The following is a 111,700-nucleotide window of genomic DNA, read 5'->3' as shown; positions in this document are numbered from 1 at the left end:
CTGCAGCCGGTTCACCGGAAGGTAGGCGGCGGTATAGGTGAATCCGGCCGCCGCGTCCTCATCCAGCTCGACACCGAGGCCGGGCGCGTCCCCAGGATGCAGGAATCCCCGGTCGAAGGAGTACGACGTCTGGAACACCTCGAGGGTGGTGTCGTTGTGCGGCATGTACTCCTGGATGCCGAAGTTGTGGATCGCCAGATCCAGGTGCAGCGCCGCGGCCATTCCCACCGGCGAGATATCGGTGGGCCCGTGCATGCCCGACCTGATCCCGTAGATCCCGGCGAAGTCCAGCAGCTTCTTCATGGCCGTGACCCCGCCGGTGTGGGTGACCGCGGAACGCACGTAGTCGATGAGCCGCTCGGTGATCAGCGTCTGGTAGTCGTATACCGAGTTGAACACCTCGCCGATGGCCAGTGGTGTCGTCGAATGCCGGCGTACCAACCGCAACGCGTCCTGATCCTCGGCGGGGGTGCAATCCTCCAGCCAGAAAAGGTCATATGGCTCAACATCTTTGGCGAACCTGGCGGCCTCGATGGGGGTCATCCGGTGATGTCCGTCGTGCAGGATCCGCACCTGGCTGCCGAAATCTTCGCGGATCTTGGCGAACACACCCGGCATGTGGGTCAGATAGGCGCGGGTGTCCCAGGTTTCCTCGATCGGCGCGGTCGCCGCGCCCCCGCCGGGACCGCGGTGGGCCGGCTCGTAGTCGTAGCGGGTACCGGGTTTGTTGGTGGCCACGCCGTAGATCTGACCGAGGCCTGGAATACCGGTCTGCACCCGCACCGCGGTGTAGCCCGCCTCGACGTAACCGGTGATGGCATCTTTGAGGGCGGCGTAGTCGGGTCCGGACGCATGCCCGTACACCCGGATGCTGTCCCGGCTTGCGCCGCCGAGCAGTTGGTACAGCGGCACCCCGGCCTTCTTGGCCTTGATATCCCACAACGCCATGTCCACGGCGGCGATCGCGGCCATGGTGACCGGACCGCGGCGCCAGTACGCGCCGCGGTAGAGGTACTGCCAGGTGTCCTCGATGCGGTCCTCGTCGCGTCCGATGAGAGTGGAGGCCAGGTGCTCGGACAGGTAGGCCGCGACGGCCAGTTCACGTCCGTTGAGGGTCGCGTCACCCCATCCGATGACGCCGTCACTGGTGACGATCTTGAGGGTGACGAAGTTGCGGCCCGGACTGCAGACGTTGACGTCGATCTTCTCGATGCTCATTGTTTTCTTTCGTTGCGCTGGTCCATGTTCGGCTCGGTCACATCGCCGGGAGCGGATCGGTCAGGTCGCGTCCTGTCCAATCCTTGGCCCATATCGCCGCGATCAGCGCCGCCAGTGAATACAGGCCCAGCATCACCATGATCGGCACCGGGCTTCCGGTGACCGCGGCGACCCACGCCGCGACCACCACGGGACCGATGCCGGTGGCGATCACCGCGGCGATCTCACGGACGATCGCGGTCAGGGTGTAGCGATTGCGGGCGCCGAAGATCTCCGGGATGGAGACGTTCTCCAGCGATGCCGGGCTGAGCACCGCGACATTGTGCAAGACGACGTACCCGACGAACACCCAGACCAGATTCTTGGAATCGATGGCCAGCATGGCCGGGACGATCACCACCAGCGCCGCGGACATCACGATGATGTACATCCGGCGCCGGCCCACTCGGTCACCGAGCCAACCGACCAAAGGGATGGTGATGAAGCCGACGAGTGAGGACACGATGACGACGTTGGCGCTGAGACTCTTCTGCAAGGCCAGCGTCAACGTCATGAACGAGATCAGGTAGGTCTGGATCAAGCCGGAGTTGCCGGCCTGACCGAACCGCAGGAAGAACGACACCAGCAGCGCCTTGATGGGTTTACGCTGCATGGCCGCCAAGGTGCGGGTGTCGGCGTGCTGGGTGGCCTGCGCAAGGAGCTCCTCGCGGGACAGCGCCCGCCCGTCGACGACGTCCTCACGCTCCTCGAAGACCGGGCTCTCCTTGAGGTTCAACCGAATCCACACCGCGAACACCATCACCACGGCGCTGGTGATGAACGGAATGCGCCAGCCCCAGGCGATGACATCGCTTTCGACCAGCGTGCCGAGCAGGATGGCCCAGATCGCCGAGGCGAACAGGGTGCCGCAGTTGGTGCCCAATCCCACCAGGGAGGCGACGAATCCCCGTCGGTGCGGGGGCGCGTATTCGGCGAGCATGACTCCGGCGCCGCTGATTTCGGCGCCCGCGCCGAAGCCCTGCATCAAGCGCAGGACCACCAGCAGGATCGGTGCCAACATGCCCACCTGGTGATACGTGGGCAGCACGCCGATCAGTGTCGTCGCCGCGCCCATCAACGCGATGGTGTAGAACAACACCTTTCGCCGGCCGATCCGGTCACCGAGGCGGCCGAAGAACACCGCTCCCAGTGGCCGGGCGATGTAGCCGACGCCATAGGTTGCCATCGACAGCACCACCGCCATCCCCGCGCTTTCGCCGGAGAAGAACAACTGGCTGAACACCAGCGCGGCGGCCAGCGAATACAGCTGGAAGTCCATGAATTCCAGTGCGGTACCGAGCCATCCGGATACGGCGGCGCGTACCAGGTCGGCCAGGGAGCGCTCGGCGGCCGGGGGTCGAGCCGGGGCCTGCGGTTCGTGAGCAGTGGTCATTGTCATCCCTCGTGGTGAGTGTCGGGCCGGAGCGCCAATAGGACCTTGGCCGACGCGGAGGCGTCGCGTGCCAACGTGAAGGCATCCACGGCGCCGGCGGCCGGGATGACGTGCGAGATGACCGCGTCGAGGCGGTCGGAGTCGGCCAGCATGGCGATCGCGTCGTCGATCTCGCCGGCGAAGCGGAACGCGCCCAGCAGCCTCAGTTCCTTGCTCAGCATCGGTGCCAGGTTGACCGAGATCTCGGTGTTGGCAAGCGTTCCGACCTGAACAACCGTCCCGGCCCGGCGCGCCGCACGCACCGCCTGGGTCAGTGAGACGCCGACGCCGGAGCATTCGAAGATGACGTCGTAGGACTCGTCGGCGATCGGGTCCCGCCCGACCAGAACGGGTTCGGTGGCGCCGAGGGCGACGGCTCTGGCCAATGGCTCCGGGCGCAGATCGCTCACCCCGATCTCGGTCGCGCCGCGGTGCCCGGCGGCGGCCACCACCAGCAGACCGATCGGACCGGCCCCGATCACCAGGACGCGCTTGCCGGTGAGGTCACCGGCCAGTCCGACCGCGTGCAATGCCACCGCGAGTGGCTCGGCCAGCACCGCGCGGCGCAGCGGCAGCCCGGCGGGCAGCGCACGGACCATCTGACTTTCCACGATCAGCAGTTCGGCCGCACCACCTTGGCGGTGCGGAAAGGTGGCCGCACTGCCGAGGTAATCGCCACCGGGGCGAAGATGGGGGCGGTCGGCCAGACCCGGTACCGGTTGCCCGTACCGGGCGGGGTGCACCGTCACCGCGGTGCCGGCCGGATAGCGTCCGGACGGGTCGAGGTCGACTACGCCGGACAGTTCGTGGCCAGGGGTGAAAGGTTCGCGCACCACGTTCTCACCGTTGGCGCCGTGGAAGTAGTAGTGCAGGTCCGAACCGCAGATGCCGACGTAGCTGACCCGCAACCGGATCTCGCCGTCGGCCGGGACGGGGACACCGCGCTCCTCCCAGCGAATGTCCTCTTTGCCGTGGATCGCAAGCGCTTTCATGGCACCTTCCTCTCATCGACGGCGGCTTCGGTGGCCTCGCGGGTGGCCGCGCGCACCCCGGACCGGGTGATCGCCAGCACGAGATCGGCAACCCGGTCGGTGAAAGCGGTGTGCGCGGTGAGGGCATCGGGAAGGAAACCGTTGTGCAACACCGACATTGCGTGCTCGCGTGGATCTTTCGCGGCTCGGGTCACGTCGGTGAGCCGCTGTCGCGCGGGCTCACGGACCTCGGCCGCGTACGGTCCGGGATCGAAACCCGCAGGCGGCGCGACCGTGCAGATCCATCCGGCGACCGTCAGCGCCAGCACGTGCGGTACCCGCCCGGCGTGCAGCGCGATCAGGGCGGGCTCGGGAATGCGCTGCAGGAGCTTCACCGAACCGTCGGTGCCGACCTGGGAGGTGCGGTGGCCGAGATCGGCATTGGCCCACCGGTGCGCCAGCGAGGAGAGGTAGGTGTCGGGGTCGAATCCCCGCGGCAGGGCGATGGTGGGCAGGTAGTCCGCGGCGATACCGGCCCGCACCGCGTCCTGGATGAAATCCTGCGCCCAGGCATCCGCGATGCCCGCGCGGCCGTCCAGGATGCCCAGATACGCGATCAGCGAATGTGACCCGTTGAGCAGCCGCAGCTTGACCAGCTCGTAGGCGTGCACCTCATCGCTCATGACCGCACCGGCCCGATCCCAGGCCGGCCGGCCGGCGGCGAAATTGTCCTCCAGTACCCACATGCTGAAGTCCTCGGCGGGCACCGGACACCGGTCGTCCAGACCGATCAGTTCGGCGACCTCGGCACTGGTCTTGCCGGTGGTCGCCGGCACGATGCGGTCCACCATCGAATTCGGGAAGCTGACCTGGTGGGCGACGAAGTCCAGGACGTCCTCGGATGCCCCGCTGGCGTGCAGGAACTCGGTGAGTACGGCCTGGGTGGCCTGCCCGTTGGACTGCAGGTTGTCGCAGGACAGCACCGTCATCGGAGCGCCACCGACGGCGCGGACGGCAAGGCCGCGAGCGATCAGCCCGATGGTGCTGCGGGGGTGAGCGGGGGCGGCGATGTCCGCACGGACGTCATCGAGGTCCAGATCGAGGTTTCCGGTACGCGGCGAGCGGCAGTAGCCGACCTCGCTGATGGTCATCGTGAGGATGCGGTGGGCGGGATCGGCCAGTGCCGCCACGAAGGCCTCGCGTTGATCGGCGACCACGCCCAGGCCGCGGTGGACATCGACGATGCCGACGCGGCGCCCGCGGTCGGAGTATTCCAGGATGGCGTACCGCCCGTCCTGGGCGCGCATTGCCGAGACGACGTCGGCCGAACGGTTGGCGAATCCGTGGATTCCCCAGTCGCCGGGCTGCTCGGCGAGTGCGTTCGCGGTGTAGACCGCGGCGTGGGCACGGTGAAAGTTGCCCAGCCCCAGATGCACGATGCCCGACGAATCGCCCGCCGCGGCACCGATCAGGGTGCCGGCCGGAGTGGTGTCGCGAGACAGCCGTCGCATCGTTGCGCTCCCAAGTGGGTCGTATTCCGTATACGTTCCGTATTATGAACCGTACGTATCGTAATGTGAACTACCTTGGCAGCCGGGTGGTGTTGTGTCAAGGCTCACCACGGTAGGTATGCCAAGCTCTCGGATAACGCGGCGGCGAGGGAGGCGGTGATCATGGACGACAGGGCTGCATCCCCGGTGGGCAGCGTCGACAAGGCCCTCGCGCTCATCGAATTACTTGCCGAGGCCGGTCCGGACGGCATGGCGCTGCGCGACGTGGTGGAGGCGAGCGGACTCAACAAGGCGTCCGCGCATCGCACCCTGCAGGCGCTGCAGCACAGGGGATTCGCCGAGCAGGACGCCAATCAGCGGTACCGGCTGGGATCCCGCCCCGCCCTGTTGGTCGAACAGTTCCTGCGCGAGGAGAACCTGCCGACGCTGTTCCGCCCCGCGCTGCTCGCCATCTGCCGAGAGGCCCAGGAACTGGTGCACCTGGGCATCCTGGATGGCCACAACGTGCTCTATCTGGACAAGGTCGAACCCGACCGCACCATCCGGGTGTGGTCGCGGGTGGGGCGCCAGGTCAGTGTCCTCACCACAGCGCTCGGGCGGGCGATGATCGCCGCCGAAGGCGCGGGCGACACCCTGTTGTCGGCGTACACCGCCAACGCCGACCCCGTGGTGGCCGACCGGTTCACCCAAGCCGTCACGCAGGCCCGGGCGCACGGCTTCGCCACCGAGCGCGAAGAGAACGAAGCGGGAATCTGCTGTGTGGGTGTGGCATTGAGACGACCCACCGGCCTGCCTGTCGCCGTCAGTCTCACCGGCCCCAGCAGCCGGATGGGTGCGGACCGGCTCGACAAACTCGGTAACCGGTTACGCGAGATGTTGAGTGTCTCGGCGCCACCGGGATTCACGCTGGCCACCACCGGCCCGGCCGAGCCGTGACCGCCGCGGCTCCACCCTCAAGGATGTAGATTCCACTGGCCGCAATCCTGGGCCAGCACATCGCTGACGTCGACCTCCAGGCCGCCGACCACCGGGCCGGGATTCGACGCCGTGCTCACCACGCGCTGATAGAGAACCGCGGCGGGATAGATCTGGCCGCGCGACCAGGACCGGGTCTGCCACGCCCAGACGTGGCCGGGGGAGCCCGACCTCCCGATCACACCGTCGGCGGCGGCCCACTGGCAAGGATTGATACCCGCGTAGATTCCGGTGCGCTGCACGCCGATCACCGAGTTGATGCCACGGAACCACTGCAGCGCGACGGAGTTCCAGGCGTTGCGGTCGATATCGTCGTCGACGCTGAAGAAGATCGGTGCGCTGCGGCCGCCGCCCGCGGCGGTGTGCAATTGCCAGGCGGTGCGCGCGTCGGCGACCCCGCCGGCGAATCCGCGGGTGAAGTCCGACGGTGCGGTCCCGCCCGGTTTGCCGTATTGGTAGTTGCTGACGATCACCAGTCCGGCGGACGTCAGCGACTGCGCGTAGGGCAGGGTGATCGGCTTGGCGCCGAAGGATGAGCCGGGCCGTGATGTCGAGACGTAGTTGATCACCCCGGAGTGGCCCGCGGCCCGGATGTCCCGGGCCGGGATCTGACGCATGGCGAAATCGATCAACGTGGGGGCGGCGGCCGACGCCGCCGGCGCGCCGGCCACACCCAGGCCGGCCAATGCCGACACCGCGGCACCGTAGCGGAGTGCGTCACGCCGGGAAACCTGCACCGCGCGACGTTAACGGTCCGGCGGTGGTCGACGGTGTAGCCGCGGGGTCGTGTCTCGTTCAGATGCCGAATCGTTATCCCGCGGGCGTCACTTCGGCACCGGAACCCTTGACCGAAGCCTTCGCCCGCTTCTCGGCACGCACCGACCGCTTACCGCGCACGAAGCCCGTCGCCGAGATCGTCGCCGATACCAGGGCGGCCTCGCCGCCCACGAACGGGTGGAAACCGACGCCTGCGCCGCCGCGGCCCTTCACCGGGATATCGGCGACTTCGGTCACCTTCCAGCCCTTTTCGGATACCGACAGGATGGCTTCGCCGTTCGCGCAGGACACCGGCAGCGCGGCGACGACGGCATCGTCTTCGGCGGCCAGCTTCACCCCCGCCACACCGTTACCCGCGGCGCCCTGCGGATTCACCGCTGCCGGGTCGATCCGCAAGACCTTCCCGCGTCGGGTCACCAGCGCCAGGTGGTAGCCGTCGGCCAGCACACCGGATGCCAGCAGCCCGGTGATATCCGGCGCCACCGGGATGTCGCGGATCTTATAGGGCAGACCGTTGCCGTTGGTGAACTTGATCCGGCCGTCGGTCCACACCGCCCAGCCCAACCCCGAGGTGAGCAGCTCGCCGTGGCTGTCGGAGAAGACACCGCGGTCATCGAGACGCCAGGCCGCGTTGACCTTCCGTTCGCGTGGCCCGTCGTCGTCGGTGCCGGCGGTGACGGGTGCGGCCTCGAAGTCCAGGGCGGTGCGCCGGTCGAACTCGGGGCCTTTGAACAGCTTTGCGGTCTCCACCAGCTCTTTGTCGATCACCTTCCGGCGCGCATCGGGATTGGTCACCAGCTCGGTGAGCTCGAGGAACTCGGCGTCCAGTTTGTCGGCCTCGGCCTGCAGCTCGATGACATCGAGCTTTGTCAGCCGCCGAAGTTGCAGTGCCAGAACATAATTGGCCTGCTCTTCGTCGATCTGGAAGCGTTCCTGCAGACCCTGGCGGGCATCGTCGACGGTGTCGGAGTTGCGGATCACCGCGACGGCGGCATCGATGTCCAGATGGATCTGCATCAGGCCCGACACCAGGTGACGCCGGGCGGTGACCTTCTCCAGCCGGTACTCGCTGCGCCGCAACACCACCGAGTCACGAAGGTGCAGGAAAGCGCCGATCAGTTCCCGCACCGTCCACCAGCGCGGCACCCGGTCCTCATCGAGGGCCACCAGGCTGGCGGCGAATGTCGACTCCAGCGGGGTCAAGGCGAGCAGCTGGTCGCGGATGGTCTCCGCGCTGTGTCCGCGTTTGGCGGTGACCACGATGCGCAGCCCGTTGCGGCGGTCGGTCAGATCGGACATGTCGGCGACACCGGACATCTCGCCGGATTCGACCAGGGCCCGGATCCTGTCCTGCACGGTATTGCTCGCGACGCCCGGCGGCAGTTCGGTGACGATGACGTTCTTGCCGTCCACGGACACCGTGCCGCGCACCGTGAGCTGGCCGCGCCCGGTGGTGATGTATTCCCGCAGCCCGGCCGTGCCGACCACGGTGGCCCCGCATCCCCAGTCCGGACCTGGGATGAGCTTCATCAACGTGTCGTCGGTGGTGTTCGGCCTGGCCAGCAACGCCCGGCAGGCGGCCATGATCTCGCGCGGGTTGTGCGCGGGCACCTTGGTGGCCCACCCTTCGGCGATGCCGACGGCGCCGTTGCACAGCAGTACCGGCCACTGGGCCGGCAACATGGTCGGTTCGGTCCATTCACCGTCGAAGGTCGAGACCATCGGCACGGCGTGATCGTCGAGTTCTGCCGTCAGGGCGGCGCCGGGCGCCGACAACCGCATCTCGGTGTAGCGGTCGGCAGCCGGAATGTCACCCTGGATGCGCGGGAAGGCGCCTTGCCCGTCAATGACTTTCACGCGCTGGAACTCGGCGGCCATCAGCGCCGCGGCCCCGTACATGGACGCCCCGCCGTGCGGGTGCAGGTTGCCGGTGACGGCCGAACACACCTTCGAGGATTTCTGCGGCTTGTTGCCGGGCAGCAGCTTCGAATCGTGCATCTGGTACAGCAGGCGTCGCTGGCCGGGTTTGAGCCCGTCGAACGCCGAAGGGATGGCCCGATCGCTGACGCTGTAGAGCGCGAACGTCAGTTGGTAGCGGTTCCAGTAGTCATCTGCGCTCTGGTCGAGGACCAGGTCGGGGTTCTGCTCGGGGACATCCAGGGTGGCGGTCACGGTGTTTACCTATGTTCCTAATCGAGATCGAGCGAAGCGGTGTCGACACGGGCGGCGATGTCGGCCATCCACGTGCGCCGGCCCTCCGGTGGCCCACCGAACAAGGTGTGGTGCAGTTTGGCTTCGCTGTCATCGGGGTGTACCCGAATCACGGTGCGCCGCTGGGGATCCAGCACCGTGTTCCAGAAGTCGTCGGCGTCCATCTCGCCGAGGCCCTTGTTCCGTTGCACCTCGACCCTACGTTTGGAGGTGGCTTTCATCTGGGCCACCGCGGCATCACGCTCGGACTCGTCCTGGCAGTAGATGCGCTGCGTGCCGTCCTTGACCACGAACAGCGGTGGCAGCGTCACGTACACCATCCCGGCGTCCACCAGCGGCCGGTAGAAGTCCAGGAACATCGAGATGAGGCTGGAGTTGATGTTGCCGCCGTCGGGGTCGGCGTCGGAGGCGAACAGGATGCGGTCATAGCGGCACTGTTCGGGGTCACAGTGCTCACGCACGCCGCAGCCGAGGATGCGTTCGATCGAGTCGAACTCGTCCTTGACCCTGGCCTTGCTGAGCGTGAACCCATAGACGTTGGGCGGCTTGCCTTTCAGGGGAAAGGCGGCCTGGAACGTGGCATCGCGGGCGGCCTTGATGGTGCCCAGCGCCGAGTCGCCCTCACACAGGAACAGTTCGGCTCCGGACCCGCGGCCGGTCTCCCGGCTGGGCAGCAGTTTCGGTGGCAGCGACAGGTTCGTGCCCAGCCCCTTGGCCTTCGACGCCGCCCGGGACCGGGCCTTGGCGCCCTCGGCGCTGCGCCGCGCCCGGGCCGATTCCAGGGCCAGCTTCGTCCACAGCGACACGGCGTCGCTGTTGGCCGGATTGGCCGCCCAGATGGTCACGCTGCGCGCCACGTCGGGGGCCATCGCCACGTTCAGCGAGCGCGACGACACCGCGGTCTTGGCCTGGGAGTCCCATGCCACATCGGGGGCGCGGGTGTCGACGGCCAGTGCGGTCACCGCGACGAAATCCTGCGGCTCCGGGCCGTCCTCGCCCTTGGCCAGGCCCAGGTCGCGGATCCGGGACGCGCGGTCGGCCAGCGCTTCGGACAGACCCTTCATCGCGGCGGTCAGATGGGACCCGCCGCCCGGGGTGCGCACGGTGTTGCAGAACGCCGCGATGGTGGCCGGCTCGGCCGGCCCGGCCGTCAACGACCAGCGGAACGGGGTGGGGCCGCGGCCGGTGGTGTACTCGCCGCGGCCTTCCACGACGGCGCGGACACCGGGCAGGGGTGTACCCGCGGCGTGGCACATCAGGTCCAACAGGGTGTCGCTGCCCCATGGGCCGCTGAACGGTTCGAGCAACGCCGGCGGCACCTCCTCGCCGGGCCAGCCTTCGTCGACCACCGACAGGTGCACCCCGGGAGACATCCGCGCCGCGGCATGCGCGCGCAGCAGCACCTCGCCGATGTCCACGGTGGAATCCGGCACCACGACCGGATCGAAAAGGATGCGCACCGTGGTGCCGTGCATGTCGGGCTTGCGGTTGCCGGTGCCGCGCAGTTTCTGGGTGTCCGCGCGGGTGAACGGCGCGTGCGGGTCGAAATCCTTGCCTTCGAACGATCCGGGGTAGCCGGCGCCGAAGCTCTGCAGATAGGTCTTGCCGGCCCGGTGCACGGTCACATCGGTGCGTGCCGAGATGAACACCGCCGCCGCGGCGCCGATTCCGTTCAGGCCGGCGCCGGTGCTGGTGGCATCGGAGTGCGCGGAGAACTTTCCGCCGGCCCGGGCGGTGCCGAGGGTCTTGACGATTCCGTTCTTGCCGGTGGTGGGGTCGGAATCGACGGGCAGGCCGCGCCCGTCGTCGGCGACACTGACCGATCCGTCGGCGTGCAGCGTGATGGTGACGCTCGAACCGCCGTGGCTGGGATCGGCGACCTCTTCGATCGCATTGTCGACCAACTCGCGCAGGGCGGTGTTGAGCACGTCCAGGCCCAGGTTCACCGCCGGCCGCAGGCGCGTGTGCTGGACATCGTCGAGCTCGGTGATGTCTGCGGCGTTGTAACTCACTGCTGGTCCTTTCCACCACGGCCGATGCGGCGCACACACACCGTGCCAGCCACCTCTGACATGCGGGTGGCGTACGCATTCTGCCTCGCAGGAGGGGTCGCGTTCCAACCGCCGCGGCCGAAACGGCGCATGAATTGCGCCACCCCACGGTGGAGGTGGGCCTGGTACGACACGGAGAAAACCGTTGCCGTCCGCGGCGGCGGGTACTCGTGGAGGAAAAAGTTTGCGCTATACCTGCTTCAGCAAACTGGACGGGGACGGCTGCGGGTGTGCGTGTATCTAGGCCGGCGAGGTCGGCTCGCGTCGACAGCTAATGAATTCATGACGGCGCGCCCGGGTGGGTGAGCCACGCAATCGGGTCGAAGACGTGATGATGGATCGGCTTCGTTGGAAGAGCGGATCGCAAAAATGCGTCTTTAACTGGTGATATTGCCGATGAGGCGATGTCGACGGTCGGCGCCGGACACCCGTCGGCGTCCGCCGACGCAGACTCCCGGGCAAATTTATCTCTGTCAACAGGTTTTGGCGTTCCGAGGGCTGGTTACTCCAGTTGTGGCTCGAACCACAGTCTGGAGCGAGCGTAGATCGTGAAACTGACATTTGCTGGAGGGAGTTCGAAATGAAGCGCATGGTGCGGACGATCGCGGTGACGGGCACGGCTGCGGCTCTTGCGATCGGCGGCGGGGTGGCCGGCGCGGGCACCGCCCTGGCCGATTCACAGCAGAACGTCGTCACGAGCACGGGAAACTCCGCCACACCGGATCAGACGATCGGCCAGTTCGGCACCAACTTGTCGCAGAATCTGGGAAAGGTCGGCACCAACCTGCTGGTGAACGCGGGAACCGCCGGTTCGAACGCGCAGCAGAACCTCGGGCAGACCGGCACCGATCTGATGCAGAACGGCGGCGAGTTCACCGGCAACCTGACCAGTAACGCCGGCAAGACCGGCGGCAACTTGACCAAGAACGTCGGCAAATTTGGCGGCAACCTGGTGAAGAACATCGGCCGTGCACTCAGCGGTAACGGCTGATCATCGGTGGTCGACGGTGGGCGGTGCCGGGTGGCTGGGGCGGTGTCAACCGCCGTGGTGCCCGGCCTTCCAGCTGCGGTAGGCCTGCGGCAGGCAGACCGCGCAGGGCCGGTACCCGGCCGCGACGGCGGTCCGCTCATCGGCGAAGAAGGCCCGGTGCGCGCGGTAACCGCCCGCGGCCAGGGCCCGCAGTGCCGACGGACAATCGAGGCGTCCGTACAACTTTGCGCGCCGGTGCCCACCGAAGACGCCCGCGACGGGTCCGGTATAGGGCCGCCCGTCGGCGCCGATGAGGGTGTAGCCGGTCATGCCGCATCGTGGAAGACCAGGCCGAGGCTGATCCGGGTCCCGGTCCGAATGGTCGACACACCATGACGAATCGGCGCCGCCGACCACCCACGCTGTGACGGCACCGGACGCTCACGGGTGGTGAACACCAGTCCATGCCCATGTGGGATGAGGATCGCGGTACCCCGCGATTGTGCGCGGGCCCGCTGCTCGTAGAGCAGGAACTCGCCACCGGTGTGATCGATACCGGGTTCGCTCAGGTTGATCACGACCTGCAGCGGAAAGATCAGCTCCCCGTAAAGATCTCGGTGCAGCGCATTCCAGTCGCCGGGCCCGTATTTGAGCAGGATCGCCGTCGACTTCTGTTGTCCCGCAGCGTGACACATGTCCAACCACTCGTCCAGCGTGTCCGGCCAGGGCGCGTCACGGCCGAGTTTGGCCCACCAGTCCCGGGCCAGCGGCAACAACTCGGGGTACAACGCCTGCTTCAGTCCGGCGATGATCGCCGGGTACGGCGCGGAGAAATACCGGTACTGGCCCTGGCCGAACCGATAGCGTCCCATGTCGATGGTGGCGCGGAACCGCTCGGCGTCGTCGAAGAGTGCGGCGACGCCGGCGGCTTCGCCGGCCGACAGTAGCGGGCCCGTCAGAGCGGCACCGACGGTGTTCAGATCGTCGGCGACACCGTCCCAATCGGTGGCGGCCACCCGATCGGCTGCGGTGATCATGCGGCTTCGAGATCGAGCAGAAGCCGTTTGGCGTCGACACCGCCGAGGTATCCGCCCATGGCGCCGTCGCTGCGGACCACGCGATGGCACGGCACGACGACCGGTAGCGGATTGGTCGCGCACGCGGTGCCGACGGCACGAACGGCTTTGGGGTTCCCCGCGAGTACCGCCACGGCGGCGTAACTGGCGGTGTGCCCGTACCCGATCTCGGGCAGGTGCCGCAACACGGTGTTGCGGAATCCGGCGGACAGTCGCCAGTCCAGCGGCAGGTCGAATGCGCGCCGGGTACCGGCGAAGTACTCGTCGAGTTCGCGGGCGGTGCGGTCGAGGCGGCCGCCGGCCTGCAGGATCCGCGGGCTGACCTTGTCGGCCAGGGCCTGCAGCACGCTGTCGTGGCCTTCGCTGGCGTACGCGACCCGGATCAGTCCCAGATCGGTGGCCGCGATCAACAGCGGCCCGACGGGGCTGTCGATGACGCGGTAGGCGATGTCGAGGACGCCGTCGCGGTCGGCATCGGCGGCCAGGCGCGCCTGCAGCGCCGTCAGCCGGTCGGTGGTGGGTCCGGTCAGATCCTGGACGAAAGCGTGGTCGGTGATCACCAGTGGTGTCCTTTCGGGGCGGCGGGCGTGCTGGTCAAGACGCGGCGCAGCACGGCGATACCGTCTGCGGCCGCGCGGCGGGCCGCGTCGGTGCTGCTGCCGATGATGTCGGCCACTTCGGCATAGGGCAGACCGGCCAGGTAGTGGTACGCGATGGCCTGCTTCTGCTTGGGCGACAGGCGGTTCACTGCATCGACCAGGTCGTCGTGACCGCCGTCCGGCGACGGGCTGGACCGCTCCGGTAGGTCGTCGGTGGGCACGGCCCGGCGCGTTCGGCCGCGAACGATGTCGATCGCCTTGCGGTGTGCAATAGTCACCAGCCACGCCTCGACGTTGGCGTCGGCCGGCAGTCCGGGGTAAGCCTTCAGCGCCGACAGGAACGTTTCTGACCAGGCGTCGTCGGCATCGACGGGCCCGACGACCACCCGGCAGACCCGCAACACCGTGGCGCCGTGGTCGGCGACCACTGCCTGGAAGGGCTGTTTGACTTTCACATTGAGTAGACGCTCCGGCCACACAGTTTGTGAGGAGCGATCTTAAGTCACCGGCCAGGCCGCCCCGGGTTACAGCCGGCTCGCCGCATATGCGGCCGCCTGGTCGACCATCCCGTCGGCGATGTAGGTGTTGTGCGCTCCGGTCGGGGGCCCCGGCGGTGCGCCGTTGCAGATCGTGTCACCGGGTGCACACAGATCAAGCGTCTTCGGCACATACAGCGGACCGATGGTGATCGTCGGAGCGCCGGCGTCGCTGAGAAATTGGTTGGACGGTCTGCCGAACAGGATGACGGCGGCGACGTGGTTCGCGATCTCCGGTGGCATCGGAGGCGGTACGAAAGCCGCGGGGACACCGTCGGGAATGTCGGCCGCGGTGCTGAATGCGGCCACCGCCGCACCCTGGGAGAACCCACCGAGCACGATCTTGGTGGCCGGACAACTTCCTGCCACCGCCTGAATGTGGTTGGTGGCGTCCCGGATCCCGTCGATCACCGTCAGCGCGAACTGGAAGCCGTCATTGAAGTCGGCGCTGGCCTGGTAGTTCACCGGGTAGGCGGCCACCGATTTGGTACCGGCCTTGGCCCGCAGCGTGTCGACGAACGCCTGGCCGATACCGCCCGCGCCGGGCGGTTCGCCGGTGCCGCGGGCGAACACCACCTCGGCGTCGGGGCACGGGTCGGCCGATGCCGGTGGCGGCGGGGACGCCACCGCCAGCACACCGAGGAACGCGGCGAGGACTCCGGCGAGCCGGAGTCGCGGTGTCACGGCGGCCACGCGCTAGCCGCCGGTGCCCACGCAGACCGGTCCGGCGCATGCACCCGCGCCACCGGGACCTGCGCTGGCACCTGCGCCGGGCACTCCCGCGGTGGCACCGCCGGGGCCTGCGCCCGCGCCGGCGCCGGGCGCGCCCGCCGACGCACCGCCGGGACCCGCGCCCGCGCCTGCGCCGGGAACACCGGCCGTCGCTCCACCCGGGCCTGCCCCGGCGCCGGGAGCACCGGTGTCGGTCGCCGGCGGTGCGGTCTCCATGGTCGTGGTGACGGTGGTGGTGGGCGCCGTGGTCGACTCCGTGGTCGTCGTCGACGTGGTGGAGGAATCGCCGCTACCGCTGTCCGAGCCGCACGCAGCGGTCAGCCCGCCGACCAGTACGGCACCTGCGACTGCTGCGGCAATGGGAAATCCACGAACGATCCGAACGACGGGCATGTGAGGCTCGATTCTCTCAAGGACGGCTGTGCACAGCGAAAACGCTGTACCCGCTGAAACGACGAGAACCTATTACCCCGTTTTGAAGCGCCTTAAGCACAAATGTCGTCGACATCCCGGGTGTCGGCACCACGATATCCACCACGAACGCGACATCCGCCGTCAGGAACGGCATACCCTGGCCCGGAAGATCGATGGCACCGACTTCCGGCAGCGCGAAAACCGCCATGGCGCAGAGTGTTCCGGCCACCGACCCCAGCCGGCCTGCCGTCGAGGTCATCCGCCACGTTCGAGTAACGGGCGCGAGGTGTGGCTGGAGCAAGCAAAAACTAACAGAAAACACCGGCACATTGCGATAGTTTCCGTGAGAATATGTTCGATATTGTTTGATCGCCCGACCCGAACCAGTGAGGAGACCCGGTCGCATGCTTGCCGCCGAACGTCACCGCGCGATCCTGGCCAGCCTGGAATCCGGCGGCGCCGTGCGCGTCTGCGACCTGGCTGCCGAACTGTCGGTCTCGGAGATGACGGTGCGTCGTGACCTCGACGTGCTGCACGCGCAGGACCTGCTGCGCAAGGTGCACGGCGGCGCGGTGACCCGTCGTCACCGCGGTGAGGAACCCAGATCGTCGGAGAAGGCACGGCATCGCCGGGTGGAGAAGATGTCGATCGGGGCGGCGGCCGCGGCCCTGGTCTCCGATGGCATGACGATCGCCATCGGCGCCGGGACCACCACCACCGAACTGGCCCGGGCGTTGCGGGGCCGGCGCTCGATCACCGTGATCACGAACTCGATGGCGGTCTTCGACGTGCTGACCGACGACGACTCCGACGGAGCACCGACCACCTACCTGTCCGGGGGCGTGCGGACGCCGTCGGACGCACTGGTCGGACCCATCGCCGACACCGCGCTGGCGGCATTCCGTGTCGACGCCACCTTCCTCGGCGTGCACGGATTCGACATCCACGGCGGCCTGACATCGCCCAATGTTGCTGAGGCACAGACGAACCGCACCCTCATCCAGATCGCGGCCCGGCTGGTGGTGCTGGCCGATCACACCAAGTACAGCGAGGTCGGCACGAACGTCTTCGCGCAGCTGGACCAGGTGCACACCCTGGTGGTCGACGACGGACTGGACGCCGAGGCGCGGCGCACCCTCGAGGGGCGGGTCGGTGAGCTGATGGTGGCCGGGGGCCTCACGTGACCGAACCGACCAGCTGGGTGCTGGCCGACGGGCGCGACGAACTGTTCTTCGCGTTGCCGGGTCACCATCCCGCACCGGTGCCCGACCGGCGTCCGCTGCCGGCCCGCCCGGACCAGCAGTCCCAGTTGAGATTCGACGCCCAGACGGGCCAATGGGTGGTCATCGCCGCCCTGCGGCAGGACCGCACCTACAAGCCGCCTGCCGACCAGTGTCCGCTGTGTCCGGACCCGACGGGTGAACGCAGCGAGATACCCGCAGCCGATTACGACGTGGTGGTCTTCGAGAACCGATTCCCCAGCCTGTCGGGTGCCACGCCGGGCTCCGGATACACCCTGCCCGACACCGGTGCCGACGCGTTCATCGACGCTCCCGGCCATGGTCGGTGCGAGGTGATCTGCTTCTCCAGTGACCACGCGGCCTCTTTCCGTCAGCTGTCGGCCGCGCAGGCACGGTTGGTGGTGCAGGCGTGGCGTCACCGCACCGCTGATCTGATGAACCGGCCCGGGATCGAGCAGGTCTTCTGCTTCGAGAACCGCGGAGAGGAGATCGGCGTCACGCTCACCCACCCACACGGCCAGATCTACGGGTATCCCTACCTGACACCGCGCACGGCGAACATGCTGCGTGAAGCCCGCGCCCATCGAGAGCGGCACGGCAGCAACCTGTTCGGATCCATCCTGGCCCGGGAGATCGCCGACGGCGCCCGCGTCATCGCGCACACCGACATGTTCACCGCATTCGTGCCGTTCGCCGCGCGGTGGCCGGTGGAGGTGCACATCTACCCGAATCGCTTCGTGCGCAATCTGCTCGACCTGCAGCCGGCCGAGATCGATGCGTTCGCCGAGCTCTATCTCGACGTGCTCGGCCGTTTCGATCGGCTGTATTCCACTGAGTTGCCCTATATTTCGGCGCTGCACCAGTATCGCGACGACGACCGCCAACGCGAGGGATACTTCCACGTCGAGTTGATGTCGATCCGGCGCGCCGCAACCAAGCTGAAATTCCTGGCCGGATCCGAGTCGGCGATGGACGCCTACATCGGAGATGTCGCGCCCGAAAGTGTCGCCGCGCGGCTGCGCGAGGTGGCGATATGACCCGCCGGCCCATCCGCTACAGCGCACCGGGGCGGATCAACCTGATCGGCGAGCACACCGACTACAACCTCGGTTTCGCGCTGCCCATCGCGCTGCCGGAACGGACGGTGGTGACATTTCACCCCGACGACTCAGATGTGTTGCGGGTCAGCAGCACCGAGGAACCGGGTGAACTGGTCATCCCGCTGGACACCGCGCCGGGCGGCGTGACCGACTGGGGCGGTTACGTCGCCGGGGTGATCTGGGCGTTGCGACGGGCGGGACATCCCGTCGTCGGCGGTCGTATGCGCATCGCCAGCGACGTGCCGATGGGTTCGGGCCTGTCTTCGTCGGCGGCGCTGGAGTGTGCGGTGCTCGGCGCGCTGACCTCGGCTACCGGCACGGAGCTGGACCGCGTCACCGGGGCCCGGATCGCGCAGCAGGCCGAGAACGAATATGCCGGAGCCCCCACAGGATTGATGGACCAACTTGCCTCATTGTGCGGTGCGCGGCGGCGCGCCCTATTGATCGATTTCCAGAGTATGGAGGTGACGGAGGTGCCGTTCGATCCCGACGGGGCGGGGGTTGCACTGCTGGTCATCGACTCGCGCGCCCGGCACCGCCACGCCGGCGGCGAATATGCGGCCCGCCGGAAGTCATGTGAACGTGCCGCAGCCGCACTCGGTGCCCCGACGCTGCGCGATGCACAGGTTTGGGGTCTGGACGCGCTGGATCGCGTCACCGATGCGGTCGACGCGCGGCGGGCGCGCCATGTGCTCACCGAGAACGCGCGGGTGCTCCAGGTGGTGGCCGCGCTCGAGGCGGGCGACCTGGTCCGGATGGGCGAGATCCTGACCGCCTCGCACGCTTCGATGCGCGTCGACTTCGAGATCACCACGCCGCAACTGGATCTGATCGCCGACACCGCCGTCGCCGCAGGGGCGTTGGGGGCACGGATGACCGGCGGTGGATTCGGCGGCAGCGTCATCGCGCTGGTACCGGATTCCGCGGTGGAACGCGTGCGCGCCCGCCTGCCCGCGGCCGTGCGGCAGGCCGGTTTCGTCGAGCCGACCATCGTGCGCGCGACGGCCGCCGGCGGGGCGGCCATCGATCGCGGAACCGGAGCGGGCTGAGCGCAGCGCCGGCGGCGGTGATCCGTCGGTGCCGCGATATACGGTGGTGGCTGTGTTGACCACGGTGGCGATTCGAGGCTATCGCTCGCTGCGTGACGTGGTGCTTCCGCTGTCCGGTCTGACGGTCGTCACCGGCGCCAACGGAAGCGGCAAATCTTCGCTGTACCGGGCCCTGCGGCTGCTGGCCGACTGTGGCCGTGGCGAGGTCGTCGGCGCACTGGCGCGGCAAGGTGGATTGCAGTCGGCGATGTGGGCGGGTCCTGAGCAGCTGACCGGTTCCCGCCGCACCGGGACCGTGCAGGGCACCGTGCGCACCAAACCGGTGTCCATCGGACTCGGCTACGCCTCAGACGATTTCGGATACCTGGTCGATCTGGGCCTACCTGTGCGCTCCAGTTCTGCCTTCGCCGGTGACCCGGAGATCAAGGGCGAATGGATTTTCGCCGGACCGGTGTTGCGTCCCGGTTCGACGCTGGTGCAGCGCATCCGGCCGGTGGTGGAGATCCGTGCGGAGTCCGGGCGCGGCTTCGAGGGCATCAGCCGGTCGCTACCGGCATATCGCAGTGTGCTCGCCGAGTTCGCCGGGCGGGTACCCGAATTGAGCGCGGTGCGCGACACCCTTCGGGGCTGGCGCTTCTACGACGGCTTCCGGGTGGATGCCGGGGCGCCCGCACGCCGGCCGCAGATCGGCACCCGCACACCGGTACTCGCCGACGATGGCAGCGACCTGGCGGCCGCGGTGCAGACCATCATCGAGATCGGTGACGAGACGTTCCACCGCATCGTCGCCGACGCCTTCGACGGGGCCGGCGTCAGCGTCGCCGTACAGGACGGCCAGTTCGACGTCCAGGTGCGTCAGCCGGGGATGCTGCGACCATTGCGGACCGCCGAATTGTCAGACGGCACATTGCGATTCATCCTGTGGGCGACGGCGTTGCTCAGCCCGCAACCACCGGGCCTGATGGTGCTCAACGAGCCCGAGACATCGCTGCACCCCGACCTGCTCGCGCCGATGGCCGCGTTGATCCACGAGGCGGCCGCTCACGCCCAGGTGGTGGTGATCACGCATTCCGACGCGCTGCTCCGTCACCTCGCACCCGTTCCGTTCCACCAGATCGCACCGGCATCGCCGGAGGACGGCGCACCATCGCATATCGAGCTGGTCAAAGACCTGGGCGAGACACAGATAGTCGGCATGGGAATGCTCACCACACCGGCGTGGCACTGGGGTTCCCGATAGGAAGCCGGGTTTACGGAGCGACCATCCGGCTGGCCGACCAGGTGATCATCGCGAAACTCGCCGAACTCGCCATCCGCTGCGCGTCCAGATCGGTGCCGCCGAGCTCGTGGACGCGATCGGCGATGGCTGACCGGATGACCTCGGTGTAGTCGTGCACCAGATTGTCCTCGGACTCGTGCCGCGCCTCCGCTCGGGCGTAGTCCAGGGTGTCCGCGCGCCGCAGCGACATGGTTCCGAACGTTCCCATCATTGCCCCCATCCGGTTCATCGACGTGCGCTCTATATAGCCAGGCTCAGCAATCGCCAAACCTCACCCGACTTTCTCCTCGGTGTCCTTTTTGGGCACCGGAAGCATGTTGGGATGGAAGAACTTCAGCCAGGTGTAGGGATGCTCGGGTGAGGTGGTGCCGCCCAGGATGAATGTCCGGTCGGTGCGGCGGGCCCGGGCGATGGTGGCCAGCCAGGTGGCCACGGTGCTGATCCGGTTCTCGACGCCGGTGAGGAACGCGATGTGGATGAAGCCCCACCCGAGCCAGCCGAGGCGGCCGGCCAGCCGCACCGGACCCGCCTGTAACAAGGCGTGGCCGCGGCTGATGTAGGCGGCCGAGCCGAGGTCGCGGTAGCGGTACGCGCGGCGCGGTTTGCCCGCGAGTTCGCGGCGGATCGAGGCCGCCGCGTGCAGGCCGCCCTGCATGGCGTTCTCGGCGACGCCGGGCAGCTGATCGCGTCCGACCAGATCACCGATGACGAAGATCTCGGGATGGCCCGGCACCGACAGATCGGGGTCCACCGCGATGCGGCCTGCTCGGTCCGCCTTGGCGCCGGTGACCTCGGCGACCCGGCGGGCGAACGGCACCGCCTCCACACCCGCGGTCCACAGCACGGTGCGCGCGGCATAGTCCTGCGCCGGGCCGCCGTCTTTGGGCGTCACCGTCACGCCATCCGGTCGCACGTCGGTGACGTGCACACCCATGTGCAGTTCGACGCCCAGCTGCTGTAACGCCTGGGTCGCCTTGCTGGTGAGCTCCGGGGCGAAACTGCTCAGCACGCAGGTCCCGCCGTCGAACAGCAGCACGCGGGCGTCTTCGGGATTGATGCTGTGGAATTCGTGCGCCAGCGCGCGGGTGGCCATCTCCCGGATCTGGCCGGCCAGTTCGACCCCGGTCGGTCCGCCGCCGGCGACGGCGAAGGTCAGCCAACTTTCCCGTTCGGGGCCCGGTGGCAGCGTCTCGGCGATCTCGAAGGCGCCGAACAGCCGCCGCCGGATGCCCAGGGCGTCGTCGAGCGTTTTCATGCCGGGCGCCCACTGCGCGAATTCGTTGTTGCCGAAATAGGCCTGACGCATTCCCACCGCCACCACCAGCACGTCGTAATCGAGGGTGAAGGTGGACTCGTCGGGCCTGCGCGCGGTGACCCGGCGGGCATCGGCGTCCAGGCCGACCGCTTCGCCGAGCAGCGTCGTGACGTTGTGGTGGCGGGCCAGTTCCTCGCGCAGCGACCGGCTGATCTGTCCGATGCTCAGCGTCCCGGTGGCGCACTGGTACAGCAGCGGCTGGAAGACGTGGCAGGCCGCGCGGTCCAGGAGGGTGACGTCGACGTCGACCTTCCCCAGCCGGCGCGCACAGAACAGTCCGCCGAAGCCGCCGCCGATGATCAGGACCTTGGTTCGGGAAGACGTCATGTATCCCGGTGTACCCGCTTCGGCGCCCGTGGGGTACTCGAACCGGTATCGAGTCAGCCGCTGTCCAGCCTGGGATAGAGCATTTCCTGGACCAGAAGCTGGATCGCCGCCGCAACGGGAATGGCCACCAGCGCCCCGACGATGCCCAGTACCGCGCCCCCGATGAGTACCGCGACCACGGTCACCAATGCAGGCACGTTGACCGCCCGCCCGATGATCCGCGGTATCAGCAGGTAGTCCTCGGCGAGCCGGAACACCACGAAGAACACCACGGTGGCCAGTCCGATGGGCAGCGACACGGTGCTGGCCACCGCGGCGACGACGATGCCGGCGATCGTCGAGCCGACCACCGGCACGAGGTCCAGCAGCGCGACCATGATGCCGAGCAGCAGTGAGTAGGGAACGTTGAAGGCCGACAGCCAGATCAGGGTGGCCGCACCGGCGATGAGCGAGATGACCAGATTCCCCAGCAGATAGGCGCCGACTTTGGCGAACACTTCGTCGCCGATGAGGATGGCCCGCGGGCGACGTGAATGGGGAACCAAGCGGTACAGGAACGTCCGGATCCGCGGCAGATCGATCAGGAAGTACACGGTCAGCACCACCACGATGACGGTGTCGATGACGGCTTCGAAAACCGCCGACCCGGCGCTGATGACCTGGTTCAGCGCGGAGCCGCCGGAGTTGTCGAGAATATCGGTGAGCCGCTGCTGCAGGTGGAAGCGTTCATTGAGCCGCCCGATGGTCGACGAATGATCCTGGGCCTGCTGCAGGTAGTGCGGCGCCTGGGCGATGAGCTGGCTGGCCTGCTGGGACAGCGGCGGAATGGCCGCGGCGACGAACCCCCCGACCAACGCCAGCACCGCGACGAACACGATGGTCGTCGCCGCCCAACGCGGAAGCCGGTGTGCGACCAGCCACGACACGGCGGGCTCCAGTCCGAGCGCGAGGAAGAACGCCACACCGATCAACAGCAGCATCGAGGACGTCACCGACAGCAGTTGCACCGCCGCGTAGGTCACCGCCACCCCGGCGGCGGCCGCCATCCCGATGAAGAACGGGGATCGGCGGTCGAAACGGCGGCCGGGCTCGCCGAGCGGGCGCTCGCCGGAGCTCAGATCGGCGGCGATCTGCTCGGCCTCGGCGACCGGGCCTTCGTCGTCGGCGGTGTGCGGTTGCGCGACGCGGTCGTGGTGACCCTCGTCGGCCGGCCGGTCGGCCGGGTCATCCGGTGGCATGGCCGTAACGGATCGGTGACGAGGTTCGGCGAAGGTACGGACGCATCGGTCGACCTCCTTCACGGTGTCCGCGGAGTACCCGCGCCGGCGGATGACCAATCCGATCGCGGTGGTACGGAAATCGCTGCGGGAAAGGCTTTTCGGCGATTCGCTGGGCTCAGACGCCGGCGGTCGGGGTCCGGGTGACCAGGTCGGCGATCGGGCTCTCGTCGAGGTGCTCGAGAAGGTCCCTGGGGTCGTCGTAGATCACTGAAGCGCCGGCGCAGTCCAGTTCGCAGGTGCCCACACCGCCGCTGCGCAGTCCGATGGTGACCACACCGGCCCGCCGGGCGGCCAGGGCATCCCAGGTGGCATCGCCGACGAACACCGCGCACGAGGCGTCGACGCCGGCCCGTTCCAGCGCCACATGCACGATTCCCGGATCGGGTTTGGCCATCTCGACATCACGGGACGAGGTCACCATGGAGATCACGTCATCGCAGTCGAGCACCCGCCGCAGCACCATCAGTTCGTCCTCCGGTGCCGAGGTCGCCAGCACGACCTGCATGCCCAGATCCGACACCCGGTGCAGGAGATCGCGTGCCCCCGGCAGCACTGTCAGCAGCGAGGCCATTTCACGGTAGAACTGGCTGTGATGGTCTTTGAGGCGTTCCTGCATGGCCTCGTCCGCACCGCGCGCGAGGGTGCGGATCAATGTGTCGCCGTCCATTCCGATGCTGCGGTGCACTCGCCACGCCGAGACCGGCTGGTCCTCGACCTCGAAGGCGCGTACCCAGGCATGCACGTGAACGTAATTCGAATCCACCAGGGTTCCGTCCACGTCGAAGAGGACCGCGGGTACATCCGAGGAAGCCGGCCGCATCTGTAACTCCTCATCTGACGTTGAGTCTGGGAAATACCCGGTGCCCGCGGAGAACAAACCGGGTTCGGTCAGTGCGCGGCCGGCCGCAAGGGAGCGAAGGCGAACGCGGCGAGTCCGTCGGACGGCGCCACCGCGGCCCGGAAACCCAATCCGGTTGCGGCCCGCCCGGGATCGGCCACGATGTGACGGACATCGCCACTGCGGTAGCGGCCGGTGATCTGCGGGGCGCCGCCGCCGCGTGCGGTGCACAACCACGTCGCGACATCCAGAATGGACACCGGCCTGCCCGAGCACACGTTGAACGCGTGGAAACCGCCGAGATCCGACGTCACCGCCGCAACGTTCGAGGCGGCGACGTCGTCCACATGGACGAAATCGCGCATCTGGTGGCCGTCTTCGTAGACCGCCGGGACCCCGCCGGACTCAAGGGCCGACCGGAAGATGGCCGCGACACCCGAGTACGGCGTGTCCCGTGGCATACCCGGGCCATAGACATTGTGATACCGCAGGGCCACCACCGCCGACCCGGTCGCCTCGGCCCATGCGAGCGCGTAATGCTCCTGAGCGGCTTTGCTTGCGGCGTAAAGACTTCGCGGCCGCAACGGCTGATCCTCGTCCACCGTTCGCCACTGCAGCGGCTCGCCGCCCAGCGGGCAGCGATGGTCGAACACGCCGCTGTCGAGATCGGCCACCGACCGTGGCATCGGTTGGATCGGGCCGTGCACCGGACAGTCGTACCGGCCCTGTCCGTACACCACCATCGACGACGCGAGTACCAGTTTGGTGCACCCGGCGGCGAACATCTCGGCCAGCAAAACGGTGGTGGCGTAGTCGTTGTGCGTGCCGTACGCAGGAGCATCGGCGGCGTCCACACCGGCGCCGACGACCGCCGCCTGATGGCACACCACATCGACACCGCGCAGCAGGCGGGCCAGGGCGTCACGGTCGCGCACATCCACCGGCTCGCAGTTCGGTGGCGGGATGGCAGCCGGCCCGTGCGCGGCGGACAGCATCGCGTCCACGCCGACCACCTCATGGCCCGCAGCGGTGAGGGCGGCGGCCACCCGGCTGCCGATGAAGCCCGCGGCGCCGGTCAACAGCACTCTCACCGATTCACCGCTCCTCGGCGAGCGGCAGGCGCACCTCGAACCGTGCACCGGTGCCCAAGTTGTGTGCCGACAGGGTTCCCCGGTGCGCCTGGACCAGGCCCGCGGCGATCGCAAGGCCGAGACCGGACCCGCTCGGAAGCGACGAATCCGCGCGTGGCACACGATCGTTGGATCCCCGGTAGGCGACATCGAACACCCGGGGCAGGTCGTTCTCGTCGATGCCGACGCCGGTGTCATCCACCCGTGCCCATGCGCCGTGATCGTCGCGACCCAGCGTCAGGTCCACCCGGCCACCTTCGGGGGTGTGCGCAATCGCGTTGGCCACCAGGTTCGACAACACCCGCACCAGCGCGCGGTCACTACCCACGACGCGCACCGGTTCTGCCGGCAGTGTGGCGCGCAGCAGCACCCCGGCGCGTTCGGCGGCTATCCGGTGGGAGGCCACGACGTCGTCCACCACCTCGTCCAGGGCGACGGTGTCCCGGGCCGGTTGGACGGCACCGGCGTTGATCTTGGACATCTCGAAGAGGTCGTCGACCATCTCAGAGAGCCGGATTGTTTCCTGCTCAATGTGTTTCGCGTGCTGCCTGGTCTCATCTCCGCTGACCACGCCGTCGGACAGGGCTTCGGCCACCGCCCGGATGCCCGCCAGCGGTGTGCGCAGATCATGACTGACGAAGGCCACCAGCCGCCGTCTCGACTGCTCTGCCGCCCGCTCGGAATCACGAATCTCCTGCTCCCACACCGTGCGCCGGGCTTGGTAGCGAGCCAGCATGACCGCTGCCGGGATGGTCACCACCGAGACGATCACCAACACCACGGCCGTGCGTTCGAAGGTCTCGGTGATCATGAACCCGCTGGCTCCCAGCACGCCGGTGAAGGTGGCCAGGGTGGGTATCAGCACCAGGGCGACCATATTGACCGCCAGCGACCAGGACCGGGCGAGCCGGATCACCAGGGCGCCGGCCATCACGACCGGCACCGAGCAGGCCAGCGCCCACCCGGCGATCTCCCACAGATCCTCGGCAGGCACCGGATCAACACTTTCGGTGGTGTCGGTGGGGCATCGGCACAGTCGTCACCCGACCGACCTTAGCCCGCGACGAGTGCCACCTGCACCGATGTCACAGTCTCGTCATCATTGACCACTTCCGCACGGTGCCCGCCCGGGATTACGTTCGCGTCATGCCGGATTCGACGGTCACCGTGGTGCTGCCGTGCCTCAACGAGGCAGACGCGCTGCCCGGTGTGCTGGCCGCCCTACCGGACGGTTACCGGGCGTTGGTCGTGGACAACAACAGCACCGATGGTTCCGCGGCGGTAGCGCGGGCGCACGGCGCCGAGGTGGTGTATGAGGGCCGCCCGGGTTACGGCGCCGCTGTGCACGCCGGCGTGGCTGCGGCGCGCAGTGCCATCGTGGCGGTCCTGGATGCGGATGGGTCGCTGGATCCCGGTGCGCTACCCGCCCTGGTGGCCGACCTGGACCGCGGCGCCGACCTGGTCGTCGGCCGGCGACGTGGTGTGCCCGGGGTCCGTTGGCCGTGGCACGCCCGGCTGGGCACCGCGGCCGTCTGCTGGCGGCTGCGCACCCGGTACGGGCTGCCCGTGCACGACATCGCGCCGGTGCGGGTCGCGCGCCGGGACGCGCTGCTGGCGCTTGGTGTCGCCGACCGGCGCTCCGGGTACCCGCTGGAATTGTTGGTGCGGGCGGCCCGATCGGGCTGGCGGGTGGTGGAACGCGATGTCAGCTACCGGACCCGGACCGGTGGGGTGTCCAAGGTGAGTGGATCGTTGCGCGGCAGCATCATTGCCGCTGTCGACTTCTGGCGGGTGATGTCGTGACCGAAGTGCTGCCCGTCAACGTGGTGGTGGTGGCCAAGGCGCCGGTACCCGGTCAGGCCAAGACGCGGCTGGCGGCCGCCGTGGGGGATGACTGCGCCGCCGCGGTTGCCGCGGCCGCCCTGCGGGACACCCTGGATGCCGTTGCCGCGGCACCGGTGGCGTCCCGCACCGTCGCGCTCACCGGCGACCTGGGCCAGGCCACCGACGGCGCAGCCATCCGGCAACAGTTGGCGACGTTCACGGTGATCGAGCAGCGTGGCCATGATTTCGCGGATCGACTGGCCAACGCCCATCTGGATGCGGGCAGCCGCGGCTATCCGGTGTTGCAGATCGGCATGGACACCCCCCAGGTCAGCCCGGCCCTGCTCGCCGAGTGCGCGAAGTCGTTACTGGGAGCGGGGGCGGTGCTCGGGCCCGCGCACGATGGCGGCTGGTGGTTGCTGGGACTGCACGACCCGGCAGCGGCGGTGTGTCTGCGCAGCGTGGCGATGTCGCGTCCGGACACCGGCGCATGCACATTGCGCGCGCTCCGCGCCGCCGGACTGGAGGTGGCGTTGCTGAGCACCCTCGCCGATGTCGACACCATCGGCGATATCGCCGAAGTGCGTCGTAGGTGCCTGTCCGGCAGCCGATTTCACCGTGCGACGAATCGGCTGGGGGTGTGATGTTCGGGCATCTGTACGAACGCGCACTGACCGGCGAACGGTGCTGGGTCCGGTACACCGACGGCAGCGTCTACAAGTTGCCCGTGCACAACTGGTTGGGCGGGCGCCGCACCGATCGGCGGTTCGACCGGGCAGTGCTGGATCGTTGTGACGGACCCACCATCGACTTGGGTTGCGGCCCGGGACGGTTCGTCGCCGATCTGATGCGCCGCGGTGTGCCGGCCCTCGGTGTGGATCTGTCCGCCACGGCGGTGCAACTCGCCCGGCGCAGCGGTGCCCCGGCATTGCGCCGCGATGTATTCGGGCCGCTGCCGGGGGCTGGGCGATGGCAGACCGTACTGCTGGCCGACGGCAATATCGGACTGGGCGGCGATCCTTTGCGGATCCTGTCCAGGGCGCGTGACCTGATGCGGCGCGACGGTGTGTGCCTTGCCGAATTCGACTCTGCACCAGGCGGTGTACGCCGACGATGGGTGCGGCTGGAAACGGCGAACACCATCGGGCCGTGGTTCCGATGGGCGACGGTGGGCATCGACAACGCGGTGCCGGTGGCCGCTGCCGCCGGACTGGCGGTGATCGGCATTCATCCCATCGGGGATCGGGTGTTGGCCAGTCTGGCGCTGCCGTGAGCACCCTGCGCGGCACGGCGGTCACCGCGCGGGTGGGCGTCGCATTGGGCATCGCGATCGTCGTCTGTTTCTGCACCGGGCTGCTCAGCCATCTCATCCAGCATCCACCACCGTGGTTCGGCTGGCCGGCCCGGCCGGTGTGGCTGTACCGGCTGACCCAGGGGGCGCATGTCATCAGCGGCATCGCCGCGATCCCGCTGATCATCGTCAAACTGTGGTCGGTGTGGCCCAAACTCTTCGAACGGCCCGTCATCGGCGGGCTCACTCGTGCGTTGGAGCGGCTGTCGATCCTGCTGCTGGTCGGTGCGATGCTGTTCGAACTGTCCACCGGTCTGCTCAATGTCGCGCAGTGGTATGCCTTCGAGTTCTTCTTCACCACAGCACATTACGCGGTCGCCTACTTGGCCATCGGCGCCGTGCTGGTGCACCTGGCAGTCAAACTGCCGGTGATCCGGCGCGCGCTGGGCGAGCCACTGGATGACCCGCGGGCCGCCGGTACGAACGGTCCGACCCGCCGCACCGTGCTGTGGGGCACTGGCCTGGCGGTCGGGATGGCCACGGTTCTGACCGCCGGCCAGGCGGTACCGCTGCTGCGGCGGGTGTCCTTGCTGGCTCCGCGGTCCGGTAATGGGCCGCAGGGAATTCCGGTCAACCGGAGCGCCATCGCCGCAGGGGTGCTGCGCAAGGCGTCGGCACCCGACTTCAGGCTGACCGTGGTGAACGGTTCAGCGACCCGGGCGTTCACCCTGGCCGAGCTGAATGCACTGCCGCAGGCCACCCACCGGCTGCCGATCGCCTGTGTCGAGGGCTGGAGCGCCGACGCCGAGTGGACCGGCGTCGTGCTGGCCGACCTCATCGCGTTCGTCGGCGGTGCGCCCGACCGCGATGTCCGAATGATCTCCCTCGAACCGCCGGGCCCGTACTCGCGGACCCAGCTGCCGGCCCTGCATGTGCGGGACCGCATGACGCTGATCGCGCTGCGGCTCAACGGCGAGACGCTGCACCCGGACCACGGCTACCCGTGCCGGCTGATCGCCGCATCCAGACCCGGTGTGCTGCAGACCAAATGGCTGACCCGAATCGAAGTGGTGTCGTGATGGCGATGCGCGCCGTGCTGCTGACCGCCGGGCTGGTGGCGGTGGGGTACGGCGCCGTCCTGCTCTCGGACGACCCACCGGTGATCATTGCGCGGATCGCGATCTGGGGACTGGTGGCGGTTCTCGCCCATGACCTCGTGATCGCTCCGCTCTGTGTGGCACTGGGTTTCGTCGGTAGGTGGATCCTCCCGCGCGCCTGGTGGTCTCCGGTCGCGGTGGCCGGACTGTGCAGCGTCGTGCTGGTGGCATTGGCTGTCCCGGTATACGGAAAACCGGGGATGCGCCCCGACAACGCCACCGTGTTGGACAGGAACTACCATGCCGGACTGTGGATTTCGCTGGCTGTCGTGTGGGGCACCGTCATCGTGTACCTTGCTGCGGCCCGCTTCCTACCAGTTCGTCAGGATCAGCGAATTGAGCGCCAGTGCGCCGGCGACGTTGACGGCGAGCCACCACCTGCGTGACGGTGGCGGCAGCAGCGCACCGGCAGCGGTGAGCCATACGGTGAACGGCAGCCAGATCCGCTCCGTCTCGGCCTTGCTCAGCATGCTCAGATCGGCGCACAGAATTGCCAGCAACGCCGCGACCACCACCACCTGCACACCGGATCGGCTGCGCAGCGCCGCCACATCGACGGCGCGGCGGATACCGGCGACCGTGCCCAGCCCGACGGCGCACACCACCGACGCCAAGTTGGCCCACGACCAGTACTGGAACGGCCGATTCGAGGCGATACCCTGCCAATACCGTTGCTGGACCAAGGTGTAACCGTCGAACCACCAGAATCCGGTCAGCGCGAAGGCGCCCACCACCGCCAGGGCGGCGACCACCGCCGCCGACAGGACACGCACCGCGGTTCGACGGTCGGCGGTGAGCACAACGGCGATGGCCGGAATCGCCATCAGCGCCAGCCCGTAGTTGAGAAAAATCCCCCAGCCGAGCAGCAGGCCGGCGCCCGCACCGGTCAGTGCGGGGCTCCGGTTGCGGGTCGCGAGCGCGAGCACCGCAATGCCCCAAGCCGCCACGCCGGCGTAGTAACCGTCGGCAGACACCGCGATCCAGATCGCGGTGGGAGCCACCGCGACGAAAGGTGCGCAGGCGCGGGCGAGGTCCTCGCCGGCCATGGCCCGCACCGCGATCACGATCGCGGCGGCGGCGCTCGAGCCGACCAGCAGGCACCACAGCCCGGCCCACGCACCCCCGCCCAGGCCGATACGGTCGAGCCAGACGAAGGTCAACAGTGCGCCCGGCGGATGACCCGACACGTGCGTGACCCAGGAGTTCGGCTGGAAATCCAAAATGCGCGAGGAGAAGGTGCGCAGCGCTTCGGGGATGTCGGTGATGGTGGGCACCTGGCGGAGGTACTCGTGGCGGGCGGTGAGCCGGCCCGCGAAACCTCGTTGCCAGCCATCGATCATCGCCAACGAGAACGCCCAGGCGCAGGACGTCGCCCACACCGCCCACGGCAACACACGCCAGGGCAGCCGGGCCGCCAGCGACGGTCCCCAGAGCACGGCGGCCGCCCCGATTGCCGCGGCCGGTACTGTGCCCGCACCCACGTGTGCGTCCCACCAACCGAATATCGGCGCGGTCTGCGCGAAATCGCGGATTTGCGCCGCGGAGCTGTTGACGAGTGGCGTGACCACGTCCAGATGCAGGTGCGGAACGACGAACGCGACGGCCACCAGGACCGCTGCGGCCCCGGCGGCGAGGACATCTGCGCTGCGCGGCTTCACACCGCCAGGTTAGGTGAGCGCGGGCGCGGATCTTCTGACAATTCGATGACGACCCGATCCGGCCCCGTTCGTGCCGATCAGGAACAGCCGAAGCACACCTGGGCGTCCTCGTCGGCCATGTTGTGCCGGTGATGGACCAGAGCGCAACGGGTGCATACGAATTCGTCGGCCTGCTGAGGTAGCTCCTGCACCGCCAGCGGGGTGTCGTGATGAACGGGCACGGGCGGCGTCCCTTCCGGTGCAGAGTCGACTGGGCTCGATGCGGTGATAGTGCCCCGCAGGCTCGCCCGGTAAACCCGCTATCGGCGCTGCAACTCGATCACCGGGATCACCCGATCGGTCTTGTCCTGGTATTCACCGAATCCCGGAGCCTGCGCCACGATGCGGGCGTATGCGGCATCGCGTTCGGCGCGCGGCAATTCACAGGCCTGCACGTCGTATTCATCGGTGCCGATCTCGATGTGGGCCTGCGGGTTGGCGCGCAGATTGTGCAACCAGGCCGGATCGTGGTCCGCCCCGGCGTAGGAACCGACGATCAGCAGCTTGCCATCCAGGTCGAACGACATCACCGGGGTGATCCGGGTCTGTCCGGATTTGGCGCCGGTGCTGTGCAACAGCAGCAGGGTGGCGCCTTCGAAGGGGCCGCCGACCTTGCCGCCGTTGGCCCGGAACTCGGCGATGATCGAGTCGTTCCAATTGTCGGCCATGAGAATTCACTCCTGCGCAGGTCCGGTCAGCTGCCGGGCCACTCGCCGGTCGCCTTCTGGAAGACGGGCGCACCCTGACGATCGATGACGGTCTTCACCACCGAGAAGATTACCCCTTGCAGGGCTGCGGCCAGGAGTATCTGGCCGAACGGATACCCGGTTTCCAGGGCGCCGGGTGGATCGGAATGGTGTCCCGGCGCGGCACGTTTCCAGACCTGCTTGAAGATCGCGCCGGCGATCACGCCGCCGGCCACCGAACTGGCCAAGCCGACGGGCCGGTACAGCACGCGTGCGGCCACGCTGGGCTTGTTGGTCGACACGGTCATCGGCCTGCCCTCCTGCGCCGCCAGACCAGCACGCCGGCGACCACCGCCAGCGCGGCGATCGCGGGGACGACCGACCTGACACCGTGTCGTTCATCGGTGACGGCGTGCACGGCGTGGGAGGCGCGCTCGACGACGTGGTCTTTGGCGTCGACGGCTTTGTTCTGGACGCGGCCCTTGACGTCGAGTTTGTGCGATAGCGCGTGCACGGTGTCACCGAGCTCCTGGCGGGTGTGCTCGATATCCTGCTGGATCTCGTCAATACCGGCCTCGGCGTCCAACTCTGGCCGGGCGTGCTCAGGTCCGGTCATGGCGCGCCCCCTTCACGTGCTCGATATCGGTTTTCACGCTGGTGACGACCTCCTGTGCGGCCGGAGGCACCTGCGTGACCTCCTTCTTTCCGACCATGCCGGTGATCCCGGCCGCCACGAACAGCACCGCCGCGGTGATCAGGCCGGCGGCCCACGCCGGCACGCTTGGCGGAGGCTTGGAACTCTTTCTGCGCCAACAGAATCTCGTCGCGTACCAGACGTGACGTCTGGGTGGAAAGCTGTGTCAGCAGTTGCGTGACCGACGGTTCGTCGGCCGGTTTTTGTGCGACGCTCACCTCGACCATTTGTGACCGCTCCCTTCGATGTCGCCTCTCCAGGGCAGTGCCCGGCCTCCGAAGCGGTCAAACATCGGTCACATCCTGGTGAATTGCGACCGCGCCGCCCGGACTGGGTATTGTCGGATCTGTCACTGAAGCAGAGGGTCCTGCGCGACCAGGGTGACCTTCATACGTGCTTAGTGAAGGACGTGATCACCCATGCGCGCCCCATTGAACCCGCGGCTCGCCCCGGCGGCGGTGCCCGGTGCCGGCAGCTTGACGGTCGCGCACCGGCTGTCGCTGCTGCTGGTGGAGGACGACAAGGCCGACGCACTGCTGGTCGAAGAATTGATCGCCGACACCGCCGCCGATATCGACTTCACCTGGTCGCAGTCCATCTCGGACGCCGAGAGCAAACTGACCAGCATTCGGCCGCATTGCGTCCTGCTCGACCTGAACCTGCCCGATGCCGACGGAATCGATGCGCTGCATCGTCTCGGCAATCTGGATCCGACGATCCCGATCATCGTGCTCACTGGGCTGAACGACGAGCATTTCGGCGTCTCCGCGGTCGCCTCCGGTGCACAGGACTACCTGGTCAAAGGGCGCGTCGACCCGGAGATGCTGCGTCGGGCGGTGCTCTACGCCATCGAACGCAAGCGGGCCGAACTCACCGCGGTCGACCTGCATGCCAGCCGGCTGCGTGCCCAGGAGAACGCCCGGCTGGAACGCGGCCTGCTGCCGTCCCCCTTGCTGCTCGACGACCCGGGGGTCGACATCTTCACCCAATCCCTCCCGAGCCGGCGCGAGGCCCTGCTCGGCGGCGATTTCTTCGATGTCGTGCAGACCCCCGACCGGACCGTGCACGTGATGATCGGTGATGTCGCCGGGCACGGGCCCGACGAGGCCGCCCTGGGTGTCGCGTTGCGTATCGGCTGGCGGGCGCTGACCTTCGCCGGCTTGCGGGGTAACGACCGCATGCGTCAGCTGGACCGGATCCTCACCACCGAGCGCCCCGGCCGGGGCACGTTCGCCACCCTGCTCAGCGTGGCCCTGGAGCCCGACAGCGGAGTTTTCAGCGCGGTGCGGGCCGGGCATCCCGGCATGCTGGTGCACGGCGGCGGCACCGCGGAATGGCTGGAGCCGCCCGCCGGCCCCGCCCTCGGTCTGGGCGCCCGCGAGTGGCCGGTCAACCGGCTGCAGTTGGACGAGGGACACGGCCTGCTGTTGCTCACCGATGGTCTGTTCGAGGGCCACGCCGGGCGGGGAGAGGAGCGGCTCGGCGAAGCAGGGCTGCTGGCGCTGGCCCGCTCCGTCGCCGCGCTGCCCGGCCCGCAGTTCGTCGATGCGCTCATCCGTCAGGCCGACGCCAGGGCGCAGCCACACGGCGGCCTCACCGACGATATCGCCGTGATCCGGGTGGAGCGATCCGCCCGATGAGACTCACAGTGCAGGGCTGGCAGAATCTGGTGCTGTCGGTGATGGGCGTGGTGGTGCTGTCCGGCGCGGTGGGCGGGGCGCTGCTGATGAGCAGAACCGATCGGGTCGCCGGTGAGCTGATCAACAGCACCCAGCCGGCCCGGGTGGCCGCCTACGAACTGCAGGCGGCGGTGCGTGACCAGGAAACGGCCGTTCGCGGATACGCGATCGCCGCCGACCGCCAGTTCCTCACCCCGTACGCCGATGGCCAACGTGCCGAAGCGCAGGCGGCGCAGAACATTCGCGACTACCTCACCGGCCGTGACGATCTGATCGACGACCTCGATGCCATCGAGGCGGCCGCGGCGGCGTGGCGGTCCGGCTACGCGGAGCCACTCGTCGCGAGTGTCACCCCGGGCCGACCCACGGTTGTCGACAGCGGCTCGGCCGAACGCGGCAAGGTCGCATTCGATGGACTGCGCACGCTTTTCGACGTACAGAATGCCCACCTCGCCCAGGCGCGCACCGCCGGCATCGACGAATTGGAGCGGATACGCAACTGGCGTGACGGCGTCCTGGTCGCGATGGTGCTGGCATTCCTGGTGATGGGTGGCCTGCTGGCGATCGTGGTGCGCAACGCCGTCACCCGGCCGTTGGACACCCTGGCGGCGGCGTGCCGACGGATCACCGACGGCAATTTCGGGGAACGGATCGTCCCGCAGGGGCCCCGCGACATCAAAGCCATCGCGTCCGACGTGGAGAACATGCGGCAGCGGATCGTGGACGAGTTGGCGTCCGCGCAAGCGGCCAGGGAATCGCTCGACGAACAGGCCGAAGAACTACGCCGATCCAACGCCGAACTCGAGCAGTTCGCCTACGTGGCCTCGCATGACCTGCAGGAGCCGCTGCGCAAGGTCGCATCGTTTTGTCAGCTTCTGGAGAAGCGCTACGGCGACAAACTCGACGAGCGGGGCACCGAGTACATCGGGTATGCCGTGGACGGGGCGAAACGGATGCAGGTGCTGATCAACGACCTGCTGACGTTTTCCCGGGTGGGGCGGCTCAACGCCACCCACACCGAGGTGGACCTCAACACCACGCTGGAATCCGCGCTGAAGAACCTGACCGTGGCCCTCGACGAATCCAGGGCGCAGGTCATCCGCCCGCAGTCCCGGCTGCCGCTGGTGGACGGCGACCCGACACTGCTGGCCATGCTCTGGCAGAACCTGATCGGTAACGCCGTCAAGTTCCGTAAGGAAGGCGTCGCCCCGCGGATCGTCATCGAGTGCCGCGAAGGTGACGGCGACAACTCAGAGGATTGGGTATTCACCGTGTCGGACAACGGCATCGGCATCCCCGAGGAATTCGCGGACAAGGTCTTCGTCATCTTTCAGCGACTGCACGGCCGGGATACCTACGGCGGGACCGGAATCGGACTCGCCCTGTGCAAGAAGATCGTCGAGCACCACGGCGGCGCCATCTGGATCGACACTACCTACACGGCCGGAACCCGCTTCATCTTCACCATTCCGGCCACTCCGCCCACCGAACCCAATCGCATTGAAGACTTCGTGCTGGAAGGAAATCGATGATGACAGAGCCCGCAGAGACCAGAGCGATCGACATTCTTCTGGTGGAAGACGATCCCGGGGACGAGTTGATCACCCGGGAAGCCTTCGAGCACAACAAGATCAAGAACAATCTGCACGTCGCGCACGACGGCGAGGAGGGCCTGGACTTCCTGTACCGCCGGGCCGGCTACGAGGACGCCCCGCGTCCGGACCTGATCCTGCTCGACCTCAACCTGCCGAAGTACGACGGGCGGCAACTGCTGGAGAAGGTCAAGTCAGACGCCGACCTGTGCCACATTCCCGTCGTCGTACTCACCACCTCGTCGGCGGAAGAGGATATTCTGCGCAGCTACAAGCTGCACGCCAATGCCTACGTGACCAAACCCGTGGACCTCGACCAGTTCATGAATGCGGTTCGCCAGATCGACGAGTTCTTCGTTCAGGTGGTCAAGCTCCCGCAGTTCTGATCTCGGCGCTGGCATCGGGCACCGCGCCGATGTGGTCCCACTGCAGGCGAACCTGCGTGCCCGTCGCGGTCGAATCGATGACGGCGCGGTCGGAAAGCGCATGCATCAACGGGATGCCGCGCCCGCGAGCGGGATTGCTGATCGCGGGATCTTTTGCCCGCCAAGCGCCTTCGTCGATCACCAGAACGGTGAGGCTTTCGCGCTGCCGGTCGTAGTCGGCCCGGACATGCATCATCCCGGGCTCTTGAGCCTTGAAATAAGCGAACTCCGCCGCGTTGGCCAGGGCTTCGTAGAGGGCAAGCAGGATATCGCTGCCCTTCACTTTGTCGAGGGTGAAGTGGGCGTGCAGCCAATCGGCGAATTCACGGCGGATCATGGCGGCACAATCGGGTGTCGCTTCCACGTCGTTGCGCGTGAAGCGTGCACCGGACTGCGCTTGGCCTGTCATCTCGACCTGTGAATTACCCGAATCGTGTTGAAGTTACGTCGCCACCGCGCTGAGTGCCTCGTCAAGGGTGGCGAACACGTCGACGACGTCGGCGATGCCCACCAATTTGAGTGGCCTGCTGGTGGCGGGGCCGTCGGCGACCACGGCGAAACCGACGGCCGGTGTGAGGTCGCCATGGGCGGCGACCAGCAGCCCCATCCCGGCGGACGCCAGGAAATCCACCGCCGCGAGGTCCACCACCACGGCTTGGGGTGACGTGGCCGCGGCCGAGGCGATCGCCGCTTCCAGTTGCGGGGCGGTCAGCATGTCCAGGGTCCCGGTCACCGAGACCACACTGACCTCACCGATCCGCTTCTCCTCGACCTCACAGCCGGGCGCCGAGGCAGCGCCGGTGGACGGGTCTGGCTGGCTGGTCATCGCCACCTCCGAAAGGTTCGTGCGTTACTCCGGTAGTCGACAAAGTCTATCGACGGGCCACGCGGAGGTAGCTGAACCCTCGCACGACGGTCGGTCACGGCTTGACCGCAGCGATGACGGCCAGCGTCTCGACCCGCTGACCGACCGGCAACAGGCCCGTCTGCTCCAACCAGGCGGCCCGGCTGTGCAGCACCGGCCCGAACGGGACGCGCTTCTGGGCCACCACCGAGCTGCGCAGCCCGTTGGCCGTCAGGGTGTTGACGGTGCGGGAGATGTCGGCGAATTCCGACTGCACCACGAGCAGCGTGCCGTGGCGCCGCAGCAGTGCCGGAGCCGCCGCGCACAGCGGATCGAGCACCCGCCGCCCGTCGCGTCCGCCGTTGACGGCCAGTGCGGGACCGGGCGCCGCGGGATGCGGGTCCGACGGCTCGGGCACATAGGGCGGGTTACACAGCACCAGGTCGTACGGCCCGGTCGAGATGGCTCGGGTCCAGGCCCCTTCCAGAATCTGGACATCCGCACCGGCTTGCATTGCATTGAGTCGCGCACATTCGATCGCCGCGGGCGAGCGGTCGAAAGCGCTGACCGAATAGGCCCCGGCGGCCGCGGCGGCCAGAGCGGCCACGCCGGAACCGGTGCAGAGGTCGGCCACCGACAAGCCCTCCGGTGGTGCGACCGCCATCATGGCCTCGATCAGCAGATACGAATCGTGCTGCGGCTGGTAGACCTCGGGATCGGCGTCGACAGGCCGGCCTGCAGAGACAGGTTCGGCGAGGCCATCGGCAGTGACGGTCATGGCGTCCTTTCTGGGCGGCGGGCATCAAGTCCGCCACGAGCGGACGGGTCATATTTCCCGATAATCGACGGGGCTAAACCGATCTGTCCCCGAGCGGCGGTGACCGTGTGGCGGTCAGGCCGCCGGCTGCGCGCAGGACAGGCAGTCGGGGGTATCGATGTCGATGCGACCACAGTCGGGGCAGATGAACGGGATCATGAAGGTCACCTCACGCTGGCGGTAGGGAACGGGACGCGGAGCGAAGCAGCCCTCGCCCGGCGCGTACATGCCCCTGCTGGCGCTTCAACCGGGCAGGTCGAAACTGCCGGGCGGCAGCGCCGGCTGAGCGGGCGATGGTCGCCTTCGGTAGTGTTCAGCCGTTGTCGGTGACCAGCCGCGGGAAGCCCGAGGGGCCGTGCCGTACCGAACTCAGTGCGGCCGTCAGGTTGGCCCGGGCGGGCAGGGCGGAATCCGGGTCGCAGATGCCGAGCAACCGGGTGGCGTCCCGGCTCGGCACCATAGCCCAGTTCACGCCGTGACCGGCTGCCCGCACGCTGACGGTGTGGACGGCGGAGAACGCGGCGGTGCCGAAGAACCCGACTGACCCGAAATCCACGATCAGCCGTTCGGTGAACGGCAGCAGCGACGACACGTAGGCGATGAACTCGGTGCTGTTGGCCGCGTCGAGTTCGCCGTGCACGCAGACGACGGCGGTCGCGGCCTCCAGCCAACTGGTGGAGTAGGTGGCCAGCGCTTTTTCTGGGGGAGGGAGCGGTCGAGCGGTGGAGACGGATCCCATGGTGACTCCATACAGTCGAGATGACATGTATTCGACATGCGGTCGCGTACCGAAGACCCCGGCCGTGGCGATCCCATTGTTCAGGTGCGCAAGTGAGTCGGGCCGCCTCCGCACCGTCATCTCTGACGTACCGCAGCTGGCTGTGGCCTCAACCTGCACCGACCCTACGTCAGGTCCCCGGCCTGCACAATCGTTGCCAAGAGATTCTCATGAATCGAGCGCCGGGCGGTTTCCCGGCCTGGAATCGAGGGTAAAGACATTGGAGCGCAGCTATTTTGGCCCGCTGGATCAGTGAGAGCCCGGTGACTCGGGTTCGGTCGTGTCGGCTGCGTTACATCTGGCCGGGACGCGTTTCCTGGTTGGCGGCCCAGGGTATGAACGGGTGATGTCGCAATCCGATGCTGTAGAAATCTGGCCGGGCAAAGCGTATCCACTGGGCGCCACCTACCACGGTTACGGCACCAACTTCTCGATTTTCTCGGAGGTGGCCGAGCGGGTGGAGTTGTGTCTGTTCGACGCCGACGGCACCGAGACGCGGGTCACCCTGCCCGAGGTCGACGCGTATGTCTGGCACGGGATGATCCCCAATGTCGAACCCGGCCAGCGTTATGGCTACCGGATCCACGGCCCGTACGATCCCGCCAACGGTCACCGGTGCAATCCCAACAAGTTGCTTCTCGACCCGTACACCAAGGCGATCGATGGTCAATTCCAGTGGGATCAGACCTTGTTCGGCTACGACTTCGGCGACCCGGACAGCCGCAACGATGACGACTCGGCCGCCAGTATGCCCAAGTCCGTGGTGATCAGCCCGTTCTTCGACTGGGGTTCTGACCGGTCGCCGCAGCACGGATACGCCGACACCGTCATCTACGAAGCGCACGTGAAGGGCTTGACGCAAACCCATCCCGACGTTCCCGAGCAGATGCGGGGCACCTATGCCGGCGTGGCGCATCCGGTCATCATCGAGCACCTGAAGTCCATCGGGGTGACGGCCATCGAATTGATGCCGGTGCACCATTTCGCCAATGACTCCACCTTGATCGACAAGGGTCTGTCGAATTACTGGGGATACAACACCATCGGATTCTTCGCCCCGGATTCCAAATACAGCTCGAACCCCAATCCGGGGGGTCAGGTGCAGGAATTCAAGGCGATGGTCCGCGCCCTGCACGAGGCCGATATAGAGGTCATCCTGGATGTGGTCTACAACCACACCGCCGAGGGCAACCATCTGGGACCCACCCTCAGCTTTCGGGGTATCGACAACGCCGCCTACTACCAAATCGTCGACGACGACAAGCAGTACTACATGGACTACACCGGCACCGGCAACAGTTTCAACGTCCGGCATCCGCATTCGCTGCAATTGATCATGGACTCGCTGCGCTACTGGGTCACCGAGATGCATGTCGACGGCTTCCGCTTCGACCTGGCGTCCACCCTGGCCAGGGAGTTCTACGACGTCGACCGCCTCGCCACGTTTTTCGAACTGGTGCAACAGGATCCGACGGTCAGTCAGGTCAAACTGATCGCCGAGCCATGGGACGTCGGTCCGGGCGGTTATCAGGTGGGCAACTTCCCGCCGCAGTGGACCGAATGGAACGGCAAGTACCGCGACACCGTCCGCGACTTCTGGCGAGGCGAGCCGGCCACCCTCGACGAGTTCGCGTCGCGGTTGACCGGATCGGCGGATCTGTATGAGCACACCGGGCGGCGCCCGGTCGCCTCCATCAACTTCGTCATCGCTCACGACGGCTTCACACTCCGAGACCTGGTGTCCTACAACGAGAAACACAACGATGCCAACGGCGAGGACAACAACGACGGCGAAAGTCACAACCGGTCCTGGAACTGCGGGGTGGAGGGTCCGACCGGCGACGAGACGGTGAATGCGTTGCGTAGCCGCCAGCAGCGAAACCTGTTGGCAACGCTGCTGTTGTCCCAGGGCGTGCCGATGATCTGTCACGGCGACGAACTCGGGCGCACCCAGCAGGGCAACAACAATGTCTACTGTCAGGACAACGAACTCTCCTGGATCGACTGGGAGTCCGCCGATGCCGAGCTCATCGAGTTCACCAGGAAAGTGGCCGCGCTGCGCACCGAACACCCCATCTTCCGCCGGCGCAGATTCTTCAACGGTCGTCCGGTGCGCCGCTCGGCGGAAGGCCTGCCCGACATCTCCTGGTTTCAGCCGGATGGGACCGAGATGGGGGAGGGCGACTGGGAAAGCGGCTTCGGCAAGTCGATCGGGGTGTTCATCAACGGTCAGGGCATCCCGGACCGGGACGCGCGCGGCCAGCGCATCACCGACGACTCATTCCTGCTGTGTTTCAACGCCCACCACGAGCCGATCCTGTACACCCTGCCGCCCGCGGAATTCAGCGCGCGCTGGCAACCGGTGCTCTACACCGCGGACTCCGCACACCTCGAGGACGCCAAACCGCTGGACGCCGGCCAGACCGTGACGGTCGACGCGCGTTCGACGTTTGTGCTCCGCGGCGTGGCGGCCGCGCAGGAGTGAGGGTGCGCACCGCGGTTAGCCTGGCCTGTTCCGGTCACAGCGGGTTTGACCAAGATCAATTTCGGGGTACTCCACGATCACGAGTTTCCAACCGAAAGGAACAACCATGGGCGACAGTGGACCCGAAGAAGCCGTGAAGGGCATCGTCGAGGACGTCAAGGGCAAGGCCAAGGAGGTCATCGGTATCGTTGCCGATCGCGACGATCTCCGGGAGGAGGGCAAAGCCCAACAGGACAAGGCCGATGCCGCGCGTGACGTCGCCAAGAAGGAAGCCGAAGCAGATGCCGCCCGAGCCGCCGAAAGCGCCGCCGAGGCGCGTCAGCAAGCGGCCGAGTAACCACAAGTCAGTCCGAGCGGCAGGAGCCAATGCGCTCCTGCCGCTCGTCTGCTGTGCCGAGACAAAGGAACACCGATGAGGGATTTCACCTGTCCGAACTGCGGACAGCGGCTGGCGTTCGAGAACTCGGTGTGCCTGAGCTGCAAGAGCAAGATCGGCTTCGCCCTGGAGCAGATGGCGTTCCTGGTGATCGCAAATGAGGAGCAGGCCGACCAGTCCGGCGCCGTCGCCGACACCGAGTATCAGCTGTGCGCCAATCTTCATCTGGCCGAATGTAATTGGTTGGTACCGCGGGAGCCGGTGCGCAAGCTCTGCCCGTCGTGCGTGTTGACGCGCACCCGCCCCAATGATGCGGACACCAAGGGGCTGGCCGCGTTCGCGCTGGCCGAGAAGGCCAAGCGCCGATTGGTCACCGAACTGCACGAACTGGGCCTGCCCATTGTCGACCGCGACACCGATCCGCAATTCGGGCTGGCCTTCGACCTGCTCTCCAGCGAGCAGGAGAAGGTCTTCACCGGGCATCAGAACGGGGTCATCACCCTGGACCTGGCCGAGGGTGATGACGTGCACCGCGAGCAGTTGCGGATCGCCATGGAAGAGCCCTACCGAACACTGCTCGGCCACTTCCGCCACGAGATCGGGCACTATTATTTCTACCGGCTCATCGCGCCGGTGCCGGATTATGCCGAACGGTTCCGCGAACTCTTCGGCGACCCGGACGAGGATTATCAGGCGGCGCTGGACCGGCACTACGAAAACGGGCCGCCGGCAGATTGGCAGCGGAACTTCGTATCGTCATATGCCACCATGCATCCGGCCGAGGACTGGGCCGAGACATTCGCGCACTATCTGCACATCCGGGACACCCTGGACACCGCCGCCGCCTTCGGCTTCGCTCCGGCCGGCGCGACCTATGAGCGGCGGGTGCTGGGCCCCAGCGGGTTCGGCACCATCACCGATATGTGGCTCCCGCTGTCGTGGGGGCTGAACATGGTGAACCGCTCGATGGGCAAGGACGACTTGTACCCGTTCGTCCTGACCGCCTCCGTGCTGGCCAAGATGCAGTTCCTGCACACGATCATCGACGAGACGACTTCCTGACTGGTTTAGGACCTCTACGTGCGGGTACACAGGTTCGTGCCGTCGACCGCCACCAGCCTTCAACCCGCACTGCCGTCAGCCGCCGGACCGGTTTCCGAAGCGCTACTGGACCATCTCGCCTGCCGTGCACCCCGCCGCCATTACGTCCCCGTCGAGGCCCCCGTGGGGGACACCGAGCCGTTCGGGCTGGATCTGCAGCTGTCGCTCTATGTCAGCTACGAATTGCATCACCGCGGGTTCGCCGGCGTCGACCCGAGGTGGGAGTGGGATCCCGGCGTCCTGCAGCTGCGGGCACGCCTGGAGGAGTCCTTCGGCACCGCGCTGCGCGACGGTGTCGGCGACGTTTCGGAACACAAGGTCGTCGACGAGATCCGGCGGCTGTGCAAGCAGCGCCCGGTGCTGGCCGACCACCTGCGCGAACAGGGGACATGGCCGCAGATGCGCGAGTACTTCGCGCAACGCTCGGTGCATCGCCTCAAGACCGATGATTCCCGTGCCTGGGCGACGCACGCGATGACCCCGGCCGAATCCTCTTCTGCGACAGCGGATGGCTTCGCACCGCACTCCTTCGCCGAGGTCCTGAAGGCCGCCGGGCTCGACACCGAATACCTGCGATACCTGAACGACGTCAGCGCCGAGGCGTTGGCTCTGGTCAACATGATGTCGATGTTCGGCCTGCACCGTAATCTGCGGGGCGCGGCGGCCGGTCAGATGCTGGCCACCAAGATCGCCGTGCGGCGCGCCTCGGGCGCGCTGGTGGATGCGTTGGTGCGGGTCGCGGCGCCAGCGCCCTGTGTGCAGTTCTATCGGGCCCACACCGGGCCCGGCGCCAAGGTGCGCTGTGACACGGTGGGCGCGCTGCTCGAGCGTGAGCCCGAGCTGGAATCCGATGTGGTGCTCGGCATCCGGGCATTCGAACTGATCGAGGATCGCTTTGCCGCCCGGTTGGTGACCTGCTGGACGGAAGGTCGCACGTCGCTTCGGCACGCATCGTGGTGAGCCCCGGCGGCGCACCTGAGTTCGACCGGGAACTCCTGCAGGAGTTGCTTTTCGCCTATGGACCGTGCGGCCAGGAAGAGGCCGTGCGCGAGGTGTGTCACCGGGTGCTGGCACCGCTGGTCGATGAGACGTGGGTGGACCGCGCCGGCAACTTGGTCGGGCTGCTGCGGGGCCGCGACGCCACCGCGTCACCGGTGCGGGTGATGGCACATCTGGATGAGTTGTCGATGTTGGTGAAGCGGGTCGAACCGGATGGGTCGCTGCACGTGACGCAGCTGGGCACGATGTATCCGGGCAATTTCGGGCTGGGGCCGGTGGCCGTGCTCGGCGACCGGGACGTGCTGACCGCGGTGCTGACGCTGGGTTCCGAGCACACCACCAAGGAGAGCCGGCGGATCTGGGAGACCAAGCCGGATCAAGGTGACAAGGCGATGGACTGGACGCACGTCTACGTGTTCACCGGCCGGACGCCGGAACAGTTGGTACAGGCCGGGGTGCGGCCGGGGACCCGGTTGTGCATCGACCGCAGCAAGCGCACCCTCGTCGAATTCGGCGACCATCTGGGCTGCTATTTCATGGACGATCGCGCCGCCATCCTGGCCGTGCTGGAGGCGGCTCGGGCGCTGGCTCCCGACGATGCCAGACCGCTCGCCGACGTGTACGTGGTGTTCACCACCGGCGAGGAGATCGGCGGCGTCGGCGGTGCGTACGCCAGCCGCACGCTGCCCGGTGATGTCACCCTGGCGGTGGAGGTGGGGCCCACCGAAGCCGAATACGGGACGACGTGCGCCGGGGGGCCGATCATCGGTTACAGCGACGCCCTCTGCGTCTACGACAAGGCGATCGCGGATCGGTTGATGGACATCGCCTCCGCGCTGGACCTCGACCCCCAAGCGGCGGTGCTGGGCGCGTTCGAATCCGACGCCTCGCATGCCAAGGCCGGCGGCCTGGCGGCCCGTGCCGGACTGCTGTGCCTGCCGACGCTCAGCACGCATGGGTACGAAGTCATCTCCCGCGCCGCCGTACCGTCGGTCGCGCGGGTGCTGGCGGACTTCCTGCGGGAGCCGCTGCCGACTGAACCTCCCGATTCGAGGAGAATCGCGGCGAACTAGGCCGACCGGTCGACCAGGTAGTCGCTGCCGCCGACGTAGACGATCCCGGGGTGATACGGCGAGCGTGCGGCACCGGCGATCGCCGAGGCGAACTCTTCGACCGTCGGCAGCGGGGCGTAGGCGCGGCGGGCGTCGACAGCGCCCGGGTCCCGGCGCTGCAGCAGCCGGATGATGATGGTGCCGTCGATCATGTCGCCGGAGACAACGGTGAAATGGATTCCGCGCTGGTCGAATTCGTGCTTCATGCCATGCAGCGCCGTCTCGCCGGCGCGCTTGCTCATCGCGATGGGTGCGTATCCCTTGGGGACGGCCTTGTGGGGGTAGAAGTGCGCCTGATGGCTGGTGACGAACACGATGCGGGCACCGACGGGCATGAGGGGGAGGGCGAGTTCGACCAACCGCCGCTGGGCATCGCGGTTCAGCCGCATGGCGTAGCCGGAATCCGCGTTCTGCTCAAGGCCGCCCGAGGCGTTGAGCACCAGCATGTCGAGGCGGCCGAAACGCTGCCCGATCTCGGTGATCATCGCGGCGGCCGCCGCCTCGTCGGAAATATCGGCGCCGGCGGTGGACGCCTGCCCGCCGAGGTCGCGGATGGCCTCGGCAACGGTCTGGGCCCGTTTGGACTTCTCGCGGTAGTTCACGATGACGTGGGTGTCGGGCCCGGCGAGTTGGCGGGCGACCTCGGCGCCGATGCCGCGGGACGCTCCGGTGACCAAGACGATCTGACTGGTGATCCGGGTGTCGTGCATATCGGTTCCTTCCGCCGGCCAGGGGAGGCGGCTGCGCCCGTACTGGCACCTACGAAGAATCACCGTACACCGAAAATAAGGAAAATAAGAGATACCTAAGGTAACGGTAAGGTGGAGTGTCGGCCGAGGGCCGGTCACCGGCCGTTGCTGTACACCCGCGTCGGATCGATGAGCACCGCCGTGCGGCCCTGCTCACGCATCACCCGGTCGTAGGTGTCCCAGTCGTCATGCGTGCCGCCGGCCGCGGTGAAGACGTCCCGCAGCAAGAGGCGCAACACGTCGGGTTCGGTCAGCCAGGGTTGCCGATCGTGCGGGCCGGCCAGCTCGGCGCGACCCTCGACGGTGGCCCACTGCCAGCCGGATCGAAAGGTGACCGCGATCTGTGGGCGTGCGCGCAGATTGGCCAGTTTCACCGGGCCGTAGGTGACGAACCCCAGCACCGGCGCCGAAGTCACGGGATGCGCGAGCACACCGGCATTGATCAACGAAGACTGGATCGTGGCGTCGGCGCGCAGTGTGGAGACCACCGCCAGGCCTTGATCCGGTGCAGCCAACGCGGCCGCTTCCGTCAGCGTGGGCATGGCGCCCTCCTTTGCGTGGTGGGTGACCGGTTCTCGTTCACGATGACGGGACGCCGGGCCCGGCGACCGCATTGGCCAGGGTGCCACTTTCGGCATAGCTGTCGAGCTGGGTGCGGGCGACGGCCCAGGCCCGTTCCCATGCGCCCTCGGTGCTGCCCGCCACGTGCGGAGTCAGTAGCAGGCCCGGCGCCGCCCACAGCGGGTGCCCGGGCGGGAGCGGCTCGGGGTCGGTGACGTCCAGCGCGGCGCGCAACCGCCCGGACGTCAGCTCGGCCAGCAGGGCCTCGGTGTGCACGGCGGCGCCGCGGCCGGCGTTCACCACCACCGCGCCGTCGCGAAGCTTGCCCAGGAAGTCCGCATCGATCAGCCGGTGGGTGGATCGGTCGGCAGGCAACATGGCCACCACCACGTCGGCGGCGGGCAGCAGATCGTCGATCTCGTCGATACCGTGGACCCCGGGGCGGGCCCGCCGCCCGACCAGCGTCACCGCCGTCTCGAACGGTGCCAACCGGGACGCGAGATTCACCGCCAGATCCCCGGCACCCAGGATGAGGACCCGCTTGCCGATCAGGGTCTCGGTGGCCCGGGCGCGCCAGATCCCGGCGGCCTGCTGGTCGCCGAACTCCCGCAACTCACGGAACATGCTCAGCAGCGCGGCCACCACCCATTCGGCGGACGAACCGCCGTGCGCCCCGCGCCCGTTGGACAACGTCACGCCTTCGGGCAACAGCGGCAGCCACTGCTCGTAGCCGGCGTTGAGCGTCTGCACCAGGCGTAGTCCGGGAAGTTCGGCGAATCGGGCACCGACGGCCGGCGCGTTCTCGTACCCCACCACGACCACGGTGGCAGCGCGTCCCTCACGCGGCCACGGCGCGCCGGGTTCGTACCTGATCGGCTGCAAGCGGGGCGATTCGCCCAGCACCTTGACGCCGGTTTCATCGGGAACGAGGACCTGCACCGGGTCGCTCACGAGTGCCCCCGGTGGACGACCTCGTCGAACAGCCGGCGATCCGGTTGCACGATGGGCCGCAATGGCCGGTCGGCCGGGTACCCGATGCCGAGCAGGTAGGTCACATTTCGGCGCGGGCGACTAGCGTCCCAGGTTTCCAATTCGATCTCCGTTCCTCGACTGCCCGGTGAAACCACGCTGCGGCGCCTGGTATTTCGCACTGGCGTGCCTATGATTTCGCTGTGGCCATTCCCGAGGTCCTGCAGACCCAGCCGCTGGCCGAGGAGATCCTCGAGTCGCACCGGTACCGCGCCCGCGGCGACGACGAAGGTTTCGACGCGTACAAGGCCCACGTGTATCGGGTGCTCAACTTCGCCCGCGCGTTGACGCCCGACGTTCCCGGGCGCGACGACAAGCTGGCGATCGCCGCGGCGTTCCACGACTTGGCCGCCTTCGACACCCTCGATTACCTGGTGCCCTCGATCGTCGCGCAGGATGCCTGGCTGCAACGCACCGGGCGCGAACAGTGGTCGGACGAACTGGCCGTCGTCGTCGCCGAACATCATCGCTTCTCCCGGTACCGGGCCCCGCGCCCGCACGCGGCGTTGGTCGAGGCGGTGCGCCGTGCCGATCTGATCGACGTCAGCCAGGGCCTGATCCGGTTCGGTCTGCCCGCCGCGTTCGTCAGGGAGGTCCGCGGCACCTTCGACGCCGACGTCTTCTTCAGGCGGGTGATCCCGGCCGGCGCGGTGCGTGCCGTGCGCAAGCTGCAGCCGCTCGGGTTCCTCCGGCCCGCTGATGCGCTGCGGCGTTCGGGTCACACAGGTGCCGATCGCTGATCATGCCGCACGCTGTTCCAGGCGCCGGACCCGCGGGATGACGTGCTCGGCGAACCGGCGCATCTCGGGTTCGAACGGCTGGAACTGCAGCATGAACAGCTCGATACCGAGGTGGCCGAACCGGACGATGCGTTCGGCGACGGTGTCGTAGCTGCCCACCAATCCGGCGGCGGTCCCGCCGTTGGTGCCCACATGCGGGTGCTCGGCGAAGGTCTTGAACATCTGCGCCTTCGGGTCGGCGTTGGACAGCACCGAGTGCGTCTCGGCGGTATCGCGGCCGGCCAGTTCGAACGCGTATGCCAGCTCGTCGGCGGCCGTGCGGTCGGAGTCTCTGGCGATCACGAAAGCGGCCAGGCCGAACCGTGCCGGTGCGCCCGGACGCGGGCGGCGCGCGACATCGGCGATCAACCGTCGCACGTTGTCCTGCGGCTGGCCGTTGATGAACCAGATATCGGCGTAGTCGGCGGCCAGCGCCCGGGCCGGTTCGGATTCGCCGCCGACGTAGATCGACGGCCGGGCGCGGTACCGGCCGGCCGGCTTGAGCTTATAGTCGTCGACGTGGAAGTACTTGCCGTGGAACGTGGTTCGCTGCCCACGGAGCAATGAGTCGACGACGGTCAGCCATTCCCGGCCGTAGGCGTACCGTTCGTCGTGCTCGAGGAAGGGCAGCCCGGCCCGGGCGATCTCCGGCGCGAACCAGGCGTTGACCACGTTGATGCCGAATCGGCCGGCGCTGATCTCCTCGATCTGCAGGGCTTGTTTGGCCAGCACCACCGGATGGTAGAGCGCGGGTTTGATGGCGGTGATGATCTCGATGTTGTCGGTCACCGCCGCCAAAGCCGCACTGGCCGTCCACGCTTCGAGCTGATCGTAATGATCGCCGGACGGATTGACCTCGTGCTGGGCCACCAGGGTGGCGTCGAACCCGAGCTTGTCGGCCTCGACGATCTGGTCCCGGTTGCGTGCCCAGGACGCGTCGACCGGCTCCAGGGGATGCTGTTTGGCGCCCCAGGTGCCGTACACCAGTGCCCAGACACCGAACCGCACCGCAGATGTACCCACCGGGCCAGGCTAGAAATCGCGGGGTGTGGTGAAAACGGTTGCGGTCAGGCTGATTTTCTCTGCGCGGATTCAGTTCACCGGGATTCGTCGGGAACTAAGCCGTAGCTGCGGCGGTGCGCGGCTGATCCTGCCGGAGAATGGCGGCGTCCACCAGGCTGCGGATGATCTCGTCGGTGCTGAAGTCGCTGAGCCACAGGTTCGGTGAGTCGGTGCGGTGCAACATCGCCACGCCGTGCAGGGCCACCGATAGTGAGGCCGCAATCCGATGGGCGGTCTTGCTCGGCGGGGACTGCGGCGCCCGGCTGCGGCAGGCGAGCAATCCGCGGGTCACGGTCTCCAGTGCCTGGTGTGCCGCAGGCGGGACGTCGGCGGACTGTGTCATCAGGGCGTAGCGCAGCGGAAAGCGCTGCGCGAACGACACATACGTCTGGCAGCCGAGTATCAGTTTGTCTCGTGCCGTCGCGCCCGGCTTGCTTTGCTCGGCGATCTCCGCGCCGACCTGCTTCCAACCGGCTTCGGCCACTGCCATCAGCACCTCATCGCGGTCGGCGAAGTGGGCGTACACGGACGGCGCCGCGATGCCGGCTGCACGGGCGATCCCGCGAAGGGAGACCTCGGCTTCGGTCTGGGCGGCATCGATCAGGCGGATGGCCGCGGCGAGAATCTCGTCGCGCAGTAAGGCGCCGTGGCCACGCTGATTGCGGCGGCGGGCGGGCTGGGGCACGACCCCAAGCCTAACACCCATAAGTTTACGGGCGTTAGCACGCTCGGCGCTGCGAGTTCCGGATCAGGTCCTGCTCGACGGTCGGGCATGAGCTGGCTCACGCTAACTTTACGGTTGTTTCCTTACCTGCGTAAGGTTAGCCGCCGAGGCAACGGAACCCGTGTGTGCTTGCCGTCGTGGAAGGGGTCCGATGATGAGCGCCGCGGAAGGACAATCATGACCGACAGTGCACCCTTCACCCGGCTGACCGCGCTGGACGAACTCGGCGACGGCGCGTTCACCGCGATCGTCGACCCGATCTGGACCATCGGTCCCAAAGTGCACGGCGGCTGCATGATGGCAATATGCGCTGCCGCGGCCCAGCGGATGGTCGGCCAGACCCCGATAGCGGTGAGCGCCAACTATCTGCACGCCCCGGATCCGGGACCGGTCCGGCTCGCCACCACCGTACGCAAGCGGGGACGACAGGTCAGCGTGGTGGATGTGGAACTGACCCAGGGTGATCGCACGGCGGTGTCGTCCACCGTGACGCTGGGCCCCCTGGACGTCGACGAGCCGCGTCACCAGGAGCCGCTCGCGCTGCTTGACATGGCGATCGCACCGCCGCCCGACGCCGTCCATGTCACCCCCGACCACCCGATGGGGCAGATCGTGCACGTCGCCCAGGGATGCGATCTCCGTGTCGACCCGTCAGCGGCGCACTACCTGTTCGGCCAACAGGGCGATCCGATCAACCGGATGTGGTTGCGGCCCTTGGCCGACGACGAGGCCGATCCTGACACCGCGCTGCTCTTCGCGTTGATGGCCGGCGATATCAGCGCGCCGGTCACGATGAACCGCGGCATGTTCGGCTGGGCCCCGACGGTGCAGCTGACCACGTACCTGCGGCGCCGGCCCGCCCCCGGCTGGCTGCGGGTGATGGCCAGCGCCACCGTGCTCGGCGACACCTGGTTCGAGGAGGACCACCTGATCGTCGACGAGGCCGGCCAGGTGGTGGTACAGAGCCGGCAGCTCGCGATGATCCCCAAAGGGAGCTGACGCGGGTCTCAGCTCTGATGGGCCATCGCGTCGATGGTGGGCCGCAGCTCCGCGTCACCGGCGATTCCCGCGCGGCGCAGCTTCGCGACGATCAGTCCGCGCAACCGCCGTCCGACCTCGAACTGCTTGCCGGGCAACGTTCGTGCGACCATCCGCACATGGACATTGTCCACCTCGATGCTCTCCACGCCCATCAAGGACGGTTCGTCGAGCAGCAGGTCGCGCAGGCGCTCGTCGGCGGTGGCTTCGCCCGCGACAGCCTGCAGCAACTGGTTGACCTCGTTGAGATCCTCTTCCACCGGGACCGGAATGTCGATCACGGCGCGCGCCCAATCTTTGGACAGGTTGTTGGACCGCACGATCTGACCGTTCGGGATGGTGTACACCTCGCCGTCACTGTTGCGCAGTTTGGTCACCCGTAGGGTGACGTCCTCAACCGTTCCGACCGAGTCCTGCGCCGCGCCGGTCACCGTCAGGCGGACCAGATCGCCGAATCCGTACTGCTTTTCCACGATGATGAAGAAGCCGGCAAGCAGGTCCTGGACCACTCGTTGCGCGCCGAACCCGAGCGCGGCGCCGAGCACGGCGGCCGGGGCCACCAGAGAGCCGATCGGCAGGCCGAGCAGCCCGATGATGTCCAGTCCGACGATGATGTAAAGCACGGCGATCGCCACCCAGGAGATCACCGATGCGACGGCCTGGCGGTGTTTTGTCGCTTCCGAGCGCACCAGCGAGTCACCTTCAGAGACCCCGATGCGGCTGGTGATGCGTTGCGCGACATAACGAATGAATCTCGCCGCCACGATCGAGAACAGCACGAGCAGTACGATCCGCAGCCCCTTGTGGTGGATCCACGTGCCGATTTCACTGTGCCAGAACAAATTCCATTGTTGAGAAGCCGAAGCGGTCAGCTGTGTCCGGTGCACGCCGCCTCAGCTCAGCGCAAATGTGTCGACGGTGGCGGTGCGGTGTCCCGGTGGGTCGAACAGGTCTTGGTTCATGATGTCCTTCGGTCGGTGTGAGCCCTATGCGTCGTGCCCGGGCAGAAGGTCGCGAACGTCGGCAGGGGTGACCAGTGCACCCGGTCCGGGCCGTGAATCCCCGGCGATGGGCCAGGGCAGATGCCCGACGCACCACGCCGCCGCGGCGTCCGGGATCGGTACCCCGGCCGGGCCGGCGCGCAGGCGCAGCGGGCGAACTTGTCCGTCACATCGCCACTCGTGCCACCCACCGGACAACCCGACGGGCGATCGAAGCCACCCGTGGTGACGACGTACACGGGGTAATCGAGCAGGTCAACCATCTGGGCGAGCCGTCGACTGTGGTCATGCCTGCGTTCGCGACGTGGCACTGATCGAGTGCTTCGGTCATCCGTTCGTGTTGCCGGGCCGGGCCGAAGCCAAACCTGTGTACAGGTTTGCGCTGGCACGGCCGCGGGAATCAACACACGGCACACGATTTGCCAAGGGGGTAGTCACGGTGCCCAACGCATCGATCAAGAACGAGGAGTTGTACCGGAAGCTCCGCCACGAAGGCGACTCCGAGGAGAAGGCGGCCCGGATCTCCAACGCAGCGGCCCAGCGCGGCACTTCTGCGGTGGGGCGCAAGGGCGGGCGGTCGGGCAGTTATGACGCCTGGACCGTCTCGGAACTGCGCAAGCGCGCCAAGGAGCTCGGCTTGTCCGGCTATTCGAATCTGTCCAAGGACAAGCTGATCTCGAAATTGCGGGACTATTAGGCCTTTCGACTCGTTCGCCCGGTATTCAAGGCGTCGGGACGACTCCGCGCGGCAGGACCAGCGGCAGATCGTTGTACGTGACGATGCCCGGCGCCGCCGCGACGACCGCGGGAATCGCGTTCAATGCGGGTGTGGCCGTCATGATGTGTCCCAGCACCATGAACTCTTCCAGAGTGGTGGCCTCGAAGTAGGGCGGCGGTAGGAAGCCGACTTTCATGGTGACCGTCGGGCGCCCCGCGACCTCGATGACCCAGCCGTCCTGGTCGATCTGCCAATCCGGTTCCAGGGTCTGGCCCTTGCGCCAGCGCAGGGTGAGTTCGACCCTGGTGACTCCGGCCACCAGACCTTTCCAGCTGACGAACACCCCGGCCACGCCGCCGGCCGGGATGGTCCACGAGCCCAGGTCCAGGTCCTCGGTGGTCTGGGCGTACTCGGCGTCGCAGCGGACCTCGTCGAATTCGATGCCGAGCGCGTCGCCGATCAGCCGGACGGCTTCACCGAACACCCCGGTGCCCTGGGCGGTCATCGTCTGCAGGTTCGGGTCGTCGATCGGCCTGCCGAAGCCGACCGGTTTCTCGGTTTCGGGGGAATCGTAGAAGGTGGTGTCGGCGGCCTCGTTGACGGTGACCTTGTCGACCCGGTCGCAGATGCCGGCCGCGACGATGGCCAGCTGATTGACATAGCCGGGACTGATGCCCGACCCGAACATCGTGGACCCGCCGCGCAGGCAGGCGTCGGCGATCCGGTCGCGGCCCGCGCCCTGGTTGTGCCCGGTGATGAACGACGCCGTCGCGACGACGTTGACCCCGGCCTCCAGGATGCGCACCAGCTCGTCCACGTCGATCCACATCGGGTTGTAGACGACCACGTCGGGTTTGAGTGCCAGCAGTTCGTCGACGTCGTTGGTGGCGCTCACGCCGAGGGGTTCGATACCGGCCAGATCGCCGACGTCCTTGCCGGCTTTGTCGGCCGACCACGCGTAACAGCCCACCAGTTCCAGGGTGGGGTTCTTCGCGATCGCGGCCACCGAGCTCTTGCCCACATTGCCTGTCGTCCATTGCACAACTCGGTACGGCTCCGTCATGCGGGAGAGTTTTTCACGTGCGTGAGAAAAAGAAAAGGGGTGACCGCGTACCCTCTGCGGAATGACGGCCGGACAGCACAGCGACGAGGCGGCGCCTGCGCGGCGCCGGGGTCGCCCGCGCCGCATCAGTCACGAACAGATCGTCGCGGCGGCGCGTGATATCGCGCCGGCGCAGTTGACCATGCAGGCGGTCGCCGATGCCCTGGGCGTGGACCGCACCGCGCTGCACTACTACGTGGGTGACCGCGACGGCCTGCTGGAACTGGTGGTGGCCGACCTCTTCGAAGCCGAACTGCGAGCCGTCGAGCTACCCGAGCACGCCGACTGGCGGGAGGTGCTGCGCGCCTACGCCGCCGCCATCCGCCACGGTGTGTTGCGCTGCGGGGTGACCACGACGAACTTCCGGATCCGGGGAGTCGGCGGCGCCGCCGGGCTGGCGCTGGCCGAACGGGTGCTCAGCGCGTTGACCGCGGGCGGTTTCGAGGTGGGCCAGGCGGGGCGCATCCTGACCTTCGTCGCCGGCATCGCGATGTCGGCGGCCCACGACGTGCTGGGCAGCGCCGAATCGCGGCTGCACCACCAGACACCCGAGGTGAAGCGTGCGCTGGAAGCGCTTCCCGCCCAGGATTTCCCGCTTCTGTCCGCCGTCGTCGCGGACCGGCCGGGAACCGACGATTTCGATTTCAACCTCGCCGTCGTGATCGCCGGCCTGGAACGCTATCTGAAGGTGTAACCGCCGTCCGGTGCGCGCCGGCCGTCGGTCACCGGGCGGCGGCCCGGCCACGACTTTGGGTTGGCCCATGTCGAGGCAAATGCAGCAGGATGGCCGTATGGGCCTGATCCCGATACCTAAAGCCGACCTGTCCGACGACGATGTGACGGCCGCGCTCGGGCGTGCGGTGAGCCTGATCGACCTGATCCTGGAGGTGCTGGCCGAAGCCGATCCGCTGGGCTTGCGGCGGCGACTGGACTGCGCGGACATCCCCGGCACCAAGGCCTGGGACGGCAAGGACCGGGTCGCCCGCATCCGCTGGTGGGTCCGGCGGGTCGGCGCGCTGGACACGGTGCTGGTCGCGTTCCCCGGCGTGCTGGGGGTGGTCGCCGACCGGCTGCCGATCCAGGATCTACTGGGGTTCGCCAATCAGGCCATCGTGCTGTGCGCGGTAGCGCGCGAATACGGCGTCACCGACACCCCGACTCGGGTGCGGATGCTGGCGTCGGTGCTGTGCGCACGCGAAGTCGTCGGCGGATCGGCCCCCCCGCCGTCCCCGGAGCCCGGCTGGTCCCAGATGTCGCTGGCCAGGAAGGTCTGGCACCTGGCGGGCATCCTGAATGCCGTCGGCGCCGAACTCGGTAAGCGTCCGCATCCTCGAGGCGTGTTCCGTTACCTGGGCATGCTGCCCTGGCTGGGGGCGATCGCCGACTACCTGGGCGAGTACGGAGCCCTGGTGCGCGCCGCGGCGGCGGGTGAAGCGTGGATCACCTTGCACGCCAACAAGGTCGGTTCAACTTCCGGTGAGTGACGGCTGCGCGGTGGTGTGCGGACGCGGCGCCACGCTGCGGCAGGCGGCGATGGCGCACGCGGCGATGGCGAAGCACAGCACGGCGTACCAGAGGCTGCCCACCGGATCGCCGTCGGCGGTCATCCCGCCGGTCGCGCCGAAGTAGGCGGGCAGGGCGCTCACCCACAGCGCCGCCATGACCGCCAGGTACACCGCGGCGTAGCCGAGGATGAGCGGGTTGGTGTGGTTCGCGCCGGTCTGGCGCAGAGTGCGCCACTGATCGACGAGCACCGGTATGGCGACGGCGCTGAGGGCGGCCAGTTCGAGCGCGTAGACCACGCCGCCGACGGTGGTGCTGTCGGTGAGCTTGCCCAGCACCGTCGCGGGCATCGGCAGCACCGCGGTGCCGATCGAGGCCAGCACGCCGACGACGATGGTGCGCCAGAGCACCTGCGGGCCGGTGAACGTCGTGCCGTCGTCGACGTGACGACCGACGAATAGTTGAACGCAGAACGCCAGCGACATCGGCCACAGTGCGGCAAACGCCACGACGCTGGGCAGCGGCACCGAATCGAAGAACGGCTGATTCATCGGATGGTCCAGAGTCCATTCCCACCAACGCAATTGCGGACCGATGTGATCGAAGATCTCGTAGAAGGCATGGTGGACGAAGCCCACGCAGATCGCGCCGACCAGTACGCCGCGCCGCGCGAACACCCCGAGGATGCGCACGATCTCGAACGCCACGGTGGCCATCATCGGATAGATCGCGACGATGTAGAGCGGTAGCCGCCCCCACAGGAAATCGACCGTGAAGACGTTGTGCGCAAACATCGTGTCCACGTAGTCGCCGATGCCGAACTGGGCCGGGAAATACAGCGGCGGCTCGATGATGAGCAGGTAGGCGATGGCGCCGAACCACAACACCACGTTGGTCGGGTCGTTGTGGCGGCGCCACCGGTTGATGGCGTACACCAGCGAAAGGACCGCGCCGGCGATCACGATGACCTCGAGCACCGGCAACGTCGCGTTCTCCAGGTTCAGCGGATTGCGGAACTCGACGAGGCCGCCCATCTCGTCGCAGGAAAAACCAAGCCGGGTAGCCAAACCGGCGAAGGTCGCCGCGCACAGATCAGACATCGGCGGGCGCCTTCTGCGGGCCGGCGGCGACCGTGCTCGCCGTGTACCACTTCGTCACGTCATATCCCTCGTCGTAGCGCTTGAACCATTCACCGGCCAGTGCGGGCAGCTTCTCGTGTGCCGGGTCGTGGCCTGGAATCTGGCTGCGCACGATACCCACCAGCGCGGCGAGTGTTTCGCGCTTCCCCAGATTCGGGAACGGGCTCTGGAACGGGCCGTAGTTGGGACGCCGGCCGATCCGTTGCAGCAGGCCGTTCTTGGCGCGCTCCAGGGCGAACGTGGACACCGCGTCGACCTTCCGCACCTCGAGCGGGATGTGCTTGTTGAAACCGTCGCACGCCATCCGCACCACGTCCATGACGTGCTTGAAGATCGACGGCGCCACCCGCATGCGGTACCACGGATCGTCGACCAGGCCGTTGTAGATGATCAGTGCCGAACTGCGGTGCTCGACCTCTTCGACGAAGTGCCACAGGAACAGCGAGGCCACCCGGTCGTCGCCCGGTGCGAACAGCGTCGCGTCGTTGTCCAGCATCAGCTTGAACACCGGGGTGAAGGTGGCCTCCAGGTCGGCGGTGTACGCCAGCCGGTATTTCAGCGGCTTGTTGTCGACCAGATCGTCGAAGGCGGCGATCACCTCGTCGAGGGTTTCCTTGAGCGCGGGATAGGCCTTGATCAAACCGCGGGCGTGCTGCCGGTGCGCCATCGAATGCTGGCCCTCCTGGCGGACGAACGCGTCGGCCTCCTCGGCGATCGCCGGATCGGTGAGCAGCGGCTTGGCCTCGGCCATGGTGCTGACGATCATCTTCTCGAACGCGATGGCCAGGAAGGACACCGCGTTGGCCATGGCCGAGAACGCCGGATTGGTCTCATTCCACAGGAAGGGCACGTCGTAGTCGGCGAACGCGAACCGCATCTTGCGTACCTGTAGATCCGTCATGGCAGCACCTCGCTGTAATCATACAAATTGGTCGTCGTGTGTATGTTGGCATCGAGTGGTGTGCCGCGTCAACGGGCGCTGGCGATATCCTGCGGCCATGCCGGTGCAGAGAACCGACCGTGGCGCGTAGACGCGGCTGGGGTGGCGAGCCGCCGCGCAGCGACGAGGAGGCCGCCGCGCGCATCATCGGCGCGACGGTGGAACTCATCGCGCAGACGGGCAAGGGCATCAGCATCGCCGACGTGGCGGCGTCCCTCGGAGTGATCCGGCAAACCGTGTACCGGTACTTTCCGACGGCCGAGTCACTGATGCACGCCGCGGCGATGGCCTCGGTGGACGGCTTCCTGGACCGGCTGGCCGGCGCGGTCGGCGGGATCACCGATCCGGCCGAGGCGATGACCGAGGGAGTGATGTTCACCTTGGAGGAGGTCGCCCGCATCCCGCATCTGGCGATCCTGTTGTCCGAATCGTATGAGACCGCCCGGCCGGGCAGCATGGCCTCCGACGAGGCGCAGGACTTCGGTATGCGGATGATCAACCGGTTCGACGTGGACTGGACGCGTCACGGGTATGACGAGGCGGCCCTGCAGGAGCTGGTCGAATTCACGCTGCGGACCATGCTGTCGTTCTTCGTCGCCCCCAACCCGCCGGGGCGGTCACGAGAAGACTTGCGCCGCTTCATCAAACGCTGGCTCGGCGGCGCCATCTCGGCGCAGCGCTGATCAGCGCGGGCGGGCCCTGGCCGCCGCGGCGAGCACGGTGTCGGCCAGTCGCGCGGTTGCCGGCGTCATCTGATCGACAGGTGGGGAGGCCAGGTACACCTGCCAGAGCACCGGATTCACCAATTCGACGGCCCGCAGGGCGGGAAAGCGCCGCGCCTCCGAACGCGGCATGAAGGTGGTGCCCAGGCCGTTGCTCACCAGTTCGGCGATGGCGGCGAAACCGGCGGGTACCTCGTACTGGGTCTGCGCGTGTACCCCGGCGGCGTGAAAGGCGTTGTCCACCAGCCGGCGCAGGCCGAAGTCGGGTGGAAAGCCGACCAGTTCCTCGGCGGCGGTGTCGGCGATGTCCAGTCGCGGCGCCGCGGCCAGTGGGTGGTCCGGCGGGCACACGAAGCACATCGGCTCTTCGAAGAGCAGGCGCAGGTCCAGTTGCGCGGGAAAGCGATTGGGCATGGACACCAGGGCCAGATCCAGTGAGCCCTCGGCCACCGCGGCCAGGTAGGCCGACGCGCCACTCTGGCTCAGTCGCAGTCGGAGCCGCACGTGGGGGTGCGCCCGGTGGAATTCGCCGAGTGCTCCCGCGATATCCAGCGGGCCGAACGAGATCAACGAGCCGAACTGCACGGTGCCGGAGAGGGCGCCGCGAAATTCACCGACGGACTCGGTCGCCGATTTGGCGGCCCGCAGCACGTCGAACGCATGGGCCCGGAAGCGCTCGCCGGCAGCGGTGAGGGTGATCTGCTGGCGGGTGCGGTCGAACAATTGGACGCCCAGTTCCCGCTCGAGTTTGGCAACCGATGTCGACAAGGCCGACTGCACCACGTGCGCGCGCTCGGCGGCCCGGGTGAAGCTCAGTTCGCCGGCCACCGCGACGAAATGTTCGATCTGGCGCAGTTCCATATCTGCACTGTAGATGACTTTAATGAATAAGAATCGTTGGACTTGATGACATAAAGGGGCTCAGATGGAAACATGCCCGTTGTCGCCGCGCTCGGCGAAGTCATACCGGGCAACCTCGCCGGCGCGGACCTGGAACACTTCGATCGTGACGCGGCGTCGAGCTACTGGCATCAGAACGGAGCACACACTGTGAACGGGATCAGCCGCCGGAACTTCGCCCGGCTCACCACGGTTGCCGCCGGAGCACTGACCGTGGCGGCTTGCAGCCCCACTCCGCAGGGGCCGGCAGGCGCGACGACGACCGCCGGACCGCCGGCCGCGCCGAAACACCCGCTGGGTCCGGCCAAGCAGATCGACGCAGGATCGCTGTCGGTCGGTTATGTCGAGGCCGGGCCCGCGGACGGGCAGCCCGTCCTCCTGTTGCACGGCTGGCCCTATGACATCCACAGCTATGCAGATGTCACCGATAGCCTTGCCGGACAGGGCTTTCGGGTGATCGTACCGTTCGCCCGCGGTTTCGGATCGACCCGGTTCCGCTCGGCGGACATCGTCCGCAACGGGCAGCAAGCGGCCCTGGCCCACGACGTGATCGACCTGATGGATGCCCTGCACATCCCCGACGCCATCCTCGGTGGATACGACTGGGGCGGCCGCACCGCCAATGTGGTGGCCGCCCTGTGGCCGCAGCGGGTCACCGGATTGGTCGCGGTCAGCGGTTACATCGTGGTCAATCTGGCGGCCAATCTGCAACCGCTGCCGCCCAAGGCCGAATACGGCTGGTGGTACCAGTACTACTTCGCCACCCCGCGCGGTGAGCTGGGCTACCGGCAGAACACCAAGGACTTCAACCGGCTCATCTGGCAGAACGCCTCGCCGCTATGGCATTTCGACGACAGCACCTACGAACTGTCCGCTGCGGCCTTCGAGAACCCCGACCACGTCGCCATCGTGATCCACAACTACCGGTGGCGCCAGAGCCTCGCGCCCGGCGAACCCCGCTACGACGACGATGAACGGCGGCTGGCCGGCAAGCCGCCGATCACCGTCCCGACCATCACCATCAGCAGCGACTTCGACGGCCCCGCCAAGGACGGCAGCGGCTACCGGGCGCTGTACACCGGCCGCTACGAACACCGGGTGCTCGACGGTATCGGGCACAACGTCCCTCAGGAGGCTCCCGAGCAGTTCGCGGCGGCCGTCACCGATGTACACCGGATGAGCTGAGCCAGACCGCGATGTTGCGCACGTAGTCCTTGAAGATCTCCAGAGATGACGGATCGTCCTTGATCTGACAGCCGGCCGGTTCCGTGACGAAGGTCGGTGCACCCCGGCCGACATCCCAGTTGTAGTCGGCGAAATGGTGAAAGGTGGATTCGGCCACGGCGCGGCCCATCCCCGGTTCCCCGTCGAGCGCCACCGCGAGATTGAAACGGCGTCCCGTCGAGGTGCTCCGGCCCTGTGCGATCACCTCGGCATGCGGAACGTCGGCCGACACCAGGCCCTCGTGCGGATGTGCCGGAAACCACTCGATGCGCCCACTGGCGGTCCGATCGGTGCGCAGCAACTCGTGCACGGCGCCGTCGACCAACACCGGCTGGTAGTCGCCGTTGGCGCCGGAATGGTAGTTCGGCCAGGAAATCTCGGGATTGTCCTGGTCGTCGCACATCGGGCCGGGGTCGACGGACGCATCGTGGAACCGATTGACCACCCCCAGCGAGCCCAGCCGCAGCAGGCAGCTGCCGAGTTCCTGGTGATCGCGTGCGGTGAACACCCCACCACCACCGCGGCGGAACCGGACGATGGCCTCGCATTCCGCACCCGTGAGCCCGTCCCCGGTGTCCACCGCCATCAACCACAGCTGGTCATACCCGAGCTCGGGCAGATGCGCGAGCACCGGGTCGTCGTGACCACCGGACCGGTTGCGGGCAATCACCTGGTGACCGGCCTCCCGCAGGACATCGGCCAGCAGCGCGAAACGGCCGATGTCCCAGTCGTCGTCGTTGGACGCAATGGTCGTCTGCAGAAGAATCCTGGACATCTCTGGTCACTGGCCTTCCGGCGAAGCGGGCACCCGCAGATGTGCCCGGGCGGCCAGTTCGTCGTCGTCGACCAGCGTCAGCATGGGTTGGCCGGGCACACACAGCATCGTGACCAGGAAGCGGCTCGAGACATCGGTGCGGTTGTTGGCATCGGAGTAGTGGATGACATCACCGCCGGGTTCCCAGAACGCCTCGCCGGCCCGGATCACCCGCGGCGGTTCACCTTCGAGCTCGAAGAGCATCTCGCCTTCGAGCATGTATCCGAATGCCGGTCCGCTCGGGTGCTTGTGCGGCGGGGCGCCCGCGCTGCCGGCCGGGTACTCGATGATCACCGTCATCGCATGCGCACCTTCCGGGATGAACGGCGGCGTCACTTCCTGCACCACGGTCAGGGCGTCTTCCCAGCGCGGGTCGTAGGTCTTGGTCATGATGTGCTCCTCATGGTGGTCGGGTCAGATGGCGCTGCCGCCGCCGTCGGCGTGCAGGGTGGAGCCGGTGATGAAACTGGATTTCGGCGAGGCGAGGAAGAACACGGCCGCCGCGATCTCCTCCGGCGCGGCGGTGCGTCCCAGTGGCAGCGAACGGCCGAGCTCCTCGTTGGTGTCGCCCCATTCGGCCTGCACGCCTTCGGTTCTGGTCGGACCGGGCGCGACACTGTTCACCCGCACCCCGCGGGCCCCGAACTCGGTAGCCCAGGTGCGGGTGAGGGATTCCACCGCCGCCTTGGAGGCGCTGTAGGCCGAAGCGCCCGGCACCCCCTTGGTGGCAACCATGGTGGTGATGTTCACGATGCTGCCGCGCCCGCGGGCGAGCATTCCCGGAACCAGCCCCGCGGTGAGGAAATAGAGTCCGCGGACGTTGGTGTCGAAGGTGCGCTCAAACGATGCGACCTCTTGGTCGACGGTCAGGGCGGCCGGAAATCCGGCGGCGTTGTTCACCAGGATGTCCACGTCGCCGGCCTGTCGCACAAGCGCTTTCACCGACTCGATGTCGGACAGGTCGGTCCGGATGAACCGGGCGCCCAGATCGGCTGCGGCCGATTCGCCGCGTCCGGGGTCGCGGCCGGTGATGATCACGGTGGCCCCGCCGGCGGCCAGCAACCGGGCCGACGCCAACCCGATCCCCGCGGTGCCTCCGGTGATCAGAGCGGTCTGTTGCGCGAGTTCCATGAATTCCTACGCGATTCGACGCTCGAGCGGCGCCAGTGAGATGCGCAGCCGCTGACGGCCACGCGATACCCGCGACATCACGGTGCCCATCGGAATATCCATGATGGCGGCGGTTTCGGCGTAGGTGTAGCCCTTCACGTACGCATAGAACATCGCCGCGGTGAAACCGTCGGGCAGTTCGGCCAGCGCCTCGGTGAGTTCGGGATCCGGCAGGGCGGCCAGCACCACTGCCTCCGCGGAGCGCAGGCCGCCGGACTGATGACCGGCGGCGCGGGCCAGATCGCGGTCGGTGATCTGCTCCACCGCGACCTCGGCGGGCCGCCGCTGCTTGCCGCGGTGATTGCTGACCCACCGGTTGTACATGATCCGGAACAGCCATGCCTTGAGGTTGGTGCCGGTGCGGAATTTGCGGAAGCCGGTGTAGGCGTGCAACAGGGTGTCCTGCAGAAGGTCTTCGGCGTCGGCCTCGGTGCGGGCCAGTCGGCGGGCGCCGCGATGCAGCACCTCGAACAGGGGCTGGGTTTCGCGGGCGAACCGCGCCGCGAGTTCGATGTCGGTTTCGGTATTTTCCGGCTCGTCGGAAACACAGGTGAGTGTCATGAGCGCAGTCCTCGGGTATCGGTGGGATCAGCGGGGAAGCACGGTGACGCCCATGACGGGGATCTTCTTCGGATCCGTCACGTCGCTTCGCCTCCAGTGGGTTGGTTTCTCGTTCGAGAACCAGCCTCATCTGCGGGAGCCCGGAGCGGACCCTTGAAAGTCCGTAGTCCGTAGTTCGTGGCCCGGGGGTCAGCCGGCCCAGGACAGCGTGCGCAACTGCTTGCGTGACGTGATGCCGAGCTTGACGAATACCTTGCGCAGGTGCCATTCCACGGTGTGCGTGCTGATGAACAGCTGCGCACCGATCTCCTGGTTGGTCAGGCCGTCGCGCGCCAGCCGGGCGATCTGCGCCTCCTGCGCGGTCAGCTCATCCCCGGACCCGACCGGCTGCTTGCGCACCTTCTCCCCGGTGACGGCCAGCTCGCGGCGGGCCCTCTCGGCGAAGCCGTGGGCGCCCATCTCGGTGAACAGCCGGTGGGCGGCACCGAGTTGCTTGCGAGCGTCGGCGCGGCGGTTCGCCCGGCGCAACCATTCGCCGTAGGACAGCCGCGCGCGGGACAGATGCAGCGCGATATCGGCGCGCTCCAGCCGTTCGATGGCCTCGACGAAGGCGCTCTCGGCATCGTCGTTGTCGGCGAGCAGGGCCTGCGCGGCCGCCACCACGCCCAAGCCCCAGTCGGTGCCGCTGGCGCCCGCGCGTTCCTCGAATCGCGTCCACGCCGCGGTGGCGGACTCCCGGTCGCCGGTGTGCACGGCGGCCTCGATGAGTTCGTACAGACACCAGCCGTGGAATCCGAGGTCCTCGTATTCGCAGCACCGGCGGGCCTGCGCCAACGCCTCCTGGTACCGGCCGAGCCCGTTGTACAGGACGGCCGTGCTGAATGCGGACAAGCCCACGAGCCGGCCCTCGCCGCGGGCAGCACCGTCGGAGGCGGCCGCCTCGATGATCTCTTCGGCTTCGGTGAGCGCGCCTCGCCACGCCGCCAGCATCAGGCTGTGATACCGAACCGGCGCGTAACCCATCGACGCCGTGATGGCCTTGGACTCCTCGATGAGCCTTGTGGCCGAATCGAATTCGCCTCGATAGAAGTGGACGCCGGCGCGGTAACCGAGCGCGGGCGGTAGGGCGGCCAGCGCCCCGGCCTCCCTGGCGCGCCGCACCGTGTCGGAGGCGATGCGTTCGAGCACCTCGTCATCCCACAACTCGTGCGCGGCGGATTCCTGGGCGATCGGGAACGGCCAGTACAGCCACTGACCGGTGTGCAGCTGCGCGTGCGTGTTCCAGAGTTCCAGGGCGGTACGCAGGTCCTCGGAGCCGGCGCCGGGCCCGTCGACGATTCGGGTGGCCATGCCGCGCAACAGGTAGTCGATCGGGCGCTGAAGTCGCCGTAGCCCGCTGGCCACCGTCAGCCCGGCGGCGGCCACCTCGGTGAGCAGCGCCGGATCGGCCAGCCGGCCCGCGTACATGGCCGCGGTCAGCGCCTCCAGGAAGGTCTCGCGGGCCAGGTCGTCGTCCAGACCCAGCAACCCGCGAGCCGCGGCGAGCAGTTGCGCGGCGGCCGTGCCGACCAGCGGGGCCCCCGTCGATTTGGCCCGGCTGCGGACGAAATCCATCTGGGCCCGCATCCGGGCCACCTGGGCCAGTTGCAACGCGGACAGCGGACCGGCCTCGGCCAAGGACAGCAACTCGTAGGCGGCCTCCGGGGCGGCCGCTTCGCGTTTGGCTTCGGCGGCTGCAATCGCCCTCGATGCGCGCAGCGCGGGAGCCAGGGTGAGCACCGCGGCGCGCTCCAAAAATGCTGCCGCCGCGGCAATTCCGCCCCGGCTCTGGGCGCGGTCGGCCGAGGCTTCCAGCTGCGCGGCCACCGCGTCGTCGGGTCCGGCCGCCGCACTGGCGGCATGCCAGGCCCGGCGGTCGGGATCGACCTGCGGGTCCGTCGCCTGTGCCAGCGCACGGTGCACGGTCCTGCGGTCGCCCAGCGCGGCGGCCCGGTACGCGGCCGAGCGCATCAGTGGATGATGGAACCGCATCCGGTGCCCGAACTCGATGATGCCCGCGGCCTCGGCCGGTGCCAGTGCGTCGACCGGGATGCCCAATTGTGCTGCGGCACGCAGGAACAGCGCCGCATCGCCGACCGGTTCGGAGGCGGCGACCAGCAGCAACCGCTGAGTGTCGGCGGGCAGGCCGGTGATCCGCTGGACGAACCCGGCCTCGATCGCCGCGGTCGAGGACCGTTTGCCCGCGATCCAGAAACCACCGGCCAGTTCGGTGGCGGTCGCGGTGCGCGGCACGTCGACCAGCGCCAGCGGAATCCCGCGCGTCTCCGCCACGATGCGGTCCCGGACCCGCGGATCGATGCCACCGATCATCACCGATTCCAGCAGTTGCCTGGCGTCGGTGTCGGACAGTCCGGTGACCACCAACTCCGGCAGACCGGGCAGGATCTCGCGATAACCGTCGCGGATGGCGAACACTATGGCGACGGGCTCGGCCAGCAGTCGCCGGGCGACGAACGCCAGGGTCTGCACCGACACCTGGTCCAGCCACTGGGCATCGTCGATCACGCAGAGCAGCGGCCGGTCGTCGGCGGCGGCGGCGAGCAGGCTGAGTACGGCCAGCCCGACCAGGAACCGGTCCGGGGTCGGTCCGGTGCCGTACCCGAATGCCACCGATAGTGCTGCGCGCTGCGGTTCGGCCAGGGTGTCCAGATGGCCCATCAGCGGTGCGCACATCTGTTGCAGACCGGCGTACGCGAGTTCCATGTCCGACTGCACACCGGCGACCTGCACGGTGCGGAACGTGGTGGCGGCCCCGGTCACGTAGTCCAGCAGTGCCGTCTTGCCGACACCGGCCTCGCCGCGCAGCACCAGTGCCTGGCCGGTGCCGGCCTGGACCGCCGCGATCAGCTCCGCCAGTGCCGTGCACTCGCGGCTGCGCCCATGCAGGACCGGCCCCGGCCCCGCAGCCTGGCTCGACATAGCTACCACCGTGTCCCTTGTTTCGATCTCGATGCTAGCCAGCGTGTCAGTCGTCGATGAAGGTGACCGTCTCGGTCAGCGGTGCGCGGCCGGTCCGTGGCATCGGCGTGGCGGTGTCCTCGTACCCGATCGACATACCGCAGAACAGGATGAGGTCGTCCGGGGGCGACACCACGTCGGCCACCGTGTTCCGTACCTGCGACCAGGCCATCTGGGGGCAGCTGTGCAATCCTTCGGCCCGCAGCAGCAGCATCACCGTCTGTAGGTACATGCCGGCATCGGCCCATTGCGCGGGACCGAGCTCGCGGTGCAGATAACAGAACAGCGCAGCCGGCGCCCCGAAGCAGTTCCAGTTCTCGATGGCCGCGCGCTGGCGGGCCTCCCAGTCCGCACCTTCGATGCCCAGTGCGCGGTAGCGTTCCCTTCCGAATGCGGCGCGCCGCTTGCGGTAGACCGAAGGCATTGCCGGCGGATACATTTCGTATTGTCGCGCATCCCACGCGACGCCGGTGGCCACCCGTTCGACGGCGCGTTTCTTCAGTTCGGCAAGGGGTGCGCCGGTGATCAGATAGATGGTCCACGGCTGGATGTTCGATCCCGACGGTGCCGCGGCCGCGGCGGCCAGCACGCGCCGCAACGTCTCGGCCGGCACCGGCTCGGCGGTGAAGGCCCGCACCGCCCGCCGAGTGGCGACCGCTTCGTACACGTCCATGCCCGGCGCCGACTCAGTGCGTGGCGGCTTGTTCGAGAATCCAGTCCGCGAACCGGGTTTCGAAGAACGTTGCACCCGCGGACGGCACCAGGGTGTCCGGCTCGATATCGATACCCCAGTACTTCGCGGCGGGATCGGTGACGACACGACGCTGGTCGCCGCGCGCGGTGAGCGCCGTCTGGATCAGGTCGGGCAACTCGAACCGTTCGGGCCCGCCGATCTCGGCGAATCCGTTGACCGGGTCGCCGAGCGCGGCGATGGCGACACCCTCGGCGACGTCGACGGCGGCCATCGGCTGAATTCCCTTCGCGGGCAACCGCACGGTGCCCTCGATCGTCGCGGAGTCGGCGATGGTGTTCAGGAACTCGAAGAACTGCGTCGCGCGCACGATGGTGTAGGGCACCGGCCCGTCGGCGATCAATTTCTCCTGGGTCAGCTTCGCGTCGAAGTAGCCGCTTTGGCGGGCCAGCGTCGGTGTGCCCACCACCGACAGCGCGACGTGGTGGCCGACGCCGGCCGCGGCCTCGGCGGCCAGCAGATTGGTGGCGGATGTGGTGAAGAATTCCAGGGCCGGACCATCTTCGAAGCTGGGTGAATTCGACACGTCGACGACCACGGCGGCGCCGTGTAGCGCGTCGGCCAGTCCTTCGCCGGTGACGGCGTTGACCCCAGTTCTCGGCGCGGCCGCGACGGCGTCGTGTCCGTGTTCGGCCAGGGAGTGCACCAACTTCGATCCGATCAGACCGGTCCCGCCGATGACGACAATGCGCATGATGTCCCTTTCCGGCCGCATCCCACGGCGGCCCTCCGCGCACCAGAACGGCCGCGACGGCGGGGATTCATCCAGATCAGAACACCCGGACCTGTCCTTCGAGGGCGGGCACGGTGTCGGGGAGTTTGTAGGTGTTGATGCCGTTGCGGAACATGATGTTCTCGCGGGCGTGTTCGGGTAGGTGTTTGACCAGCCAGCGGGGGTCGTCGAAGGTCCAGTGTGGGTAGTCGCTGGAGTAGAGCAGGATCTTGTCGCATTCCATCCACTCCAGGGCCCGGGTGAGTTCGGTTTTGTCTTCGGGGTAGTCCAGGGGTTGGGTGGTGAATTTGATGTGTTCTTTGACGTATTCGCTGGGTTTGCGTTTGATGTCGAGCCAGCCTTTGCGGGCTTGGTAGATGGCGTCCATCCGCCACATCAGGGGCAGGATCCAGCTGAAGGCGTGTTCGACGAACACGATGCGCAGGGTGGGGAAGCGGTCGAAGACGCCGTCGAAGATGAGGCTCATGACCTGGTTGGCGGCCAGTAGTGAGTAGGTGACCATGAAGTCGTGGTTGTAGCTGGGGAAGCCGACCGGCGGGATCGGCAGTTCCTCGTTGTGGCTGCGGGACAGGTGGCAGGAGACCGTGATGTCCTCCTGGGTGGCCGCCGCCCAGATCGGGTCATACATCGGGTCGCCCCAGGACGGGCGGCGTTCGGCCTTGATCAGCACCTGCGCCATGAAGGGGTGTTGGGCCCATTTGTGGATCTCGGCGGCCGCCAGGTCGGGCGCTTCGACCGCGACACAGATGGACCCGCGCCAGCGTTCGTGCCAATTGTTCTTCGAATCCAGCCAGTGATTGGCCTGCCAGGTGTTCAGGGCGGCGCTCATGGCCTGCTCGGCCTCGGGGAGCCGGGCCGGGTAGGCGCCGGGTTCCAGGATGGCGATATCCGCACCGGCTTCCATGATCAGCTGCTTGAACGCGAAATCCGGGTCGCTGCAGGCGAACTCGCCGTCGGGCGGGAACGCGTCGAGCCGCATGGCGTAGGCGTGGGCGTAGTCGGGCGCGTCGTAATAGATCTGATCGCCCACCGTGCGGCTTCCGAAATACTTCGAGCGCCACGGCTCGGGGATGTATGGGCCGAGCTCGCCCTGACGGGGGACCGGGTGCACATCGGAATCGACGCACCGTACGGCGATGCGTCCGGGGGCGAGCGAAGCGACGGGGTCACCGGCCGCGGCCGGCACTCTGGGACTGGCTGTGGTTGTCACTGACATCCTCCTGGTTCCCTCCACTGTGCGGCCGTTACAGAGTGGATGTCCAGTGCAACGTGTCAGGGATTCGCGGTGGTGCCCCGGACCAGCAGCGTCGGCGGCACCACGACATCGATCGGCTGGTCGTCCGTTGCGTCGCCGTCCAGCCGGCTCACCAGGCGCGATACCGCAGCGTGCGCCAGTTCCGGGATCTCCTGGCGGATGGTGCTCAGGTCGATGTGGGCCAGCCCGGCCAGTGGGCTGTCGTCGAAGCCCATTACCGATATCTGCCCGGGCACCGCGACCTGCGCCCGCAGCAGCACGTCGAGCACTCCGAGGGCGCACCGGTCGTTGAAGGCGAAGATTGCCGACGGGAGGTCATCGCCGGACGCCAGCAGAGCGGTGGCCGCGGCCGCGCCCTCGCGTTCGGTGCGACCGCCGGGATGCGTGGTGGCCGTCAGTCCGGCGGCCCGCATGGCCTGGAGGTAACCCCGGCGCCGTTCGGCCGCGCCGGGTGCGCGTCCACCGTCGAGGTAGCAGATGTTCCGGTGACCCAGACCGCGCAGGTGGGCGACGGCCATGGCGGCGCCCGCGGTGTCGTCGCTGCGCACGGCATCCACCCCGCGCACCTTGCGCGCCACCACGACCACCGGCGTTCTGGCCGCGAGCGTGGCGAGTTCGCCCGAGGGAAGTTCGGGCCCGAGCAGCACCACGGCTTCGCACCGGTCGTCGACGAGGGTGCGTACCGCGCGGTGTTCGTCGTGGTGCGGGGTGACGGCGCTGAGCACCACCTCGTAGCCGAATTCGTCGGCCGCCGCGTACACGCCGTCGACCAGTTCGGCGTGGAACTCCTGGCCCGCGGCGAATGTCACGCCGAGCAGTTTGGTGCGCAGCTGACGCAGCCGCCGGGCCCGCGGGTCGGGGCGGTAGCCGATCTCGTCGGCGGCCCGGCGCACCCGGGTCCGGGTGGAGTCGCTGGCACCGGGAGCGTCACGCATGACGATGGAGACCAGGGCGCGGGAAACTCCCGCGTGCCGGGCGACATCCTCCAGCGTCGGTCGGTGCTGCATGCACAGAGACTAGAAGGTTCTAGTGGGGCGTGCTTTACTAGTCTCTACTAGAACGTTCTAGTCGATCGGAGAAGGAACATGACGGAGTCCCTGTCCTGCGGTCTCATCGGCGCCGGCTGGATCGGCTCATATCACGGCGAGACGCTGGCGCGCCGACTGGCCGGGGTGCGGCTGCAGGCGGTCGCCGACCTCGATGAGACCGCAGCCCAACGACTTTCGGCGCCGAAGTATTGCCGCGACCCGCTGGAGTTGATCGCCGACCCGCAGATCGACGCCGTTGCCATCTGCTCACCGGCCGCTACCCACGCCGATCTGGTGGTCGCCGCGGCCCGGGCCGGCAAGCACATCTTCTGCGAGAAACCGATGGCACTCACGCTGTCCGACGCGGACCGAGCCATCGATGCGGCCCGCGGTGCCGGTGTGGTGCTGCAGGTCGGGTTCAACCGCAGGTTCGCCGATGACTTCGCGGCAATGCGCAACAGCATCGAGGGCGGAGCCATCGGCACGCCGCAGCTGTTACGGTCCCTGACCCGCGATCCCGGCATCTCCGCGGAGACTGCCGCGCGCGTCAAGCCGTGGACCATCTTCAACGAGACGCTGATCCATGACTTCGACACCCTGTGCTGGCTGAACCCGGGAGCGCGGGTGGTCAGCGTCTACGCTCAGGCCGCCGCGCTGATCCACCCGCAATTCGCCCAGGACGGATACCTGGATACCTCGGTGGTGCACCTGACCTTCGACAACGGCGCCTACGGTGTGGCCGAGGCCAGCTTCCAGGCGGTTTACGGCTATGACGTCCGCGGTGAGGTGTTCGGGTCCGGCGGCGTGCTGCTGGCCGGGCGCGCACCCGAGGACGCAGGTACCCAGAACACGACGCTGTTCGCCGACGCCTATATCGCCCAGTTCGCGGAGTTCGCCGAGGCCATCCGCGCCGGGCGGCCCGCCTCGGTCACCGGTGACGATGCCCGCGTTGCCCTCGAAATCGCGTTGGCTGCACGAGAATCTGTCGAGACGGGCGTGCCGGTCGCCCTCGGTGTGGGGGCGCTCCGATGAGTTTCGAATTGGCCGTCTGCTCGGAGATGGTGTTCGTCGACCTGCCGATCGTGGACCGCGTCAAGCGGATTCACGAGCTCGGATTCGCGGCGGAGATCTGGAGCTGGCACGACAAGGACCTCGACGCGCTGGCTGCCACCGGCGCCACGTTCACCTCAATGACCGGCTACCTGCACGGCGACCTGATCGATCCGGCCACCGCCGACGAGGTGCTGCGCACCGCCGAACTGAGCATCAAGGCGGCCGAGACGCTCGGGGTGACCCGGCTGAACCTGCACACCGCGGAACTGGTGGACGGGCAGGCGGCCCGGCCACGGCAGCGGGCCACCGGGCAGATGTGGCTGACCGCGCTGCGCACGCTGGAGCGCATCGGCGAACTCGGCGCGCAGGCCGGGGTCACCTTCTGCGTGGAGAACCTCAACACCATCGTCGACCACCCCGGCGTGCCACTGGCCCGGGCCAAGGACACCCTGGCGCTGGTGGAGGGCGTCGGACATCCCAACGTCAAGATGATGCTCGATCTGTACCACGCCCAGATCGGCGAGGGAAATCTCATCGAACTGGTCCGCCGGTGCGGAGATGCCATCGGTGAGATCCAGGTGGCCGACGTGCCCGGCCGGTGCGAACCGGGCACCGGGGAGATCAACTACCCGGCGATCGCGCGGGCGCTGCGCGATATCGGCTTCGCCGGCACCATCGGCATGGAGGCATGGAATGCCGCGGACAGCGAGACCGCGCTGGCGGCGTTCCGGGCCGCGTTCACCGTATAGCCGGTATCGACATTGCCTTGGTGGCGTTGGCTTCTCGCACTTTCGCGCCGCCGCGGCGAAGTCAGCCCGATGGGCCGTCTCCACGGCTTCGCCACTTCCGGTAGCCGCGGTGGGCGCCGTAGGCGCCGATGACGGCGGTGATGCACCACACAACGCCCGCGGCGAACGCCAGGCCGGCGGACTTGCTGCCCAGGGACGCACCGAGTGAGGTGTAGACGAACGCCCGCGGCGCCGAACCGATGAAGGCGCCGAGAGCCATCTGCCACAACGGAATTCCGAACGCACCGAACGCATACGCGGCCACCGCGTCCGGCATGCCGGGGATGAACCGTTGTCCGACCACGGCCCACAGCCCGCGACGTTCGATCTGATCGTCGAGCCACTCGGCGCGCTCGGTGCCGAGCAGCGCGCGGGCGCTGTCGCGTCCGGCCCGCCGTCCGACCAGCCCGGCGATCGATGCCGTACCGACGGTCGCGCCGAGTGTCACGCCGAGACCCACGATGGGGCCGAACAGCAGCCCACTGCCCGCGGCCAGGATCGGGCCGGGCACGAGGATGGCACCCAGAACCGCCGAGAGCGCGATATAGGTCAGCGGCGCCGCCGGACCGGTCGCGGTGACGGCGGCCCGGATCTCACCGGCATCGATCACCCGGCCGAACGCCATGACGCAGAACAGGGCGGTCAGCAGCACCGCAAACAGCGCCAGTCGCAGGATGTGGCGCCGTCTGTGCGTGGTGGCGGGGCGGCCGGCGTTCTCGGTGTCGGTCATCTCGCCCGCGATTCTCCCGGACACCGCGCTGGTGCGCTCACGAGCCACGTCGGCGGGTAGTTTCGGTGCCGTGGGCACCCGCTGGCAGGACACCGACGCGCCGCGCGGCGACGACTATGACGCCCGGTGGCGCTCACTGGCCGCCGGCGGGCAAGACGTGCACGGCGAAGCGGATCTGGTCGAGGCCCTGCTCCGCGAGCACGGCGGCACCCGGGTGTTGGATGCCGGGTGCGGCACCGGCCGGGTGGCCATCGAGTTGGCGGCCCGAGGATTCTCGGTGCTCGGAGTCGACGCCGACGCCGAGATGCTCGCCGCGGCTCGCGCCAAGGCACCCGAGCTGAGCTGGGTCCAAGCCGATCTGTCGGCTCCGGGGGCGGCGTTGACCGGGCAGTTCGACCTGATCGTGCTGGCCGGCAACGTGATGATCTTCCTGGCCCCGGGAACCGAGGGCCAGGTGGTGTCCGGACTGACCAGACATCTGGCCCCGGCCGGCTTGCTGGTGGCCGGGTTCTCGCTGCGGCCCGATCGGTTGTCGCTGGCCGACTACGACAGCGTCGCCGCGGCGGCGGGCCTGCAACTGGTGGCGCGCTGGGCCACCTGGGACCGCGCGGAGTTCACCGGCGGGGATTACGCGGTGTCGGTGCACCGCCGGTAACCCACGCGACGTGCGCACGTCTTGCCGCGATCGACGCGACAAAACGTGCCCACGGGGCAGTTGTCCGACGACTATTCGACGACGAAGACCGGGATCTGGCGCGTGGTCTTGGTCTGGTACTCGGCATAGGGCGGGTAGGCCGCCACTGCCAGTTCCCACCAGTGCGCGCGCTCGTCGCCCTCGATCTCGCGGGCCGTCAGCTCGACCACCTTATCGCCGTCCTGCACCGTGACCTGCGGGTGCGTCTTGACGTTGTGATACCAGGACGGGTGGTTCGGGTCGCCTCCCTTGGAGGCCACCATGGCGTACTTGCCGTTCTCCTCGACCCGCATCAGCGGTACGTAGCGCTTCTTGCCCGACTTCGCGCCGGTCGTGGTGAACAGGACGATCGGGCGGTCCAGGATCTGGACACCGTCGGTGGTGCCGGTCTCCAGAATCTTCTCGGTTTGGGTACGGACCCAGTCGGTGGGGCTCAGTTCAGGATGCTCAGTCACCCGGTGAAGAACACCGACGGAGGCGCAGATATTCCCGCAGAACGCATCCGGTTCCCACACTGTGACGCCACGTTACGGAAGAGAATCGTGCCGATTTGATGGCTATCGCCCGGATTTGCGTTCCGCCATCGTGTCGGCAGTGACCCGCCAGATCGTTCTCAACGCGTTCGACATGAATTGCGTGACGCACATCGTCGCCGGCACGTGGCGGCACCCGGAGGCGCAGAACGCCCGATACAAGGATCTGGACTACTGGACCGATCTGGCCCAGCTGCTGGAGCGTGGCCTGTTCGACGGCTTGTTCATCGCCGATGTGCTCGGAATCTACGACGTATACGGCGGCGGCCCGGAGGCCGCGCTGCGTTCGGGTACCCAGGTCCCGGTCAACGACCCACTTCTGGTGGTGCCCGCCATGGCCGCCGTCACGAAGCATCTCGGGTTCGGTGTCACCGCCACCACATCCTTCGAGCACCCGTACTCGTTCGCCCGGCGGATGTCGACGCTGGACCATCTGACCAAGGGGCGCGTCGGCTGGAACATCGTCACCGGCTACCTGGAGAGTGCGGCCCGCAATCACGGCCTGGACACCATCACCCCGCACGCCGACCGGTACGACATCGCCGACGAGTACACCGAGGTGCTGTACAAGCTGTGGGAGGGTTCCTGGGAGGACGACGCCGTCGGCACCGAAGCCGGCCGTCAACACTATGCGGATCCGGCCAAGGTTCATCCGATCGAGCACCACGGCAAGCACTTCCGGGTGCCCGGCATCCATCTCTGCGAGCCGTCCGTGCAGCGCACCCCGGTGCTGTACCAGGCCGGCGCATCCCAGCGCGGTAGGCAGTTCGGCGCGGAGAACGCCGAGGTGATCTTCATCGGCGCACCCACCAAGGAGGTGTTGCGCGACGCGGTCGCCGATATCCGCACCCGGGCCTCCGATGCCGGGCGCGACCCCTACGACGTGTTGATCGTCAACGGTCACGTCGCGGTCACCGGTGCGACCCAGCAGGCCGCGCGGGATCGCTACGCGGACTTCCGGCGCTACACCGATCCCGAAGGCGCACTGGCCTTATGGTCGGGCTGGCTGGGTAGCGACCTGTCCCGGTTCGATCTGGACGACCCGGTGGCCGTCACCGACAACGAATACCTGAAGTCCTCGGTGCAGATGTTCGGGCAGGGTCAGTGGACGCTGCGCGATTTCATCGACGCACACGCCATCGACGCCGAGGGCGGATTCACGGTCGGTTCACCCACCGAGGTGGCCGACGATCTGCAGTCCTGGGTCGAGGACACCGACGTCGACGGGTTCAACCTCACCAACGTCATCACCCCGGGCTCCTTCGTCGATTTCATCGACCACGTCATTCCGGAGCTGCAACGGCGCGGCGTCTACAGGACTGAATACGAGCCGGGCTCGTTGCGGCACAAACTGTTCGGCAGGGGAGCGCGCCTGCCCGAAACGCACCGGGCGGCCCGCTACCGCCGCGTCACAGAGGAGATTGCACGATGACCACCGTTTCCAGCGAGCCATTGACCTACGGATCCGAGCGGCTGGACCAGCTGATTGCCGCGGTCGGCGCGGACGCGCTCGAACGTGAGCGCCACAACGAACGACCTTTCGCTGTCATCGATCTCATCAAGGCGGCCCGGCTCGGGGCGCTGCGGATCCCGCGCGAAGACGGGGGCGGCGGAGCGAGCCTGCGCGAATTGTTCGCCACGGTGATCGCGCTGGCGACCGCCGACCCGAACGTCGCCCATATCCTGCGGGGGCACTTCGCCCACGTGGAGGAGCGACTGCGACTCTCCGGCGATGCGCGACAGCGAGCGATCGACCTGGCGTTGTCGGGCGCCATCGTGGGCAACGCGTCGACCGAGCTCGGCTCCGAGCCGGCCGGCGGATTCGTCTGGCAGACCAGGCTCACCCCCGACGGCGATGGGTACCGGCTCAACGGCAAGAAGTTCTTCACCACCGGCACGCTGTACGCCGACTACGCCGAAGTCCTTGCCAGCGACCCAGACGACGCCTCGGTGATCGCCTTGGTGCCCACCGATCGGGCCGGAGTGACGGTGCTCGACGACTGGGACGGTTTCGGTCAGCGCGCCACCGGCACCGGCACCGCGATCTTCACCGACGTCGCGGTCTCCGCCGACGAGCTGCTGCAGTTCTCCCCGCCGGAAAGCGATGCGGAGCGCCCGCCCCTGTACCACTCCGGCGCATTCTTCCAGCTGTACGTCACAGCTCTGGAAGTCGGTGTGCTGCATGCGCTTCGCGACGATGCGGTGGCACACGTGCATCAGCGTTCGCGCAGCTTCACCTGGGCGCCGAACCCGTCGGCCCCCGATGATCCCCTGCTGCAGCGTGAGATCGGTGAGATCGCCGCTGCGGCCTACGTCGGTGAGGCCACGGTGTTGGCCGCCGCCGACGCACTGGCCGTTGCCTACGACGCCGACGTCACCAAGACCGATCCGAATCTGGAACTCGCGCATGAGGCTTCGCTGCAAGCCGCCGCGGCCAAGGTCGTCATCGACGCCCTCGCGCAGAAGGCCGCCTCGCAGATCTTCGATGTCGGCGGTGCGTCGGTGGTGCGCCAGGCGCACCTGCTGGACCGGCATTGGCGCAACATCCGCACGCTGGCCTCGCACAACCCGGCGTCGTACAAGGCGCAGGCGATCGGCGCCCACTACACCCGCGGCGCCAAACTGCCCGGCAGCGGCTACTTCTGACGAGAGATTTGTGCACGTTTTCCGGCCCACACCGCCGACGTGCACAAATCACAACGGTTACATTCACCATGCATTGCAATCGCGGTAATTCTTATCCAGATCGAGATGCTGGGGTACGACGGGGCTGACCAGTACCGTCTGCGCGATGACTCCCGATGAACGCCGTGCGATCGATCCGATCCTGGAGCGCCTGGACACGTACGGATTGGGTCGGCGGCAGTTCGTGAAACTGTTGGCCGGTAGTGCGGCCGCGCTGACCGCCGCAGGAGCGTTGACGGCGGTGGGTCGCCGCGACGAGGCGCGTGGGGACGCGGTTGCCTATACCGACGGCCAGTTCGCCTTGCTGAACTGGTCGGCCACCGGTGACTACCAGGTGCAGTGGGCCAAGGCCTACCAACAGGCCGCCGCCCAATTGGGTTACAAGAGCGTGGTTCTGGATGGCAAGAGTGACGCCGCGGTCCAGTCCAACCAGTTCAACCAGCTGCTCACCCAGAAGACGACGGCCATCTTCGTCGGACTGAACGACGCGGGAGCCCTGCCCACCCTGGCCCATGACGCCAACGACCGTGGGGTGTTGTTCCAGGCGGCGTGGAACTCACCGGCCTGGTACACGCCGTGGCACAGCGATGCCGACGGCAACAAGTACAACAGCTTCCTGATGCCCGACGAGTACGTCGCCGTCGGCAAGGCGGTGGACGTGCTGGCCAAGAAGGTCGGTGAGGAAGGCACCATCGTCCGGGTCGGGGGCTACTACCCGTCGATCGACGGCTGCGAGGTACAACGCCGGCTCGCCGTGCACGACACCTTGAAGAAGTACCCGAAGATCAAGTTCGCCGGCGAGTTACACGCCAAGTACGACGCCGATCTGTCCCAACGGGCCGCGGCATCGCTGCTGGCCCGTTACCCGGACACCGTCGGCATCGTCGCGGTCAACGACGACGCCGCCACCGGCGTGGTGGCCGGCATCGAGGCCGCCGGAAAGGTGCCTGGCAAGGACGTCTTCGTGGTCGGCGCCAACGGCTCCACGGCGGGTATCGACCGGATCGTCAAGGGCACCCAACTGGTGACCACCGGAAACGTGCCGGCCTACCCGTCCTTCGTGACCATCGCGCAGTTCCACGACCGGCTGAACGGCTGGAAACCCGAAGCCGCCGAACGGTTCTACAGCTGGCACGCCGAGATCATCACGGCCGACAACGTGCAGGCCTTCAAATCCCGTTACGTCGACGGGCCGATCGCCGAATCGTTCGATGTGAAGCGACTGTCCCGGGTCGAGCATCCCGACGATTTCGATCTGCAGTTCGACGGGTTCCCGGTCGAGGACCTGGACACCATCTGGCCGGGCGTGCCCAAACCGAAGGATTTCCAGCTACCGGAGGCGTATCTGCGGGCGCAACGCAACGGCGACTTCGACCGCATCCGGGCCCTGTACAAGGACCACTACCGCACCCCGGTGCTCGGGCCGTCCCCCTACCAGAAGGTGTGACATGACCGCACATCCAGAGCCCCGGCTGCGGGCCACCGGCATCGTCAAATCATTCGGCGCCAACCGGGCACTCAACGGCGTCGACCTGACCGTCGGGGACGGCGAGGTCGTCGGCTTGATCGGCGAGAACGGCGCGGGCAAGAGCACGATCTTGAACATCATCTCCGGAGTGCTGCCGTACGACTCCGGATCCCTGATCCTCGACGGTCGCGAGATCGCGCCCAAGACGTATCAGGAAGCCAACCGGCTGGGTATCTTCCGGGTGTTCCAGGAGGCCAATCTGGTCGATTCGCTGGCGGTGTACGAGAACGTGTTCTTCGGCTGGGAACACCTGTTCCGTTCCCGCACGGGCGGATTGGACCGGCGCACCTTGCGCCGGGTGGCGACCGAGGCGCTCGACAAGGCCGGTGTGGGCGGCGTCGACGTCTCCGCCCAGACCGGCAAGCTGACCCCCGGGCAGAAGCAGAATCTGGATATCGCCAGGGTGACCGCCCTTGCGGAGTTGCTCGAGGTGGCGCGCCCGGTCGTGTTGTTCGACGAGCCGACGACCGCGCTGGACTCCGAGCACGAGGACAACTTCCTGCATCTGTTGGAGCGCCTACGCGGGGTGGCCGCCGTGGTGTTCGTGTCCCACCGGCTACCCGAGATCATCGAATCCACCGACCGCATCACGGTGTTCAAGGACGGCGAATCGGTGGCCCACCGGCCCACCGAAGGCATCGACGAGAACGAGTTGCACCGCCTCATGGTGGGCCGGGTCCGCACCGAGAACTACTACCGGGAACACACCCAGCGGGCGATCGCAGCCGATGCGCCACCCCGGCTGGTGGTCGAAGGCGTCGCCGGCGCCGGGGTGTTGCGTGACGCCTCGCTGGAGGTGGCAGCCGGCGAGATCATCGGTCTGGCCGGCACCGAGGGCTCCGGGAAGCGGGTGCTCGGCGAGATCATCGCCGGTGCGGTACGGCCGTCCCGGGGCCGGATCCTGGTCAACGGCGAGCCGGTCAGCGGCACCATCGGCGATCATGTGCGTGCCGGGATCGCCTACGTGCCACCGGATCGTGCCGACAAGGGCCTGATCGTCACACAGTCCATCGCCGACAACATCGCACTGGCCTCCCTGCACGACAGGTTCGCCACGCCGCGGGTGGGACTGTGGGCGGTCGGGCGGGCCCGAAAAGTGGCCCAGCAGTATGTCGAGGAGCTCGGCATCGTCACAGAGAGCATCGACGCGCCGGTCTCCTCGCTCTCCGGTGGCAACGCGCAGAAGGTGCTCATCGCCAAATGGCTGCTGCGGCAACCAGATATTCTCGTCCTGGACGAACCCACCCAGGGCGTGGACACCGGCGCCCGCGAAGGTATCTACGACCTGCTGCGCACGGTCGCGGCGGCGGGTACCACGATCATCCTGGTCAGTGACGACCTGCCCGAATTGATCGGCTTGTCCAACCGGGTCGCGGTGATCACCGAGGGCCGGTTGGTGGCGACCGTGGATGCACCGCCGGGTGCCAAACCCGACGAACACGATCTCGTAGCCCTGATGATCCCCGGCGCGACCGCCGTCCCTACCACCATCGGATGAGAAATGACCACTGAACTGACCCCGACACTGACCGTTCCCGTCCCTGAAACCGATTCTCCTGCAACCGGCGTGGCGCAAGGAAGCGCACCGGTCGGATTGTTCACCCGGCTCAACCTGGTCCGCGACGTGCTGCCGTTGGCGGCGTTGCTGGCGCTGGTGGTGTTCTTCTCGGTGCGCGCCGAGGCGTTCCTGACCGCGGCCAACCTCACCCTGATCAGCGGGCAGGCGGGCATTCTGCTGCTCGCTTCGCTGGGGGCCACGCTGGTGATCGTGGCCGGCAGCGTGGACCTCTCGGTCGGTTCCATCGCCCTGCTGACCGGCGCGGTGGTGGCATCCCTGATCAACGACGGGTTCGACAACCCGTTGCTGGTGCTGCTCATCGCGATCGCGGTGGGCGCGGCGATCGGGTTGATCAACGGGGTGGTGTTCGCCTACGGGCGGGTGCCCTCGTTCATCGCCACGCTGGGCACGCTGTCGTTGTTCGCCGGAATAGGTTTGACCATCCTGCAGGGCAGCACCATCAACTTCACCAACCAGGGCATCCGGGACCTGGCGATCGGGCAGTTCATCCCCAACATCCAGAACGCCGCCCTGATCGCCCTGCTGGCGCTGGCCGTGGTCTGGTTCTTCGCCCGGCGCACCCGGTTCGGGCTGTATGTGTACGCCATCGGCGGCAACGAGAAGGTGGTCGAACTGGCCGGTGTGAAGACGCGCCGGGTGAAGGTGCTGATCCTGGTGGTCTCCGGAATCACTGCGGGGGTGGCGGGGCTGCTTCTGACGGCCCAATTGGGCGCGGCGGGACCCACATTGGGGTCGCAGATCCTGCTCGACTCGGTGGCCGCGATCGTCATCGGCGGCACCGCACTGTCGGGTGGCATCGGCGGGGTGGGCCGCACTGTGCTCGGGGTGCTGATCCTGACAGTGTTGTCCAACGGCCTGAACCAGATCGGTGCCGCCGACTACACCCAGACCATCATCAAAGGTCTGGTGATCATCGTGGCCGCCGTGTTCACCATGGCGTCGCAGCGCAAGCTCATCGTCAAATAGCATGGCAGCGCCGCGATTCGGGGTCACCGCACCATCCCGAAGGTCCGCACGATGCACGCTGGGAACGAGTCCGGGACAGGTGTCGCTCGCCGCAGTTGTTCATCAGCCCCGACGGTGAGGAGAACGACCAGGGTGAAGCGTGGTGGCTGGCGGCGCCCACTTGTAGACTCGGGAGATGCCGCGCACCTACGCCACCGCAGACGATGTCAGCCTCGACGAACTGCTGGAGTTCGTGCGGCCGAGGCACCGCATGGTGCTGACCACCTTCCGGGCGGACGGCTCGCTGCAGAGCTCGCCGGTCACCGGCGGCGTGGACGAGCAGGGACGCATCGTGATCGCGAGTTACCCGCAGCGTGCCAAGTCGGTGAACATCGGCCGGACGCCGCGCGCCAGCGTCACGGTGTTGTCCGATGAATTCCACGGCCCGTACGTACAGGTCGACGGTGACGCCGAACGTATCGACCTGCCCGAGGCGGTGGAGGCGCTGGTCGACTACTTCCGCGCGGTCGCCGGTGAACACCCGGATTGGGACGAGTACCGGAAGGCGATGGTCGATCAGCGAAAGTGCCTGCTGCGCATCACTCCTACGCGCTGGGGTCCGGTGGCCACCGGCGGGTTCCCACCGCCTCTGGGCTAAGCGGTGAACGCCGCCTCGAAGAAACCCAGCTCCAGCTGCATAGCCCGCCGGTAGGTGGCGTGCACGGCGGGAGTGTCGCTGTTCTGCGCGTCGAGCAGCCCTTCGAGTTGGGCCGCCAGGGCTTCGAAACCGGGATCGGCGTAGGTCGCCACCCACTGGGCGTAAGCGCCGGCGCTGCCGGCCGTCAACGACCGTCCCAGCCAGGCGTACAGCCGCATGCACGGCGTCATCGCCGCATACACCGCGGCGGCATCCTGGGTGGCGGCGGTGGCCAGCAGGAAATCGGTGTAGGCCAGGGTGGCCGGCCATGGAGTCACACCGGCCATGTCGATACCCCAGGATTCCGCGTAGGACGCGTGCAGACCGAGTTCTTCACGGACACCGGTCAGCAGGTCGGCCAAGGTGAGCAGGGTGGCGGTATCGGCACTGCGGGCCAGCGCCAAAGCGTAGGCACGGGCGAACGATTCGAGGAAGAACGCGTCCTGCGCGACGTAGCCGGCGAACAATTGCTTCGGCAGCGAGCCGTCGCCGATACCACCCACGAACGGGTGCGCCAGTATCTGCGCCGTCACGTCGGCATTCTGCGACCACAGCCGGGCAGACAAGCTCACCGGCCGGCCATTTCCCAGAAGTCGACCTCGTGCGACAGCACCTCGTCGATCAGGGCCTGCTTACCGTCGGGGGTGGCCAGTGCGCCGAGTTCCTGGACGTACGATGCGAATTCTGCGGTGCTCCAGTGTTCGACGAACTCACGGAACCGCGACGTATCCGACCGGGCGTGCGTCCAGGCGAGCAGATACACCCGCTCCAGCACCCACAGTGCGGTGACCGCGGCGTCGAACGGCTCGCCATCGAGGACCCGCAGAAGTTCCCGATAGGCCAGCGTGGCAGGCAACGGACGCTGGTCCAGATCGAGACCGCGCCGCCGCGCCTGCACCTCGAACCAGCTCAACTCGTCCACCAGGGCGACGCAGCCGGCGGCGAGCGTCGACTGCGCGGGCCGTGGGGCCCGCGCGAGCAGGCGGCCCTGGAACGACAACAGGTCGGCGACGAAAATGGCGTCCTGGACCAGCCAGCGGTCGAAGGCATCATCGGTGATGGTGCCGTCGCGTACCGCATCGAGGAACGGGTGCCGGGTTGCAGGAACCCAGAGCTCATCTGACACGCCCCGAAGGATAGCGGTGTGCGCTCAGCGTTTGTACTTCCCGTTCGGATCGAAGCCGAAATTTGCGATGGCGGTGGATGATCCGGTGCCGATCGGTCCGAGGTGGTCGAACAGCCCGGTGGACCCGGCGGCGACGCCGTCCGCACTGCAGTGGGTCAGTGCCGCGAGCCCGATGAACGGTCCCTCGGGCAGCCGGCCGAGCGCCAGGGTGTAGTCGGCGTTGATGAACGCCAGACCGTCGGTGCTGAAGTTGGTCATCGAGGCGGTGACGTCGACGGCCATGGCCGCCCGGATGAACGGTGTCATCGCCTCGCCGTCCACCAGGTCGCGGATCTCGCGTACCCAGGCGTACCGGGGACCGGCCTGTTGCCAAGGGAATTCGCGCCGGTTCGCTTCGGCCGTGGGCCCGTACGCACGGATGAACATCGGCACCGTGTCGTCGAAGTGCTCGGGGTTCTCCGGGATCGGCGGCATGCTCACCGCCGTGTTGAAGAATGCGCCGGCGGGCTGGGCGCCGCGGCGAAGGTACAGCGCCGACGCACGGGCAACCAGCTCGCCGCCTTGGGTCATCGCGGCGTCGATGGATCGCATCCGGGTGCCCGCGCGAACCACTGACGCGCTCACCCGTACCGGTTCGGAGGCCACCCTGCGCAGGATCTCGACCGTCAGCCGGGCGGGGTGCAGGTCGGTGTCGGCAACCTGGCCTTCGATGGCCCGGGCCAGCAACCCGCCGATGACCTGACCACCGAGGGTGGGACCCCAGCCGCCGTGCGCGATCGAGTTGGGTGCCAATTCGTCACCGCGTTGTTGCAGGAAGGGGGTGACCGCGGTGCGCTCCATGCCGAAGATATTACAAAAATACTTACCGTTGTAATAACGGTAACCACGCCGAGTGGAGGGCTGAGCGCTACTCGTCTGCGGTGAACACCGGAGACGCGGCGGGGAACTTCGCCGCCACGGCAGGCAGAAAGAAGACCCTGAGGTAGCGGCGGGCCGTCTCGGGATCCTCGGAGCCCGGGATGACACCGAGCAGCAGGCTCATGCTGGTGGCGATCAGGAAGCGGGCGAGATCTTTGGCGCGCAGGCCCGGCCGCAGTGTTCGGCCCGCGTCGGTTTCGACGAGGGCCGCCGCCCACGCCTCGGTCAGCCGGTGCAGCTCCGGGTTGTTGGCCAGCATGGTCGCCACGGTGCGTTCACCGGTTGGGTCGGAGATCGAATGCACCAGGGGGTCTCGATTGAGCTCGGTCGCCACGATCACCATGCTCTCGACGATGACGTCCAGTGGTTCGGCGTCGGCCGGCACGCGGTCGAGGATGCCCATCATGTGGCGCTGCGTCGTCCGCTGAATCAGTGCCTCCACCAGGTTGTCCCGGGTGGGGAAGTGGCGGTAGACGCTGCCCCTGGAATAGCCGGCTTCGCGGGCGATCACCTCGATGGTGGTGGCGCGGTAACCGCGGGCGACGAACAGTCGCTCGGCCGCATCGAGGAAGGTCGTGCGCAGTTCGTCGGCTGCCGCGCCGCCGCCCGCTGGGCGTCCCCGACGACGGCGTACCGGCTCCTCGCCCACTCGTGCTGTCCTTCGTGCTGGTCGTGACAACAAGACGGTACTCCGGACTGGCGACCCGGCCTCTCGACAAATAAATAACATTTGATCTAGTTTGTTTAATTAAGCTGTACCCGCAGCGCTGAGCAGGAGGATCCGATGGCGAACCGGTCGACGGGATGGTTCGGTGCGGTCGTCGCGTCGGTCGGGATCGCCGCGGCGCTACTGGCCGGCGCGGCGACGGCCGCCGCCGATACCGGTTCGGGGTCGACCGGCGGAAACGGCACACCGGCGGCATCGGAGCAACCGGCGGCCGGCGACACCGCCCAGGTGCAGTCGCGGGGACACGGGCCAGGCGGCAAGAACACCGAGTCCGGCCCGACGCCGGCGCCAACGGCCGACACGTCGGACACGCCACCGGCGCCCGACCCGGCCGCCGAACAGCCCGCCCCGCCGGCCAAGAGCATCAAGTCCGGCACCGCCAAGAGAAAAGCCCGGATCCCGGATCGGCCCAAGGCGCCGCAGACCGAGCGTGCCGCTGCGACGCCCGCCGAAACCGCCGAAACCGAACCGTCGCACCGCCAGACTTCGACGTCGGTGACGCCATCGCCGGCTCCCGCGGTCACCGCAGCGGCGGCGCCGCGCGCCGGTGCGGCCATCACGGCGAGCAAGGCCGATACGGTGGTGTCCCAGCCCACTCCCCGTCGCGTGACGCTGATGGATACCGTCGGGTCGGCGGTCCTCAACGTCGTCATGGGTCTCATCCAGTTCTTCGCGGGCCCGCCCGTCCTGCCGCCGGATGCCAACGTCAGCGTGCGCACCTCCACGCTGCGCGTACCGGTCGCAGGCGGACGTACGGTCACCGCGGACTGGTACTTCCCCGAGAGCGACGAGCCGCCGACCCGGCTGATCTACCTGCAGCACGGGTTCGGTGCGGTCGGGTCGATGTACAGCTACACCGCCGCCGCACTCGCCGAGCAGACGAACAGCATCATCGTCGCGCCGACGATCACATCGAACTTCCTCACCACCGACGGGGCCTGGCTGGGCGGCACCCCGATGCACCAGGCGGTGGCCGACCTGTTCGCCGGCGATCGCGCCGCACTGACCGCGAGTGCGACCGCGGCGGCCGGACACGGCGTCGTCCTGCCCACCCGCTTCGCACTGGTCGGCCACTCCGCCGGCGGCAGCCTGGTGATGGGGGCCGCCGCAGCCATGATCGGCAACCGGGCGATCGACGACCTGACGGGCGTGGTGCTGCTGGATTCGGTCGACATGAACGGCACCGTGCCGATCGCGTTGTCGAAGCTCACCGGCGCCAATTACCGTCCGGTGATGGATATTTCGTCGGAGCGCTACGTGTGGAACATGTTCGGCAAGGTCGGTGACGAACTCCAGGCCGCGCGTCCCGGCCAGTTCAACGGTGTGGTGTTGACCGGCGGTCGCCATATCGACGCACTGCACGGCGGCAACAACGTCATTCAGGTGGCCGAGTACCTGGTGGCCGGATTCTCGGCGCCGAAGAATGTGGCCGCGGTCAAGACGATCGCGGTGGGGTGGATCAACGACCTCTTCGCGGGCACGCAGGACGGCTACTACCCTGCTCCGCAACAGGGCGTTCAGATTCCCACCCCGGCGGGCACCGCCACTGCGGTCGCGCTTCCGTTCACCTCCGACAATCACGTGCAGGGGACGCCGTGGGACAAACTGTCCGAGTTCCTCCTCGATATCGTCGGTCGCGCCGCACTGTACGAGCCGACCGCCGGATCAGTTGCGGCTCTTGAGGTATAGCAGCATGGGCGTGCACTAGCATTGCGGCCATGAGGCTGGACGGGCAGCAACTCGCGGCCTACGCCGCCGTGATCGAGCTGGGCAGCTTCGACGCCGCGGCCGACCGCCTGCATGTCACGCCATCGGCAGTGAGTCAGCGCATCAAGTCACTCGAGCAGCGCGTGGGTCAGGTGCTCGTGGTTCGCGAAAAGCCTTGTCGAGCAACATCTGCGGGTATCCCACTGCTGCGATTGGCTGCCCAGACCGCGCTGCTGGAAGCGGAGGCGCTGGCCGAGACCGGCGGCGGCCCGCACGAGCGTATCCGGGTCGCCATCGCGGTGAACGCCGATTCCATGGCGACCTGGTTCACCGGTGTCTTCGCCCGATTGCCCGACATTCTGTTCGACATCAGGATCGAGGATCAGGACCACTCGGCACGATTGCTGCGCGAGGGGGAGGTGATGGGCGCCGTCACCACCGAGCGTGCGCCGGTGTCCGGTTGCCGGGTGCGGCCGCTGGGTGTGATGCGCTACATCCCGGTGGCCACCCCCGCCTACATGGCGCGGCACCTACCCGAGGGATTCACCGCGAAATCGGCCGCCCAGGCTCCCTCACTGGCGTGGAATCGTGACGATGCGTTGCAGGACAACCTGATACGCAAGGTATTTCGGCGCGAGGCGCGCCGGCCGGTGCATTATGTGCCGACTGCCGAGGGGTTTCGGGCCGCGGTGCAGGCGGGGCTGGGCTGGGGGATGTATCCCGAGCAGCTGATCGGCCCGGACTTCGTCCGGATCGCCGATGTGCATCTGGACGTGCCGTTGTACTGGCAGTGCTGGAAGCTGGACAGCCCGGTCGTCGAGACCGTGACCGGTGCCGTGCAGAGCGCGGTCGAGGAGCTGGGCCGGCACCGGCACGACTGACGACGCCACACCGAAGTTTATGACGTTCGTCATAAAGGCAGCATGATCTCGTATTATTACGGCTGTCATAGGAGGTGGCGTGGTCGAGGTAGACGCTCGTGAACGGATGGTGGCGGGCGCGGCCGACATGATCGCGCGCCGCGGGGTGAACGCCACCAGCGTGCGGGAACTGGCCAAGTACACCGGAGCTCCGCTGGGGTCCATGTATCACCATTTCCCGGGCGGGAAGGGCCAGCTGGCAGCCGAGGCGGTGCGTCGTGCCGACGACCTGACCGCGCGCACGCTGACCCGCGCGATGGCGGCCGGGCCGACCGACGGTCTCGACGGGTTCATCGATATGTGGCGGAAAGCCCTGGTGGACAGCGGCTTCCAAGCAGGCTGCCCGGTGCTGGCCGTGGCGGTCGAGGAATTGCCGGATGGCGAGTCCGCGCCACGCGACGCCGCGGTCTTCGCCTTCGGGAGCTGGACGTCGATTCTGGCGGCGGCGCTGCGCAACCATGGTGTCGCTCCGGCGCAGGCGATGGGGACGGCGACCCTCATCATTGCTTCCGTGGAAGGCGCGGTGGCGATGTGCCGGGCCGAGCGCGCCACCCAACCGCTGGACACCGTGAGCCGGGAACTGCGCAACGTCCTGCGGTCGGTGCTCGGGGAAGTCCTAAGTCAGGGATCTCCGGCCGGCGCGGCCGGTGCCCCGTCCTGACGATCAGGGCAGCGGGACCCGCCACTCCAATACCGTTCCGCCCCCCGCAGATGTCCCCAACGACAGTGCACCGCCGCATTCCGCGGCACGCAGCCGCAGGTTCGCCAGTCCGCTCTCGGTGACCGGTTCCGCGAGACCGCCACCGTTGTCCGTGATTTCGACGGTCAGATAATCGTCGACTCGGACGGTAAGGGTGATCTCGGTGGCGTGACCGTGTCGCACCGCATTGCTCACGGCTTCGCGCACCACGGCCTCGGTGTGGTCGGCCATCGCCGGCTCGATCACCGACAGCGGCCCGGTGTAGTTCGCCGATGTGTGTACCCGGGCCGACGCGAACTGTGTCAGCGCGGCATCCAGGCGCTGGCGCAGCCGGGTGCTTCCGGCGGATGCGCTGTGCAGATCGAATATCGCGGTGCGGATCTCGGAGATGACCTCCTGCAGATCATCCACGCATGTGGCGACGCGTTCCTGCGCGTCGGCCGGGCGGATCCGGGGAAGGGCACCCTGCAACGACAAGCCCGCCGCGAACAGCCGCTGGATGACGTGGTCGTGCAGGTCCCGTGCGATCCGGTCGCGATCGGTCAGCACCTCGAGTTCGTGCATTCGCCGCTGACTGGTGGCCAGCTGCCAGGCCAGGGCGGCCTGGTCGGTGAACGCCGCCGCCATCGACAGGTCGTCGTCGGCGAACGGGGCGGCACCCGGCCCGCGCAGGGTGATCACCATGCCTGCAACGGTTTCGGTGGTACGCAGTGGCAGGATCAGCGCAGGCCCCCTGGTGCCGGCCAACTCGAGGCTCTCGGTGCGCACCGGTAGTCGCTGGCCGTACGCGTCGCCGATGAGCCCCGAACTCACCGGGATCGGGGCGATGGTGGCGAGGTCGATCCGCTCGGGGCCGGTGGCCCCGACCACCACAAGTTCATCCGGGGAGCCTTGGTCATCGTCCTCGCTGGACACCGCGACCACCGCGAGCGCGGAACCGGTGAGCTTGCGGGCCTGCTCGGCGATCACCTGGAACACCGCGGCCGGATCGGTGCCGGACAGCAATTCGGTGGCGATGTCGCGGGTCGCCTCGATCCAGGCCTGTCGTCGCTGCGACTGTTGGTACAGACGCGCATTGTCGATGGCGATCCCGGCAGCCGCGGCCAGCGCCTGGGCGAGCACCTGGTCGTCCTCGCTGAACGGCTGACCGGACTTCTTCTCGGTCAGGTAGAGATTGCCGAACACCTCGTCCCGGATCCGGATGGGTACGCCGAGGAACGTCGACATCGGTGGGTGGTGTGCTGGAAAGCCCACGGAGGCCGGATGATCGCAAATATTGTCCAACCGGATGGGTTTCGGCTCGTCGATCAGCACACCGAGTACACCCAGTCCCTGCGGCAGGTCACCGATGCGGTGCCGGGTGACTTCGTCGATGCCTTCGTAGACGAACTCGACGAGTTCGTGGCCGTGCCCACGGACGCCCAGGGCACCGTAACGCGCGTCGATCAATTCGATGGCGGTGTGCACGATCGTGGTCAGGGTCGCGTCGAGTTCCAGACCCGAGGTGACGGCCAGCATCGCGTCCACCAGACCGTCGAGGCGGTCCCGGCCCTCGACGATCTGCTCCACGCGGTCCTGAACTTCGCTGAGCAGTTCGCGCAGCCGCAGTTGCGACAGGGTTTCCCGTAGCGGGCGGTCCCCGCGCTGTTCCGGTCCAGACACAACTGGATCCTATTGGTCGCGGGCGGCCGGATGGTCCAGCTTCGAGACGAACACCGCAGCCTGGGTGCGGCGCTGCATGCCGAGCTTGGCCAGCAGGCGCGACACGTAATTCTTGACGGTCTTCTCCGCCAAGAACATTCGGGCGGCGATCTGCTTGTTCGTGAGTCCTTCGCCGAGCAGGTCGAGCAGCACCCGCTCCTGGTCGGTGAGCCCGGATAGCGGGTTGGACCGCTCGGTGGAACCGCGTAACTTCGCCATCAGTGCCGCCGCGGCGCGGTTGTCCAGCAGCGAGCGGCCGGCCCCGACCTCTTTTATGGCCCGTGCGAGCTCCATGCCTTTGATGTCCTTGACGACGTAGCCGCTCGCGCCGGCCAGGATCGCGTCCAGCATCGCCTCGTCGGAGGTGAACGAGGTGAGCATCAGGCAGCGCAGATCGGGCAACTGTGACAGCAGTTCCCGGCACAGTTCGATGCCGTTGCCGTCGGGTAGTCGGACGTCGAGCACCGCGACGTCCGGGCGTAGTGCCGGTATGCGGGCCAGCGCCTCGGACACCGATCCGGCCTCGCCGATCACGTCCAGATCGGGGTCGGAACCGAGGAGGTCGGTGAGCCCGCGCCGGACTACCTCGTGATCGTCGACGAGAAACACCGACACCATGGACAGACCTTTCGCAAGTGATCCTGTGGTGACCATTGTGGCGCAGAGATGGACGTCAGATCTCCACCCGCAGCACATCGTGCAGCGGGCGACGAGGCGTGGGAGGCGGTACCTCTTCCAGCGCAGGGGCGATCCCCAGGCGCACCACCACCTGTGGGAACGGTCGATTCACCAGGGCCGCGACAATGTCCCGGCTGATCGGAACCTCGGTCAGGTGGCTCAACGTGCAAGACGACATGCCGGCCATGGTGGCGTCCAGCAGCACCGCCGAGAGGGCTTCACCGGCCGCGAGGATGCCTTGGCGGGTGTCGTCGGAAGCGGAGATGACCAACAGCCGGGCCTGGTCCTCGCCCACCTCGAGCCGGCGCTCCCGGTGGTGGGTGACGGGGAAGGTGCGGCCGACGTCGACGCGGTCGGCTTCTTGGGCCGAGACCAGTGAAGTGTGCGGAATTCCGTCGTTCACCTCGTAGGGTGAAGTCCACCAAGTGATCTCGTGGTGGTACTCGGAATCGTAGAGGCGCATGGCGTCGGTCAGGTGTGAGGCCTCGGCCAGGGTCTCCCGGTCGGCGATATCGATCACGTCCAGCGCGCTGCCGGCGAGATCGGTGCTGCTGCGCATCAGGCGTTCGAAGGAATCCCAGTTCGGGGGCTCGGCGAACGGCAGCCGGTCGGTGCGCCGGTGCAGGATGGCGTCGGCCCGCCGGCGCTGCGCCGCGGTCACGTCGGTCAGCTTGCTCAGGGTGATGTCGACGATGTGGTGCTGGTCATGATCGTTTCCCGTCGCTTCGCTCGCCCCTGTGCGGTTGGGATAACGCTCGACATGGGCGGTGTAACCGCCGGCGGTCATGGCCACCCGGAAATGGTCGAGGGCGGCGCCGCAACTGATCAGGGCCTGCCGGCCGCCCGCGTCGGAGGCCACCAGGTGGTCGGGATCGACGAACATCGACACCGTGCCGGCGTGGATCACCCACCGCCATGGCTGGCTGTTGTGGTAAGACGGGGCACGGCACGCGAGGTGCACGGCGTCCTCGATGACGGCGACGGGGAGCAGTGTCGTGGGCATGCCTCCATCCTGCTCGGCGGCCGGGCCGGACAGCAGGGCCAGAAGTCCTCGATCGGGCGGCTCGAGGCTCACCGGCCGCCGTTTTGCTTTCGGCTCCGCACCGTTGCTGGGCTGACGCGGGACGCCTCCAGGTAGGCCACGATCGCGTTGGACAGTCCGCGGCGCGCCTCGTCGAGATCGGCAAAGGCATTCTGGCAGGCGGTGATCCAGTGCGTGCCCATGGCTGGCAGTGGAATCACGAGGGACGCAATGTGTGCATCCCATACCAGGACCTGCCCAACCGTGGACGCCGGATGACCACCTACCCGGTGACCGAGCGCAACGCGTCCGTCTACATCTGGCATGACATCGAAGGCCGCGCACCGCATTTCGAGGTGCCGGACATCTTCGCGGACTTCGACAGCGGCGATACGGACCCGAAGACCTCGGCCGACTATTACCCGCAGCAGCGGCTGTACCGGACCGCGGTGGAGATCCATCCGCAATACGTGCTGGAAAACGGGGATCTGTTCGGTAATAGGGGGCGGCCGCCAAAGGACAATCGACGTTCTACGGCACCGGGATGAACCCCGGCCTGAACCAGATTCTCGGCGTGGTGTGTTCGGCAGACGTGGCCGAGATCGACAACATCACCACCATCGAATCGGTCGGCGTGTCCTGTCACCATTCGGCCGACACCTGGAAGGAGGTGGGCTACGGACTCCCCGTCGACGATCCGCGGTTGCCGGGGATGCTGGAGAAGTACACCCGGGTGTTCGCCGACAGCGTGCTGTTGATGGCCGACTGCTTCGATGTGCAACTCGGCACTGAACGCGATCAAGTCGGTGGTGGCCGCCCGCCCGGGCCTGCTCACCAGCGCCGACCTGCCGCTGCGCGGCTTCGCCGGCCGGTTCAGGTGACGTCGAGCGCGGGGCCGATCCAGCGTCGCAGGTAGGCCCGCAGCCGGGCGCCCGAGCGGGGCGGATCGGTCGGTGCGATGAGCATCGACTGGATGTTGCGTAACAGGAACTCGATCAGCTCATCGAGAAGTGTGTCGTCGTAACCCATTGTTGCCCAGTCGATATGCGTGTGACGCAGCATGGTTCGGCAGCGGTCGATGACGGCGGGGGTGAGCATGCCCCGGCTGAAGCTGTTGGTGCGGTCGTTGGCCAGCAGCAGTTCCAGCAGCGGCTCGTGGGGGAGGCGCTCGATGATGTGGGCGAGCACTTCGACGAGCTGATCGGTCACGTCCAGGTTCGCCGTCATGGCGGCGACTTCGGTGACGAAGCCCTCCAGGCTGGCCTCCGCGACGGCGGTGAACAGCTCCCCGGTGCCGGTGAAGTAGCGGTAGATGGTCCGCCGGGTGATGCCCAGCGTCGCGGCGACGTCGGCCAGGGCGGTGTGGCCCGCACCGCGCTCGTCGATCATCGCGCGGGTGGCGTCGATGATCCGTTTGCGTGCCTCGGCGTCGTCAGCCGGTGGCACTCCGCCCCACCCTTTTCGTCCCACGGCATCGACTCTCCCAGATCCGCCGAACGTGCCGCGCCTCACGTGTGATTAGCCGGTCAAAGGACTGCGCGCGCCGCGCAGGTAGTGTCACGCCGATGACGGTGTTCGACGACGGCATTGCACTGGAAGCTCTGGGCGGCGGCCGCTCCCGTGGACGCACACTTGCGCAGTGGGCGAACATGGTGGGTCCGTTCGGTGGGATCACCGCGGCCACCATGCTGCACGCCATCGAACTGGATCGGGACGCGCACGGGTTTCCGCTGGCGTTGACGGTGAATTACCTGGCGCCGATCGTCGACGGGGACTTCGAGATCCAGACGCGCGCGGTCCGGACCAACCGCTCCAACCAGCACTGGTTCGTGGAACTGAGTCAGAACGGCGACGTGAAGACGACCGCCACCGCGGTGTTCGGAGTGCGCCGCGAGACCTGGGCCGATACCGAGGTCGCACCGCCGGCGGTGCCTGGCCCCGACGAGACGGGAAGTCAGAACGCGAATCCGCTCGGTGTGGTGTGGCTGGGAAACTATGACGTCCGTTTCATCGAAGGCGCCATTCCCGCTGCGGACCCCGCGCCGTCGTCCTCGTCCCGGACGGTCATGTGGGTCAGGGACAACCCCGCGCGGCAGCTGGATTTCGCGTCCCTGACCGCGGTGTGCGACATCTTCTACCCGCGGGTCTATCTCCGGCGCGGCCAGCTGATGCCGGCAGGCACCATCTCGTTCACCGTGTACTTCCACGCCGATCAGGCCGAACTCGCCGACCACGGCGACGACTTCGTCCTGGGCACCGCGCGGGCCCAGCGGTTCGCCGCCGGGCACTTCGACCAGACGGCGCAGATCTGGAGCCGGTCGGGTGGTCTGCTGGCCACCACGCACCAGTTGGTCTATTACAAGGGCTGACACGAAAAAAGCCTGACCGGCGAGTCGGGTGACTCGCCGGCCAGGCTTCTGACGATGAAGTTAGTGGGCCGGCTTGCGGTGACGGCGAACGAGAGCGGTCAACCAGCGAACGTCGAGCAACATGTGATCCGCCTTTCTTTGTTATGCGGTCTTGTGCAGCAGTGGGAGCAGGCGCCGGCGGGCAAGGGTGCCCTCGGCGAAGTGATGCAGCGCCTCGGGAACCGACGCGGTGATCGGAAAGGCGTCGTCGAGGAGTTGCAGAATGTCGAGAACCTGCGGGCTGCCGACCAGTGCCCATTCGACCCCGGCGAGGTCGCATTCGTCATCGAGTCCGTACAGCAGTGACACCCCGCGAGCGGAGAGTCCGGTGACGCCGCTGAGGTCGAGGACGAAGGGCTTCTCGGTGAGAACCATCTGCCGGACCCGGTGGGTCAGTCGCTCGAAGTTGGCGTCGTCGATGACGCCGGTGAGCGTCGCGACGGTCGCCAGGTGGCGGCACTGCGCGCGCAACTGGGCACCGCCACAGTCGACCGCCGGATTGCCGTATCGGAATGCGATCGTCATGTCATGCCTCCCTTCGATGCTTCGAACTGACACCGACGCTAACGACCGAATTTAAGGTACCTGGGAGTAGCCATTAATACTTTGCTAAGAACTATTGCTGATGCGCCCGTAAGGGTTTGCTGAGAGTTTCGTACAGCGTTGCGCCGCAATGGATTTCGTTGAACGTAAGAGTCCTTCTCAATAATTGACGACAAATTACCCTTGAGTAGCCCCAAAATGTTCTCAGCGTCGAAACTGCCCGCCGGTGTACCCGACCCATGGTGAATAGTCGGCGATCAACGGTTCCTGAGCGGGACGTTCTGCCTCGGGCACGTGCTCCAGATTGATCCGCACCCGGTACCAGATCGAACTCGGTCCGCGCATGCCGTCGACCAATACGTCGACCGGTGCCAGCAGGCCGGCCGCCGCGGGATACCGGCCGCGCCAGACATCCAGGGCCGCCAGTGCCTCCTCCCGGGTCTTGGTGCGGGCCACCTCGATCAACGGCACCGTCGACTGGCGGCGGCCCGTCCCGTCGGACGGTTTCGCGGGTTTCTTCGATGGGCCCAGTTCCTTGGCCAGCGCCAGCAGCGGTTCCAGACCACCCGGCGCGTCGTCCATGCCCTCCCAGGGGTCGCCGAGCTCTGCGAAGCGCGCAGGCACGGTGGCGATGGTGAACGCCTCCGCACGGCAGCCGGGCACTTCGTCCCAGCGCAACGGGGTCGATACCCGGGCGTCCGGGGTGGCCCGCACCGAGTACGCCGACGCGACGGTCCGGTCCTTGGCGTTCTGGTTGAAGTCGACGAAGACCCGCTCGCCCCGTTCTTCTTTCCACCAGCGTGCCGTGGCCAGGTCGGGAACGCGGCGTTCCACCTCGCGGGCCACCGTCTCGGCGGCCAGCCGGACCTGCTTGAACGGCCAATGCGGGTGGATGCGGGCGTAGATGTGGAACCCGCGCGAACCGGAGGTCTTGGGCCACGCCGTCAGGCCGTGATCGTCGAGCACCTCACGCGCCACCTGCGCCACGAGCAGGATCTGCTCCCATTCCACTCCCGGCATCGGGTCCAGATCGACTCGCAGTTCGTCAGGATGCTCCAGATCGGTGCGGCGCACCGGGTGCGGGTTCAGATCGACGCAGCCGAGGTTGACCGCCCACACCAAGCCGGCGGCGTCGGTGAGTACCGCCTCCTTGGCCGAGGTGCCCGACGCGTACTTGAGCTCGGCGACGTCGATCCAGTCCGGCCGCTTCTCCGGTGCGCGCTTCTGGAAGATGGCCTCCTGCGCGATGCCCTTGACGAAACGCTTCAGGATCATCGGCCGTTCGGCGACACCGCGCAGCGCACCATCGGCGACGGCGAGGTAGTAGTCGATGAGGTCCCGCTTGGTCACCCCCGCGTCGGGGAAGATCACCTTGCCGGGATTGCTGATCGGCACCTGCCGGCCGGCTATGTCCAGTGAGACCGCCTCGGCCATCACCCCATGGTAGTTACCCGCCCGGGTGCGACGTGTGTCACATATTGTGGCCCTATGCCCAGTCTCTTCGACCTGCCGGCGCAGGCGGTGGCGAAAGCCCAGCAATATTTCGACCGCGGCTCGGCGGAGCTGCACTACGCCCGAAAGATGTTCGAGGCGGGTGCGTTCAAGCTCGAGCCTCCGCAGCACTTCGCCACCATGCTGGCCGATATCCGCCGGTGGGGCGAATTCGGCATGATCCCGGCGCTCAATGCGCGGCGTTACCCGGACCGGGTCGCCGTCATCGACGACGACGGCGAGATCACCTTCGCCGAACTGGACCGGGCCGCGCACGCGGTGGCCAACGGCCTGCGCAACATGGGTGTCCGGGGCGGTGACGGCGTCGCGCTGCTGATCCGCAACCACCGGTGGTTCTTGATCAGCGTGTACGGCGCGGCCCGGGTGGGCGCCCGCATCATCCTGCTCAACAGCGAGTTCTCCGGCCCGCAGATCAAAGAGGTGTCCGAGCGCGAGGGCGCCAAGCTCGTCATCTACGACGACGAATACACCGCCGCGGTGGCGCTGGCCGAACCGCCGCTGGGCAAACTGCGCGCGCTTGCCACCAACCCGGACAAGCCCGAGCCGTCGGGCAGCACCGATGACACGCTGGCCGACCTCATCAAGCGCAGCAGCAAGCAGCCCGCACCGAAGGCCGGCAAGCACTCCTCGGTGATCATCCTGACCAGCGGCACCACCGGCACCCCCAAGGGCGCCAACCGCAGCACCCCGCCGTCGCTCGCCCCGATCGGCGGCGTGCTCTCGCACGTACCGTTCAAATCGGGCGAGGTGACCTCGTTGCCCGCGCCGATGTTCCACGCGCTGGGCTTCCTGCACGCGACCATCGCGATGATGCTGGGCGACACCCTGGTACTGCGGCGACGCTTCAAGCCGGCGACCGTGCTGGCCGATATCGAGAAGCACAAGGTGACTGCGATCGTCGTGGTCCCGGTGATGCTCTCGCGCATGCTCGACGAGTTGGAGAAGACCCAACCCAAGCCGAACCTGTCCAGCCTGCGCATCGTCTTCGTGTCCGGCTCACAGCTGGGCGCGGAGCTGGCCACCCGCGCGCTCAAGGATCTGGGGCCGGTGATCTACAACCTGTACGGCTCGACCGAGATTGCCTTCGCGTCCATCGCCCGGCCCCAGGATCTGTCCAAGAACCCGGCGACGGTGGGGCCGCCGGTCAAGGGCATCACCGTGAAGATCCTGGACGACAACGGGATCGAGCTTCCGCAGGGTGAAGTGGGCCGCATCTTCGTGCGTAACACCTTCCCGTTCGAGGGCTACACCGGCGGCGGCGGCAAGCAGATCATCGACGGGATGCTCTCCTCGGGCGATGTCGGATACTTCGACGAGCACGGGCTGCTGTACGTGTCCGGCCGGGACGACGAGATGATCGTGTGCGGCGGCGAGAACGTCTTTCCTGCCGAGGTCGAGGATCTCATCAGTGGCCACCCCGAGGTCATCGAGGCGACCGCCCTGGGCGTCGAGGACAAGGAATGGGGACACCGACTGCGCGCCTTCGTGGTGAAGGCCGAGGGCGCCTCGGTCGACGAGGACGCCATCAAGGCCTACGTGAAGGACAACCTGGCCCGCTACAAGGTGCCTCGGGAGGTCGTCTTCCTCGACGAGTTACCGCGTAACCCGACGGGCAAGATCCTCAAGCGCGAGCTGCGTGACCATCCGGTGGAATAACCGGCACCGGGTCGGGGGTAGTACATGACCGTGAACATCGACCTCTCCGGAAAGACCGCACTCGTCACCGGCTCCACCCAGGGCATCGGACTGGCCATCGCTGAAGGTTTGAGCCGCAGCGGCGCGCGGGTGGCCGTCAACGGCCGCACGTCGGCACGGGTGGACGAAGCGGTGGACAGGCTGGCGACCGCCGGCGGCGACGCCTTCGGGGTGGCCGCCGATGTCAGCACCGCAGAGGGCGCCGCCGAGTTGCTGGCCGCACTGCCCGAGGTCGACATCCTGGTCAACAATCTCGGGATCTTCGGCGCGGTGCCCGCCAAGGAAGTCACCGACGAGCAGTGGCGCACCTACTTCGAGGTGAATGTGCTTGCCGCCGTGCGTCTTATCCGCGCCTATCTGCCGGGCATGACCGACCGCGGCTGGGGGCGGGCGATCCAGATCGCCAGCGACTCGGCCATCGTGATCCCCGAGGAGATGATCCACTACGGCGTCTCCAAGACCGCGCTGCTGGCGGTATCGCGCGGATTCGCCAAGGACGCCGCGGGCACCGGTGTCACCGTGAACTCGGTGATCGCCGGGCCCACGCACACGGCCGGTGTCGAGGATTTCGTCTACCAACTGGTGGACAAGAACCTGCCGTGGGACGAGGCGCAACGCGAATTCATGCGCAAGCACCGGCCCCAGTCCCTGCTGCAGCGGCTCATCGAGCCGGCCGAGATCGCGAACATGGTCGCCTATCTCGCGTCGCCGCTGGCGTCGGCCACCACCGGCGGGGCGCTGCGCGTCGACGGTGGGTACGTCGACTCGATCCTGCCCTGACGCCGGAAACTACGGTTTGTGTCGCGTAATCGGGCACAAACCGCAGTCTCGGTGGTCCTGCTTACGGATCGCGGGGCAGGCCGAGCAGACGCTCGGCGATGATGTTGAGTTGCACCTCGGTGGTGCCACCGTAGATGGTGGTCGCGCGGCTGAACAGCAGCCGCTCCGCCCACTTGCCCTGCTCCTGGTCCTTGTCGCCGATGGCGGCGTCGGTGCCGAAGGACGACACCCCGAACTCCGCGTAGCCCTGCCCGGTCTTCATCGACAGCAGCTTGGAGATGGCCGCGGCCGGCATCGGGTCGCCGCCGGCCAGGGTCAGCAGGGTCGAACGCAGGTTGAGCACCTTGGCGGCGTAACCCTCGGCGATCAGCTTGCCCCCGTGGTTCTGTTCGATCTGGTCGAAGTGCCCCTCGCCCAGGAACGCCACGAACTGATCCAGACTGGCCAGGAACGGCGGCTCACCGGAGCCGATGGACACCCGCTCGTTGGTCAGGGTGTTGCGGCTGACCTCCCAGCCGCGGTCCACCTCGCCGAGCACCATCGAATCCGGCACGAACACGTCGTCGATGAACACCGTGTTGAACATCGCGTCACCGGTGAGCTCGCGCAGCGGCTTGACCTCGACGCCGGGGGACTTCATGTCCAGCAGGAAATACGTGATGCCATTGTGTTTGGGCGCGCTCGGGTCCGTTCTGGCCAGCAGCGCGCCCCACTGCGAGTACTGCGCGCCGGTGGTCCAGATCTTCTGTCCGGTGATCCGCCAGCCGCCGTCGACCTTGGTCGCCTTGGTGGTCAGGCTGGCCAGGTCGGAGCCGGCGCCGGGCTCGGAAAACAGCTGACACCAGATCATTTCGCCGCGGAAGGTGGGCGACAGGAACTGCTGCTGTTGCTCGTCGGTGCCGTACGCCACGATGGACGGGATGATCCAGGCCGCGATCCCCATATTGGGGCGGGCGACCTTGCCGGTGCTGAACTCCTGCGCGATGATGATCTGCTCGACGGGGCCGGAGTTGCGTCCCCACGGCTTGGGCAGGTGGGGCTGCACCCAGCCGCCCTCGGCGATCGCAGCGTTACGTTCTTCGCGCGGAATGGCTTTCAGCGCGGCCACCTCCGCGCGGATTTCCTCGCGGAGCTTCTCGGTCTCCGGATCGAGGTCGATGTTCAGCGCGCGCAGGCCGGTGCTGGTGGCGGTGTCGACGACGAGTTGCGGGTAGTCCGCGGCCCGGCCGAAGCTCGCGGCGAGCACCAGGGCCCGCCGGTAGTAGATGTTGGCGTCGTGCTCCCAGGTGAACCCGATACCGCCGTGCACCTGGATGCACTCCTGGGCGCAGTGCTGCGTGGCGACCGGCGCCAGCGTGCCCGCGACCGCGGCGGCGAACTCGAAGTGGCTGTCCTCGTTGCCGTTGCGGTGTTCGTCGAGCGCACGCGAGGCGTCCCACACCGCGGCGGTGGCGCGCTCGGTCTCGGCGATCATGCCGGAGCATTTGTGCTTGATGGCCTGGAACTGGCCGATGGGGCGACCGAACTGCTCACGGATCTTGGCGTATTCGGTGGCGGTGTCGGTGGCCCAGCGGGCGACGCCGACACATTCGGCCGACAGCAGCGTGGTGATGAGCGCGCGGGCGTGCGCGCGGGTGAGATCGGACAGCACGCGATCGAGGGCGACCTCGACCGCGTTGGCGCGCACGTGGGCCAGCGGGCGCAGCGGGTCGACACTGGTGACGGGCTCGATCTCGAGGACGTCGGCGTCCAGGACGACCCATTCCTCGCTGCTGTCGATCGACACGGGCAGCACCAGCAGCGATGCCTGCGCGGCCGCCGGGACCGCGCGGACCTCCCCGCGGATCACCAGCTTGTCGTCATGGCGGGTGGCGGTCAGGCCGGAATCGATCGCGTAGGCGGCGATGGTGTCGCCGGAAGCCAGTCCGGCCAGCAACGCGGACTGCGGATCATCGGCGGAGATCAGTGCGCTGGCGATGGCCGACGGCACAAAGGGGCCCGGTACCGCGCCATACCCGAACTCGGCGAGCGTGATCGCCAGCTCCAGGATGCCGAACCCCTGTCCACCAACCTCTTCGGCGAGGTGCACGCCCTGCAAGCCCTGGTCGGCGGCGGCCTTCCAGTAGCTCGGCGGGTTGGCGATCGGGGTCTCCAGCGCCTCGTGCAGTAGTTCGGCGGGGACCACCTTGGCCACCAGGGACCGGACCGAATCGGCCAGGTCGTTGTGCTCAGGATTGATCGCGATAGGCATATGCGCCCTTCCCTAATAACCGGTCGGTTGGGGACGAGGGTACCCCTGGCGTGACCGACGCCACTCGAGGGGGCTATCTGACTTCGTTCACCAAGTGCACCAGGCCCCCGCCGTCGCGCAGCCGCCGGCAGTTGTCGACGGCCATCGCCAGATACCGGCGCATGGTGTCCACGGTGTACCAGGTGACATGCGGTGTCACCACGACGTTGTCCAGCGCCAGAAGGGCGCTGCCCGCGGGTATCGGTTCCTCGGCGAATACGTCCAGACCGGCAGCGGCCAGCTGCCCGCAGCGCAGCGCCTCGACCAGGGCCGGCTCATCGACGATCGGCCCGCGCGACGTGTTGACCAGCACCGCACCGGGTTTCATCGCCGCGAGCTCGGTGGTGCCGAGCAGGTGATAGGTGCGCTCGTTGAGCGGCAGATGCAGCGAGACGATATCGCTGGCCGCCAGCAGGTCGGGCAGCGTGCGCCAGCCGGGCGTGCCGTCGTCTGCGGTGCTGGTGTGCACCACCCGGGCGCCCATGGCCAGCACGACGCGCTCGACCTGCTTGGCGATGTTGCCGTAACCCACCAGCCCTACCGTGCAGCCGCCGATATCGCGGACCGTCTCGCCCAGGCTGGGATCCGAGGGCCAGCCGTGTCCCTCGCGGGTCGCGCGGTCCAACACCGGCAGCCGACGCAGGGCGGCAAGCATGAGCAGCAGCGTGCCCTCGGCGACCGACGGGGCATTGGCCCCCGGCATGTTGGCCACCGCGATACCCAACCGGGTGGCGGTATCGACGTCGATCGTGTTCACCCCGGCGCCCAGCTTGTGCACCAACTTGGCGTGCCCGGCCCGCTCCAGGTCGGATCCCGACAGCGGCCGCAGCACATGCCAGATCACCTCGGCATCGGGCAGCTCGCGGTAGAAGGTCGCGTCGTCGTCCTCCGCGACCCATCGGATATCGAGCCAATCAGATTCCGGAGCAACGAAATCCATCACTTTCGCGCCGGGGGTGAAGTGTGCGAGAACCTTTACCGCCACCGCTTCGCGATCCATTTGGCGATGGTATCGGCCTGTTCGCTGCGGGCACCCGGGGTGGTGAAGTAGTGATCGGTGTCGATGGAGCACAGCGTTTTGTCCTGCGATGCCAGCGCGGTGTGGATGCGCTGCGCGTCGGACGGGTACACGCCGGTGTCCTGGTCGGCGTTGATCACCAGAGCCGGGCAGTCGATCAGTGCCAGGTGCGGTTCGGCGCGGGTCTGGGCATACCGCAGGCTCCACATACCCAGCCAACTGCGCAATGTGCAGGCCGCGGCAATACCGCGGGCAGATCGGTTGGCGTGCATGGGGATTCCCGCGTAGCACAGATTGGCCTGGCGTCGGGTCGGCTCCAGCGCCGGATCGACCATGCGGGGATCGGCCCAGGTGCGTTGCACGGCGAACGGGCGATCGGAGAAGCCGGCCGCGCGCACCCGGTTCAGTTCGGCCTCGGCCCAGTCGGTGATGGCCTCGTTGCGCGCGACCTGGGCGGCGCGGTACCGGGCGATGAACTCGTCGGAATACGGTGGGCCGTTGCCCTCGTCGAACAGATCGAGGGCGGGGTCGGTGGCCACCGGATCGGTCTCGTCCACCACCGCGGCGTCCATCCAGGCGGTCAGCACGTCCGGGCGGCCGGGATGTGCTGCGCTGGCGACATACCCGTCCGCCGCGGGCAGGTCGGCCAAGCCCGCGGCGGGTCGCATCCCGTCCAGCACGGGCCGCACGTGGTTGTGCAGCGCCTGCGCCTGGTAGGCCGACATCAGCGAACCGCCCCCGGAATTGCCCAGCAGTATCACGGTTTCGATGCCCTGCACCTCACGCAGCCAGCGCACGCCCACCCCGATGTCCACCAGCGCGTGATCGAGCAGGAAGCTGCTCTCGAAACCCCGGAACCTGGTGTTCCAGCCCAGAAAGCCGATGCCCCGGGTGGCGAGGTAATCGGCCAGATAGTGCTCGGAGAAATCGATCTGATAGTGCGTGGCGATCATCGCGATCTTCGGCTTGCGCCCGACGCCGCGATGGTAGAGGCCCTGGCACGGGTGACCGCCGGCGCCGGCGCGCAGGGCTGTCGGTGAGTCCAGGCCCACGAACTCGCGGGTGACGCCGGCGGCGGCGGTCCTGCTCATGGTGTGACGGCCTCCTTGTGATAGATCGTCCGGTAGAAGATGTTGGCCAGCGTGCCGATACAGGCATCGTCGTCCGCGGTGTCCGCACCGTCGCCGGACAGTTGGGTGTAGCAGAACTGGTTGAGCATCGACACCAACGCCACCGCCACCAGATTCGGGTCATCGGCCGCGCAGAAGCCTTGATGCTGAGCATCTTTCACCATGGCAGTGATCAGGCCGATGGGCAGCGCGCAGATGTCCGCCCAGTACTGGGCGAAGTCGTCGCTGATCATGGCCAGCTGCGAGACGCTGATGATCTCGGCGCGCCGGTGCCGATAGGTGTTCCAGTGCGCGGCGGCCGCGGCGTGGGCGCGTTCGGCGTTGCTCAGGCCGGGCTGGGCGGCGGCCCGGGCCCGGTCGCGGGCCTCGTCGCGAAACCGCAGTGCCCATTCCCGGACCATCGCCTCCTTGGAGTCGTAATAGTTGTAGAACGACGCGGTGGAGCGGCCCGCCTCGGCGGCAATATCGGCGATGGTGGTGGCAAGAATGCCCTTGCGAGCGACCACATTTCGGGCCGCCACGTCGATCGCCGCCTGGGTCTGGCGGCCCCGGACGGTCGGGAGCTGCACGCGTGCGGTCACGGTGCTCCCCTCGCCCTGTCGCAGCATTGATCGGATCTGAATCTGATGTTAGATTCAGATCCTAATCTGCGCTAGCGGTTGGAGTGAACGTCATCAGGCCGGACAGCCCCAACACCGAGTTCGCGCTCGGCGGAATCAACCATGTCGCGCTGGTGTGCTCGGACATGCAGCGCACGGTCGACTTCTACTCCGGCGTGCTGGGCATGCCGTTGATCAAGGCGATCGACCTTCCCGGCGGCATGGGCCAGCACTTCTTCTTCGACGCGGGCAATGGGGACTGTGTGGCGTTCTTCTGGTTCACCGACGCGCCCGACGGCGTCCCGGGAATCTCGGCGCCGATCGCGTTGCCCGGTCTCGGTGAGATCACCAGCGCCGTGTCCACGATGAATCACCTGGCCTTCCACGTACCGCCGGAGAAGTTCGACGAGTACCGAGAGAAGCTGAAGGCCAAGGGAGTTCGGGTCGGCCCGGTGCTCAACCACGATGAGAGCGAGTGGCAGGCGTCGAAAACGGTGCATCCCGGGGTGTACGTGCGATCCTTCTATTTCCAGGATCCGGACGGCATCACGCTGGAGTTCGCCTGCTGGATCAAACAGTTCGATCCGGATGAAGCAAAAACCGCGCCGCGGACCGGGGCCGATCGGCGTCCGCGGGCCGCGGTCTAGCCAGGTGGTCGAAGCCATCCTTCTTGACACCTGTCCAGTGCGAAAGGCAATATCAGGAAACAGTCGTTCTCACTTTGCTCGCGGGGGTATCAATGACGATCGCCGAACGTCCCATCAACGACACCACGCCGGTCCCGGCGCGACGCCGGAAGTGGGGCGCCGGGTTCGATGACGGGTTGATGGGCGTGGCGCTGCTGGCGGGCCCGGCCAACGTGATCATGCAGTTGGCGCGACCCGGGGTGGGCTACGGCGTGATGGAGAGCCGGGTGGAGAGCGGCCGGGTCGACCGGCACCCGATCAAACGCGCGCGCACCACCTTCACCTATCTCGCGGTCGCCGGGCGTGGCACCGCCGAGCAGAAGGCGGCGTTCCGGCGGGCCGTCAACGGTGCGCACGCCCAGGTGTACTCGACCGACGAGAGCCCGGTGCAGTACAACGCCTTCGACAAGAACCTGCAGCTCTGGGTGGCCGCCTGCCTGTACAAGGGCGCCGTCGACGTCTACCGGCTGTTCGTCGGTGAGATGGACGAGGAGACGGCCGAGCAGCACTACCGGGACGGCATCACGCTGGGCACCACCTTGCAGGTGTCACCGCAGATGTGGCCGGCCGACCGCGCCGCGTTCGACAAGTACTGGGAAGAGTCGCTGGCCCAGGTGCACATCGACGACGCGGTGCGCGAATACCTCTATCCCATCGCGGTGTCCCGACTGCGCGGTGTGCGGCTGCCGGGGCCGGTGCAGCGCTTCGCCGAGGAGTGGGCCGGGCTGATCACCACCGGTTTTCTGCCGCAGCGCTTTCGCGACGAGATGCGCCTGCCCTGGGATGCGCAGCGTCAGCGCCGATTCGAGCGGTTGATGGCGGCCGTGCGCGCCGTGAACAACGTGATGCCGAGTTTTGTTCGGCAGTTCCCGTTCAACGTCCTGCTCATCGACCTCGACCGGCGCATCCGGACCGGCCGTCCGCTCGTCTGACGTGTCGCGGCCGGGCCGTCCTGGTTACGGCCCGCGGAGCGCAAACCGCAACGTCGCGAGGGTGCCGGACGTCTCGACAGTTAGTTTATGCAATGCTAACTTCAGCGAAGTTAGCGTAGGCATACTTAAGGAGACGGTACGAGGCGCGTGCGCCCGTGCGACGGCATATGGATACGGTTCAAGGCACGCTCACGCCGAGCGTAGGAGCAGTGCGCGTCGACCGCGACGTCGTCAGCAGATTTGCCACGTGCTGTCGCGCGCTGGGGTTGTCCGTCAGCGATCGGCAGCGTCCCGCCGACCTCGTCGCCGCCCGGTCCGGCTTCACCGAACTGACCCGCATCGCCCGGGAACAGTGCGACGGCTGGGTCGGTCTGGCCGCCGCCGGCGCGGGCACCGGCCAGGACGCCCCGCAGGTCATCGAGACCATCTGGCGCACCGCGGCGACTCTGGGCGCCCTGCAACGGGAAATCGAGCTGCCCGCCGGTGCGCTCGGGTTCACCTACGACACCGGCCTCTACCTGCAATTCCGGGCAACCGACCGGGATGACATCACGCTGGCGCACGCCGCCGGCCTCGCCGCCACGGACGAGTTCGCCGCAGCCGACCGCCTGGTCGCCGAACTGGTGGAGCGCAGGCCCAACTGGCTGCAGGCGCGTTGGGTCCGGGTGGCGATCTTCCACCGCACCCGGCGCTGGTCCGACGTGGTGCGGCTGCTGACCCCGGTGGTCAACGCCCCCGACCTCGACGAGCACTACGCGCACGCGGCCCGGGTCACGCTCGGGATCGCCCTGGCGAACCTGGGCATGTTCGCCCCGGCCATCTCGCACCTGGAGAACCCGGAAGGTCCCGTCGCGGTCGCCGCGGTGGACGGTGGACTGGTCAAGGCGCTGGCGTTGCGTGCCCAAGGTGAGGTCGACGAAGCAGGCGATGTGCTGGCCGAGCTGTACGCGGCCAATCCCGAACACGCGGGAACCGAAGAGGCGCTGCTGGATTCGTCATTCGGCCTGTCGACCACCACCGCGGCACGCATCGACGCCCGCACCGATCCGTGGGATCCGCGGACCGAACCCGGAGAGGGCGACTTCGTCGATCCGGGCGCCAAGGAGCGCAAGGCACACCTGCTCACCGAGGCCGAAGCCGAACTGGCCGAGTTCATCGGCCTGGACGAGGTCAAGTACCAGGTGGCCCGGCTGAAGAGCTCGGTGGCCATGTCGATCCGGCGCCAGGAGCGCGGCCTGGCCGTCGCGCAGCGCACCAATCACCTGGTGTTCGCCGGCCCGCCCGGCACCGGCAAGACCACCATTGCCCGCGTCGTCGCCAAGATCTACTGCGGTTTGGGCCTTTTGAAGAAGGAGACGGTGCGCGAGGTGCACCGCGCCGACTTGATCGGCCAGCACATCGGTGAAACCGAGGCCAAGACCAACGCCATCATCGACAGCGCCCTGGACGGGGTGCTGTTCCTGGACGAGGCGTATGCGCTGGTGTCCACCGGAGCCAAGAACGATTTCGGCCTGGTGGCCATCGACACGCTGCTGGCCCGCATGGAGAACGACCGCGACCGCCTTGTCGTCATCGTCGCGGGCTACCGGGCCGACCTGGACCGCTTTCTGGACACCAACGAAGGCCTGCGCTCGCGCTTCACCCGCAGCATCGACTTCCCGTCCTACAGCGCAACCGAATTGGTCGAGATGGCGATGCGGATGGCCGAGAAGCGCGACAGTGTGTTCGAGGCCGCCGCGCACGACGAGATGGAAGCGCTGTTCGCCCATCTGGCGGCCAGCACCACGCCCGATGCCACCGGCACCGCCCGCCGCAGCCTCGACATCGCCGGTAACGGCCGCTTCGTGCGCAACCTTGTCGAACGTTCCGAAGAGGAACGCGAATACCGATTGGACCACATGCCGCGAATGAGCGGCTCGGCCGCAGCTTCCGACGACTTCACCGACGACGAATTGATGACGATCAGCGCCGAGGACGTCAGCCGGTCGGCCGGCCCGCTGCTGCGTGGCCTCGGACTGACGGTTTCCGGCCAGTGAGCGACACCAACGGCGGGGAACGCCGCGAATTCACCTCGCGCACACCGATGAACGAGAATCCTGAACAGATCGGATATCGGCGCGGATTCGTCACCAGGCACCAGGTATCGGGCTGGCGGTTCATGATGCGCCGGATGGCCTCGGGCATCGCCCTGCACGACACCCGGATGCTGGTCGACCCGTTGCGCAGTCAGAGCCGTGCGGTGCTGGTCGGCGCGTTGGTGGTGGTCACGGCGCTGGCCGGCTGCTTCGTGTTCTCGTTGATCCGCCCGGCCGGCGACGCCGGCGGTTCGACCATCCTGGCCGACCGCGACACCTCCGCGCTGTACGTGCGCATCGGCGATGTCGTGCATCCCGCACTCAATCTCACCTCGGCCCGGCTGATCGCCGGGGCGCCCGACAATCCGACGCCGGTCAAGAGCAGCGAGATCGACCGGTTCGCGCGTGGCAACCTGATCGGTATCCCGGGTGCCCCGGAACGGATGGTGCAGAACACTTCTCGCCACGGCGACTGGACGGTGTGTGACGTCGCGGGGCCGTCTTCTCCCGTCCCCGTCGCTTCGCTCGCCCAGGCAGGTGTCACGGTGCTCGCCGGCCCGCCGGACCAGACGGGGGAGCGCGCCACCGCGCTGCCGGCGGATCGTGTTGTCCTGGTGCAGAACGTCGGCGGGGTGCACGCAGGCACCTGGCTGTTGTGGAACGGCAAACGCAGCCCGATCGACCTGGCCAATCGGGCCGTCACCGATGCCCTCGGCCTTGGTGCCGACATCCCGGCCCCTCGGGTGATCGCCCCCGGACTGTTCAATGCGATCCCGGAATCTGCCGCCCTGGTCGCACCCGCTCTACCCGGGGCCGGCGCGCCGCCGCGGTTCGCGCTGCCGGTGCAGGCCCCGGTGGGTGCCGTGGTCGCTGCATACCAGGCGGACAACGGCATCCGGTATTACGCCGTGCAAGCCGAAGGCCTGCAACAGATCTCACCTGTGCTGGCGGCCATCTTGCGCAACACCAACTCCTACGGGCTGCAGCAGCCGCCGCGGCTGGGTGCCGATGACGTGGCCAGGCTCCCCGTGGCGGCCGGCATCGACACCACCGCCTACCCGGCCGACGAGGTCAGCCCGGTAGACGCCACGGCCGACCCGGTCACCTGCGCCTACTGGTCCAAGCCGGCCGACGCCACCGAGAGTTCGCTGACGCTGCTGGCGGGTGCCGCGCTACCACTGCCGGACGGTCTGCGCACGGTGGATCTCGTCGGTGCCGGATTCGGGGTGACCGCCGACCGAGTCGCGCTGGCGCCCGGACGGGGATACTTCGTCCAGTCGGTGGGTGCCGAAGCCGGGGCGCCACAGGCCGGATCGGCCTTCTGGGTCAGCGATACCGGCGTGCGGTACGGCATCGACACCGTGAGCGACACCAAGGCCGTGGCGGCGCTGGGACTGACCCCGCCGCCCGTGCCGATCCCCTGGTCGGTGCTGATCCAATTCGCGGCAGGCCCGACGCTGTCCCGCGCCGACGCGTTGGTGGCGCACGACGCCCTGCCCCCCGACCCCAGACCTGCGGCGGTCGACACCGCCCGTGAGGGAGACAACTGATGAGCCGCTTGATCTTCGAGGCCCGGCGGCGCCTCCCGGCGCCCGAGGTCCGCAAGGGCACCATCACCATCGAGGCACCGCCCTCACTGCCCCGCCTGGTCCCGCCGTCGCTGCTGCGCCGGGTGCTGCCCTACCTGATCGTCATTCTCATCGTCGGCATGATCGTGGCGCTGGTGGCCACCGGGATGCGGTTGATCTCGCCGACGACGCTGTTCTTCCCGTTCGTGCTGTTGCTGGCCGCGACCGCGATGTACCGCGGGTCGGACAACAAGCTGCGCACCGAGGAGGTCGACGCCGAACGCGCCGACTATCTGCGTTACCTGTCGGTGGTGCGGGACAACGTGCGGGCGCAGGCGGATGCCCAGCGCGCGGCCCTGGAGTGGTCACACCCGGATCCCGAACTGCTGGCGGCGATTCCGGGAACGCGACGGCAGTGGGAACGCGATCCGCACGACGGCGACTTCCTGGTGTTGCGGGCCGGTCTGCACGACGCGCCGCTGTCCACCGCGTTGCGGGTCAAGGACGCCGTCGACGACGTGGATCTGGAACCGGTGGCGCACACCACCCTGCGTGGCCTGCTCGACGTGCACCGCACCGTGCGTGCGGTGCCCGCGGGAATAGACCTGGCCAAGGTCTGCCGGATCACCGTGCTCGGGGACCCCGACGAGGTCCGCGATGCGCTGCGGGCCTGGGTCGCCCAGGCCGTCACCTGGCACGACCCTGCGGTGCTGGGCGTGGCGCTGGCCACTCCTGACCTGGAGGCGCCCGACTGGTCGTGGTTGAAGTGGCTGCCGCACAGCGACATCCCCGGCCAGGCCGACGGTGTGGGGCCGGCCCGCTACCTGGCCACCGGAGCCGCTGAACTGCGCGCCCTGCTGGCGCCCGCGCTCGATGACCGTGATCCCTTTCCCGGTGCGGTGTCGGGCAAGCATCTGCTGATCGTCCTCGACGATCCGGAGGTCAACCCCGACGATGTGCTCAGCCGGGCCGGCGCGGCCGGTGTCACTCTGGTGCATCGCAGCGACAAAGAGCCGCACCGCGAACAGTATTCAGATCCCGAGCGCCCGATCCTCAAGGTGGCCGACGGCAAGATCCTGCGGTGGCAGAGCGGGGGCTGGCAACCCTACGTCCAGACCGCCGACGCGTTCTCCGCCGCCGCGGCCACCCACCTGGCCCGCCGGCTGGCGCGCTGGGATTCCAACCCCGACCAGGCACGCACCGCCGCCTCGGGGGCGTCGACCTTCACCACCCTGTTCGGCATCCCGGATGCTTCCGCGCTGGATGTCGCAAGCCTGTGGGCTCCGCGCGACCGCGACGACGAACTGCGCGTACCCATCGGGGTGACCGCCACCGGCGAACCACTGGTCTTCGACCTCAAGGACGAGGCCGAGGGCGGGATGGGCCCGCACGGCCTGATGATCGGGATGACCGGCTCCGGCAAATCGCAGACCTTGATGTCGATCCTGTTGTCGCTGTTGACGACTCATCCGGCCGACCGGCTCATCGTGATCTACGCCGACTTCAAGGGCGAGGCCGGTGCCGACATCTTCCGGCATTTCCCGCAGGTGGTCGCGGTCATCTCCAACATGGCCGAGAAGCGTTCGCTGGCCGATCGGTTCGCCGATACCCTGCGCGGTGAGGTGGCCCGCCGTGAGCATCTGCTCAAAGACGCCGGCCGTGCCGTGCAGGGCAGCGCCTTCAACTCGGTGACCGAATACGAAGCGGCTCAGAAATCGGGCGCCCCGGGCGCCGCCGATCTGCCGCCCATCCCGACACTGTTCGTGGTGGCCGACGAATTCACCCTGATGCTCGCCGAGCACCCCGAGTACGCAGATCTGTTCGACTACGTCGCGCGCAAGGGCCGGTCGTTCCGCATCCACCTCCTGTTCGCCTCGCAGACCCTGGACGTGGGCCGGATCAAGGACATCGACAAGAACACCTCCTACCGGATCGGGCTGAAAGTGGCCAGCCCGTCGATCAGCCGGCAGGTGATCGGCACCGAGGACGCGTTCCACATCGAGGCCGGCCGTGAGCACAAGGGTGAGGGTTTCCTGGTGCCCGCCCCGGGGGCGACGCCGGTCAAGTTCCGCAGCACCTACGTCGACGGCATCTACGACCCGCCGCGGGCCGCCCGGTCGATCGTCGTGGCCGCCGTCCCGGAACCGCAGCTGTTCACCGCGGCACGGGTGCAGCCGGCGGTCGAAACCGTCATCCTGGACGCGGAACCCGACGAGCTACCCATCCCGCGCAAGCTGATCGCCACCATCGGCGACCAGCTGGCCGCGTACGGGCCCAAGGCGCCGCAGCTGTGGCTGCCACCGCTGGACGAGGCGATCCCGCTGACCGAGCTGCTCGGCCGCACAACAGGTATCGCCGAGCGCCAACTCCAGTGGCCGTTGGGCGAAATCGACAAACCGTTCCAGATGCGGCGCGACCCGCTGGTGTTCAGCGCCGGTTCGGCGGCGGGCAACGTGCTGATCCACGGCGGCCCCAAATCCGGCAAGTCGTGCGCGCTGCAAACGTTCATGCTGTCGGCGGCCGCGTTGCACTCCCCGCACGAAGTCAGTTTCTACGTGCTGGATTACGGCGGTGGACAGTTGGCGCCGATGGCCGATCTGGCCCACGTCGGTGCGGTCGCCTCGCCGCTGCAGCCCGAACGGATCCGGCGCACCTTCGCCGAGCTGGAGCAGCTGCTGCGCCGGCGCCAGGAACGTGGCGCGGTCAGCCGGGCGGGAACCCATGCGGACGGCTACGGCGAGGTCTTCCTGGTGATCGACAATCTCTACGCATTCAGCCGGGACAACGTCGACACGTTCAACACCCGTAACCCGTTGCTGGCCAAGGTGACCGAGTTGGTCAATACCGGTCTGGCCTACGGCATCCACGTGGTGATCAGCACGCCGAACTGGCTCGAAGTGCCGCTTTCCATGCGCGACGGTCTGGGCCTGCGCCTGGAACTCAAGCTCAACGACTCCCACGACAGCAATGTCCGGGTCGTCGGTGCGCTCACCCGCCCGGCCGATGCGGTGCCCGCTGATCAGCCCGGGCGCGGCCTGACCATGGCCGCCGAGCATTTCCTGTTCGCCGAACCGGATCTGCGCCTGATCCCGGCGATCAACGCCCGCCATCCGGAACTGCGCGCCCCCGAGGTGCGGCTGCTGCCCACCCAGCTTGCACCGGATGCGCTGGGGCCGTTGTACATCGGCCCGGAGCAGGTGGTCATCGGCCAGCGCGAAGAGGATCTGGCGCCGGTGGCGATCGATTTCGCCCGGCATCCACTGATGATGGTGTTCGGCGATACCCGCTCGGGCAAGACGATGCTGCTTCGGCACTTGATCCGCACGATCCGGGACAACTCCACCGCCGAGAGTGCCGGAGCGAGCGAAGCGACGGGGAATGGTGTGGCGTTCACCGTCATCGACCGACGCCTGCAGCTGGTGGAGGAACCGTTGTTCGCGGACAACGAATACACCCCCAACATCGACCGGATCACCCCGGCCATGCTCGGGCTGGCCGCGCTGCTCGACAAACGCCGGCCACCGGCCGGGCTGTCCCCGCAGGAGTTACGCAACTGGCGCTATCAGGGGCACACCCACTATCTGCTCATCGACGACGTCGACCAGATCCCGGACGGGCCGGCGGTCAGCGGACCGTATGTCGGGCAGCGACCGTGGACGCCGCTGCTGGGGTTGCTGTCTCAAGCCGGGGATCTGGGGCTGCGGGTGATCGTCACCGCGCGGGCCAGTGGGTCGGCACACGCGGTGATGACCGCACCGCTGCTGCGCAGGCTCAACGACCTGCAGGCGACGACGGTGATGCTGTCGGGCAGCCCGGCCGACGGTGGGAAGTTGCGCGGTCACCGGTTCCACCGGCTGCCCGCCGGTCGCGCCATGCTGCTCGGTGACAGCGAGCAGGCCACCCACATCCAGTTGGTCAATCCTCTTGTTCACGAGCATGTTTCGAGTAGCAGTTCGAACGGAAAGGAATACAGCTGATGGTTCTGCGCGTCGTTCCCGAAGGTTTGACCGCCGCAGGCGCCGCGGTGGAAGCGCTCACCGCACGGCTGGCGGCAGCCCATGCCGCCGCCGCACCAGCGGTCAACGCGGTGCTCCCGCCGGCCGCCGACCCGGTCTCACTGCAAACCGCCGCCGGATTCAGTGCCGCCGGCAACGAGCACAGTGCGGTCGCCGCGCTCGCGGTGCAGGAGTTGGGTCGCGCCGGTGCCGGCGTGACCGAATCCGGCGCCAGTTATGCCGCCGGTGACGCGCTGGCCGCCTTGTCGTACCTGATCGCGCGCGGCTGAAATGCCTATACCCGTCGCTTGGCTCGCCCCGTCATGACCGCCCCGATCTGGATGGCACTGCCACCCGAGGTGCATTCGGCACTGCTCAGCAGTGGTCCGGGCCCCGGGTCGCTGCTGGCCGCCGCGGGGGCATGGCAATCGCTGAGTGCCGAATATGCCACTGCCGTCGCTGAACTCACCACCACGCTGGGCTCCGTCGGCGCCGGGTCATGGGAGGGGCCGAGCGCGGAGCGCTACATTGCCGCGCACCAGCCGTACCTGGCGTGGCTGGCGCAGGCCGGTGCGAACAGTGCCATCGCG

General features: G+C 67.7%; 113 protein-coding genes and 4 pseudogenes (2 of these 117 running past the window's edge). 50 read left to right on the top strand and 67 right to left on the bottom strand.

Annotated elements, in window-relative coordinates:
- The 4 genes in view from manD to ACXPWS_RS28650 are tightly spaced (at most 37 nt apart) and all read right to left on the bottom strand, a layout consistent with a single transcriptional unit that may run on beyond the window.
- Positions 1-1,218 carry the 5' portion of a D-mannonate dehydratase ManD gene (gene manD / locus ACXPWS_RS28665; RefSeq protein ID WP_458709897.1) on the bottom strand. It extends 24 nt beyond the left edge of the window, so 1,218 of the gene's 1,242 nt are visible here — the first part of the coding sequence; the start codon lies at positions 1,216-1,218; the stop codon falls past the left edge of the window.
- A gap of 37 nt (positions 1,219-1,255) precedes the next feature.
- Entirely contained in the window at positions 1,256-2,650 is a 1,395-nt protein-coding gene (locus tag ACXPWS_RS28660; protein ID WP_458709896.1) for an MFS transporter, read from the bottom strand.
- Positions 2,651-2,652: 2 nt separating this feature from the next.
- Entirely contained in the window at positions 2,653-3,681 is a 1,029-nt protein-coding gene (locus ACXPWS_RS28655; protein ID WP_458709895.1) for an L-idonate 5-dehydrogenase, read from the bottom strand.
- Entirely contained in the window at positions 3,678-5,171 is a 1,494-nt protein-coding gene (locus ACXPWS_RS28650; protein WP_458709894.1) for a mannitol dehydrogenase family protein, read from the bottom strand. The genes ACXPWS_RS28655 and ACXPWS_RS28650 overlap by 4 nt, the downstream gene beginning before the upstream one ends.
- 162 nt (positions 5,172-5,333) lie before the next feature.
- Between ACXPWS_RS28650 and ACXPWS_RS28645 the strand changes: the two genes are divergently transcribed.
- Entirely contained in the window at positions 5,334-6,107 is a 774-nt protein-coding gene (locus tag ACXPWS_RS28645; RefSeq protein WP_458709893.1) for an IclR family transcriptional regulator, read from the top strand.
- Between the two features lie 17 nt (positions 6,108-6,124).
- On the opposite strand, the gene ACXPWS_RS28640 is transcribed toward ACXPWS_RS28645, so the two are convergent.
- The 3 genes from ACXPWS_RS28640 to ACXPWS_RS28630 form a co-directional block, all read right to left on the bottom strand.
- A complete protein-coding gene (locus tag ACXPWS_RS28640; RefSeq protein ID WP_458709892.1) occupies positions 6,125-6,883 on the bottom strand; it encodes a DUF1906 domain-containing protein in 759 nt (252 codons plus the stop codon).
- A gap of 73 nt (positions 6,884-6,956) precedes the next feature.
- Positions 6,957-9,095 carry a DNA gyrase subunit A gene (locus ACXPWS_RS28635; protein WP_458709891.1) on the bottom strand — a complete coding sequence of 713 codons (2,139 nt, stop codon included), beginning with the start codon at positions 9,093-9,095 and terminating at the stop codon, positions 6,957-6,959.
- A gap of 17 nt (positions 9,096-9,112) precedes the next feature.
- Entirely contained in the window at positions 9,113-11,146 is a 2,034-nt protein-coding gene (locus ACXPWS_RS28630) for a toprim domain-containing protein (RefSeq protein WP_458709890.1), read from the bottom strand.
- 550 nt (positions 11,147-11,696) lie between these two features.
- Here ACXPWS_RS28630 and ACXPWS_RS28625 point away from each other — a divergent pair.
- Positions 11,697-12,176, top strand: a complete 480-nt coding sequence (locus ACXPWS_RS28625) for a hypothetical protein (RefSeq protein ID WP_458709889.1) — start codon at positions 11,697-11,699, stop codon at positions 12,174-12,176.
- Between the two features lie 45 nt (positions 12,177-12,221).
- Here the strand turns inward: ACXPWS_RS28625 and ACXPWS_RS28620 are convergent, their stop codons facing one another.
- The 7 genes from ACXPWS_RS28620 to ACXPWS_RS28590 form a co-directional block, all read right to left on the bottom strand.
- Positions 12,222-12,485 (bottom strand): Ada metal-binding domain-containing protein, encoded by a 264-nt coding sequence (locus tag ACXPWS_RS28620; protein ID WP_458709888.1) that lies wholly within the window; start codon positions 12,483-12,485, stop codon positions 12,222-12,224.
- Entirely contained in the window at positions 12,482-13,192 is a 711-nt protein-coding gene (locus ACXPWS_RS28615; RefSeq protein ID WP_458709887.1) for a 2OG-Fe(II) oxygenase, read from the bottom strand. Before ACXPWS_RS28615 ends, ACXPWS_RS28620 begins: the two co-directional genes overlap by 4 nt.
- Positions 13,189-13,788 (bottom strand): methylated-DNA--[protein]-cysteine S-methyltransferase, encoded by a 600-nt coding sequence (locus ACXPWS_RS28610; protein ID WP_458713730.1) that lies wholly within the window; start codon positions 13,786-13,788, stop codon positions 13,189-13,191. The genes ACXPWS_RS28615 and ACXPWS_RS28610 overlap by 4 nt, the downstream gene beginning before the upstream one ends.
- Entirely contained in the window at positions 13,788-14,285 is a 498-nt protein-coding gene (locus tag ACXPWS_RS28605; protein WP_458709886.1) for an RNA polymerase sigma factor, read from the bottom strand. The genes ACXPWS_RS28610 and ACXPWS_RS28605 overlap by 1 nt, the downstream gene beginning before the upstream one ends.
- Before the next feature lie 69 nt (positions 14,286-14,354).
- Positions 14,355-15,050 carry a cutinase family protein gene (locus ACXPWS_RS28600; protein ID WP_458709885.1) on the bottom strand — a complete coding sequence of 232 codons (696 nt, stop codon included), beginning with the start codon at positions 15,048-15,050 and terminating at the stop codon, positions 14,355-14,357.
- 12 nt (positions 15,051-15,062) lie between these two features.
- The gene (locus ACXPWS_RS28595) at positions 15,063-15,491 is read right to left on the bottom strand and encodes a hypothetical protein (protein WP_458709884.1); all 429 of its coding nucleotides are present in this window, start codon (positions 15,489-15,491) and stop codon (positions 15,063-15,065) included.
- Between the two features lie 16 nt (positions 15,492-15,507).
- A complete protein-coding gene (locus tag ACXPWS_RS28590; protein WP_458709883.1) occupies positions 15,508-15,720 on the bottom strand; it encodes a hypothetical protein in 213 nt (70 codons plus the stop codon).
- Positions 15,721-15,916: 196 nt separating this feature from the next.
- On the opposite strand from ACXPWS_RS28590, the gene ACXPWS_RS28585 reads away from it, so the two are divergent.
- From ACXPWS_RS28585 to ACXPWS_RS28570, 4 genes are read left to right on the top strand one after another with little or no spacing between them, the layout of a single operon-like run.
- A complete protein-coding gene (locus ACXPWS_RS28585) occupies positions 15,917-16,696 on the top strand; it encodes a DeoR/GlpR family DNA-binding transcription regulator (protein WP_458709882.1) in 780 nt (259 codons plus the stop codon).
- The gene (gene galT / locus ACXPWS_RS28580) at positions 16,693-17,790 is read left to right on the top strand and encodes a galactose-1-phosphate uridylyltransferase (protein WP_458709881.1); all 1,098 of its coding nucleotides are present in this window, start codon (positions 16,693-16,695) and stop codon (positions 17,788-17,790) included. Before ACXPWS_RS28585 ends, galT begins: the two co-directional genes overlap by 4 nt.
- A complete protein-coding gene (locus tag ACXPWS_RS28575) occupies positions 17,787-18,902 on the top strand; it encodes a galactokinase (RefSeq protein WP_458709880.1) in 1,116 nt (371 codons plus the stop codon). The genes galT and ACXPWS_RS28575 overlap by 4 nt, the downstream gene beginning before the upstream one ends.
- Positions 18,903-18,954: 52 nt before the next feature.
- Entirely contained in the window at positions 18,955-20,142 is a 1,188-nt protein-coding gene (locus ACXPWS_RS28570; RefSeq protein WP_458709879.1) for an AAA family ATPase, read from the top strand.
- A 10-nt stretch (positions 20,143-20,152) separates the two neighbouring features.
- Here ACXPWS_RS28570 and ACXPWS_RS28565 read toward each other — a convergent pair whose 3' ends face one another.
- From ACXPWS_RS28565 to ACXPWS_RS28540, 6 genes are all read right to left on the bottom strand, one after another.
- The gene (locus tag ACXPWS_RS28565) at positions 20,153-20,389 is read right to left on the bottom strand and encodes a hypothetical protein (RefSeq protein ID WP_458709878.1); all 237 of its coding nucleotides are present in this window, start codon (positions 20,387-20,389) and stop codon (positions 20,153-20,155) included.
- A gap of 63 nt (positions 20,390-20,452) precedes the next feature.
- The gene (locus tag ACXPWS_RS28560; RefSeq protein WP_458709877.1) at positions 20,453-21,823 is read right to left on the bottom strand and encodes an NAD(P)/FAD-dependent oxidoreductase; all 1,371 of its coding nucleotides are present in this window, start codon (positions 21,821-21,823) and stop codon (positions 20,453-20,455) included.
- Between the two features lie 53 nt (positions 21,824-21,876).
- Positions 21,877-23,061, bottom strand: a complete 1,185-nt coding sequence (locus ACXPWS_RS28555) for an AI-2E family transporter (RefSeq protein ID WP_458709876.1) — start codon at positions 23,059-23,061, stop codon at positions 21,877-21,879.
- A gap of 157 nt (positions 23,062-23,218) precedes the next feature.
- Positions 23,219-23,923: an HAD family hydrolase gene (locus tag ACXPWS_RS28550; protein WP_458709875.1), complete on the bottom strand. Its 705-nt coding sequence runs from the start codon at positions 23,921-23,923 to the stop codon at positions 23,219-23,221.
- A 68-nt stretch (positions 23,924-23,991) separates the two neighbouring features.
- Positions 23,992-25,032 carry an NAD-dependent epimerase/dehydratase family protein gene (locus ACXPWS_RS28545; protein WP_458709874.1) on the bottom strand — a complete coding sequence of 347 codons (1,041 nt, stop codon included), beginning with the start codon at positions 25,030-25,032 and terminating at the stop codon, positions 23,992-23,994.
- 4 nt (positions 25,033-25,036) lie between these two features.
- Positions 25,037-26,065, bottom strand: a complete 1,029-nt coding sequence (locus ACXPWS_RS28540) for a sensor histidine kinase (RefSeq protein WP_458709873.1) — start codon at positions 26,063-26,065, stop codon at positions 25,037-25,039.
- A gap of 152 nt (positions 26,066-26,217) precedes the next feature.
- Between ACXPWS_RS28540 and ACXPWS_RS28535 the strand changes: the two genes are divergently transcribed.
- The 5 genes from ACXPWS_RS28535 to ACXPWS_RS28515 are packed head-to-tail and all read left to right on the top strand — an operon-like array spanning position 26,218 to position 29,729.
- Positions 26,218-26,874 (top strand): glycosyltransferase, encoded by a 657-nt coding sequence (locus tag ACXPWS_RS28535; protein ID WP_458709872.1) that lies wholly within the window; start codon positions 26,218-26,220, stop codon positions 26,872-26,874.
- A 5-nt stretch (positions 26,875-26,879) separates the two neighbouring features.
- Positions 26,880-27,539, top strand: a complete 660-nt coding sequence (locus ACXPWS_RS28530) for a TIGR04282 family arsenosugar biosynthesis glycosyltransferase (protein ID WP_458713729.1) — start codon at positions 26,880-26,882, stop codon at positions 27,537-27,539.
- A complete protein-coding gene (locus tag ACXPWS_RS28525; RefSeq protein WP_458709871.1) occupies positions 27,539-28,168 on the top strand; it encodes a methyltransferase domain-containing protein in 630 nt (209 codons plus the stop codon). Before ACXPWS_RS28530 ends, ACXPWS_RS28525 begins: the two co-directional genes overlap by 1 nt.
- Entirely contained in the window at positions 28,165-29,265 is a 1,101-nt protein-coding gene (locus ACXPWS_RS28520) for a molybdopterin-dependent oxidoreductase (protein WP_458709870.1), read from the top strand. Before ACXPWS_RS28525 ends, ACXPWS_RS28520 begins: the two co-directional genes overlap by 4 nt.
- Positions 29,265-29,729 carry a hypothetical protein gene (locus ACXPWS_RS28515; RefSeq protein ID WP_458709869.1) on the top strand — a complete coding sequence of 155 codons (465 nt, stop codon included), beginning with the start codon at positions 29,265-29,267 and terminating at the stop codon, positions 29,727-29,729. Before ACXPWS_RS28520 ends, ACXPWS_RS28515 begins: the two co-directional genes overlap by 1 nt.
- On the opposite strand, the gene ACXPWS_RS28510 is transcribed toward ACXPWS_RS28515, so the two are convergent.
- The 6 genes and pseudogenes from ACXPWS_RS28510 to ACXPWS_RS28485 form a co-directional block, all read right to left on the bottom strand.
- Positions 29,655-31,001: a hypothetical protein gene (locus tag ACXPWS_RS28510; protein ID WP_458709868.1), complete on the bottom strand. Its 1,347-nt coding sequence runs from the start codon at positions 30,999-31,001 to the stop codon at positions 29,655-29,657. The two genes, ACXPWS_RS28515 and ACXPWS_RS28510, sit on opposite strands and share 75 nt — an antisense overlap.
- A gap of 77 nt (positions 31,002-31,078) precedes the next feature.
- The gene (locus ACXPWS_RS28505) at positions 31,079-31,222 is read right to left on the bottom strand and encodes a DUF4193 family protein (RefSeq protein ID WP_458709867.1); all 144 of its coding nucleotides are present in this window, start codon (positions 31,220-31,222) and stop codon (positions 31,079-31,081) included.
- Between the two features lie 78 nt (positions 31,223-31,300).
- The gene (locus ACXPWS_RS28500) at positions 31,301-31,708 is read right to left on the bottom strand and encodes a nitroreductase family deazaflavin-dependent oxidoreductase (protein WP_458709866.1); all 408 of its coding nucleotides are present in this window, start codon (positions 31,706-31,708) and stop codon (positions 31,301-31,303) included.
- A gap of 26 nt (positions 31,709-31,734) precedes the next feature.
- Entirely contained in the window at positions 31,735-32,034 is a 300-nt protein-coding gene (locus ACXPWS_RS28495; protein WP_458709865.1) for a DUF4235 domain-containing protein, read from the bottom strand.
- Complete coding sequence (locus tag ACXPWS_RS28490; RefSeq protein ID WP_458709864.1) at positions 32,031-32,342, bottom strand: DUF3618 domain-containing protein; 312 nt, start codon at positions 32,340-32,342, stop codon at positions 32,031-32,033. The genes ACXPWS_RS28495 and ACXPWS_RS28490 overlap by 4 nt, the downstream gene beginning before the upstream one ends.
- Positions 32,329-32,647, bottom strand: a pseudogene (locus ACXPWS_RS28485) (phage holin family protein). The gene ACXPWS_RS28490 and the pseudogene ACXPWS_RS28485 overlap by 14 nt, the downstream one beginning before the upstream one ends.
- A 192-nt stretch (positions 32,648-32,839) precedes the next feature.
- Between ACXPWS_RS28485 and ACXPWS_RS28480 the strand changes: the two are divergent.
- Genes ACXPWS_RS28480 through ACXPWS_RS28470 form a run of 3 tightly spaced genes read left to right on the top strand, consistent with a single transcriptional unit; the run spans position 32,840 to position 36,077 of the window.
- Entirely contained in the window at positions 32,840-34,060 is a 1,221-nt protein-coding gene (locus ACXPWS_RS28480; RefSeq protein WP_458709863.1) for a PP2C family protein-serine/threonine phosphatase, read from the top strand.
- The gene (locus ACXPWS_RS28475) at positions 34,057-35,631 is read left to right on the top strand and encodes a sensor histidine kinase (RefSeq protein ID WP_458709862.1); all 1,575 of its coding nucleotides are present in this window, start codon (positions 34,057-34,059) and stop codon (positions 35,629-35,631) included. The genes ACXPWS_RS28480 and ACXPWS_RS28475 overlap by 4 nt, the downstream gene beginning before the upstream one ends.
- Complete coding sequence (locus ACXPWS_RS28470; protein WP_458709861.1) at positions 35,631-36,077, top strand: response regulator; 447 nt, start codon at positions 35,631-35,633, stop codon at positions 36,075-36,077. The genes ACXPWS_RS28475 and ACXPWS_RS28470 overlap by 1 nt, the downstream gene beginning before the upstream one ends.
- Here ACXPWS_RS28470 and ACXPWS_RS28465 read toward each other — a convergent pair.
- The 5 genes from ACXPWS_RS28465 to ACXPWS_RS28445 form a co-directional block, all read right to left on the bottom strand.
- A complete protein-coding gene (locus ACXPWS_RS28465; RefSeq protein WP_458709860.1) occupies positions 36,058-36,525 on the bottom strand; it encodes an ATP-binding protein in 468 nt (155 codons plus the stop codon). The two genes, ACXPWS_RS28470 and ACXPWS_RS28465, sit on opposite strands and share 20 nt — an antisense overlap.
- A 33-nt stretch (positions 36,526-36,558) precedes the next feature.
- The gene (locus tag ACXPWS_RS28460; RefSeq protein ID WP_458709859.1) at positions 36,559-36,942 is read right to left on the bottom strand and encodes an STAS domain-containing protein; all 384 of its coding nucleotides are present in this window, start codon (positions 36,940-36,942) and stop codon (positions 36,559-36,561) included.
- Positions 36,943-37,036: 94 nt separating this feature from the next.
- Positions 37,037-37,627, bottom strand: coding sequence for a methyltransferase (locus ACXPWS_RS28455; protein ID WP_458713728.1), 591 nt, complete (start codon positions 37,625-37,627; stop codon positions 37,037-37,039).
- 225 nt (positions 37,628-37,852) lie between these two features.
- A complete protein-coding gene (locus ACXPWS_RS28450; protein WP_458709858.1) occupies positions 37,853-38,005 on the bottom strand; it encodes a hypothetical protein in 153 nt (50 codons plus the stop codon).
- Positions 38,006-38,090: 85 nt separating this feature from the next.
- On the bottom strand, positions 38,091-38,516 hold the full coding sequence (locus tag ACXPWS_RS28445; protein WP_458709857.1) for an STAS domain-containing protein: 426 nt from the start codon (positions 38,514-38,516) through the stop codon (positions 38,091-38,093).
- Between the two features lie 385 nt (positions 38,517-38,901).
- On the opposite strand from ACXPWS_RS28445, the gene glgX reads away from it, so the two are divergent.
- From glgX to ACXPWS_RS28420, 5 genes are all read left to right on the top strand, one after another.
- Complete coding sequence (gene glgX / locus ACXPWS_RS28440; protein WP_458709856.1) at positions 38,902-41,040, top strand: glycogen debranching protein GlgX; 2,139 nt, start codon at positions 38,902-38,904, stop codon at positions 41,038-41,040.
- Between the two features lie 106 nt (positions 41,041-41,146).
- Positions 41,147-41,377, top strand: a complete 231-nt coding sequence (gene mbp1 / locus ACXPWS_RS28435; RefSeq protein WP_458709855.1) for a microaggregate-binding protein 1 — start codon at positions 41,147-41,149, stop codon at positions 41,375-41,377.
- A gap of 75 nt (positions 41,378-41,452) precedes the next feature.
- On the top strand, positions 41,453-42,478 hold the full coding sequence (locus tag ACXPWS_RS28430) for a zinc-binding metallopeptidase family protein (RefSeq protein ID WP_458709854.1): 1,026 nt from the start codon (positions 41,453-41,455) through the stop codon (positions 42,476-42,478).
- 18 nt (positions 42,479-42,496) lie between these two features.
- Positions 42,497-43,477: an iron-containing redox enzyme family protein gene (locus ACXPWS_RS28425; RefSeq protein WP_458709853.1), complete on the top strand. Its 981-nt coding sequence runs from the start codon at positions 42,497-42,499 to the stop codon at positions 43,475-43,477.
- Positions 43,471-44,589, top strand: coding sequence for a M42 family metallopeptidase (locus ACXPWS_RS28420; protein WP_458709852.1), 1,119 nt, complete (start codon positions 43,471-43,473; stop codon positions 44,587-44,589). Before ACXPWS_RS28425 ends, ACXPWS_RS28420 begins: the two co-directional genes overlap by 7 nt.
- Here ACXPWS_RS28420 and ACXPWS_RS28415 read toward each other — a convergent pair.
- The 4 genes and pseudogenes from ACXPWS_RS28415 to ACXPWS_RS28400 all read right to left on the bottom strand — a co-directional run.
- Positions 44,586-45,338, bottom strand: coding sequence for an SDR family oxidoreductase (locus ACXPWS_RS28415; RefSeq protein WP_458709851.1), 753 nt, complete (start codon positions 45,336-45,338; stop codon positions 44,586-44,588). The genes ACXPWS_RS28420 and ACXPWS_RS28415 overlap by 4 nt on opposite strands.
- A gap of 134 nt (positions 45,339-45,472) precedes the next feature.
- Positions 45,473-45,919, bottom strand: a complete 447-nt coding sequence (locus tag ACXPWS_RS28410; RefSeq protein ID WP_458709850.1) for a TIGR03618 family F420-dependent PPOX class oxidoreductase — start codon at positions 45,917-45,919, stop codon at positions 45,473-45,475.
- A gap of 37 nt (positions 45,920-45,956) precedes the next feature.
- Positions 45,957-46,889, bottom strand: coding sequence for a 2-hydroxyacid dehydrogenase (locus ACXPWS_RS28405; RefSeq protein WP_458709849.1), 933 nt, complete (start codon positions 46,887-46,889; stop codon positions 45,957-45,959).
- Positions 46,886-46,993 (bottom strand): annotated as a pseudogene (locus ACXPWS_RS28400) (nitroreductase family protein); the annotation flags it as partial. The pseudogene ACXPWS_RS28400 and the gene ACXPWS_RS28405, both read right to left, overlap by 4 nt.
- Before the next feature lie 117 nt (positions 46,994-47,110).
- Between ACXPWS_RS28400 and ACXPWS_RS28395 the strand changes: the two are divergent.
- Positions 47,111-47,707: an HD domain-containing protein gene (locus ACXPWS_RS28395; RefSeq protein ID WP_458709848.1), complete on the top strand. Its 597-nt coding sequence runs from the start codon at positions 47,111-47,113 to the stop codon at positions 47,705-47,707.
- On the opposite strand, the gene ACXPWS_RS28390 is transcribed toward ACXPWS_RS28395, so the two are convergent.
- A complete protein-coding gene (locus ACXPWS_RS28390) occupies positions 47,708-48,769 on the bottom strand; it encodes an LLM class flavin-dependent oxidoreductase (protein WP_458709847.1) in 1,062 nt (353 codons plus the stop codon).
- Positions 48,770-48,863: 94 nt separating this feature from the next.
- Positions 48,864-49,493 carry a TetR/AcrR family transcriptional regulator gene (locus tag ACXPWS_RS28385; RefSeq protein WP_458709846.1) on the bottom strand — a complete coding sequence of 210 codons (630 nt, stop codon included), beginning with the start codon at positions 49,491-49,493 and terminating at the stop codon, positions 48,864-48,866.
- Between the two features lie 216 nt (positions 49,494-49,709).
- Between ACXPWS_RS28385 and ACXPWS_RS28380 the strand changes: the two genes are divergently transcribed.
- Positions 49,710-50,531, top strand: a complete 822-nt coding sequence (locus ACXPWS_RS28380) for a thioesterase family protein (protein ID WP_458709845.1) — start codon at positions 49,710-49,712, stop codon at positions 50,529-50,531.
- An 8-nt stretch (positions 50,532-50,539) separates the two neighbouring features.
- Here the strand turns inward: ACXPWS_RS28380 and ACXPWS_RS28375 are convergent, their stop codons facing one another.
- On the bottom strand, positions 50,540-51,457 hold the full coding sequence (locus tag ACXPWS_RS28375; protein ID WP_458709844.1) for a mechanosensitive ion channel family protein: 918 nt from the start codon (positions 51,455-51,457) through the stop codon (positions 50,540-50,542).
- A 553-nt stretch (positions 51,458-52,010) separates the two neighbouring features.
- Between ACXPWS_RS28375 and ACXPWS_RS28370 the strand changes: the two genes are divergently transcribed.
- Positions 52,011-52,268, top strand: a complete 258-nt coding sequence (locus ACXPWS_RS28370; RefSeq protein ID WP_458709843.1) for a DUF7218 family protein — start codon at positions 52,011-52,013, stop codon at positions 52,266-52,268.
- Between the two features lie 25 nt (positions 52,269-52,293).
- Here the strand turns inward: ACXPWS_RS28370 and ACXPWS_RS28365 are convergent, their stop codons facing one another.
- Positions 52,294-53,352 carry an NAD(P)H-dependent amine dehydrogenase family protein gene (locus ACXPWS_RS28365; protein WP_458709842.1) on the bottom strand — a complete coding sequence of 353 codons (1,059 nt, stop codon included), beginning with the start codon at positions 53,350-53,352 and terminating at the stop codon, positions 52,294-52,296.
- A gap of 61 nt (positions 53,353-53,413) precedes the next feature.
- Between ACXPWS_RS28365 and ACXPWS_RS28360 the strand changes: the two genes are divergently transcribed.
- Positions 53,414-54,085 carry a TetR/AcrR family transcriptional regulator gene (locus ACXPWS_RS28360; RefSeq protein WP_458709841.1) on the top strand — a complete coding sequence of 224 codons (672 nt, stop codon included), beginning with the start codon at positions 53,414-53,416 and terminating at the stop codon, positions 54,083-54,085.
- Positions 54,086-54,152: 67 nt separating this feature from the next.
- Positions 54,153-54,875, top strand: coding sequence for a hypothetical protein (locus ACXPWS_RS28355; RefSeq protein WP_458709840.1), 723 nt, complete (start codon positions 54,153-54,155; stop codon positions 54,873-54,875).
- Here the strand turns inward: ACXPWS_RS28355 and ACXPWS_RS28350 are convergent.
- Positions 54,858-55,994 carry a hypothetical protein gene (locus tag ACXPWS_RS28350; protein ID WP_458709839.1) on the bottom strand — a complete coding sequence of 379 codons (1,137 nt, stop codon included), beginning with the start codon at positions 55,992-55,994 and terminating at the stop codon, positions 54,858-54,860. The genes ACXPWS_RS28355 and ACXPWS_RS28350 overlap by 18 nt on opposite strands.
- Positions 55,987-56,934 (bottom strand): metal-dependent hydrolase, encoded by a 948-nt coding sequence (locus ACXPWS_RS28345; protein ID WP_458709838.1) that lies wholly within the window; start codon positions 56,932-56,934, stop codon positions 55,987-55,989. The genes ACXPWS_RS28350 and ACXPWS_RS28345 overlap by 8 nt, the downstream gene beginning before the upstream one ends.
- 119 nt (positions 56,935-57,053) lie before the next feature.
- Here ACXPWS_RS28345 and ACXPWS_RS28340 point away from each other — a divergent pair, with 119 nt between their 5' ends.
- A complete protein-coding gene (locus ACXPWS_RS28340; RefSeq protein WP_458709837.1) occupies positions 57,054-57,656 on the top strand; it encodes a TetR/AcrR family transcriptional regulator in 603 nt (200 codons plus the stop codon).
- On the opposite strand, the gene ACXPWS_RS28335 is transcribed toward ACXPWS_RS28340, so the two are convergent.
- Entirely contained in the window at positions 57,657-58,556 is a 900-nt protein-coding gene (locus ACXPWS_RS28335; protein WP_458709836.1) for a LysR family transcriptional regulator, read from the bottom strand.
- Between the two features lie 189 nt (positions 58,557-58,745).
- Here ACXPWS_RS28335 and ACXPWS_RS28330 point away from each other — a divergent pair, with 189 nt between their 5' ends.
- On the top strand, positions 58,746-59,780 hold the full coding sequence (locus tag ACXPWS_RS28330; RefSeq protein WP_458713727.1) for an alpha/beta fold hydrolase: 1,035 nt from the start codon (positions 58,746-58,748) through the stop codon (positions 59,778-59,780).
- Here the strand turns inward: ACXPWS_RS28330 and ACXPWS_RS28325 are convergent.
- The 9 genes from ACXPWS_RS28325 to ACXPWS_RS28285 form a co-directional block, all read right to left on the bottom strand.
- Positions 59,755-60,594 (bottom strand): hypothetical protein, encoded by an 840-nt coding sequence (locus tag ACXPWS_RS28325; RefSeq protein ID WP_458709835.1) that lies wholly within the window; start codon positions 60,592-60,594, stop codon positions 59,755-59,757. The genes ACXPWS_RS28330 and ACXPWS_RS28325 overlap by 26 nt on opposite strands.
- 6 nt (positions 60,595-60,600) lie before the next feature.
- On the bottom strand, positions 60,601-61,023 hold the full coding sequence (locus tag ACXPWS_RS28320; protein WP_458709834.1) for a cupin domain-containing protein: 423 nt from the start codon (positions 61,021-61,023) through the stop codon (positions 60,601-60,603).
- A 24-nt stretch (positions 61,024-61,047) separates the two neighbouring features.
- Entirely contained in the window at positions 61,048-61,764 is a 717-nt protein-coding gene (locus ACXPWS_RS28315; protein ID WP_458709833.1) for an SDR family NAD(P)-dependent oxidoreductase, read from the bottom strand.
- Positions 61,765-61,770: 6 nt separating this feature from the next.
- Positions 61,771-62,364, bottom strand: a complete 594-nt coding sequence (locus ACXPWS_RS28310) for a sigma-70 family RNA polymerase sigma factor (RefSeq protein WP_458709832.1) — start codon at positions 62,362-62,364, stop codon at positions 61,771-61,773.
- A 189-nt stretch (positions 62,365-62,553) separates the two neighbouring features.
- Positions 62,554-65,343: an AAA family ATPase gene (locus ACXPWS_RS28305; RefSeq protein ID WP_458709831.1), complete on the bottom strand. Its 2,790-nt coding sequence runs from the start codon at positions 65,341-65,343 to the stop codon at positions 62,554-62,556.
- Between the two features lie 46 nt (positions 65,344-65,389).
- The gene (locus ACXPWS_RS28300; RefSeq protein WP_458709830.1) at positions 65,390-66,055 is read right to left on the bottom strand and encodes a nitroreductase; all 666 of its coding nucleotides are present in this window, start codon (positions 66,053-66,055) and stop codon (positions 65,390-65,392) included.
- A gap of 13 nt (positions 66,056-66,068) precedes the next feature.
- On the bottom strand, positions 66,069-66,827 hold the full coding sequence (locus tag ACXPWS_RS28295; protein WP_458709829.1) for an SDR family oxidoreductase: 759 nt from the start codon (positions 66,825-66,827) through the stop codon (positions 66,069-66,071).
- A 76-nt stretch (positions 66,828-66,903) separates the two neighbouring features.
- Positions 66,904-68,076, bottom strand: coding sequence for an amidohydrolase family protein (locus ACXPWS_RS28290; protein WP_458709828.1), 1,173 nt, complete (start codon positions 68,074-68,076; stop codon positions 66,904-66,906).
- Positions 68,077-68,138: 62 nt separating this feature from the next.
- Entirely contained in the window at positions 68,139-69,128 is a 990-nt protein-coding gene (locus ACXPWS_RS28285; protein ID WP_458709827.1) for a LacI family DNA-binding transcriptional regulator, read from the bottom strand.
- Positions 69,129-69,206: 78 nt separating this feature from the next.
- On the opposite strand from ACXPWS_RS28285, the gene ACXPWS_RS28280 reads away from it, so the two are divergent.
- Entirely contained in the window at positions 69,207-70,181 is a 975-nt protein-coding gene (locus ACXPWS_RS28280; RefSeq protein ID WP_458709826.1) for a Gfo/Idh/MocA family oxidoreductase, read from the top strand.
- A complete protein-coding gene (locus ACXPWS_RS28275; protein WP_458709825.1) occupies positions 70,178-70,951 on the top strand; it encodes a TIM barrel protein in 774 nt (257 codons plus the stop codon). The genes ACXPWS_RS28280 and ACXPWS_RS28275 overlap by 4 nt, the downstream gene beginning before the upstream one ends.
- A 61-nt stretch (positions 70,952-71,012) precedes the next feature.
- On the opposite strand, the gene ACXPWS_RS28270 is transcribed toward ACXPWS_RS28275, so the two are convergent.
- Positions 71,013-71,720, bottom strand: coding sequence for a TVP38/TMEM64 family protein (locus ACXPWS_RS28270; RefSeq protein WP_458709824.1), 708 nt, complete (start codon positions 71,718-71,720; stop codon positions 71,013-71,015).
- Between the two features lie 70 nt (positions 71,721-71,790).
- Here ACXPWS_RS28270 and ACXPWS_RS28265 point away from each other — a divergent pair, with 70 nt between their 5' ends.
- Positions 71,791-72,375: a class I SAM-dependent DNA methyltransferase gene (locus ACXPWS_RS28265; RefSeq protein WP_458713726.1), complete on the top strand. Its 585-nt coding sequence runs from the start codon at positions 71,791-71,793 to the stop codon at positions 72,373-72,375.
- A gap of 71 nt (positions 72,376-72,446) precedes the next feature.
- Here ACXPWS_RS28265 and ACXPWS_RS28260 read toward each other — a convergent pair whose 3' ends face one another.
- Positions 72,447-72,869, bottom strand: coding sequence for a nitroreductase family deazaflavin-dependent oxidoreductase (locus tag ACXPWS_RS28260; RefSeq protein WP_458709823.1), 423 nt, complete (start codon positions 72,867-72,869; stop codon positions 72,447-72,449).
- Between the two features lie 139 nt (positions 72,870-73,008).
- Between ACXPWS_RS28260 and ACXPWS_RS28255 the strand changes: the two genes are divergently transcribed.
- From ACXPWS_RS28255 to ACXPWS_RS28230, 6 genes are all read left to right on the top strand, one after another.
- Positions 73,009-74,379, top strand: coding sequence for an LLM class flavin-dependent oxidoreductase (locus ACXPWS_RS28255; protein WP_458709822.1), 1,371 nt, complete (start codon positions 73,009-73,011; stop codon positions 74,377-74,379).
- Positions 74,376-75,593 (top strand): acyl-CoA dehydrogenase family protein, encoded by a 1,218-nt coding sequence (locus ACXPWS_RS28250; protein WP_458709821.1) that lies wholly within the window; start codon positions 74,376-74,378, stop codon positions 75,591-75,593. The genes ACXPWS_RS28255 and ACXPWS_RS28250 overlap by 4 nt, the downstream gene beginning before the upstream one ends.
- 145 nt (positions 75,594-75,738) lie before the next feature.
- Complete coding sequence (locus tag ACXPWS_RS28245; RefSeq protein WP_458709820.1) at positions 75,739-77,079, top strand: sugar ABC transporter substrate-binding protein; 1,341 nt, start codon at positions 75,739-75,741, stop codon at positions 77,077-77,079.
- Between the two features lies 1 nt (position 77,080).
- Entirely contained in the window at positions 77,081-78,658 is a 1,578-nt protein-coding gene (locus ACXPWS_RS28240) for a sugar ABC transporter ATP-binding protein (RefSeq protein WP_458709819.1), read from the top strand.
- A 3-nt stretch (positions 78,659-78,661) separates the two neighbouring features.
- On the top strand, positions 78,662-79,705 hold the full coding sequence (locus ACXPWS_RS28235) for an ABC transporter permease (protein ID WP_458709818.1): 1,044 nt from the start codon (positions 78,662-78,664) through the stop codon (positions 79,703-79,705).
- 175 nt (positions 79,706-79,880) lie between these two features.
- Positions 79,881-80,342 (top strand): PPOX class F420-dependent oxidoreductase, encoded by a 462-nt coding sequence (locus tag ACXPWS_RS28230; protein ID WP_458709817.1) that lies wholly within the window; start codon positions 79,881-79,883, stop codon positions 80,340-80,342.
- Here the strand turns inward: ACXPWS_RS28230 and ACXPWS_RS28225 are convergent.
- The 4 genes from ACXPWS_RS28225 to ACXPWS_RS28210 all read right to left on the bottom strand — a co-directional run bounded on the left by ACXPWS_RS28225 (position 80,339) and on the right by ACXPWS_RS28210 (position 83,074).
- Positions 80,339-80,953: a TenA family protein gene (locus ACXPWS_RS28225; protein WP_458709816.1), complete on the bottom strand. Its 615-nt coding sequence runs from the start codon at positions 80,951-80,953 to the stop codon at positions 80,339-80,341. The two genes, ACXPWS_RS28230 and ACXPWS_RS28225, sit on opposite strands and share 4 nt — an antisense overlap.
- Entirely contained in the window at positions 80,950-81,507 is a 558-nt protein-coding gene (locus ACXPWS_RS28220; protein ID WP_458709815.1) for a thiaminase II/PqqC family protein, read from the bottom strand. The genes ACXPWS_RS28225 and ACXPWS_RS28220 overlap by 4 nt, the downstream gene beginning before the upstream one ends.
- 24 nt (positions 81,508-81,531) lie before the next feature.
- Positions 81,532-82,347 (bottom strand): thioesterase family protein, encoded by an 816-nt coding sequence (locus ACXPWS_RS28215; RefSeq protein ID WP_458709814.1) that lies wholly within the window; start codon positions 82,345-82,347, stop codon positions 81,532-81,534.
- 67 nt (positions 82,348-82,414) lie between these two features.
- Positions 82,415-83,074: a TetR/AcrR family transcriptional regulator gene (locus ACXPWS_RS28210; RefSeq protein ID WP_458709813.1), complete on the bottom strand. Its 660-nt coding sequence runs from the start codon at positions 83,072-83,074 to the stop codon at positions 82,415-82,417.
- Between the two features lie 135 nt (positions 83,075-83,209).
- On the opposite strand from ACXPWS_RS28210, the gene ACXPWS_RS28205 reads away from it, so the two are divergent.
- The 3 genes from ACXPWS_RS28205 to ACXPWS_RS28195 all read left to right on the top strand — a co-directional run bounded on the left by ACXPWS_RS28205 (position 83,210) and on the right by ACXPWS_RS28195 (position 86,440).
- Positions 83,210-84,841, top strand: a complete 1,632-nt coding sequence (locus tag ACXPWS_RS28205; RefSeq protein WP_458709812.1) for an alpha/beta hydrolase family protein — start codon at positions 83,210-83,212, stop codon at positions 84,839-84,841.
- Positions 84,842-84,870: 29 nt separating this feature from the next.
- A complete protein-coding gene (locus tag ACXPWS_RS28200) occupies positions 84,871-85,740 on the top strand; it encodes a LysR family transcriptional regulator ArgP (protein WP_458709811.1) in 870 nt (289 codons plus the stop codon).
- Positions 85,741-85,819: 79 nt separating this feature from the next.
- Entirely contained in the window at positions 85,820-86,440 is a 621-nt protein-coding gene (locus tag ACXPWS_RS28195; RefSeq protein WP_458709810.1) for a TetR/AcrR family transcriptional regulator, read from the top strand.
- 3 nt (positions 86,441-86,443) lie between these two features.
- On the opposite strand, the gene ACXPWS_RS28190 is transcribed toward ACXPWS_RS28195, so the two are convergent.
- The 3 genes from ACXPWS_RS28190 to ACXPWS_RS28180 are packed head-to-tail and all read right to left on the bottom strand — an operon-like array spanning position 86,444 to position 89,861.
- Positions 86,444-88,141 carry a GAF domain-containing sensor histidine kinase gene (locus ACXPWS_RS28190; RefSeq protein ID WP_458709809.1) on the bottom strand — a complete coding sequence of 566 codons (1,698 nt, stop codon included), beginning with the start codon at positions 88,139-88,141 and terminating at the stop codon, positions 86,444-86,446.
- A 9-nt stretch (positions 88,142-88,150) separates the two neighbouring features.
- Entirely contained in the window at positions 88,151-88,798 is a 648-nt protein-coding gene (dosR, locus tag ACXPWS_RS28185; RefSeq protein ID WP_458709808.1) for a hypoxia response regulator transcription factor DosR/DevR, read from the bottom strand.
- Positions 88,799-88,853: 55 nt separating this feature from the next.
- Positions 88,854-89,861 (bottom strand): Acg family FMN-binding oxidoreductase, encoded by a 1,008-nt coding sequence (locus tag ACXPWS_RS28180; protein ID WP_458713725.1) that lies wholly within the window; start codon positions 89,859-89,861, stop codon positions 88,854-88,856.
- Positions 89,862-89,971: 110 nt separating this feature from the next.
- On the opposite strand from ACXPWS_RS28180, the pseudogene ACXPWS_RS28175 reads away from it, so the two are divergent.
- Both ACXPWS_RS28175 and ACXPWS_RS28170 read left to right on the top strand, forming a co-directional pair.
- Positions 89,972-90,364 (top strand): annotated as a pseudogene (locus ACXPWS_RS28175) (Rieske (2Fe-2S) protein); the annotation flags it as partial.
- Positions 90,365-90,384: 20 nt separating this feature from the next.
- A pseudogene (locus ACXPWS_RS28170) lies at positions 90,385-90,663 on the top strand (dihydrodipicolinate reductase); the annotation flags it as partial.
- An 89-nt stretch (positions 90,664-90,752) separates the two neighbouring features.
- Here the strand turns inward: ACXPWS_RS28170 and ACXPWS_RS28165 are convergent.
- Complete coding sequence (locus ACXPWS_RS28165) at positions 90,753-91,325, bottom strand: TetR/AcrR family transcriptional regulator (protein WP_458709807.1); 573 nt, start codon at positions 91,323-91,325, stop codon at positions 90,753-90,755.
- 119 nt (positions 91,326-91,444) lie between these two features.
- Here ACXPWS_RS28165 and ACXPWS_RS28160 point away from each other — a divergent pair, with 119 nt between their 5' ends.
- The gene (locus tag ACXPWS_RS28160) at positions 91,445-92,248 is read left to right on the top strand and encodes an acyl-CoA thioesterase (RefSeq protein WP_458709806.1); all 804 of its coding nucleotides are present in this window, start codon (positions 91,445-91,447) and stop codon (positions 92,246-92,248) included.
- A 141-nt stretch (positions 92,249-92,389) separates the two neighbouring features.
- Here the strand turns inward: ACXPWS_RS28160 and ACXPWS_RS28155 are convergent, their stop codons facing one another.
- On the bottom strand, positions 92,390-92,812 hold the full coding sequence (locus ACXPWS_RS28155; protein ID WP_458709805.1) for an STAS domain-containing protein: 423 nt from the start codon (positions 92,810-92,812) through the stop codon (positions 92,390-92,392).
- 222 nt (positions 92,813-93,034) lie between these two features.
- Positions 93,035-94,264, bottom strand: coding sequence for a non-homologous end-joining DNA ligase (gene ligD / locus ACXPWS_RS28150; RefSeq protein WP_458709804.1), 1,230 nt, complete (start codon positions 94,262-94,264; stop codon positions 93,035-93,037).
- Between the two features lie 54 nt (positions 94,265-94,318).
- Here ligD and fadD2 point away from each other — a divergent pair, with 54 nt between their 5' ends.
- Both fadD2 and ACXPWS_RS28140 read left to right on the top strand, forming a co-directional pair.
- Positions 94,319-95,998, top strand: coding sequence for a long-chain-fatty-acid--CoA ligase FadD2 (fadD2, locus tag ACXPWS_RS28145; RefSeq protein WP_458709803.1), 1,680 nt, complete (start codon positions 94,319-94,321; stop codon positions 95,996-95,998).
- 30 nt (positions 95,999-96,028) lie between these two features.
- Positions 96,029-96,817: an SDR family NAD(P)-dependent oxidoreductase gene (locus ACXPWS_RS28140; RefSeq protein ID WP_458713724.1), complete on the top strand. Its 789-nt coding sequence runs from the start codon at positions 96,029-96,031 to the stop codon at positions 96,815-96,817.
- Positions 96,818-96,878: 61 nt separating this feature from the next.
- Here ACXPWS_RS28140 and ACXPWS_RS28135 read toward each other — a convergent pair whose 3' ends face one another.
- From ACXPWS_RS28135 to ACXPWS_RS28120, 4 genes are all read right to left on the bottom strand, one after another.
- A complete protein-coding gene (locus ACXPWS_RS28135) occupies positions 96,879-99,068 on the bottom strand; it encodes an acyl-CoA dehydrogenase (protein ID WP_458709802.1) in 2,190 nt (729 codons plus the stop codon).
- A gap of 73 nt (positions 99,069-99,141) precedes the next feature.
- Positions 99,142-100,107, bottom strand: coding sequence for a 2-hydroxyacid dehydrogenase (locus tag ACXPWS_RS28130; RefSeq protein WP_458709801.1), 966 nt, complete (start codon positions 100,105-100,107; stop codon positions 99,142-99,144).
- A complete protein-coding gene (locus tag ACXPWS_RS28125) occupies positions 100,083-101,216 on the bottom strand; it encodes an alpha/beta hydrolase family protein (protein ID WP_458709800.1) in 1,134 nt (377 codons plus the stop codon). Before ACXPWS_RS28125 ends, ACXPWS_RS28130 begins: the two co-directional genes overlap by 25 nt.
- A complete protein-coding gene (locus ACXPWS_RS28120; protein ID WP_458709799.1) occupies positions 101,213-101,863 on the bottom strand; it encodes a TetR/AcrR family transcriptional regulator in 651 nt (216 codons plus the stop codon). The genes ACXPWS_RS28125 and ACXPWS_RS28120 overlap by 4 nt, the downstream gene beginning before the upstream one ends.
- 65 nt (positions 101,864-101,928) lie before the next feature.
- Between ACXPWS_RS28120 and ACXPWS_RS28115 the strand changes: the two genes are divergently transcribed.
- The 7 genes from ACXPWS_RS28115 to ACXPWS_RS28085 form a co-directional block, all read left to right on the top strand.
- On the top strand, positions 101,929-102,501 hold the full coding sequence (locus ACXPWS_RS28115) for a VOC family protein (protein ID WP_458713723.1): 573 nt from the start codon (positions 101,929-101,931) through the stop codon (positions 102,499-102,501).
- A gap of 92 nt (positions 102,502-102,593) precedes the next feature.
- A complete protein-coding gene (locus ACXPWS_RS28110; protein WP_458709798.1) occupies positions 102,594-103,472 on the top strand; it encodes an oxygenase MpaB family protein in 879 nt (292 codons plus the stop codon).
- A 167-nt stretch (positions 103,473-103,639) separates the two neighbouring features.
- On the top strand, positions 103,640-105,508 hold the full coding sequence (eccA, locus tag ACXPWS_RS28105; RefSeq protein ID WP_458709797.1) for a type VII secretion AAA-ATPase EccA: 1,869 nt from the start codon (positions 103,640-103,642) through the stop codon (positions 105,506-105,508).
- A 47-nt stretch (positions 105,509-105,555) separates the two neighbouring features.
- Positions 105,556-107,097 carry a type VII secretion protein EccB gene (gene eccB, locus ACXPWS_RS28100; RefSeq protein ID WP_458713722.1) on the top strand — a complete coding sequence of 514 codons (1,542 nt, stop codon included), beginning with the start codon at positions 105,556-105,558 and terminating at the stop codon, positions 107,095-107,097.
- Positions 107,097-111,092 carry a type VII secretion protein EccCa gene (eccCa, locus tag ACXPWS_RS28095; protein WP_458709796.1) on the top strand — a complete coding sequence of 1,332 codons (3,996 nt, stop codon included), beginning with the start codon at positions 107,097-107,099 and terminating at the stop codon, positions 111,090-111,092. Before eccB ends, eccCa begins: the two co-directional genes overlap by 1 nt.
- Positions 111,092-111,400 (top strand): PE family protein, encoded by a 309-nt coding sequence (locus ACXPWS_RS28090; RefSeq protein ID WP_458709795.1) that lies wholly within the window; start codon positions 111,092-111,094, stop codon positions 111,398-111,400. The genes eccCa and ACXPWS_RS28090 overlap by 1 nt, the downstream gene beginning before the upstream one ends.
- A gap of 33 nt (positions 111,401-111,433) precedes the next feature.
- Positions 111,434-111,700, top strand: partial view of a PPE domain-containing protein gene (locus tag ACXPWS_RS28085; RefSeq protein ID WP_458709794.1) — the 5' portion only. Its footprint extends 1,287 nt past the window's final position; 267 of the gene's 1,554 nt are visible here — the first part of the coding sequence; the start codon lies at positions 111,434-111,436; its stop codon lies off the right edge, out of view.

This window comes from Mycobacterium sp. BMJ-28 (genome assembly GCF_054404835.1).
Note: the sequence above shows the minus strand (reverse complement) of the source record. Positions and strands in the feature narration are given on the sequence as shown.

Excerpts from the sequence above, each read along its gene's own strand:
- ACXPWS_RS28285 (WP_458709827.1), bottom strand. The coding sequence starts at position 69,128 with ATGCAGCACCGACCGACGCTGGAGGATGTCGCCCGGCACGCGGGAGTT.
- ACXPWS_RS28590 (WP_458709883.1), bottom strand. The coding sequence starts at position 15,720 with ATGGCGGTTTTCGCGCTGCCGGAAGTCGGTGCCATCGATCTTCCGGGC.
- ACXPWS_RS28315 (WP_458709833.1), bottom strand. The coding sequence starts at position 61,764 with ATGGAACTCGCGCAACAGACCGCTCTGATCACCGGAGGCACCGCGGGG.
- ACXPWS_RS28240 (WP_458709819.1), top strand. The coding sequence starts at position 77,081 with ATGACCGCACATCCAGAGCCCCGGCTGCGGGCCACCGGCATCGTCAAA.
- ACXPWS_RS28450 (WP_458709858.1), bottom strand. The coding sequence starts at position 38,005 with ATGTACGCGCCGGGCGAGGGCTGCTTCGCTCCGCGTCCCGTTCCCTAC.
- eccCa (WP_458709796.1), top strand. The coding sequence starts at position 107,097 with ATGAGCCGCTTGATCTTCGAGGCCCGGCGGCGCCTCCCGGCGCCCGAG.
- ACXPWS_RS28615 (WP_458709887.1), bottom strand. The coding sequence starts at position 13,192 with ATGATCACCGCAGCCGATCGGGTGGCCGCCACCGATTGGGACGGTGTC.
- ACXPWS_RS28410 (WP_458709850.1), bottom strand. The coding sequence starts at position 45,919 with ATGCCCACGCTGACGGAAGCGGCCGCGTTGGCTGCACCGGATCAAGGC.
- ACXPWS_RS28475 (WP_458709862.1), top strand. The coding sequence starts at position 34,057 with ATGAGACTCACAGTGCAGGGCTGGCAGAATCTGGTGCTGTCGGTGATG.
- ACXPWS_RS28235 (WP_458709818.1), top strand. The coding sequence starts at position 78,662 with ATGACCACTGAACTGACCCCGACACTGACCGTTCCCGTCCCTGAAACC.
- ACXPWS_RS28465 (WP_458709860.1), bottom strand. The coding sequence starts at position 36,525 with ATGACAGGCCAAGCGCAGTCCGGTGCACGCTTCACGCGCAACGACGTG.
- ACXPWS_RS28295 (WP_458709829.1), bottom strand. The coding sequence starts at position 66,827 with ATGCGCATTGTCGTCATCGGCGGGACCGGTCTGATCGGATCGAAGTTG.
- ACXPWS_RS28490 (WP_458709864.1), bottom strand. The coding sequence starts at position 32,342 with ATGACCGGACCTGAGCACGCCCGGCCAGAGTTGGACGCCGAGGCCGGT.
- mbp1 (WP_458709855.1), top strand. The coding sequence starts at position 41,147 with ATGGGCGACAGTGGACCCGAAGAAGCCGTGAAGGGCATCGTCGAGGAC.
- ACXPWS_RS28660 (WP_458709896.1), bottom strand. The coding sequence starts at position 2,650 with ATGACCACTGCTCACGAACCGCAGGCCCCGGCTCGACCCCCGGCCGCC.
- ACXPWS_RS28650 (WP_458709894.1), bottom strand. The coding sequence starts at position 5,171 with ATGCGACGGCTGTCTCGCGACACCACTCCGGCCGGCACCCTGATCGGT.
- ACXPWS_RS28215 (WP_458709814.1), bottom strand. The coding sequence starts at position 82,347 with ATGGAGCGCACCGCGGTCACCCCCTTCCTGCAACAACGCGGTGACGAA.
- ACXPWS_RS28445 (WP_458709857.1), bottom strand. The coding sequence starts at position 38,516 with ATGGGATCCGTCTCCACCGCTCGACCGCTCCCTCCCCCAGAAAAAGCG.
- ACXPWS_RS28200 (WP_458709811.1), top strand. The coding sequence starts at position 84,871 with ATGAGGCTGGACGGGCAGCAACTCGCGGCCTACGCCGCCGTGATCGAG.
- ACXPWS_RS28345 (WP_458709838.1), bottom strand. The coding sequence starts at position 56,934 with ATGACGGATCTACAGGTACGCAAGATGCGGTTCGCGTTCGCCGACTAC.
- ACXPWS_RS28470 (WP_458709861.1), top strand. The coding sequence starts at position 35,631 with ATGACAGAGCCCGCAGAGACCAGAGCGATCGACATTCTTCTGGTGGAA.
- ACXPWS_RS28280 (WP_458709826.1), top strand. The coding sequence starts at position 69,207 with ATGACGGAGTCCCTGTCCTGCGGTCTCATCGGCGCCGGCTGGATCGGC.
- ACXPWS_RS28130 (WP_458709801.1), bottom strand. The coding sequence starts at position 100,107 with ATGGATCGCGAAGCGGTGGCGGTAAAGGTTCTCGCACACTTCACCCCC.
- ACXPWS_RS28535 (WP_458709872.1), top strand. The coding sequence starts at position 26,218 with ATGCCGGATTCGACGGTCACCGTGGTGCTGCCGTGCCTCAACGAGGCA.
- ACXPWS_RS28120 (WP_458709799.1), bottom strand. The coding sequence starts at position 101,863 with ATGCTGCGACAGGGCGAGGGGAGCACCGTGACCGCACGCGTGCAGCTC.
- ACXPWS_RS28360 (WP_458709841.1), top strand. The coding sequence starts at position 53,414 with ATGACGGCCGGACAGCACAGCGACGAGGCGGCGCCTGCGCGGCGCCGG.
- ACXPWS_RS28250 (WP_458709821.1), top strand. The coding sequence starts at position 74,376 with ATGACCACCGTTTCCAGCGAGCCATTGACCTACGGATCCGAGCGGCTG.
- ACXPWS_RS28525 (WP_458709871.1), top strand. The coding sequence starts at position 27,539 with ATGTTCGGGCATCTGTACGAACGCGCACTGACCGGCGAACGGTGCTGG.
- ACXPWS_RS28300 (WP_458709830.1), bottom strand. The coding sequence starts at position 66,055 with ATGGACGTGTACGAAGCGGTCGCCACTCGGCGGGCGGTGCGGGCCTTC.
- ACXPWS_RS28585 (WP_458709882.1), top strand. The coding sequence starts at position 15,917 with ATGCTTGCCGCCGAACGTCACCGCGCGATCCTGGCCAGCCTGGAATCC.
- ACXPWS_RS28500 (WP_458709866.1), bottom strand. The coding sequence starts at position 31,708 with ATGGCCGACAATTGGAACGACTCGATCATCGCCGAGTTCCGGGCCAAC.
- ACXPWS_RS28270 (WP_458709824.1), bottom strand. The coding sequence starts at position 71,720 with ATGACCGACACCGAGAACGCCGGCCGCCCCGCCACCACGCACAGACGG.
- ACXPWS_RS28320 (WP_458709834.1), bottom strand. The coding sequence starts at position 61,023 with ATGACCAAGACCTACGACCCGCGCTGGGAAGACGCCCTGACCGTGGTG.
- ACXPWS_RS28350 (WP_458709839.1), bottom strand. The coding sequence starts at position 55,994 with ATGTCTGATCTGTGCGCGGCGACCTTCGCCGGTTTGGCTACCCGGCTT.
- ACXPWS_RS28205 (WP_458709812.1), top strand. The coding sequence starts at position 83,210 with ATGGCGAACCGGTCGACGGGATGGTTCGGTGCGGTCGTCGCGTCGGTC.
- ACXPWS_RS28305 (WP_458709831.1), bottom strand. The coding sequence starts at position 65,343 with ATGTCGAGCCAGGCTGCGGGGCCGGGGCCGGTCCTGCATGGGCGCAGC.
- ACXPWS_RS28335 (WP_458709836.1), bottom strand. The coding sequence starts at position 58,556 with ATGGAACTGCGCCAGATCGAACATTTCGTCGCGGTGGCCGGCGAACTG.
- glgX (WP_458709856.1), top strand. The coding sequence starts at position 38,902 with ATGTCGCAATCCGATGCTGTAGAAATCTGGCCGGGCAAAGCGTATCCA.
- ACXPWS_RS28455 (WP_458713728.1), bottom strand. The coding sequence starts at position 37,627 with ATGATGGCGGTCGCACCACCGGAGGGCTTGTCGGTGGCCGACCTCTGC.
- ACXPWS_RS28135 (WP_458709802.1), bottom strand. The coding sequence starts at position 99,068 with ATGCCTATCGCGATCAATCCTGAGCACAACGACCTGGCCGATTCGGTC.
- ACXPWS_RS28125 (WP_458709800.1), bottom strand. The coding sequence starts at position 101,216 with ATGAGCAGGACCGCCGCCGCCGGCGTCACCCGCGAGTTCGTGGGCCTG.
- ACXPWS_RS28380 (WP_458709845.1), top strand. The coding sequence starts at position 49,710 with ATGACCGACAGTGCACCCTTCACCCGGCTGACCGCGCTGGACGAACTC.
- ACXPWS_RS28645 (WP_458709893.1), top strand. The coding sequence starts at position 5,334 with ATGGACGACAGGGCTGCATCCCCGGTGGGCAGCGTCGACAAGGCCCTC.
- ACXPWS_RS28555 (WP_458709876.1), bottom strand. The coding sequence starts at position 23,061 with ATGCCACCGGATGACCCGGCCGACCGGCCGGCCGACGAGGGTCACCAC.
- ACXPWS_RS28460 (WP_458709859.1), bottom strand. The coding sequence starts at position 36,942 with ATGACCAGCCAGCCAGACCCGTCCACCGGCGCTGCCTCGGCGCCCGGC.
- ACXPWS_RS28620 (WP_458709888.1), bottom strand. The coding sequence starts at position 12,485 with ATGACCGGCTACACCCTCATCGGCGCCGACGGGCGGCCCTATACCGGA.
- ACXPWS_RS28595 (WP_458709884.1), bottom strand. The coding sequence starts at position 15,491 with ATGCCCGTCGTTCGGATCGTTCGTGGATTTCCCATTGCCGCAGCAGTC.
- ACXPWS_RS28480 (WP_458709863.1), top strand. The coding sequence starts at position 32,840 with ATGCGCGCCCCATTGAACCCGCGGCTCGCCCCGGCGGCGGTGCCCGGT.
- ACXPWS_RS28560 (WP_458709877.1), bottom strand. The coding sequence starts at position 21,823 with ATGACGTCTTCCCGAACCAAGGTCCTGATCATCGGCGGCGGCTTCGGC.
- fadD2 (WP_458709803.1), top strand. The coding sequence starts at position 94,319 with ATGCCCAGTCTCTTCGACCTGCCGGCGCAGGCGGTGGCGAAAGCCCAG.
- ACXPWS_RS28155 (WP_458709805.1), bottom strand. The coding sequence starts at position 92,812 with ATGACGATCGCATTCCGATACGGCAATCCGGCGGTCGACTGTGGCGGT.
- ACXPWS_RS28495 (WP_458709865.1), bottom strand. The coding sequence starts at position 32,034 with ATGACCGTGTCGACCAACAAGCCCAGCGTGGCCGCACGCGTGCTGTAC.
- ACXPWS_RS28245 (WP_458709820.1), top strand. The coding sequence starts at position 75,739 with ATGACTCCCGATGAACGCCGTGCGATCGATCCGATCCTGGAGCGCCTG.
- ACXPWS_RS28090 (WP_458709795.1), top strand. The coding sequence starts at position 111,092 with ATGGTTCTGCGCGTCGTTCCCGAAGGTTTGACCGCCGCAGGCGCCGCG.
- ACXPWS_RS28430 (WP_458709854.1), top strand. The coding sequence starts at position 41,453 with ATGAGGGATTTCACCTGTCCGAACTGCGGACAGCGGCTGGCGTTCGAG.
- ACXPWS_RS28550 (WP_458709875.1), bottom strand. The coding sequence starts at position 23,923 with ATGCGGCCGGCTTCCTCGGATGTACCCGCGGTCCTCTTCGACGTGGAC.
- ACXPWS_RS28180 (WP_458713725.1), bottom strand. The coding sequence starts at position 89,861 with ATGCCCACGACACTGCTCCCCGTCGCCGTCATCGAGGACGCCGTGCAC.
- ACXPWS_RS28415 (WP_458709851.1), bottom strand. The coding sequence starts at position 45,338 with ATGCACGACACCCGGATCACCAGTCAGATCGTCTTGGTCACCGGAGCG.
- ACXPWS_RS28110 (WP_458709798.1), top strand. The coding sequence starts at position 102,594 with ATGACGATCGCCGAACGTCCCATCAACGACACCACGCCGGTCCCGGCG.
- ACXPWS_RS28655 (WP_458709895.1), bottom strand. The coding sequence starts at position 3,681 with ATGAAAGCGCTTGCGATCCACGGCAAAGAGGACATTCGCTGGGAGGAG.
- ACXPWS_RS28565 (WP_458709878.1), bottom strand. The coding sequence starts at position 20,389 with ATGGGAACGTTCGGAACCATGTCGCTGCGGCGCGCGGACACCCTGGAC.
- ACXPWS_RS28325 (WP_458709835.1), bottom strand. The coding sequence starts at position 60,594 with ATGTCCAGGATTCTTCTGCAGACGACCATTGCGTCCAACGACGACGAC.
- ligD (WP_458709804.1), bottom strand. The coding sequence starts at position 94,264 with ATGGCCGAGGCGGTCTCACTGGACATAGCCGGCCGGCAGGTGCCGATC.
- dosR (WP_458709808.1), bottom strand. The coding sequence starts at position 88,798 with ATGGTGTCGGTGTTTCTCGTCGACGATCACGAGGTAGTCCGGCGCGGG.
- ACXPWS_RS28275 (WP_458709825.1), top strand. The coding sequence starts at position 70,178 with ATGAGTTTCGAATTGGCCGTCTGCTCGGAGATGGTGTTCGTCGACCTG.
- ACXPWS_RS28160 (WP_458709806.1), top strand. The coding sequence starts at position 91,445 with ATGACGGTGTTCGACGACGGCATTGCACTGGAAGCTCTGGGCGGCGGC.
- ACXPWS_RS28310 (WP_458709832.1), bottom strand. The coding sequence starts at position 62,364 with ATGACACTCACCTGTGTTTCCGACGAGCCGGAAAATACCGAAACCGAC.
- ACXPWS_RS28575 (WP_458709880.1), top strand. The coding sequence starts at position 17,787 with ATGACCCGCCGGCCCATCCGCTACAGCGCACCGGGGCGGATCAACCTG.
- ACXPWS_RS28365 (WP_458709842.1), bottom strand. The coding sequence starts at position 53,352 with ATGACGGAGCCGTACCGAGTTGTGCAATGGACGACAGGCAATGTGGGC.
- ACXPWS_RS28355 (WP_458709840.1), top strand. The coding sequence starts at position 54,153 with ATGTCGAGGCAAATGCAGCAGGATGGCCGTATGGGCCTGATCCCGATA.
- eccB (WP_458713722.1), top strand. The coding sequence starts at position 105,556 with ATGAACGAGAATCCTGAACAGATCGGATATCGGCGCGGATTCGTCACC.
- ACXPWS_RS28515 (WP_458709869.1), top strand. The coding sequence starts at position 29,265 with ATGGCGATGCGCGCCGTGCTGCTGACCGCCGGGCTGGTGGCGGTGGGG.
- eccA (WP_458709797.1), top strand. The coding sequence starts at position 103,640 with ATGGATACGGTTCAAGGCACGCTCACGCCGAGCGTAGGAGCAGTGCGC.
- ACXPWS_RS28230 (WP_458709817.1), top strand. The coding sequence starts at position 79,881 with ATGCCGCGCACCTACGCCACCGCAGACGATGTCAGCCTCGACGAACTG.